The sequence below is a fragment of the Paenibacillus sp. FSL M7-0656 genome, from assembly GCF_038003225.1.
In the GTDB taxonomy this organism is placed as follows: domain Bacteria; phylum Bacillota; class Bacilli; order Paenibacillales; family Paenibacillaceae; genus Paenibacillus; species Paenibacillus amylolyticus.
On the sequence record NZ_JBBOOT010000001.1, the window covers coordinates 5,075,083 to 5,190,425 of the forward strand.

A 115,343-nucleotide genomic window follows, 5' to 3' on the forward strand; every position below is an offset into this window, starting at 1 on the left:
GGGCGTACCTTCCCGGATGAATATCGGTCAAGTACTCGAGGTTCACTTGGGTATGGCGGCGATGCAACTGGGTATTCACGTAGCAACTCCTGTATTCGACGGAGCGAAGGAGTATGACGTCTTCGATACGATGGAAGAAGCAGGTATGCAACGTAATGGTAAAACTGTCCTGTATGATGGTCGTACAGGTGAAGAGTTTGAACGTGAAGTTACCGTAGGTGTCATGCACATGATCAAACTGGCACACATGGTTGATGATAAAATCCATGCCCGTTCCACGGGTCCTTACTCACTTGTTACGCAACAGCCATTGGGTGGTAAAGCTCAATTTGGTGGACAGCGTTTCGGGGAGATGGAAGTATGGGCGCTTGAGGCATACGGTGCTGCTTATACACTGCAAGAAATCTTGACTGTTAAATCCGATGACGTTGTTGGTCGGGTTAAAACGTATGAATCCATTGTCAAAGGTGAGAATGTTCCGGAACCAGGTGTTCCTGAATCATTCAAAGTATTGATCAAAGAGCTGCAAAGCTTGGGTATGGACGTTAAGATTTTGAGTGAAGATGAGCAAGAGATTGAAATGAGAGAAATGGACGATGAAGATGACGCTGCGAGCGATAAGCTCAGCCTCAACCTTGAGGGTACAGAGGTCGGAGCGGAATAAACCGCTTCGAGCGCATGATGACCGGCGTTTTTCATCAGGCTCACGTCTTGCTCCGGCTTCGGCCGGAGTGGGCGTAACCTAGATTACAGGAATTGGTTAAGGAGGGTTGCTCCTTGTTGGACGTCAACAATTTCGAATACATGAAGATCGGGCTTGCTTCCCCAGAGAAAATTCGTTCTTGGTCCCGCGGAGAAGTGAAAAAACCGGAAACGATCAACTATCGTACGTTGAAACCGGAAAAAGAAGGGCTGTTCTGCGAAAAGATTTTTGGCCCTACAAAAGACTGGGAATGTCATTGCGGTAAATACAAACGCGTCCGTTATAAAGGCGTTGTCTGTGATCGTTGTGGCGTTGAAGTAACACGTGCGAAAGTACGCCGCGAACGGATGGGCCACATTGAGCTCGCTGCTCCGGTATCGCATATCTGGTACTTCAAAGGTATTCCGAGCCGTATGGGTCTTGCTCTGGATATGTCTCCAAGATCTCTTGAAGAGATTATTTATTTTGCATCATATGTTGTAACTGATCCAGGAGAAACTCCACTGGAGAAAAAACAGCTGTTGTCCGAGAAAGAATACCGCAGCTACCGTGAAAAATACGGTTATGGTTTCCATGCTGGCATGGGCGCAGAAGCGGTTAAAAAATTGCTTCAAGACCTTGACATAGACAAAGAGCTTGAGTTTCTGAAAGAAGAGCTCCGGACTGCGCAAGGACAACGTCGTAATCGTGCAATCAAACGTCTGGAAGTTATCGAAGCATTCCGCAACTCCGGCAACAAGCCAGAGTGGATGATCATGGATGTACTTCCTGTTATCCCGCCGGAACTTCGTCCAATGGTACAGTTGGATGGTGGACGTTTTGCAACGTCTGACCTGAATGACTTGTACCGCCGTGTAATCAACCGGAACAACCGTCTGAAACGTCTGCTTGATCTGGGCGCGCCAGATATTATCGTGCAAAATGAGAAACGGATGTTGCAGGAAGCTGTTGACGCATTGATCGATAATGGTCGTCGTGGCCGCCCGGTAACGGGTCCTGGTAACCGTCCATTGAAATCTCTCAGCCACATGCTGAAAGGTAAACAAGGACGTTTCCGTCAAAACTTGCTCGGTAAACGGGTTGACTATTCTGGTCGTTCCGTTATCGTTGTTGGACCTTACCTGAAAATGTATCAGTGTGGTCTGCCAAAAGATATGGCACTTGAATTGTTCAAGCCTTTTGTTATGAAAGAGCTTGTAAATAAAGGGCTTGCCCACAACATCAAGAGCGCGAAACGTAAAGTTGAGCGTGTAAGTCCTGAAGTATGGGATGTTCTTGAAGAAGTAATCAAGGAGCATCCGGTTCTGTTGAACCGTGCCCCTACGCTTCACAGACTCGGTATTCAAGCATTTGAACCGATTCTCGTTGAAGGTAAAGCAATTCGTCTTCACCCGCTCGTATGTACGGCATACAATGCCGACTTTGACGGTGACCAAATGGCCGTGCACGTTCCGTTGTCCGCTGAAGCTCAAGCGGAAGCACGTATCCTGATGCTTGCATCTGGTAACATTTTGAACCCGAAAGACGGTAAACCGGTTGTTACTCCTTCCCAGGATATGGTGCTCGGTTCTTACTACCTCACTATGGATAACAAGGAAGAAAAGGGCACAGGTATGATCTTGCGTACAGTTAACGAAGCTGTATCGGCATATCAACGTGGTACTGCTGGTCTGCATGCGCGTGTAGCTATTCCTGTTAAGGCGCTTGGTAAAACAAGCTTCACGGAAGAACAACAAGAAGGAATGTTGCTGACAACTGTCGGTAAAATTATCTTCAATGAAATTTTCCCGGCAAGCTTCCCGTATATCAATGACGCGACTCGTGCTAACCTGTACCAAGGTACTGCAGATCACTCATTTGTATATGAAAAAGGTGCTGATCTCAGAGAAGCTATTATGAATGCTCCTCTGGCTGGCGGTGTCGGTAAAGAATACCTCGGCTCCATCATTGCACGTTGTTTTGAAATTTATCACACAACGGAAACAGCCGTTATTTTGGATAAAATCAAACAACTTGGTTTCACATACTCTACACGTGCCGGTATTACGGTTGCGGTATCTGATGTTATCGTTCCACCTGAGAAGTTTGAAATTCTTAGACAATCTGAGGAAAAAGCACAAATCGTTACGAATCAGTACCGTCGTGGTCTGATTACGAATGAGGAGCGCTATGACCGTATCATTGATATCTGGTCAAAATCCAAAGATGACATCACTGAGATTCTGATGAAGTCCATGGATCGTTACAACTCGATCATGATGATGGTAGACTCCAAAGCACGGGGTAACAAATCGCAAATCACCCAATTGGGCGGTATGCGTGGTCTGATGGCCAACCCATCCGGTCGAATTATCGAACTCCCAATCAAATCGAACTTCCGTGAAGGTCTGACGGTACTCGAGTACTTTATCTCCACTCACGGAGCGCGTAAAGGTTTGGCGGATACAGCCCTGCGTACAGCCGATTCAGGTTACCTGACTCGTCGTCTCGTAGACGTAGCCCAAGACGTAATCGTGCGTGATGATGATTGTGGTACAGATAAAGGCTTTACGGTAAGTCGTATCCAGGATGGTAAAGAGGTTATCGAAGACCTCTACGACCGTATTGAAGGCAGATACTGCTTCGAGACTCTTCGTCATCCGGAAACGAAAGAAATCATTGTAGGTCGCAATGAATTGATTGACTCCGATAAAGCAGAAGCGATTATCAAAGCAGGTATTACTAAATTGCAAATCCGCTCCGTCCTCAGCTGCCGTGCAAGTCATGGTGTCTGCAAGAAGTGTTATGGTCGCAACCTCGCGACTGGTAAACACGTGGAGATTGGTGAAGCAGTTGGTATTATCGCAGCACAGTCCATTGGTGAGCCAGGAACACAGCTTACAATGCGTACGTTCCATACTGGTGGTGTAGCCGGAGACGATATTACGCAAGGTTTGCCACGTATCCAGGAGTTGTTCGAAGCTCGTAATCCTAAGGGTCAAGCAACGATCAGTGAAATCGATGGTGTGGTTAAAGAGATTCGCGAAGCGAAAGATCGTCGTGAAATCGAAATTCAAGGTGAAGCGGAATCCAAAGTATACGCCGTTACCTACGGTTCCCGTGTGCGCGTAAGCGAAGGCGCGGAAGTTGAAGCGGGTGACGAGTTGACAGACGGTTCCATTGATCCAAAAGAGATGTTACGGATTAAAGGCATACGTGGTGTACAAAACTACATTCTGCAGGAAGTACAACGCGTATATCGTAACCAAGGCGTAGAAATTAACGATAAGCACGTTGAAGTTATGATCCGTCAAATGCTGCGTAAAATCCGTATCGTAGATGCAGGAGATACAACGCTGTTGCCAGGATCGTTCGTGGATATGCATGAGTACGAAAGAGCTAACAAAATTGCGATTCTTAGTGATAAAGAGCCGGCGGTTGCTAAACCAATCCTGCTCGGTATTACGAAAGCATCCCTGGAAACAGACTCCTTCCTCTCGGCGGCTTCGTTCCAAGAAACTACACGTGTATTGACAGATGCAGCGATCAAAGGTAAAGTCGATCAGTTGCTCGGTCTGAAGGAAAATGTAATCATCGGTAAATTGATTCCTGCCGGTACAGGTATGCACCGTTACCGCAGCATCAAATTTGCTGAGCCAGAAGATGGCCAATCTTCAGTAGAAGAACTTGAGCCAGTTTCGGTTGATTAAATATATTTCTCCTCATTAGAGGAGAGTGAAAGTTTTGTGCGTCAGGAGACGGACGTTTGTATGATACAGGCGGACGAATCCTGATGTACGTAAACTTTTAAAAAATGTTTTAGGATTAGCATTGACAATGCTTGCGCTAGATGCTAATATATCAAAGGTGCGTGGGCAGCTGATTGTACATGGTTCTATTCGGAGGAATACACAATGTCTAATGAAAAAGCCTTGCAAGATGCTCATGTCAAAATAGGTACCAAACAGACCATGCGGATGGTGCAGACAGGTATGGCTTCTGAAGTCTATGTCGCAGAAGATAGTGATCCGCAGCTTACTTCCAAAATCATTGCTTTGTGTGAACAACACAATGTGAAATGCACGAAAGTGGATACAATGAAAAATCTCGGCAAGGCTTGCGGGATTGGAGTAGGAGCAGCTATGGCTGCTGTCGTAAAATCATAGGGTAAGGAACGTTTTTGTCCGAGAACTTTTAAGGATTCTCCAAGGCAAAAACTTTTCATTTGTCTTTTTATGAACCGCCTGGGTCTGTGGACTTAGTGCAAAGAGGTTTATAAAGAAACATGAATATTTGAGGAAGGGGGTGGCAATCACATGCCAACTATTAACCAACTGGTTCGTAAAGGACGTCAAGCAAAAGTTGAGAAGTCAAAATCTCCAGCTTTGCAAAAAGGATTCAACGCTTTGAAACGTGAATCTACTAACATCAGTGCCCCACAAAAACGTGGTGTCTGCACTCGTGTAGGTACAATGACTCCACGTAAACCAAACTCTGCACTTCGTAAGTATGCCCGTGTTCGTTTGACGAACCGTCTCGAGGTTACTGCTTATATCCCGGGAATCGGACATAACCTTCAAGAGCACAGTGTGGTATTGATCCGCGGAGGTAAAGTTAAAGACCTTGCAGGAGTTCGTTATCACATCGTTCGTGGAGCTCTCGATACTGCTGGTGTAAACAACCGTATGCAAGCTCGTTCGAAATACGGCGCTAAACGTCCAAAAGCTAAAAAAGCCTAAACTATTATAGGCAGATAGCCTGAAAGCCTTCTGGTCTAAGTCTGGAAGGTACAGGATCTGCTGAACAAGAAAGAAAGGGGGATATCCATGCCACGCAAAGGTCCAGTTACGAAAAGAGACGTTCTGCCTGATCCGTTATATAACAGCAAGTTGGTTACTCGTTTAATCAACCGCATCATGATCGGCGGAAAACGCGGTGTTGCTCAAAGCATTCTGTATAATGCGTTCAAGTTGATTCAAGAACGTACGGGTAATGACCCTATGGAAGTATTTGAAGCAGCAATCAAGAACATCATGCCAGTCCTGGAAGTTAAAGCTCGCCGTGTCGGCGGTGCCAACTACCAAGTACCAATCGAGGTGAAACCAGAGAGACGTACTGCTCTGGGATTACGTTGGCTCGTGAACTACTCCCGCAACCGCGGTGAGAAAACAATGGAAGAGCGTTTGGCGGCTGAGATCATCGACGCTTCCAACAACACAGGCGCTTCCGTTAAAAAACGTGAAGATACGCACAAAATGGCTGAAGCGAACAAAGCGTTTGCTCACTACCGTTGGTAGGATTCAGTTCACAATAAAAAAACTTCAATTTTGAAGGGAGACCCATTTCATGGCTAGAGAGTTCTCCTTAAAAAATACACGTAATATCGGGATCATGGCTCATATTGATGCGGGTAAAACCACGACAACTGAGCGGATCCTGTTTTACACAGGACGTACGCACAAAATCGGTGAAGTACACGAAGGCGCTGCGACAATGGACTGGATGGAACAGGAACAGGAGCGCGGAATTACGATTACTTCCGCTGCAACTACCGCTGCTTGGAAAGGCCACCGCGTTAATATTATTGATACCCCGGGACACGTTGACTTCACTGTTGAAGTTGAACGTTCCCTTCGTGTATTGGACGGAGCAGTTGGTGTATTCAGTGCGAAAGAAGGCGTTGAGCCTCAGTCCGAAACCGTATGGAGACAGGCTGACAAGTACGGCGTACCTCGTATCGCATATGTAAACAAAATGGATATCATCGGTGCTGACTTCCTGAACGTTGTATCTGACATGCGTGATCGCCTTCAAGCGAACGCTGTTGCGATTCAACTTCCAATCGGCGCTGAAAATGATTTCAAAGGTATCATCGATATCGTTGCACAAAGAGCTCATATGTACAAAGATGACCTTGGTCAAGATATCGAAGAAACCGACATTCCTGCAGAGTTTGCAGATCAAGTTGAAGAACTTCGCAACGAGTTGATTGAGCGCGTTGCTGAACTGGATGAAGATTTGACAATGAAATACCTGGAAGGCGAAGAGATCACAATTGATGAGATCAAAACCGTACTCCGTAAAGGTGTTGTAGATGTTAAGATCTTCCCAGTTATCTGTGGATCCTCATATCGTAACAAAGGTGTTCAACTGATGTTGGATGCTGTTATCGACTACTTGCCAGCTCCAACAGATGTTGCATCGATCACGGGACATCTTGAAGATGGAACTGAAGCAATTCGTAAGTCATCCGATGAAGAGCCATTCTCCGCATTGGCATTCAAAATTATGACTGACCCTTACGTTGGTAAATTGACATTCTTCCGCGTATACTCTGGTGTTCTTCAATCCGGATCATATGTATTGAATGCCACTAAAAACAAACGTGAGCGTATCGGTCGTATCCTTCAAATGCATGCGAACAGCCGTCAAGAAATCACTGTAGTTTACTCCGGTGATATTGCAGCTGCCGTAGGTTTGAAAGATACAGGTACAGGTGATACACTATGTGATGAGAAAAATCCGGTTATCCTGGAGTCAATGAACTTCCCTGATCCGGTTATCGAAATCGCTGTTGAACCTAAAACCAAAGCTGACCAGGATAAACTGGGTGTTGCTCTCGGTAAGTTGACTGAAGAGGATCCAACTCTTCGTGCTCATACTGACGAAGAAACAGGCCAAACGATCTTGGCAGGTATGGGTGAGCTTCACCTTGATATCATCATCGACCGTATGCGTCGTGAGTTCAAGGTTGAAACTACTGTGGGTAAACCACAAGTAGCTTACCGTGAAACATTCCGTGCTCCAGCGCGCGTTGAAGGTAAATTCGTACGTCAATCCGGTGGTCGTGGTCAATACGGTCACGTATGGGTTGAATTCGAACCTCTCGAGCCGGGTACAGGCAGCCAGTTCGAAAGTAAGGTTGTCGGTGGTTCCGTACCAAGAGAATACATTCAACCTGCACTGTCAGGGATTGAAGAGCAAATGAAAAACGGCGTTATTGCAGGCTTCCCGCTTGTTGACGTTAAGGCTACAATCGTAGACGGATCTTACCATGATGTCGATTCCAATGAGATGGCATTTAAAATTGCCGGATCTATGGCGCTTAAAGCGGCTAAAGACAAGTGTAAACCAGTTCTGCTTGAGCCTATCATGAAAGTAGAAGTAACTGTTCCAGAAGAGTACATGGGTGACGTAATGGGTATGTTGAACTCCCGTCGTGGCCGCATCGAAGGTATGGATTCCCGTAGTGGAGCTCAAATCATCCGTGCTAAGGTACCTCTGTCTGAAATGTTTGGTTACTCTACAACTCTTCGTTCCGGTACTCAAGGACGCGGCGTATTCTCCATGGAACTCTCTCACTATGAAGAAGTTCCTAAGAGCATCGCTGAAGAAATCGTTGCCAAAACAAAAGGCACCGAGTAGTTTTCTCACACTGGATGCAAGTGCATAAGAATTAAATTCGGAGCACTTCATTCAGTGAAAACATAAAATTATAATTTTAAGGAGGCCACGTTCAAATGGCAAAGGCTAAATACGAACGTAATAAACCCCACGTTAACATCGGTACTATTGGTCACGTCGATCACGGTAAAACAACTCTGACTGCTGCAATCACAACTGTATTGTCCAAAACTTACGGTGGTGCTGCAATTGCATTCGACCAAATCGACAAAGCTCCAGAAGAGCGCGAACGCGGTATCACAATCTCCACATCACACGTTGAGTACGAAACTGACACTCGTCACTACGCTCACGTTGACTGCCCAGGTCACGCCGACTATGTTAAAAACATGATCACTGGCGCGGCTCAAATGGATGGAGCTATCTTGGTAGTATCCGCAGCAGACGGCCCAATGCCACAAACTCGTGAGCACATCTTGCTCTCCCGTCAAGTAGGCGTACCTTACATTGTTGTATTCTTGAACAAATGTGACATGGTTGAAGACGAAGAGTTGTTGGAATTGGTTGAGATGGAAGTTCGCGACCTTCTTAACGAATATGAGTTCCCAGGTGACGATACTCCAATCACTCGTGGATCCGCTCGTGAAGCTCTGGCAAACCCAGATGGCGAATGGGCTCAAAAAATCGTTGAGATGTTCAAAGAGATCGACACTTACATCCCACTGCCTGAGCGTCAAACTGACAAGCCTTTCTTGATGCCTGTCGAGGACGTATTCTCCATCACTGGTCGTGGTACTGTTGCTACTGGCCGTGTAGAGCGTGGTACTGTTAAAGTCGGCGAAGAGATCGAAATCGTTGGTATCACTGAAGAAACTAAAAAATCCGTTGTAACAGGCGTTGAGATGTTCCGTAAATTGTTGGATTCCGCTCAAGCGGGTGACAACATCGGTGCATTGTTGCGTGGTGTTGACCGTACTCAAATCGAGCGTGGTCAAGTACTTGCAAAACCAGGTTCTGTTAAGCCACACACAGAATTCACAGCTCAAATCTACGTTCTGACTAAAGAAGAGGGCGGACGTCACAAACCATTCTTCACTGGTTACCGTCCACAGTTCTACTTCCGTACAACTGACGTAACAGGCATCATCAACTTGCCTGAAGGTACTGAAATGGTAATGCCTGGTGATAACATCACTGTTACTGTTTCCCTGATCTCCCCAATCGCGATTGAAGAAGGAACTAAATTCTCCATTCGTGAAGGCGGACGTACAGTAGGTGCCGGTTCCGTAGCATCTATCCAAAAATAATTTGGCTTAACGCTGAATAAAGCATATGTAACAGTGTACTGGAACGAGTAACATTGTATTGTAACGAAGCTTCGGAAGAGTTCTTTATCCGACATCGGATAGAGAACTCTTTTATTATGTTTAAAGTTCGGAACCTGCGTCATACGAAATGAACATCATTTACGTATTTAGAAGGATTGGCAAGGCAGCCTGGATATTGAAGATTAACACTGCAATAAACGAAGTCATTTCATCAGAAAAGATAAGTTTAAATGTTTTTCTTAAATATGCTTGCAATACGCCTATCTTTTCTATATAATAATGAATGTTGTTCTGTGACGTTGCGATGATGTGAGAGGTTACTGGCACACCCGGCCCCTTTGCCATGGGAGAGTGGCTAGAAAATTTTCACGGAGTATGTCCGATAAAAAATTGGGCGATAGAAGGAGGGACTAAAATGGCAAAGCAAAAAATTCGTATTCGTTTGAAAGCTTACGACCACAGAATTCTTGATCAATCCGCGGAGAAAATTGTTGAAACAGCAAAACGTTCGGGTGCTGGTGTATCCGGTCCGATTCCGCTTCCTACTGAAAAACAAATCATTACTATTCTTCGTGCGGTGCACAAGTACAAGGATTCTCGGGAACAATTCGAACAACGTACACATAAACGTTTGATCGACATCGTTAACCCGACTCCACAAACTGTGGATGCCTTGATGCGCTTGGATCTGCCGTCCGGTGTAGATATCGAAATTAAATTGTAATATAAGCTACAACAAAGACCATGTATAAAGGAAAAGAGGTGTCAACATGAAAGCAATCTTAGGAAAAAAACTCGGAATGACTCAAGTATTTACTCCTGAAGGTAACGTCGTTCCAGTAACGGTTATCGAAGCAGGCCCTTGTGTTGTTTTGCAAAAGAAAGACATTGAGAACGATGGCTACGAAGCAATTCAAATCGGTTACTCCGATAAGAAAGAGAAAAATGCTAACAAGCCAGAAGCAGGTCACGCTAAAAAAGCGAACACTGCCCCTAAGCGCTACGTTCGTGAAGTTCGCGGTATCAACATCGCAGAATATGAAGTTGGCCAAGAACTGAAAGCTGACATTTTCGCTGAAGGCGAATTCGTTGACGTAACGGGTATTTCTAAAGGTAAAGGTTTTGCCGGCGTTATCAAACGTTGGGGACAAAGCACTGGACCTATGTCACACGGTTCGCGTTACCACCGTGGCCCTGGTTCAATGGGTTCGATCCAAGCTAACCGCGTTCCTAAAGGCAAACGCCTGCCAGGACACATGGGACATGATACTATTACAATCCAACGTCTTGAAGTAGTTAAAGTAGACGCTGAGCGTAACGTGTTGCTCGTGAAAGGTTCCATTCCTGGACCGAAAAACAGTCTCATTAGAGTTAAAGAAACGGTGAAAAAATAACCACTGAAGAAAGGAGGAACACAAAATGCCAAAAGTATCAGTTTACAATGTAGATGGTAGCCAAGTAGGCGAAGTTGAATTGAACGATGCGGTTTTCGGAATTGAGCCGAACCAACACGTTCTGTACGATGCAGTTCTTATGCAACGCGCTTCCCTTCGTCAAGGTACCCACAAAGTAAAAGGACGTTCTGAAGTTCGTGGCGGTGGACGTAAGCCTTGGAAACAAAAAGGTACAGGTCGCGCTCGTCAAGGTTCAATTCGTTCACCACAATGGAAAGGCGGCGGTATCGTATTTGGTCCAACACCACGGAGCTATGCGTATAAACTGCCTAAGAAAGTTCGCCGCTTGGCGATCAAATCAGCCCTTTCATCCAAAGTGCTTGACAATGACATTATCGTTTTGGACGCTCTCACGTTGAGTACGCCTAAAACTAAAGAATTTGCAGCCATCTTGAGTAACCTCAAAGTGGGACGTAAAGCTTTGATCGTAGCTCCTAGCTATGATGATAATGTAGCTCTTTCCGCACGGAATATTCCAGGCGTGAAATTCGTAGCTGCTGACGGTATTAATGTTCTTGACGTGCTTTCGCACGACAAATTGATCATTACGAAAGAAGCAGTTCAGAAGGTAGAGGAGGTGCTCGCGTAATGAAGGATCCTCGTGATATTGTAAAACGTCCGATTATTACGGAACGTACTGCTGACATGATGAACGACTTGAAATATGTATTTGAAGTCGATATCCGTGCAAACAAAACCGAGATCAAAAAGGCAGTAGAAGCTATTTTCAATGTAAAAGTGAAAAACGTGAACACGCTTCGTGTTCCAGCTAAGCCGAAACGGTACGGACGTTATTCCGGATATACTAGCGAATGGAAAAAAGCGTTTGTAACGTTGACAAAAGACAGCAAAACGCTTGAGTTCTTTGAAACTGTATAATTGAATTTTTGAAGTAAGGAGGGAAACCCAGTGCCAATCAAAAAGTATAAACCAACATCCCCGGCAAGACGGAACATGTCCGTTTCTACATTTGAGGAAATCACCACAAATCAGCCGGAGAAATCGTTGTTGGCCCCGTTGAGCAAACAAGCAGGCCGCAACAACCAAGGTAAAATTACAGTTCGTCACCATGGTGGTGGACACAAACGTAAATACCGTATCATTGACTTCAAACGTACTAAAGATGGAATACCGGGCCGCGTTGCTACGATTGAGTATGACCCGAACCGTACATCCAACATCGCTCTGATTCACTATGCTGATGGTGAAAAGCGTTATATCATCGCTCCTAAAGGTTTGAAAGTTGGAGATCAAGTGTTCTCCGGACCTGAATCAGACATCAAAATCGGTAACGCACTGCCACTCGAAAACATTCCAGTAGGTACCGTTATCCACAACATCGAGTTGAAACCAGGTAAAGGCGGACAATTGGTTCGTGCTGCTGGTACAGAAGCTCAATTGCTTGGTAAAGAAGAAAAATACGTTTCCGTTCGTCTCTCTTCCGGAGAAGTTCGTCGTATTTTGAAAGTTTGCCGCGCGACAATCGGATCTGTAGGTAACCAAGACCACGAGCTCATCAAAATCGGTAAAGCCGGTCGTAGCCGTTGGTTGGGTAAACGTCCTGAGGTTCGTGGTGTAGTAATGAACCCTAACGATCACCCACACGGTGGTGGTGAAGGTCGTGCTCCAATCGGACGTAAATCGCCAATGTCACCATGGGGTAAACCTACACTTGGTTACAAAACGCGTAAGAAAAATAAAGCTTCTGATAAATACATCATTCGCCGCCGCACGAAGTAATACACACTGTGCATAACTTCGTGAGGCATCTGCGGATGCATAATAGCTATGTTTGAAGGGAGGATCTCCACATGGGTCGCAGTTTGAAAAAAGGGCCATTCATTGATGGCTACATGCTTAAAAAGGTAGAAGAGATGGAAGCTTCAGGTAAGAAGAATGTGATCAAAACCTGGTCCCGTCGTTCTACAATTTTCCCGCAATTCATCGGACACACATTTGGCGTTTACGATGGTCGTAAACACGTGCCAGTGTATGTAACTGAGGACATGGTCGGACACAAACTGGGTGAGTTCGCTCCAACCCGTACGTACAAAGGCCATACTGCTGATGATAAGAAAACAAGAAGATAAATGAATATCTTTAATGTTTGAAAGGAGGTTACACAATGGAAGCAAAAGCACATGCTAAGTTTATCCGGATTGCTCCTCGTAAAGCTCAACTCGTTGTTGACTTGATTCGTGGCAAGCAAGTAGGTGAGGCGGTTGCCATTCTCCGTCACACTCCGAAATCTGCTTCTCCAATCGTTGAGAAGTTGCTTAACTCCGCTATTGCGAATGCGGAACATAACTATTCTTTGGATGTTAACAAATTGGTTATCTCGCAAGCTTACGTGAACCAAGGACCGACAATGAAGCGTTTCCGCCCTCGTGCAATGGGACGTGCAAGTCGTATTAACAAACGTACTAGCCACATTACTTTGGTGGTATCTGAGAAGTAGAAGGAGGGGAAATGTGTGGGCCAAAAGGTAAATCCAGTCGGACTCCGTGTCGGAATTATCCGTGACTGGGAATCTAAGTGGTATGCAGGCAAAGACTTCGGTGATCTTTTGATGGAAGACGTGAGAATTCGTGAATTCCTGAAAAATAAATTGAAAGACTCCGCTTTATCTCGTGTAGAAATTGAGAGAGCGGCTAACCGCGTAAACGTAACGATTCACACTGCTAAACCAGGTATGGTTATTGGTAAGGGTGGTTCGGAAGTTGAAAATCTTCGTAACCAAATTACGAAAATTGCTGGCGGTAAAAAAGTACACATCAACATTTCTGAAATTAAGAACCAAGACTTGGACGCTGTTCTTGTAGCTGAAAGCATTGCACAACAATTGGAACGTCGTGTTTCTTTCCGTCGTGCTCTGAAACAAGCAATTCAAAGAACTATGCGCTCCGGTGCTAAAGGTATCAAAACTCAAGTAGGCGGACGTCTTGGCGGTGCTGAGATCGCACGTTCTGAAGGCTACAGCGAAGGAACTGTTCCACTGCACACACTGCGTGCTGACATTGACTACGGTACAGCAGAGGCTCATACTACTTACGGACTTATCGGCGTAAAAGTATGGATCTATCGTGGAGAGGTTCTTCCTACGGCTAAGAAACAAGCTGCTAAGGAAGGAGGCAACTAATCATGTTGGTACCAAAACGCGTAAAACACCGTAAGCAACAACGTGGACATATGAAAGGCCAAGCTAAAGGCGGAACGACTCTGAACTTTGGCGAATACGGTCTGCAAGCTACGGAACCGGCTTGGATTACGAACCGTCAAATCGAAGCGGCTCGTATTGCGATGACTCGTTACATCAAACGTGGTGGTAAAGTTTGGATCAAAATTTTCCCAGACAAACCAATCACTCAAAAGCCTCTCGAGGTTCGGATGGGTAGCGGTAAAGGTAACGTAGAAAAATGGGTTGCAGTAGTGAAACCAGGTAAGATCATGTTTGAACTTGCTGGTGTACCGGAGGAAATTGCACGCGAAGCAATGCGTCTTGCCGCTCACAAACTGCCAATCAAAACGAAGTTCGTGAAACGTGAAGAATTGGGTGGTGAAGCAAATGAAAGCTAGTGAATTTCGCAACCTAACCTCTGCTGAAATCGAGCAAAAGATTGCCGGATTTAAAGAAGAACTCTTTAACCTCCGCTTTCAATTAGCTACCGGTCAGCTGGATAACCCGACTCGCATCCGTGATGTGCGGAAAGAAATAGCTCGTGCTAAAACCATTATCCGTGAGAGAGAATTGGGAATCGGTTAATTAGGGATAGGATGGACAATCCGTCCGTAATCAGGAAGGAGGCCAACAATGAGCGAAGAACGTAACGCACGTAAAGTGCAAACTGGTAAAGTGGTCAGCGATAAAATGGACAAAACGATTGTTGTTGCTGTAGAAACTTACAAAAAACACAACTTGTACCATAAACGCATTAAGGTTACTAAAAAATTCAAAGCGCATGACGAAGAAAACACTGCGAAAATCGGTGACACGGTGAAAATCATGGAGACTCGTCCGCTTTCGAAAGATAAACGCTGGAGACTTACTGAAATCGTAGAAAAAGCGGTTATCATCTAATGCATCAGCAGCATTGCTGAAAGGAGGAATACTAAATGATTCAACCATTTACACGTTTGACTGTGGCCGACAACTCCGGTGCGAAGGAACTGATGTGTATCCGCGTACTCGGCGGTACGGGACGTCGTACAGCTCAAATCGGTGATCTGATCGTTTGTTCTGTTAAACAAGCAACACCAGGCGGCGTTGTCAAAAAAGGTGATGTAGTTAGAGCGGTTGTCGTTCGTACGAAACGTTCTGTACGTCGTAAAGACGGTTCCTACATCGGTTTTGATGAAAATGCAGCGGTTGTTGTAAAAGACGACAGAAGCCCACGTGGAACACGTATTTTCGGACCAGTTGCTCGCGAACTTCGCGATAAAGACTTCATGAAAATCGTTTCCTTGGCTCCAGAAGTTATCTAAAGCTTAATCTCGTGATGTTAGAAACAGGAGGTGTACGAAATGCCAAGAGTGAAAAAAGTTCTGGAATCCCATAACAACAAACTTCACGTTAAAAAGGAAGATACGGTTATGGTGATCAGCGGTAAAGACAAAGGTAAAAAAGGCCGTGTCATCGCTGCTTATCCTCGTGAGAACCGCGTCCTTGTGGAAGGTGTTAACATGGTGAAAAAACACCAGAAGCCTAACCAGCAAAATCCGCAAGGCGGCATTATCGAGAAGGAAGCTCCGATTCACGTTTCCAACGTAATGCACATCGATCCGAAGAGCGGAAAAGTAACCCGTGTAGGTTACAAAGTTTTGGATAACGGTAAGAAAGTGCGCGTTGCTAAACGTTCCGGAGAAATTATCGACTAATTGAACCGAATGAGAAAGGAGGGCTATGATTCATGGCATCAAGAATGAAAGAACGTTACCTGCAAGAAATCGCTCCTGCTTTGATGCAGAAGTTTAACTATACAACGGTAATGCAAGTGCCGAAAATCGAGAAAATCGTTATCAACATGGGTGTGGGCGACGCTGTCCAAAACTCTAAAGTGTTGGATTCTGCAGTAAACGATTTGCAACTGATCGCGGGTCAAAAACCTGTAATCACTCGTGCTAAAAAATCTATCGCAGGTTTCAAACTGCGTGAGAATATGCCTATCGGTGCGAAAGTTACATTACGCGGTGAGCGTATGTACTTCTTCCTAGATAAGCTGCTCAACGTAACGCTTCCTCGTGTCCGCGACTTCCGCGGTGTATCGAGTAATGCTTTCGATGGACGTGGTAACTATACACTGGGTCTGAAAGAGCAATTGATCTTCCCGGAGATCGAATACGATAAAGTTGATAAAGTCCGCGGTATGGATATTGTCATTGTAACAACGGCGAAAACAGACGAAGAGTCCCGTGAATTGCTTACGCAAATGGGAATGCCTTTCGTTAAGTAATGTTGGCATAACGTTTCCGGGTGTCTGGAAAGACTCCCTTTTCTCCGAAATTATTTAGGAGGTGTCAGGCTAAGTGGCAAAAACTTCGATGAAAGTTAAACAACAACGTACACCTAAGTTTAAAGTACGTGCATATACACGCTGTGAGCGTTGCGGACGTCCACATTCGGTCCTGCAAAAGTTCAAAATTTGCAGAATTTGTTTCCGTGAATTAGCTTATAAAGGCCAGATCCCTGGCGTGAAAAAAGCAAGCTGGTAAAAAGTCCTGAACGGGAAGGAGGTTAACTCACAATGACTATGTCTGATCCAATTGCAGATATGCTTACTCGTATTCGTAACGCGAACACTGTTCGTCACGAAACGGTAGAAATGCCTGCTTCAACAATGAAAAAACAAATCGCCGATATCCTGAAGCGTGAAGGTTTCATCCGTGACGCTGAAGTTATCGATGATAACAAACAAGGGATTATCCGTGTTTTCCTGAAATACGGTCAAAATAACGAGCGCGTTATCACTGGTCTGAAAAGAATCAGTAAACCTGGTCTTCGTGTTTACACGAAAAGCAACGAAGTACCTCGTGTACTTGGTGGCCTGGGAATCGCGATCATCTCGACATCTAAAGGTATCATGACGGACAAAGAAGCTCGTCAATCGAAATCCGGCGGAGAAGTCGTTTGCTACGTTTGGTAATATAACGTCACAAGATAGGAGGTGCAACATATGTCTCGTATTGGTCGCAAACCAATCACAGTACCAAGTGGTGTAGACATCACCCTGGACAACACCGTTATTACGGTAAAAGGACCTAAAGGAACTTTGACTCGTGAGCTTCATAAAGACATGAAGGTTACAGTTGAAAATAACGAAATCACAGTTGTGCGTCCTTCCGATAACAAAACTCACCGTTCTTTGCACGGCACAACGCGTAGCGTTGTAAACAATATGGTGAGCGGCGTTACTGAAGGATTCGCGAAATCTCTGGAATTGGTTGGGGTCGGATATCGTGCAAGCAAATCCGGAGATAAAATCGTTCTGAACGTTGGTTACTCTCACCCGGTTGAAATTACACCGGAAGCGGGAATCGAATTCGAAGTACCTTCGAATACAAAAATCATCGTTCGCGGAATTGACAAAGAGCGTGTAGGTGCTTACGCTGCTAAAATCCGTTCCGTACGTGAACCTGAGCCGTACAAAGGTAAAGGTATTAAATATGAAGGCGAGCGTATCATCCGTAAGGAAGGTAAAGCCGGTAAGAAGAAATAAGATTTCTCTTACCGCCTTTGCGCGGCTTTCGGCTTGCTTGCTTCGTGTGTTTCTAATATACCCCGTGGCTTCTGCTTTGAAGCCAGCGAGGTAACCTGAAAGGAGTGAATCTTTGAGATGATTACGAAACCAGATAAAAATAAGGCTCGTCTGAAAAGACACCTTCGTGTTCGTAAGAAAATCCAAGGAACGGCAGCACGTCCTCGTTTGAACGTATTCCGTTCTGGTAAACATATGTATGCTCAAATCATCGATGATGTTGCTGGTGTAACAATCGCTTCCGCGTCTACCGTAGACAAAGAGTTGAGCACTGACATCAAAAATGGTGCATCTGTTGAATCAGCTCGTAAAGTTGGCGAACTCGTTGCTAAACGTGCGAAAGACAAAGGTGTTTCCAACATCGTATTTGACCGTAGCGGTTATCTGTACCATGGTCGTATCGCAGCATTGGCTGAAGCGGCTCGTGAAGCAGGACTTGAGTTTTAAGATATTTTTCAAAAGGAGGTTAACGACTTGCGTGTAGATCCGAATACTTTGGAACTGACTGAAAGAGTTGTAAATATTAATCGCGTAGCTAAAGTAGTAAAAGGCGGACGCCGTTTCAGCTTTAGCGCACTGGTTGTAGTCGGCGACGGCAACGGCTGGGTTGGAGCTGGTATCGGTAAAGCGGGCGAAGTACCTGATGCAATTCGCAAAGGTATTGAAGACGCTAAGAAAAACCTTGTACACGTTCCACTCGTAGGAACATCGATTCCTCACTTGGTAACAGGTAAGTTCGGCGCAGGACGCGTGCTGTTGAAACCAGCATCTGAAGGTACTGGTGTTATCGCTGGTGGTCCTGTACGTGCGGTTCTCGAACTTGCTGGTGTAGGTGACATTTTGACAAAATCTCTGGGTTCTTCGAATTCCATGAACATGGTCAATGCGACTTTGGAAGGTTTGTCCCGTTTGAAGCGTGCTGAAGACGTGGCTAAACTGCGCGGAAAATCCGTCGAAGAGCTTCTGGGTTAAGGAGGGAATTCTCATGGCTAAATTAGAAATTACCCTCGTCCGCAGCTTGATCGGACGTCCGGAGACGCAAAGAACAACTGTGAAAACATTGGGTTTGCGCAAAATCAATAGCAAAGTGGTACAAAACGATAATCCTGCTATCCGTGGTATGATTAACAAAGTAAGCCACTTGGTTGCTGTTAAAGAAGTAGAAGCTTAATATCGGGTTAATCCCACAAATCTTTAAGGAGGTGCAACGAACGATGAAGTTACATGAGCTTTCACCATCTCCTGGATCCCGCAAAGAACGTAAACGTCTTGGTCGCGGTCCAAGTAGTGGTACAGGTAAAACATCAGGTCGCGGTCACAAAGGACAAAATTCTCGTTCTGGCGGTGGAGTACGTCCAGGCTTCGAAGGTGGACAAAATCCATTGTATCGTCGCTTGCCAAAACGTGGTTTTGTAAACCCAACTCGCAAAGAATATGCAGTTGTGAATACTGAAGACCTGAACAGTTTTGCTGCGGGTACTGAAGTAACTCCAGAATTCTTGATGACGAACGGCGTAGTTAAAAACGCTAAATCCGGAATCAAAATCCTGGGTAACGGTGATGTCACTGTGAAGCTGACTGTTAAAGCTAACAAGTTTTCTCAATCTGCTATTGAGAAAATTGAAGCTGCCGGCGGTACAACCGAGGTGATTTAATGTTCAAGACCCTAAAGAATATCTGGCGGGTTGAAGATCTGCGCAAAAGGGTATTATTTACCCTTTTTGTACTGATCATTTACCGCATCGGCTCCTTTGTTCCCGTACCGGGAGTTAACAAAGACGTGTTCGAAGCGACAAATTCTGCGGGTAAAGAAGTTTTTGGACTTCTCAATACGTTCTCGGGTGGAGCGCTCTTCCAGTTCTCGATATTTGCGCTCGGGATCGTGCCTTACATCACTGCGTCTATCATAGTACAGTTGCTTTCCATGGACGTTATTCCTAAATTAGCGGAGTGGGCAAAGCAAGGTGAACAAGGTAAGAAGAAATCTGCACAATTGACCCGTTATTTAACGATTGGCCTGGCATTGATTCAAGCGTTTGGTACGTCGATCGGATTCAACCGCTTGTACAATACAGACATGATTCCTAACGCTACATTTGCAGATTATATCTTGATCGCGATTGTACTTACGGCCGGTACTTCATTCCTGATGTGGCTTGGTGAGCAGATCACCGAGAAGGGCATAGGAAACGGGATTTCGATCTTGATCTTTGCGGGTATCCTATCTACGGTGCCTAACATTATCAAACAAACGATCGAATCCGACTTCATTCAACCTGACCAACTGTTTATGAATATTCTTAAAGGTGTTATCATCGCAATTGTTATTGTGTTGATCATCATAGGGGTCATTTACATTCAGCAGGCGATTCGGAAAATTCCGGTACAGTACGCTAAACGTGTCGTAGGTAACAAAATGTACGGTGGACAGAATACACATATCCCGCTGAAAATTAATGCAGCAGGTGTTATCCCTGTCATCTTCGCATCATCGTTGTTGATGTTCCCGACGATCATCGCCAACTTCTGGGCAGATCGCCTTTGGGCACAGTGGATCGGACAGAACCTGACTACACACAAACCTCTGGGTATGTTGTTGTATGTCGTGATGATCTTCGGTTTCACATTCTTCTATACTTTCGTACAGATGAATCCACAGCAGATGGCTGATAATATGAAAAAGAACGGCGGTTACATCCCAGGCATTCGCCCGGGTAAAGCAACCGAGAAATATCTGACCCGTGTCATGACTCGTTTGACAATGGCCGGTGCCATGTTCTTGGCAGTCATTTCCGTTCTGCCTGTAATCTTGGGGGCACTGTCTGGTTTGCCTCAATCTGCGCAAATTGGAGGAACATCCCTCCTGATCGTTATCGGTGTTGCGCTGGATACGATGAAGCAAATCGAAAGCCAATTGATCAAACGCCACTACAAAGGTTTTATCAATAAATAGGCAATAGGTACCGGTCGAGTGAAGATTTACTTGCCGGCACCTATTGTGCTGTTTGTTGATGTAGGGTAGTCTTGGAGGGAGTGACATAACGTGAACATCCTATTCATGGGCCCTCCGGGGGCAGGAAAAGGAACGCAAGCAGACGTCATCGTGAAAGAGTTCGGTATTCCCCATATTTCAACAGGCGATGCATTTCGTCTCGCGATCAAACAGGGAACTCCCATTGGCATGAAAGCCAAGGAATATATGGATCAAGGATTGCTTGTACCAGATGATGTAACCATTGGCATCGTTGAAGAACGTTTGCAGCAGCCTGACTGCAGAGAAGGTTTCCTCTTGGACGGATTTCCAAGAACCCTTTCGCAAGCAGAAGCGCTCGATGGCATTCTGGATCGATTGAACTCAGGTCTCGATCATGTAATCAACCTGAAAGTGGATCGCAACAAATTGCTCGCTCGTTTGACGGGTCGTCGAATTTGTAAAAACTGTGGTTCCACTTATCATGTGGTATTCAATCCGCCTAAGCAGGAAGGTATTTGTGATAAATGCGCTGGTGAGTTGTATCAACGCTCTGATGATAATGAAGAGAGTGTAGGTACACGACTGGACGAGTATATCAACAAAACAGCACCACTCCTCACGTTCTATGAGACTAAAGGTCTTCTTCGTCAAATGAACGGAGAACAGGATATCGATCAAGTTTCTCAAGAAATCGTGTCCTTACTGAGAGGTTAATTGATGATCATTGGTAAGTCCGAAACGGAACTGGGCTTGATGAGGGAAGCAGGGAGAATTGTTGCGGAAACGCATCGTCTCTTGGCAGAGCATATCGCTCCCGGTATTACGACTGGAGAACTTGACCATATGGCTGATCAATATATCCGCAGTCAAGGAGCTGTGCCGTCTTTCAAAGGTTATAACGGTTTCCCTGCCAGTGTGTGCGCTTCAGTCAATGAAGAGTTGGTACATGGATTTCCCGGCAAACGCAAGTTGAACGAGGGCGATATCGTTACGTTTGACATTGGCGCGCAGTACCAGGGGTATCATGGAGATTCCGCCTGGACTTATCCGGTCGGCCGTATTTCCGAAGAAGCCCGTCGTCTTCTGGACGTTACCGAGGCTTCGTTATACGCAGGTCTGGCGCTGGTAAAACCGGACGTTCGCTTGTTTACAATATCTCATGCGATTCAGAAATATATTGAAGATGAAGGGTTCTCCGTAGTTCGTGAATATGTCGGTCACGGCATAGGCGCAGATCTGCACGAAGAACCACAGATTCCGAACTATGGTCTTCCCGATCGGGGACCACGGCTTAAAGCGGGCATGGTGCTGGCCATAGAGCCGATGGTTAACGTAGGTAGACGGTATGTGAAAACGTTGGAAGATAACTGGACTGTCGTCACGGTTGATGGTAAGTTATGTGCACACTTTGAACACACCGTAGCAGTTACACCAGATGGTATGGAAATTTTCACGAAACTGAATGCGTAGGTGATGAGGCATGAACAGTCAGTCTAATCCGCAGCTCGGTCAACTTGTGAAGATCCGTAAAGGCCGCAATGCGGACCAAGCCGCAGTAATTGTTGCTATAGCGGACGGTAAGTTCGTATATATTGCGGATGGAGACAAACGTAAGTTTGATCAACCAAAGAAGAAGAATCTTCTTCATCTTGAGCTCCAGCCCATGATTAGCAGCGAGGTTGTGAACAGTTTAAACGAGAGTGGTCGGGTGACAAATGGAAAGCTCCGTTACGCGGTTCATTCATTTCTGGAATCCACCAACATTCAAGCTGAAGAGAAAGGAGACTGACTAATGGCTAAGGAAGATGTCATTGAAGTGGAAGGTACGGTTCTCGAACCGCTACCGAATGCAACATTCAAGGTTGAGCTTGAGAACGGTCATCAAATTCTCGCTCACGTTTCCGGAAAACTGCGGATGCACTTTATCCGTATCCTGACTGGAGACAAAGTAGTTGTTCAGTTGTCGCCTTATGATTTAACAAAAGGTCGCATAACTTACCGTAAATAGTAGTAGACAGTTGCAATGAACTGTGAAGCTTATGTAGCGGGTTTTGCCCGGCAAAACTTGCGAAAGCTTCGAAGCCGGTTTTACAATAGTAGAACAAGGTCAATGCTTACGAAGAGGGTTTTGCTTAGCAAAACTTTGAGGAGGTAATTCACATGAAGGTAAGACCTTCGGTCAAGCCGATTTGCGAAAAGTGCAAAGTCATTCGCCGCAAAGGGAATGTTATGGTTATCTGTGAAAATCCGAAACACAAACAAAAACAAGGTTAAAGAAGGGGGTGTAGCGTAAAATGGCACGTATATCTGGTGTGGATTTGCCACGTGATAAGCGCGTTGAGATCGCCTTGACTTATATTTTCGGAATCGGTAAAACGACTTCCCAGAAAATTCTGAGCACAACAGGCATCAATCCGGACACTCGTGTTCGTGATTTGACGGAAGATGAAGTCAGCAAATTGCGTGAAAGTATCGATAAAGAGGTCAAAGTAGAAGGTGACCTGCGTCGAGAAATCTCTTTGAATATTAAACGTTTGACGGAGATCGGTTGTTACCGTGGAGTTCGTCATCGTCGTGGTCTGCCTGTTCGTGGACAACGTACGAAAACGAATGCTCGTACTCGTAAAGGTCCTCGTCGTACAGTAGCGAACAAGAAGAAATAATAAGGGGGGATAAGAGAAAATGGCTAAACCGAAAAAAGTCGTACGTACTAAACGTCGTGACCGTAAGAATATTGAATCTGGCGTGGCGCATATCCGTTCCACTTTCAATAACACTATCGTTACTATTACGGATCCTCACGGAAACGCAATTTCGTGGGCAAGCTCCGGCGGCCTCGGATTCAGAGGTTCCCGTAAATCGACTCCGTTTGCTGCACAAATGGCTGCTGAGACTGCTGCCAAAGCTGCAATGGAACATGGGATGAAAGCCGTTGAGGTTATGGTTAAAGGACCAGGCGCAGGCCGTGAAGCAGCGATCCGCTCTTTGCAAGCTGCTGGTCTTGAAGTTAACCTGATCAAAGACGTAACTCCAGTCCCGCATAACGGATGCCGTCCTCCAAAACGTCGTCGTGTCTAATGAGATTTGCCCCTGCGTGTGGTATATTTCCGGCACAATCTGCTAATAATGGTTGTTTAGGCATACTACTACATGTTTTCGCAAGAGAAGGTAAATGTTTCATAGAGGACCGACGTTTTGAAGGAGGGGTATTGCAGTGATTGAAATCGAAAAGCCGAAAATTGAGACGGTAGACGTCAACGATGATGGCACCTATGGGAAATTCGTAGTAGAACCGCTTGAGCGCGGATACGGTACGACGCTTGGAAACTCGCTTCGCCGAATCTTGCTCTCGTCACTGCCGGGTGCGGCAGTGTCTTCGGTTCAAATCGATGGCGTTCTGCATGAATTTGCTACAGTTCCTGGCGTAATGGAAGATGTAACGGAGGTTATTCTTAACCTGAAAGCTTTGTCGCTTAAGATTCATTCAGACGAGGAGAAAGTGCTCGAGATTGATGCTGAAGGCGAAGGAGCAATTACGGCTGGAGATATCCGTGCTGACTCCGATGTGGAAATCCTTAATCCGGATTTGCACATTGCTACGCTCGGACCAGGTTCGAGACTTCACATGCGTATTTTTGCCAATCGCGGTCGCGGCTACGTCCAGGCAGATCGGAATAAACGCGATGACCAGCCGATCGGCGTCATCCCAGTCGATTCCATCTTCACCCCGATCAGTCGCGTTAACTACGCTGTGGAAAATACGCGTGTCGGTCAAGTGACCAACTATGATAAGCTCACGTTGGAAGTTTGGACTGATGGAAGTATTCGTCCTGAAGAGGCTGTAAGCCTCGGCGCTAAAATTTTGACTGAGCATTTGATGCTCTTCGTGGGTCTTACAGACGAAGCGAAAGATGCAGAAATCATGGTCGAAAAAGAAGAAGACAAAAAAGAAAAAGTACTCGAAATGACGATCGAAGAGCTGGATCTCTCTGTTCGTTCCTACAACTGCCTCAAACGTGCCGGTATTAATACCGTGCAAGAGCTGACTACGAAAACGGAAGAAGACATGATGAAAGTCCGTAACCTCGGACGCAAGTCTTTGGAAGAAGTTCAAGAGAAGCTTGAGGAACTTGGTTTGGGACTCCGTACAGAAGAATAGACAGCCGAGTGCTTGAAGTGAAGGAGGGAAAACAATGGCATACCAAAAGTTGGGCCGTAATTCCAGCGCACGTAAAGCTTTGTTCCGTGACCTGGTAACCGACCTGTTCTTATACGAACGCATTCAGACAACTGAAGCGAAAGCAAAAGAGGTTCGCTCTATTGCTGAAAAACTGATCACTAAAGCGAAAAAGGGAGATCTTCATGCCCGTCGCCAAGTGGCAGCTTATGTTCGCCGCGAAACTATCGATGGTGAGCAAGATGCAATCCAAAAACTGTTTAGCGAATTGTCCGGTCGTTACGCTGAGCGTCCAGGTGGATACACTCGTATCTTGAAACTGGGACCTCGTCGTGGTGACGCAGCGCCAATGGTTTACTTGGAACTGGTAGACCGCGCGTAAAACAGATGAGATGAGGAAAGGGGACAGAATCAACGATTCTGGATTAACCCTTTTTTTCTCTTCATTTCGGAATTCGTGCTGTAATAGAAGCTCCGTAAGGGGCTTCTTTTGCTGTTCGGGATAGGGATATGTATAGTATGGAACAAAGGTGTGGTAATAATGCGAAACTTATGTATGACGTTAACTTATGATGGCACTGCCTATTACGGCTTCCAAGTACAGCCGGGTGGGAATACCATTCAGGATCATCTTGAAGATGCGATTCGTGCTTTAACCGGTGAGAAGGTTAAAATTACAGGTTCAGGCCGAACAGATGCAGGTGTTCACGCCCGCAGACAAATCTTCAATTTTCCTACGGAGTCCCAGATCCCGATTGAACGTTGGTGTATTGCACTCAACTCCAGATTACCCTCCGATATTGTCGTTATTGATGCGATTGAAGTTTCGGCTGATTTTCATTCTCGCTATGCAGCGAAAAAGAAAACGTATCGTTATACAGTCAATGCGAATCAATTTCCGGATGTATTCAACAGAAGACTGCAATATCATCATCATGCGAAGCTTGATATTATGGCAATGCAGGAGGGCTTACGACATTTCATAGGGACGTATGATTTTACCTCTTTTGCTTCACGCAAGTCTCAGAAAGAGAATCATGTCCGTTCGGTGTACGAAGCATGGATGGAAGTGGACCGATCAATGTGCAGAGACCATCCGCGCGATCAGGGTGTCATTCACATTTATGTGAGTGGTAACGGCTTTTTGCAGCATATGGTTCGTATCATTGTAGGGACACTGCTGGAGATCGGAGTGGGCAAACGGAAAGCCTCTGATGTACCAAAAATGATTGCTGCATGTAATCGATCTGCTGCAGGACCTACTGCAGTTAGCTGCGGTTTAATGCTCTGGGATCTTGAATACAAAAAAGATTAAATTTGGTGAGTGAAAAGCTTAATTAACACTTGCGATTTAATCGCCTATCATGTAATATAAAAGTTGTGTTTTCTTAATGGCTTTCCCACAGCCCCAATTAAGAGTTTCACATCAAATTTACAATCCATCAACACCTAAAGTTATAACTTAACGAACGAAGATAAATGAAAATGATGATTTTGAACATTTTAAGGAGGAACTTTTCATGCGTACTACGTACATGGCGAAGCCTAACGAAGTTGAGCGCCAATGGCACATCATTGATGCTGAAGGCAAAACCCTCGGACGTTTGGCGAGCGAAGCAGCAGCTTTGATTCGCGGCAAACACAAGCCACAATTCACTCCACATGTGGACACTGGCGATTTCGTTGTTATCATCAATGCTGAGAAAATCGTATTGACTGGTAAGAAAATGCAAGGTAAAAAATACTACCGTCACTCAATGCACCCAGGTGGTTTGAAAGTAACTACAGCTGAAGAGATGGTTAAAAACAAACCTGAGCGTATGTTGGAATTGGCTGTTCGCGGTATGCTTCCTAAAACTCGCATGGGCGAGAAAATGAAGTTGAGACTTAAAGCGTACAGAGGCACTGAGCATCCACATGCAGCACAAAAACCAGAAGTTTACGAACTTCGCGGTTAATTAAAAGGAGGACAGTTTCATGGCACAAGTACAATACTATGGGACAGGTCGTCGTAAACATTCGGTAGCACGTGTTCGCCTTGTACCGGGTGAAGGACGCATTGTCATCAATAAACGTGATATTAATGAATACTTCGGTTTGGAAACACTCAAACTGATCGTAAAACAACCACTGAACTTGACAGAAACGCTCAACAACTATGACGTTCTTGTTATTGCTCATGGTGGCGGAATCTCCGGTCAAGCCGGCGCAATCCGTCATGGTATCTCCCGCGCTCTGCTCAAAGCAGATCCGGAATACCGTGCATCCCTGAAAAAAGCAGGATTCCTGACTCGTGACCCACGTATGAAAGAGCGTAAAAAATACGGTCTTAAAGCGGCTCGTCGCGCACCTCAGTTCTCCAAACGTTAATATTAAAAGCCTTTGGCCTCGGTCAAAGGCTTTTTTATATATTCATGACCATCACGCCATATATTATATTAGTTTGTGCGATAGCTCTCATATCTCTGATGTCTCTCCCCGTGCTTGTGCATTTTTCCTTCATTGCCTTTTCATTGTGCTCTTAATGTCCCTCAATACAGTCCTATAATATGTACGTTGATACATCTACATCTTACTGAACCTCTCTAATCGTTTAGATCATTGAATACTCTCATACCCATCGCTCACCACACATTTTATAACAGCTCCTATAAAGTCATCGATTAGAACTCACGAGGGATTTCTTGAATGCACTCGGCTTACTGTTTTTGTACTTAATTCTTTGGTGCAAACCTTATCAGTATTTCTTATGGAAACGATAAAAGTCTCTTACATATCAACAGCTAAAATTCGCAACGTTGCTCCCCTTAAAACTTTAGCTTTTCTTCCTTCAACTTCAATCGCCCAGTGATTTTTTGATGTTGTTCTTGACGACAAGAACTGTCCAAACCCAGTAACAGCAAAGGTTTCCCAGGCTAAGCGATGTATTTTTACCTGTCTAATGACCTGGGCCAATATCATTGTTTTTATCTCATTAACAGAGAAATGGATAAATTGAACCAAAATATTGTGTAATAGCGGCAATCAAAAAGGGTCAAAAACTGATTTATTTTACCATATGGCAGGCATTGACATCCCCAATGAAAGATTTATACTAAACATAATTCATATTAGATTAGTCGGCTTTAGGTGTATTGAAATGCAGAATGGGGGAAATTCACAGATGAACTTGTTGGAGAAAGAAGATTTGGCACGGACGAAGGCAGAGGAACTGGAACATGCCAGTCCAGAGGATATTATTCGGTATGCTATTGAAACATTCCCAAATATCACTTTTGCATGTAGTTTTGGTGCAGAAGATGTTGTACTTGTAGATATGGTGCAGAAAATCAGCCCATCCACAGATATTTTTTATCTGGATACAGATTTTCACTTTAAAGAAACATACGAAACACGTGATAAGATGCAGGAGAACTACAACCTTGAATTTGTACGTGTGTCACCTAAGATTACTCCGGAAGAGCAGGCAGCTGAGCACGGTGAAGAGTTGTGGAAGTCTGATCCCAATGGGTGCTGTAACATTCGCAAAGTCGAACCGTTAACACGTATTCTTTCTCAGTATGATGCATGGATTACAGGTATCCGCAGAGATCAAGCACCAACTCGTGCAAACTCAAAGAAGGTTGAGTATGATTCCAAATTTGGCCTGATGAAGTTTAATCCGATTGCTCACTGGACGACTGAGGATGTATGGCAATATATTCGTGACAATAACGTTGTATATAACCCTCTTCATGATCAGAACTACCCAAGTATTGGTTGTGAGCATTGCACACGTCAAGTTATGCCTGGAGAGGACCCACGTGCCGGACGCTGGTCTGGTAATGATAAAACGGAATGTGGCCTTCATAAATAATAGATATACAAGGAGCTGACAAGATGACATCGATTCTGCCTCATGGAGGTACGTTGGTTGAACGTATCGTACAAGGAGAAGAACGGGAGCAATTGTTACAAGACAGTAAAAACTTATCTTCTTTGCGTATTAATACTTGGACGATATCAGATTTGGATCTAATTGGTGTAGGTGCGTTCTCACCACTTCAAGGTTTCTTGAATGAGGAAGATTACCTTTCGGTGGTGTCTCGCATGCGTCTCGCCGATGGAACAGTCTGGAGTATACCGATTACACTTGCTGTTGACGATAAACAAGCCGCATCCCTCCAGATTGGTGAACGTGTGAAACTTGTTGGTGACCAAGATGGAGTCACTTATGGATTGCTCGAAGTCCAAAGTATATACCAGGTGGATCAGGGTGAAGAAGCCCGGCGTGTATTCAAAACAGATGATCCCGAGCACCCGGGCGTTAAAAAACTTTTGGAGCGTCCTGCAACATACGTAGGAGGTCCAATCCAAGTGTTGAACCGTCCAAAACCTTCGAAATTTGAGGAATTCTATTATGATCCTGCAGATACCCGGAAGATTTTTCAGGAGAAGGGTTGGAAGACCGTAGTTGGTTTTCAGACACGTAATCCGGTCCATCGGGCTCATGAATACATTCAGAAGAGCGCTATGGAGATTGTAGATGCACTCTTCCTGAATCCGCTTGTTGGAGAGACGAAGTCGGACGATGTACCTGCAGATGTTCGGATGAAGAGTTATCTGGTATTACTGGAGAACTATTACCCGGCTGATCGTGCGTTTCTTGGTGTGTTCCCCGCAGCCATGCGGTATGCCGGTCCACGTGAAGCTATTTTCCATGCGATGGTTCGCAAAAATTACGGGTGTACCCACTTTATTGTTGGTCGTGACCATGCGGGTGTTGGTGATTATTATGGAACATATGAAGCACAGGAGATCTTTACTAACTTTACAGCAGAGGAACTGGGGATTACTCCGTTGTTCTTCGAACATAGTTTCTTCTGTACCAAATGTGGAAACATGGCATCCAGCAAAACTTGCCCACATGATAAAGAACATCACATGGCGCTTTCCGGCACCAAAGTACGCGGGTTGCTCCGTGACGGCCAGTGCCCTCCACCTGAATTTACACGTCCTGAGGTAGCTGAGGTGCTGATTGAAGGAATGGCGGAGCAAGTCCGGTCCTAGCGGTATATTTGTCCATCTTGTCCCATATAGATGATTAGAGTCATTTATAGGGACGAGGTGGTTTTTTTATGCGTAAAAATATGGGGAAACACTTTGTAGTCTGGATTAGGCTAAAAACAATCAAAAGGGTCATGCTGAGTCTCTGTCTACTGGCCATGTTAGTGGCGGTAATGTCCTATGAACTGCCTTCCGCTAAGACGTCAGGTTATTGGAGTTTGCCGATGGCGGGTAAAGTCATTGCCATTGATGCAGGACACGGAGGTCCAGATGGAGGAGCGGTAAGTAAACAGGGGGTTATTGAAAAAGATATCAACCTGTCTATCGCCCTGTATGTGAGAGATTATTTGCAACAGGCAGGGGCCTTAGTGGTTATGACACGAGAAATAGACACTGATTTGGCGGAATCGGACACCAAGGGGTACTCCAAACGCAAGACGGAAGATTTGAAACAAAGAGTACGACGGATAGAGGATAAGCAAGCAGATCTCTTTATCAGCATTCACATGAACAGTGTCCCATCCAACCGATGGAGTGGAGCGCAGGTTTTCTATACAACTAACCATCCGGATAACGAAGGTTTGGCTAATCTGCTTCAACAAGAGATGGTTCGTAATCTGGAGAATACAGATCGAATCGCCAAAACGGTGAATACGGTTTATCTGTTACAGGCTCTGAAGATCCCTTCAGCGCTGGTAGAAGTGGGTTTCCTTTCTCATCCGGAAGAGGCACGTATGCTTGCTGACGAAGCTTATCAACGCAAGGTAGCTGCATCGATCTATAATGGAATTCTCAGATATTCCTCAGGAGAACGGCCTAAAAGTTAGTCAGAACAAGAAAGGTAATGATATAATTGGATCAGCATACCTAATTACATGCCAATAGATAAAGCTGAGGTGCTGTCTGATGTTATCAAAAGAACAGATACTTGAACTATTACAGCCATTACAAGAACCACAATTGGGAGTAAGTCTGACCGAACTGGAATGGTTTCGAGATATTATGGTGAAAGAAAATCATGTGGCTCTGACCATAGTGACACTCGAAAATCGACCTGAGGATACAACAGCTTTGAGTGATGCAGCGCGTAATCTGTTGTCCCAGCACGGACTGAAGGATGTACATATTCGTGTGCGTGCAGCTTCTGAGCATGATCGTGAGAGCCTGAATATGGGACAACCCGATAATGAGCCAGATCGGGACGAAGTGCTCGTAAAAGGTCACGCAGCGGGTCTGGATGGACATGAGCTGTTAAGTCCTGAATCAGGTGTTCGTTTTATTGCTGTGGCCAGTGGTAAAGGTGGCGTTGGTAAATCAACGGTAACCGTTAATCTGGCTGCAGCCTTGGCACGTCAAGGCAAGAAAGTGGGCTTAATTGATGCGGATATCTATGGCTTCAGTGTACCCGACATGATGGGGATTGAAGAATATCCGGTCGTTGAAGATGGCGTTATTCAACCGGTTGAACGTTTTGGCGTCAAAGTCATGTCGATGGGCTTCTTTATTCGGGAAAACAACCCGGTAATCTGGCGTGGACCCATGCTAGGTCGGATGCTTCGTCAATTCTTTACGGATGTCCAGTGGGGCGAATTGGATTATGTATTACTGGATTTGCCACCAGGTACGGGAGATGTTGCTTTGGATGTGCATCAGATGTTGCCACAGAGTAAGGAAATCATCGTTACCACGCCGCATGCAACGGCAGCTTTTGTCGCAGCACGTGCGGGTGCGATGGCCATTCAGACCGATCATGAGTTACTTGGTGTGGTTGAGAATATGGCGTATTATGAGTGTGGCAGTTGCGGAGAGAAGGATTATGTCTTTGGTCGTGGAGGCGGGGGAAGACTTGCGGAAAGTCTGCATACAAGCCTGCTTGCCCAGATTCCATTAGGCACGCCGGATAATCATCCTTCCGAGCCTGATTTCTCACCTTCGGTTTACAAAGCAGATTCCCGTATAGGGGCTATCTACGATGAAGTTGCCCGGTCCATTGAATCCAAATTCTAATGGTATGAGTGTTATAAATACAAATAAAGCCTGCGTCCATTTGGATGCAGGCTTTTCAGTATCTGTGGTGCGTATTAACACCTACTGTTTATGATCCGCCGCCCGAATCTCCACTGCTTCCACCATCTCCGCCATCACCACCACCTTCGCCCTGACCCTCTTGCTGTCCGCCTTGCTCTTGCCCCTGTTGTCCGCCACTTTCTACTTTGGGTTGTAATTCCTCCTGCACAACCTTTTTAAGCAAAGTGAGTACTTCCATACGGAACAACGGGTTTTGCATCACTTCCTGCATGACAGTCATCGTCTGTTTACGATAATCGGGAGTCTTCGTCATATCCATGAACATCTTGGATACCTCAGGTGACTTCATGATGTCTTCAACAGACTTTTGATATGTGGGATCTTTAATCAATTGCATATGAAGTTGTTTACTTTGTGCGTTGATCACTTTGGCAAATTCACCCGCAAACTGCGGATCGGTCATGATCTTTTCGAATTCCTTCTTATATTCGGGAGCTGTGATGGTATCTTTTACTGCAATACGTATTTGTTCCGAAGATTGCACAGGCATTAACATTTTCATACCAATGGATCCTGAAGCACCACCCGAACCGCCGCCTTCTTCAGAACCGCTGCTTCCGCTGGATGAGCTTTGACCTGTAAGAGCTTCCTCCACCGCTTTCTTGCCTTCGTCACTTTTCAAAATATCTACAACCATTGTTTTCATCTCTTTATAACTGCCCTGAGGAGGCGAAGAACTCTGATCTGAACCGCAGCCGGCAAGCATGACGGATAGCCCCAGTACGACACAGCATAGCTGCCACAAAGGCCGTTTCATGTGTACAATCCCTCCTTGATTAGATACTGGATGTAGTATGTGATGGGAAAGGGGGAAATATGTTGAGCAATGATGGTTTTTTGCTGAGAAGGTTGGTAAAATAAACACTCGGGGGTGGAAAACTTTTGAATTTACGTAGATGGTTTTTCCTGTTTTGGACAGCCTTGCTTATTGGGGCAGCGGGAGCATTGGGTACAGGATTGATTATGATGCTGGTGAACGGGGAGAAAACAAATGGATTGAATGATTTTCTTCTGTATCTTTTGATCTTATTTGGATCAGGGGTTATGATCAGCGTGTATTCACAAATGGGTTTCTTTGCATATCTGATATTGAATTATATGGGTAAAGGTGTATTTCCAAAGCGCGGTTGGCAGATCGTGCAGATTGTACTAACGGTGTTAGCCCTGCTTGACGTGATGTTTTTACGCCTGTTTGTTGGGGGAGACCGGGAACGCATATCGGATATTGTGTTAGGTATCATTATTTTGGCAGCTGCAATTGTTACCGCTTACGTTAAAGTAAAGCTGACTCATATCTCCGCGCTTGTACCTACACTCTTTTTCATGATTGCCGTCACCATAGTGGAGACGATCGGCGTATTACGTATTGATGTGAATGCTGCAACCATATTTATTGTGGTTCCTTTGCTCCTATGTAATGCATACCAAATGCTGATATTGCACAGGCTGGTGGATGTATCGACGAACCGGAGTGTAAGTGTAAAGGCAGAACAGTTGAAAGAAAGCCGAGCATAGAATTCATTTTGTATAAAAAACATACCAAAAAGAGCTAACCTGGTTAGCTCTTTTCAACTTTTACGCACCTATTTGAGCTATGGCTCAAATGATCTAGTAATCATTGACCGCTGGCTTGGTCACGAACTTCTTTGCCCTCGACACTAGAATGGTTCAGCAGTTCCGAGACGGTAACGAATTCATAGCCCTGGTTTTTTAACTTGTCGATAATGACAGGTAGTGCTTCATGCGTTTGTTTGGAGGAATCGCTTGCATGCAGCAGTACGATGTCACCCGGATGTGCTTTACTAACCACGCGATCAACAATGGTCTGTACACCAGGGTTTTTCCAATCCAAGGAGTCGGTATCCCACTGCACTACCTGATAATTCAGACTATTGGCTACCTGAAGCACTCGCTTGTCAAAGTCCCCGTTGGGCAGACGTAGTAATTTCGGTTCTTTTCCCGTTAAATCGGTTAAAATGCTATGAGCTGTCGAAATTTCTTTGCGAATTTCTTCCTCAGTCAGGCTGCTGTAGTTCTCATGTCTGTGACCATGGCTGCCAATTTCATATCCTGCCTCTTTGATGGCAGTAACAATTTCGGGGTGTGTCTTGCTCCAGGGGGAGGAAAGGAAAAAGGTTGCCTTCTGCACTTTATTCTCCTGAAGAACTTTCAGAATTGGCTCCGTCCGTTTATCCCCCCAGCTAATGTCAAAGGTAAGTGCGATTACCTTCTTCTCGGTTGGAACGCTGTAGACGGCGGATGGTGCCTCCTCCGAGAATACGGAGACATTGCCTCTCTCCAGATAGATAATACCGATCGCAAAGATGGCAGCAACGAGGACAATCAGGTACCGTTTAATCTTTTTGCCGCTAAATACATAGAACGAGTTCATTTCAATAAGCGCCCCTCTCCCATAAGAAATGCTTGTTTACTCTCCAATGTATGCTCGTACTGCCCAGTTATTCGTCACTGATCCTTGTTTGTCCATCATTTTAGATTCTACAGGAGGTTATTATGTTAAAATTCAGTACATTTCTTAGAGATCTTGGTTCCATCCGCAGTGCATTAATCTGGTCCGTAGTTTTATTTGCTGTTGGTATAGGGGCAGGATGGGTGAGTACAGGGCCACTGGAAGAACTGTTGTTGAACCAAATCGGAGGATTACGTGAAGTCAGTGAACGCTTGGAGCAGGGGGGCAATGTGCAATGGAACTTTTTCCTGTTCATCTTTTTCAATAATGCCATCAAAAGTGTACTTGTTATCTATGCCGGTATATTCTTCGGAATTCTGCCTGTCATCTTCCTGCTGATCAATGGGATGGTCCTTGGATTTGTGGTGCACACCACGATGAATTATGGAGCAAGCTTCTATGATATTGTGGTTAAAGGTTTACTTCCGCATGGCATTATTGAGATTCCGGTCATTATCATTGCTTGCGCCTTCGGACTGAAGTTTGGTGGTCTGGTTATCAAAAGCCTTGCACAACTTGGAAGTGACAAGCGAAATACGATGGGTACCCGGTGGAGAGCATTCATGAATAGGACGCTAACGGCATCCTTTTGGGTTGTCATCTTGCTTCTTGTTGCAGCAATCATCGAAAGCACACTTACGTATACTCTGGTGAGAGGATAAAATTTTGTGATGGTTGGCATTCATAAATTTTCAGAAAGTTGACCATAACAATAAAACGGGTTTCAGCAGCACCCACAAAAGCGAGAATGCACGGGGTGTTGCATGAAACTTGTGTAAGTGTGATAAAGAGGCTATGCACAAAAAGGAGAACTCTAATGCTGGGTATGTTGTTTAACGAGAAGGAATGCAAGGAACTAGACTATGTGCTGCGTAAAGAATTAGATGAGATGCTTTTCGATCTAAGTGATAATCGTCTTGACCAAGAGATCAAATATGCTATCGCGAGCCGATATAAGACTGTGTTCCGCATGTATGCACGCTTTGCCCCGCCAAAAGAGTTGTCCAAGTACGCCAGAGGTGGGAAGCTGAAAAAGTCGAAGCCATAATGCTGAAGCTGGTCATATATTCGATTTACAGTAGTGGAAGGGAGGTGCGGCTCTTCATAGCGGGTGCTGTACCTCTGAACTATGAGAATGTGAAATTGCTGAGGGGTTCATACTTTTTGTCGAAAAAGGGTTGACCTTTCTAATTTCATATGGTAAATTAATTTTCGTTCCTTTTTTAGGAGCGGTTCACGGAAACAAGCATGAAAATAAAGCGATTGAAAATAATCGAAAAAATAATGCTTGCAAAGAGAACTTCAACATGATATATTATAAAAGTCGCCGCTGAAACGACGACAACATGAAAAACAGCACTAAATTGAATGTTTGATCTTTGAAAACTGAACAACGAGTGAGTAAACATTCTGCTTGCAGAATGAACGCGAAAGTTTGAAACAAGCCTTGGCTTGGATCGACTGGAGCACAAATGAGATTTTTAATCTCGTCAGATTCAAAATGAGCTTATCGCTCTTTTCAATACTTTATTGGAGAGTTTGATCCTGGCTCAGGACGAACGCTGGCGGCATGCCTAATACATGCAAGTCGAGCGGACTTGAAGAGAAGCTTGCTTCTCTGATAGTTAGCGGCGGACGGGTGAGTAACACGTAGGCAACCTGCCCTCAAGTTTGGGACAACTACCGGAAACGGTAGCTAATACCGAATAATTGTTTTCTTCGCCTGAAGGGAACTGGAAAGACGGAGCAATCTGTCACTTGGGGATGGGCCTGCGGCGCATTAGCTAGTTGGTGAGGTAACGGCTCACCAAGGCGACGATGCGTAGCCGACCTGAGAGGGTGATCGGCCACACTGGGACTGAGACACGGCCCAGACTCCTACGGGAGGCAGCAGTAGGGAATCTTCCGCAATGGGCGAAAGCCTGACGGAGCAATGCCGCGTGAGTGATGAAGGTTTTCGGATCGTAAAGCTCTGTTGCCAGGGAAGAACGCTTGGGAGAGTAACTGCTCTCAAGGTGACGGTACCTGAGAAGAAAGCCCCGGCTAACTACGTGCCAGCAGCCGCGGTAATACGTAGGGGGCAAGCGTTGTCCGGAATTATTGGGCGTAAAGCGCGCGCAGGCGGTCATTTAAGTCTGGTGTTTAATCCCGGGGCTCAACCCCGGATCGCACTGGAAACTGGGTGACTTGAGTGCAGAAGAGGAGAGTGGAATTCCACGTGTAGCGGTGAAATGCGTAGATATGTGGAGGAACACCAGTGGCGAAGGCGACTCTCTGGGCTGTAACTGACGCTGAGGCGCGAAAGCGTGGGGAGCAAACAGGATTAGATACCCTGGTAGTCCACGCCGTAAACGATGAGTGCTAGGTGTTAGGGGTTTCGATACCCTTGGTGCCGAAGTTAACACATTAAGCACTCCGCCTGGGGAGTACGGTCGCAAGACTGAAACTCAAAGGAATTGACGGGGACCCGCACAAGCAGTGGAGTATGTGGTTTAATTCGAAGCAACGCGAAGAACCTTACCAGGTCTTGACATCTGAATGACCGGTGCAGAGATGTACCTTTTCTTCGGAACATTCAAGACAGGTGGTGCATGGTTGTCGTCAGCTCGTGTCGTGAGATGTTGGGTTAAGTCCCGCAACGAGCGCAACCCTTATATTTAGTTGCCAGCACTTCGGGTGGGCACTCTAGATAGACTGCCGGTGACAAACCGGAGGAAGGTGGGGATGACGTCAAATCATCATGCCCCTTATGACCTGGGCTACACACGTACTACAATGGCCGGTACAACGGGCTGCGAAATCGCGAGATGGAGCCAATCCCAACAAAGCCGGTCTCAGTTCGGATTGCAGGCTGCAACTCGCCTGCATGAAGTCGGAATTGCTAGTAATCGCGGATCAGCATGCCGCGGTGAATACGTTCCCGGGTCTTGTACACACCGCCCGTCACACCACGAGAGTTTATAACACCCGAAGTCGGTGGGGTAACCGCAAGGAGCCAGCCGCCGAAGGTGGGATAGATGATTGGGGTGAAGTCGTAACAAGGTAGCCGTATCGGAAGGTGCGGCTGGATCACCTCCTTTCTATGGAGAATCGTTTCCTGCAACGGAAACATTCAAATACGCAGGTTCTTAGAACCTGCAACAGCGATTCATTTCGGTCCGTCACTTCGGTGTGGATGAAATGAAGAGCACAAGCAACTCACTCGTTGCTCAGTTTTGAGAGCTCAAACTCTCAAACGTTTGGTGGCGATAGCGAAGGGGTTCCACACGTTCCCATCCCGAACACGACCGTTAAGCCCTTCAGCGTCGATGGTACTTGGACCGCAGGGTCCTGGGAGAGTAGAACGCCGCCAAGCGTAACCCATTTTGGGTTCAAATAGTATATGTAATGTGGGCCCTTAGCTCAGTTGGTTAGAGCGCACCTCTGATAAGGGTGAGGCCGGTGGTTCGAGTCCACCAGGGCCCACCATCTATACCTTTAAACTTTATATGGGGCCATAGCTCAGCTGGGAGAGCGCCTGCCTTGCAAGCAGGAGGTCAGCGGTTCGATCCCGCTTGGCTCCACCAAAATGATTTACAAGTTTGTTCTTTGAAAACTAGATATCGAAACGAAACAAACGCGAATTAGAACATTCCTTTAAGCTGAACTTGTGCAAACAAGTCAAGTGTATAAAGGTAGTTAAATTGCTTTTGTGATGGTATCGGGTGAGAGCGACTTTTGGCTTTGCGCAAGCAAAACAAGGGAAGCGAGCGACCGAAACCGGAACAAAATGGTTAAGCTACTAAGAGCACACGGAGGATGCCTAGGCGCTAGGAGCCGATGAAGGACGTGGCGAACAACGAAACTGCCTCGGGGAGCTGTAAGCAAGCTTTGATCCGGGGGTGTCCGAATGGGGAAACCCAGCTGGGGTAATTTCCAGTTACTCATAACTGAATACATAGGTTATGCAGAGGCATACCAGGGGAACTGAAACATCTAAGTACCCTGAGGAAGAGAAAACAATAGTGATTCCGTCAGTAGCGGCGAGCGAACGCGGAGAAGCCCAAACCAGAGAGCTTGCTCTTTGGGGTTGTGGGACGTCTCACATGGAGTTACAAAGGAACCGGTTAAGCGAAGAGGTCTGGAAAGGCCCGCCAAAGAAGGTAAAAGCCCTGTAGTTGAAAGTTGGTTCCCTCCGAGACGGATCCCGAGTAGTGCGGGGCACGTGAAACCCCGTATGAATCCGGCAGGACCATCTGCCAAGGCTAAATACTTCCTAGCGACCGATAGTGAAGCAGTACCGTGAGGGAAAGGTGAAAAGCACCCCGGAAGGGGAGTGAAATAGAACCTGAAACCGTGTGCTTACAAAAAGTCAGAGCCCGTTTTAGGGGTGATGGCGTGCCTTTTGTAGAATGAACCGGCGAGTTACGTTCCCGTGCAAGGTTAAGGTGAAGAGCCGGAGCCGCAGCGAAAGCGAGTCTGAATAGGGCGACTTAGTACGTGGACGTAGACCCGAAACCGGGTGATCTACCCCTGTCCAGGGTGAAGGTGCGGTAACACGCACTGGAGGCCCGAACCCACGCATGTTGAAAAATGCGGGGATGAGGTGGGGGTAGCGGAGAAATTCCAATCGAACTCGGAGATAGCTGGTTCTCCCCGAAATAGCTTTAGGGCTAGCCTCGGAAAACAGAGTCGTGGAGGTAGAGCACTGATTGGGTGCGGGGCCCGCAAGGGTTACCAAGCTCAGTCAAACTCCGAATGCCATAGACTTACTTCCGGGAGTCAGACAGTGAGTGCTAAGATCCATTGTCAAAAGGGAAACAGCCCAGACCATCAGCTAAGGTCCCCAAGTGTGTGTTAAGTGGGAAAGGATGTGGAGTTGCACAGACAACCAGGATGTTGGCTTAGAAGCAGCCATCATTGAAAGAGTGCGTAATAGCTCACTGGTCGAGTGACTCTGCGCCGAAAATGTAACGGGGCTAAACACACCACCGAAGCTATGGCTTGATGCTTTGCATCAGGGGTAGGGGAGCGTTGTATAAGGGTTGAAGGTGTACCGTAAGGAGCGCTGGACATTATACAAGTGAGAATGCCGGTATGAGTAACGAAAAGATCAGTGAGAATCTGATCCGCCGAAAGCCTAAGGGTTCCTGAGGAAGGCTCGTCCGCTCAGGGTAAGTCGGGACCTAAGGCGAGGCCGAAAGGCGTAGTCGAAGGACAACAGGTCGAAATTCCTGTACCACCGTAAGCCGTTATGAGCAATGGGGGGACGCAGTAGGGTAGTGACGCGGACTGATGGATGTCCGTCTAAGCAGTAAGGCTGATGTGTAGGCAAATCCGCACATTGTAAGGCTGAGCTGTGATGGGGAGCGAAAATTATAGTAGCGAAGGTCATGATCTCACACTGCCAAGAAAAGCCTCTAGCCAGGTGATGGTGCCCGTACCGCAAACCGACACAGGTAGGCGAGAAGAGTATTCTAAGGCGCGCGGAAGAACTCTCGTTAAGGAACTCGGCAAAATGACCCCGTAACTTCGGGAGAAGGGGTGCCCCGGTAGTGTGAATAGCACGAGGGGGCCGCAGTGAAAAGGCCCAAGCGACTGTTTAGCAAAAACACAGGTCTGTGCGAAGCCGTAAGGCGAAGTATACGGGCTGACGCCTGCCCGGTGCTGGAAGGTTAAGGGGAGTGGTTAGGAGCAATCCGAAGCTGTGAACCGAAGCCCCAGTAAACGGCGGCCGTAACTATAACGGTCCTAAGGTAGCGAAATTCCTTGTCAGGTAAATTCTGACCCGCACGAATGGCGTAACGACTTGGGCGCTGTCTCAACGAGAGATCCGGTGAAATTTTAATACCTGTGAAGATGCAGGTTACCCGCGACAAGACGGAAAGACCCCATGGAGCTTTACTGCAGCTTGATATTGAATTTGGGTACGATCTGTACAGGATAGGTGGGAGCCTTTGAAACGTGAGCGCCAGCTTGCGTGGAGGCAACGTTGGGATACCACCCTGATCGTATCTAGGTTCTAACCTGGTACCGTAATCCGGTGCGGGGACAGTGTCAGGTGGGCAGTTTGACTGGGGCGGTCGCCTCCTAAAGAGTAACGGAGGCGCCCAAAGGTTCCCTCAGAATGGTTGGAAATCATTCGAAGAGTGCAAAGGCATAAGGGAGCTTGACTGCGAGACCTACAAGTCGAGCAGGGACGAAAGTCGGGCTTAGTGATCCGGTGGTACCGCATGGAAGGGCCATCGCTCAACGGATAAAAGCTACCCTGGGGATAACAGGCTTATCTCCCCCAAGAGTCCACATCGACGGGGAGGTTTGGCACCTCGATGTCGGCTCATCGCATCCTGGGGCTGAAGTAGGTCCCAAGGGTTGGGCTGTTCGCCCATTAAAGCGGTACGCGAGCTGGGTTCAGAACGTCGTGAGACAGTTCGGTCCCTATCTGTCGTGGGCGTAGGAAATTTGAGAGGAGCTGTCCTTAGTACGAGAGGACCGGGATGGACGTACCGCTGGTGTACCAGTTGTTCCGCCAGGAGCACCGCTGGGTAGCTATGTACGGACGGGATAAACGCTGAAAGCATCTAAGCGTGAAGCCCCCCTCAAGATGAGATTTCCCAGTATGTAAGACCCCTTGAAGACGACGAGGTAGATAGGCTGGGGGTGGAAGTGCAGCAATGCATGGAGCTGACCAGTACTAATCGGTCGAGGGCTTATCCAATAGCAAGTGATAATTCGCATGTTTCGTTTCGAATCTAGTTTTCAGAGAACGATCTCTGAAATGTAAGCTAAGCTATGCGTTTGGTGGCGATGGCGGAGGGGTTCCACACGTACCCATCCCGAACACGACCGTTAAGCCCTCTAGCGCCGATGGTACTTGGACCGCAGGGTCCTGGGAGAGTAGGACGCCGCCAAGCGAACTCTTTCATCATACATAGAAAACAGGCTCTGCATGTGGACGTTGTACGATGAATTGCATTTGCCCTGCAAATGCATATTATTCCCTGATAGCTCAGTTGGTAGAGCACTCGACTGTTAATCGAGTTGTCACAGGTTCGAGCCCTGTTCGGGGAGCCATTTGCTCTCATAGCTCAGTAGGTAGAGTGCATCCATGGTAAGGATGAGGTCACCGGTTCGATCCCGGTTGAGAGCTTTGGAAATGGGGCCCGTTGGTCAAGGGGTTAAGACACCTCCCTTTCACGGAGGTAACAGGGGTTCGAATCCCCTACGGGTCATATAGTTGGAGGCTTAGCTCAGCTGGGAGAGCATCTGCCTTACAAGCAGAGGGTCGGGGGTTCGATCCCCTCAGCCTCCACCATATTTTTATTGGGGATTAGCCAAGCGGTAAGGCAACGGACTTTGACTCCGTCATGCATAGGTTCAAATCCTATATCCCCAGCCATTTTAGTATGAGTCATTAGCTCAGTTGGCAGAGCACCTGACTTTTAATCAGGGTGTCGAAGGTTCGAGCCCTTCATGACTCACCATCATATGCGCGTGTGGCGGAATTGGCAGACGCACTAGACTTAGGATCTAGCGTCTTTGACGTGGGGGTTCAAGTCCCTCCACGCGCATCCTTTATTTGCGGAAGTGGCTCAGCGGTAGAGCATCGCCTTGCCAAGGCGAGGGTCGCGGGTTCGATTCCCGTCTTCCGCTCCAATATTTTTGCGCCCTTAGCTCAGCTGGATAGAGCGTTTGACTACGAATCAAAAGGCCGGGAGTTCGAATCTCTCAGGGCGCGCCATTATTTTTTTAGTATCGGGATGTAGCTCAGCTTGGTAGAGCACCTGGTTTGGGACCAGGGGGTCGCATGTTCAAATCGTGTCATCCCGATTTTTGTTTACGCGGGTGTAGTTCAATGGTAGAACTTTAGCCTTCCAAGCTAATAGCGTGGGTTCGATTCCCATCACCCGCTTACAGAATGTAATGAAAGAGCCTTTGCAGATGCAGAGGCTTTTTTATTTTATTTAACGAAATAATCAGCAGTTATTTTATATAATAATTTATGTAAAGTATAATACAGGTTTATTTAAAAAAAGAGCCAAGACCTCCCTATTTCAATAGTAAAGGGGTCTTGGCTCTTCTGTTTATCTTTGTGGATGAGCTGCCTCTAAGACGCAGCAGCTATTGTATAGTGAAGAGCGCACAATTTAACGTTCGTTGTGGTCCGTCACTCTTTTACGCATGCCAGCTAATCCAAGCAGTCCCAACAAACCAAGCCAGCCCCAATCCATGCCGTTGTCACGGTCGGTTGTTGTGGCGTTTGCCCGAACATTGTTGGTACGATAGTCACCATTGTTGCGGTAGTTTCCATCCATGTTCATATTCATGTTAGAATTAGTGTTTGTGCGGTCCATATAGTTGGTGTCCTGATAAGACCGGACACGTGAGCCGGTTGTATCCATTCCTTTGGACATATGACCATCAGCAGCAGCAGGGCCAGCCATCGCGGCCACCAGAAGCACAGAAGCAATAATTGTTGTACCTTTCTTCATCATGTGGATTCCTCCTTTTTAGTAAGAGCTACAGATTAATCTGCCCAAGAAGACAAGTACAATATGTAGAAATAGTCTGTTAAGATATACCTTTGAGTCCAATTGAATAACAACATACATAAGAAACTTGCCTAGTAAGCAGACTGTAGTGGGAAGAAAATTATAATTACATCTTTAATTTATTGCGTCACTGTGGTAAAGTATACAAAAGCTTGCTTTGCCGGTCATGTTTCTTTGTATATCATCTGTTCTCAAACAATGAAATTATGCGGTTTAACCTTAATATCAGGTACAGGGGATCATATCTAAAAGAACTGTATATTTATGAATTTTTAAGTATAGGTATGAGACATATGATTTATGTAAAGTACGTGAAAAAGGTATCATGCGACAGTATATGACCATTAATTGAAGCAGAACAAGAAAATGAATAAAAAAGCGTGTTTTTGTGCTGTAAATCGGGGATAATCCCCATTTTTTCTAGTAGAAAAATAAAGATTTTCGTACCATTTTATTGTATGATGTTATGAAGGTGTCAAATTTACGTGTACGAATGGAACGATCAGATGGGAGGATAAGCATGACTGAAACTATGGTAACCGCCAGCAAAAGCCAATCCAACAACCTGCTTCGGCGAGACGTGCGGTTCCTGGGCAATATACTCGGAGAAGTTCTTGTCCATCAAGGCGGCACGGAGCTTCTAGATATCGTTGAGAAGATTCGGGAAACGAGCAAATCGTTACGTGCAGAATTTCTGCCAGAACTCTATGCAGAGTTCAAAACGATGATCCAGGAATTAGACTCGGACAATCGTCATCAGGTTATTCGGGCTTTCGCTATTTATTTTCAATTAGTTAATATTGCTGAACAAAACCATCGGATCCGGCGTAAACGGGATTATGAACGTTCTGCAGGGAACGCTGTGCAGCCAGGATCGATTGAGAAAGCAGTACAGGATCTTAAGGAACGTGGATTGTCTCATACAGAGGTGGAAGAGATTCTCGACGATTTGTCGTTGGAACTCGTTATGACAGCTCACCCAACCGAAGCCATGCGCCGGGTTATTCTGGACATCCATAAACGGATATCTGAAGATGTCATGCTTCTTGATAATCCTACGCTGACGTTGCGTGAACGTGAACAGTTGCGTGAGAAACTGCTGAATGAGGTTATTACACTCTGGCAGACAGATGAACTTCGCGACCGCAAACCGACTGTACTCGATGAAGTGCGGAACGGGATGTACTACTTTCACGAAACGTTGTTCCACGTACTTCCGGATGTATATCAGGAGCTGGAACGTTGCCTGAACAAATTTTATCCTGACCATGACTGGCATGTGCCGACGTATTTGCGGTTCGGTTCCTGGATCGGTGGAGACCGGGATGGAAATCCTTCGGTAACTTCAGATGTAACATGGCAGACGTTGTTGATGCAACGCAAGCTCGCTTTGCGTGAATACCAACGGATTATGATTGAACTTATGGGTCATCTCAGCTTCAGCACAAACATCATTCATGTATCGGATGAGCTGGTGCAGTCGATTGAGCAGGATCGCAATTCTGTTACATTGAAAAAAGTAGATATCTGGCGGAATGAAAAAGAGCCATACCGCATCAAATTGGCTTATATGATTGCCAAGCTGAACAATGTACTGGATGAAAACAAATTAGGTCAGCCTGACCGTTATCATAGCGCACAGGATTTGATTGATGAACTGATGATTATTGATCGAAGTCTGCGCCATCATTTTGCGGATTACGTAGCAGATACGACCATTCGCAAAATGATTCGTCAAGTCGAGTTGTTTGGTTTCCATACCGCAGCATTGGATGTGCGTCAGCACAGTAAGGAACATGAAAATGCGATGTCTGAGATTTTGGCGAAAATGAACATTGTAGAGGATTATGCGCGTCTGACTGAAGACGGTAAAATCGATCTGCTCGCTCGTTTGCTGGATGATCCACGTCCGCTTACTTCTCCTTATCACCAATACACGGAGGGAACCAAAGAATGTCTGGATGTCTTCCGTACCATTAAGCGTGCCCAGAACGAATTTGGGAACGGCTGTATCACAAGTTACCTGATCAGTATGACGCAGGGCGCAAGTGATTTGCTGGAGGTTATGGTATTTGCCAAAGAAGTGGGCTTATTCACCAAAGGTCACAACGGTGACGTTGTATCTACACTTCAAGCGGTACCGCTGTTTGAAACGATTGATGATCTACATGCGGCTTCGGACATTATGCAGAAGCTGTTCAACCTTCCTGTATACCGCGCAAGCGTAAAAGGACGGAATGAACTGCATGAAATCATGCTTGGTTATTCAGACAGTAACAAGGATGGCGGCGTGGTTACAGCCAACTGGGAATTGCGTGTAGCAATGAATGCCATCACGGCTGTAGGTAATGAACACGGCGTTAAGCTGAAGTTCTTCCATGGACGTGGCGGGGCTCTTGGACGTGGCGGCATGCCACTCAACCGCAGTATTCTTGCTCAACCACCACATACGATTGGTGGGGGCATCAAGATTACGGAGCAGGGAGAGGTTATTTCTTCCCGTTATTCCCTTCAGGGGATTGCATACCGCAGTCTGGAGCAGGCAACTTCGGCTCTAATCACAGCAGCACTTAATGGGCTTGAGCCGCAAGAGTCAGCATCTGAACGTCATTGGGACAGCATCATCAAAGAGATTTCGGAAGTATCTCTGACGAAATATCAGGATCTGATTTTCCGTGATCCAGACTTCTTCACCTTCTTCAAAGAATCAACGCCGCTTCCGGAGGTTGGTGAACTGAATATTGGTTCTCGTCCATCCAAGCGTAAAAATAGCGATAAGTTTGAAGATCTGAGAGCGATCCCTTGGGTATTCGCCTGGACTCAAAGTCGTTATCTGCTTCCGGCATGGTATGCGGCAGGAACAGGATTGCAAAGTTACTATCAGGATAAAGAGGAAAATCTGGTTGTCCTGAAAGAAATGTATGCAAGCTTCCCATTCTTCCGTACATTAATTGATACGGTACAGATGGCCGTAGCCAAGGCTGATTTGGTCATTGCCAAAGAATATTCAGCCATGACTTCGAACAAGGAAGCCCGTGATCGCATCTACGGTCAGATTGAAGCCGAATTCAAGCTCACAAAAGAGCTGATTCTGAAAATTACCGGAGAAGCTGAAATTCTGGATGATGTACCGGTTATTCAAGAATCCATCCGCCTTCGTAACCCTTATGTGGATCCGTTATCCTACATGCAGGTTCAACTTCTGAGCGAGCTCAGAGATATGCGTGAACGTGGTGAGGATGATACGGAACTGCTTAGAGAAGTGTTGCTGACAATCAATGGAATCGCTGCAGGACTTCGTAATACAGGTTGATTATCAATTTGTTGTGAATGATGATTATATGTAACAAAGTACCCATTACTTTGTTAACTAAAAAGCTCTATTCTCTGCTCTACGGAGTAAGAGATGAAACGGGACTCCTGCGGGAGTTCCCGTTTTTACTGTTTTTGGCGGATATTTGTCATACAGTCTTGATTTTTGACCAAAGTTGATTTACGATTTGATTGGTGAATTACAAGTGTGGACGGGTATCAGAAGACGGAAGACCCATCAGCATGTCTGGGGGAATAAGGGTGGACAATTTGGAGAATAGGCTTATTAAACTGGTGCTCAAGGGCGACCAGAGAGCCTTTGCAGAAATCGTTGAACTATATAAGGACAAGCTATTTCATTTGGCATACCGGATGCTGAACAATCGTCATGAAGCTGAAGACGTTGTGCAGGAGACGTTTTTGCGTGTGTTTCGTAATATGGAGAAGTACGATCCGAACCAGAAGTTCTCAACCTGGATCTACCGGATCGCAACGAATCTGTGTATTGACCGACTGCGCAGAAAGAAACCTTCATACTCATTGGATGCTGAACTGAATGATCAGGAAGGATCTGATGGTTATGCGATGCTCCCGAGTGATGATCGTACACCGGAGAGTGAAGCGCTCCTGTCAGAAACGCAGACACTCATTCGTGAGGCCATTGACAGTTTGCCAGCCAAGTATAAGTCCGTTATGATTCTGAGATATTTACAGGACTTGTCGCTACAGGAAATCAGTGATGTGACAGGTATGCCCGTAACAACGATCAAGACACGCGTTCATCGGGGCCGTGATTTTCTACGTAAAAAATTGGAGTATAAGTTATAAATGTTAAGCGCCTTTAAATATGGGCGAAATTATTTGAAACATATCCGAAACGGATGCGTATGTAATGTATGCAAGTCTTATGCGTGCTTTTTAATGGCACATGGACTAAGTGATTTAAGAAAGGATTGGCTCTCATATGGATTGCAACTCGGCCGTCTCTTTAATGCATGAATGTTTGGATGAGTCGTTGTCCCCGGCCCAGAAGGTTGAACTGAAAAGTCACCTTGTGATCTGTCCGGATTGTCGCATGCGCTTTAAAGAGTTGGAACAGACGGAAATGTTACTCTTTGCCATGAAACACTATTCACCGTCTGCCTCTGATGAGCTGACCAATCGAATTATGAATGCTCTGCCCCAGCCCAAGAGACAGCAAGCATGGCTCAAATGGGTCAAAGGACATCCCGCGCTGACGGCGGCAGCCTTCTTTTTGGTCGTGATGCTCTTTAGCGCCTTGAATTTCTGGAATCAGAATAACGAAATGGTTGTTAAGGGAAATAATCTGGACCAGATCGTGATTCAGGGTAACACGGTTATTGTTCCTGAAGGTAAGTCAATTGCTGGCGATCTTACGATAGAAAATGGAACCGCACAAGTATATGGTGATGTGAACGGCAATCTGACGGTTATCGACGGACAACTGTTTCAGGCTTCAACGGCGCATATTTCAGGTCAGGTGAAAAGTATTGATCAGGCGCTGGACTGGTTCTGGTACAAAATAACCAATATGGTAAATGAAGTGGCTTATCGCTAGAACAGGGTAAAATTCTTCAATGGTATATACCAAGCAGGGTACCTCCAGATTGCATGGGGTACTCTTTTTTTATACGCAAACTTTGTAATTCATGGTAAATGTGATGTTTATGTGCAGTTTGAGACTGCCGTAACTTGCAACCTGAACGTTAACGTTATAACCTAGATACTAAAGAGAACATACTACTACATATAGATAAGCATTTTGCACAAATCAAATAATGCAAAAATGCGGAGACAAAGGATTATATAAAATCCTAATGGGTTAATATGAGATCAGGGTTTACTCATCAATGGGGATAGCGGGGGCTGGCTTATGAATTATTTTGCTGACTTAACGTGGACAGAGTCCATTAAGGACGTTATCGATATATTGATCGTTACCTATATTATGTACAAACTGATTTTGCTTGTGCGGGGGACACGTGCGGTTCAGCTCCTAAAAGGGATTCTGTTCCTTGTGCTGATCTGGGCATTAAGTACGTGGCTAAACTTGTATACGCTCAAATGGTTAATGAACCAGATGTTTACGTTTGGTGTCGTTGCGGTCTTCATTATCTTTCAGCCGGAACTACGTCGTGGTCTGGAGCAATTGGGACGCGGTAAGCTGTTTGGACGTTCAGCGGCAGCGAGTGATGAAGAACTAACCGTGTTAATTGGTGAGATTATTAAGTCAGTTAATTATTTGTCACGGCGTAAAATTGGCGCTTTGGTCGTATTTGAACGTGAAACAGGTCTGAACGATTACACGGAATCGGGCATTAAGATGCACTCTCTGGTCAGCTCGGAGCTGATGATTAACATCTTTATTCCAAATACACCGCTCCATGATGGAGCCGTTATTATACAGGGAAAACAGATTTCGGCGGCAGCTTGTTATTTGCCATTATCAGAGAATCCTTTTATCAGTAAGGAATTGGGAACACGTCACCGTGCAGCAATCGGGATTACCGAAGTTGCAGATGCGATCTGTTTGGTTGTCTCCGAGGAGACAGGACAAGTGTCACTGGCAATGAATGGACAGGTCGTTCGTGATATTAAGGAAGAATCGCTGATTGCCAAACTGTATGAGGAGTTGCGCCCAACATCCAATTTGAAAAAGAATGGCTGGACAACCTTCTGGAAACGGAAGGGAGGACGTAACAATGGATAAGTGGTTTAACAATAATAACTTTGCCAAAATACTTGCGCTTGCGGTGAGCCTGCTACTCTGGTTCATGATTCATCTGGATGAAGTACCAACCACCCCTACAATTACAACAGGGACAACCAACAAGGTTGTGGAACGTACGGTGCCTGTTCAACCTTATGGATTAGACAGCAACAGCTATGTGCTTACTTCATTAAGTACGGATGAGGTCCGGCTGGAGATCAAAGGGCAGCGCTCGATGCTAACATCGATTTTTACGAATGACGATTACAAGGTACTGGTTGATCTGAGTCAGGTGAAAGATGGGTCCAATACACTGCCACTTGTACCTGATTTGCCTTCCGGGGTAGAAGTGGTCAGCATGGAACCTTCCATGGTTACGGTGAACGTAGAAAAATTGGGCACCAAATCCTTCAATGTGAATATTGTACCCGAAGGGGAACCATCCGCCGGATACAGCGCTGGAACGCCCGTAACTGAACCTTCGACGCCGGTTAAGGTAACTCTGCCCGAAGGGCAACTCGAGGCTGTAGCGAAGGTCCAGGGCAGTGTGAGCGTGAAAGATGCCAAGGAAGATGTCATACAGAAAAAAGTGAAACTTCAAGCCTACGATGCTGAAGGTAAGGTCCTTGAAAATGCGATTATAACGCCTCAAACGGTTGAAGTCCGAGTTCCGGTCAATCAGCCCTATACATCTGTACCCTTAAGAATCAAATATTCGGGACAGCTTCCGGAAGGCCTGGTACTCTCCACGGTAGAGCCAAACGTGAAAGAAGTCTCGGTTTATGGATCAGAGGATGCGCTTGCAGGTATACAGTCCTACGACCAAGTAACCCTTGATCTTACACAGTTTGATCAGTCGGGTACATCGACAGTTAACGTGGACTTGACGCCGCCTTCCGGTTTTGAGAAAATCGAGCCTAGTTCGATTCAGATCAAGGTAACCATATCACCATTTGACGAGGCAGAGGAGACAACCAAAGTCTTTCCGAACGTCCCCATCACACTTACCGGTGCGGGGAATGGACTGGAAGGGACGCTGGTTACGCCTCGAAGCGGCGGTCTGAACCTCACACTTACAGGCTCAGCAAGTATGCTTGAGGGTCTGAGTAGTGATGATCTCACGTTAACCGGGGATCTTGCTGGACTTGCGGTCGGAACGCATGAGATCAAGCTTGAAGCCGACCTGCCCCGTTATGCCAAACTGGATGAATCATCCACTGCATTAAGTGCGACGGTCAAAATTAGCGAAAAGGCTGAAGATACCACGACCACTCCTGGCGAAGAACCGACGGACGAGGGAACGGTAGCACCTGACCCAACACCAGCAGAGGTTGAAAATGGGGAAACAGAGCCTGTTCCTGATGAAGAAGAAACGGAATCGAATACGGATACTCAGGATCAGGGTCAACAGGGGAGCACAAGCAGTCGAGGTAATTTAAATAATAATAACAGCGGTACTGGCAGTAAAAGTGGCGCGAATCCGTAAACGTTCTAATTTTAAAATTCTCAAAAAAATAATAATAGTGCTCGTATATGATGCGAATAGAAGGAGTTAAATCATGGGGAAATATTTTGGTACAGATGGTGTAAGAGGGGTTGCCAATAAAGAGTTAACGGCAGAGCTGGCTTACAGCATTGGACGTTGTGGTGGTTACGTGCTTGCAGGTGGTGTGGAAAGACCAAAAGTGGTTATCGGCATGGATACTCGTATCTCGGGATTGATGTTGGAATCCGCACTGGTTGCAGGTCTGTTGTCCATTGGCGCTGATGTGATCCGTCTGGGCGTGGTATCCACTCCGGGAGTGGCGTATATTGCACGTTTGTTGAAAGCTGACGCGGGCGTGATGATCTCGGCTTCCCACAATCCGGTTGAGGATAACGGAATCAAGTTCTTTGGTGGAGATGGCTTCAAGCTGTCTGATGAAACAGAGAATCGGATTGAAGAACTGATGGATGCGGAGACAGATCAATTGCCACGGCCAGTTGGTGGCGGGCTGGGTACTGTAACGACAGATGAGGAATCCCGTTATCGTTATCTTGATTTCCTGAAAACGACTGTAAATGAATCGTTCTCTGGACTTAAAATTGTTTTGGACTGTGCAAACGGAGCAGCTTATGAACTGGCACCAAAATTGTTCAGTGAACTAGGTGCAGAAGTCATTGCCATTGGCGCTGAGCCTAACGGCCTGAATATTAATGAGCAATGTGGATCAACTCATCCAGAGAACCTGAAACAAGAAGTGCTCAAACATAAAGCGGATCTGGGTCTTGCTTTTGACGGGGATGCAGATCGTCTGATTGCTATTGATGAGACAGGCGCTGAGGTGGATGGAGATTTCATTTTGTGTATCTGTGGTGATGCGATGAATCGTGCAGGCAAGTTGAAGGACAGTACTGTTGTATCGACCGTTATGAGTAACATCGGATTCTACAAAGCAACAGAGAAACTTGCACTGAAAACAGCTAAAACGGCAGTAGGTGATCGTTATGTGATGGAGGAAATGCGTCGTGGCGGTTACAACTTGGGTGGAGAACAATCTGGCCATGTTATTTTCCTGGATTACAATACAACTGGAGACGGTATGCTGACTGCGATTCAACTCGTGGATACGCTCAAGGCTTCCGGTAAAAAACTGAGTGAACTAAAAGCGCTAATGACCCAGTACCCACAAGTATTGGTGAATGTGCGTGTTGAAGATAAGAGCAAATACGAGGGCAATGCTGCAATCGAGCAAGCTATTGCTACAGTAGAACAACAACTCGGGGATAATGGACGTGTACTCGTTCGTGCTTCAGGTACTGAATCTCTGATCCGTGTTATGGCGGAAGGACCAGATAAAGACGAACTTGAACAATTTGTGTCTCAAATCGCAGATGTAGTGCAAAAAGAACTGGTATAGGACTGGAAGATGTAAGAGGCTTAATATAACATGATTTAGGACTTATGCATTGATATTCCTGCATCCCGGCCTGATGAGACCATAGGTCCGTTTATCCGGTCGGGATTGTAGGTAAATATGCTAAAATTGTCACAGGTACTTTGCTCCATTGCAAAATGGACCTGACGTGCATATAATGAGTGGAGTCGTCATTCAGACACAGAAAGTGAGGAACGTAAGGTTACAGTTATACAAGCGCCAGAGCTTGGAGTTGCGCGGGATGATGTTGATCAGGATTTCTTCTAGGTTGAAGAACGCTGATTAAGATCAACGGCAATCAAGCTGACGAGGTGGAGGTGTTCGGATTGTTCGGCGGGGACCTCCCGGTGAAGCACCAGAGCCGTAAACCGGATTGCGGAAAATGGATAGGTGACTGTCCACACAACGCGCCGGTGCAGGTGCAAGAGTTAAACTAAAATTCAAATGAATGTGCGTGAAGAGCGTAAACAGTACGCGGACGGGAAAATGATGTACATTCATGATTGCATTCATTACAGCTTATGATGACAGCGGGGCGACACGAGGTCGCTCTGATCATTGATAATTGAATAAGTACCAAGTATTCATGAAACGCTAGGCAATCACTCATTTTCCGATATGCCGCCTCTGCCTGTTTCTCTTCGTGACACAGTATTCATATACAAACGGAGGAAATAAATTATGTGCGGTATTGTTGGATATATTGGTAATAAGAACACTCAGTCGGTATTGGTTGAAGGATTGAAGAAACTCGAGTATCGTGGTTATGATTCTGCAGGTATCGCAGTATTCACACCGGAAGGTCTGCAAATCACGAAAGCTCTTGGTCGTCTTGCGAACCTTGAAGCCAAGCTGGATGGTGCACCACTGGTAGGTAATGCCGGAATCGGACACACACGTTGGGCAACTCATGGTAAACCATCGGATGAGAACTCTCATCCACACACAGATGGAAGCCAGAAGTTCTCTGTTGTGCATAACGGTATTATTGAGAACTACCTGGATCTGAAGGACGAATTGATGGCTCAAGGTCACACGTTCACTTCCGAGACAGATACTGAGGTTATCTCTCACCTGATCGCACGTGAATACAATGGTGATATCGTCAAAACAGTACAAAAAGTGATCACGTTGTTGCGTGGCGCATTTGCACTGGGTGTATTGACAGAGCATGAGCCTGAGAAACTCGTAGCTGTGCGTCAAGCAAGCCCATTGATTATTGGTATTGGTGAAGGCGAGAACTTCATTGGTTCCGACATCCCGGCAATTCTGGAACATACACGTAACGTGTACATTCTGAATGATGGTGAAATGGCTGTATTGACACATGATGCTGTCGAATTGATGACGATTGAAGGTAACTTTATTTCTCGGGAAATGATTCGTGTCGATTGGGATGCTGTAACCGCAGAAAAAGGCGGATTTGAGCACTTCATGTTGAAAGAAATTCATGAGCAACCAAAAGCATATCGTGATACTATGCTGGGTCGCATCGATAATGAAGGCAAAAAAGTTCAACTTCCTGAGTTGAAAATGACTGAAGAACAAATTAAAAATATCCGTAACGTTCAAATCATTGCATGTGGTACAGCGTACCATGCAGGCCTGGTTGGACGTACAGTGATTGAGCAATTGGTACGTATTCCGGTTGAAACAGATGTGGCTTCCGAGTACCGCTACCGTTCCCCAATCGTGCACAAAGATACACTTGTAATCGTAGTGAGCCAATCCGGGGAAACTGCCGATACGCTTGCTGCATTGCGTGAAGCACAATCCAATGGTGCACATGTACTGGCAATCACAAACGTAGTGGGTAGCTCCATTGCACGTGATGCAGATGATGTTATCGCAACATTGGCAGGTCCTGAAATTGCAGTAGCTTCTACCAAAGCATATACTTCGCAATTGATCGCGTTCAACTTGCTGGGTTTGTACCTTGCACAAGTTCGTGGTACTCAATCTGCAGAAGAGATTGAACACACGCTGGCAGCGATGCAAGCATTGCCTGAGCAAGTGGAATCCATGTTGGAGCAAGCGGAAGCAATCAAAGGATATGCAGAGCAAATCTCCAAACATGAACATCTCTTCTTCATTGGCCGTGGTCTTGACTATGCAGTAGCTCAAGAAGGATCTTTGAAGCTGAAAGAGATCTCTTATATTCACTCCGAGGCGTATGCTGCGGGTGAATTGAAACATGGTACGCTTGCATTGATCGAAGACGGTATCCCTGTTATTGCCCTGGCAACGCAGGAGAACGTACTTGAGAAAACAGTGAGCAACATTAAGGAAGTAAAAGCACGTGGCGCAGATGTATTGGCAATTACGTATGAAGAGCACGTAGCACCATTGCTGAAATCCGTAGACCAAGCGTTTGCGATTCCTAAGACGCTGCCACTGCTTAGCCCTGCTTTGTCTGTAGTTGCACTGCAATTGCTGGCATACTATGCTTCCCTGGCACTGGGTCATGATGTAGATAAACCACGTAACCTGGCGAAAAGTGTAACGGTTGAGTAAGGTATTCTGTACAAATTAGTTTATTGTCGGATGACATGGATAACGGGTTGATCAATAGATTCAGTAAACTAATAAAGTATGGACAAAATAATGGTCCTGATGACTCTAAGTCATCAGGACTTTTTTGATGTTTCAGGAGGGTGGTTCTAAATATTAGAACCACCTTAATTGTGTTTTTTCATTGTAAATTGCGGTCATTCATTGGACGAAAATCCATCAGATTATAAAGTATCTTAGGAAGAGTATCCTTTTGTAATTCTCACATTTGAAATATTCTTCGTGCACGAATGTAATCAACTTCTTAAAGAGAATCATTAACCTTCGCAACTCGTAAGTGCAAATATATCCCCAAGAAGGATGCGGATCGGGCATAAAAGATCATTTGAATGGTAAAGGAAGATGACTGAACGTGACGGGTACATCTTTCAGCAACTCACAAAATGGTATACCAAGAAGCAACAATGCGCTCGATGAAGAAGCTTATTACGCGAAGTAAAATTATTGACCGTTCAATTCAGACTCAGAACGCTATTGTAATCTGCATGTAAATGAGTGAAGGACATCGGAAAGCGTATAAGGGAAAACCTCACCTACGGTTTGACGAGGAGGAGCAGAATATATTTACCCTTTACTCTAACAGAGGCGTAGAGAGAAGGCGTGATACAAAACGATGTCGGCTACCATCCGTGCGGACGCTGTGGCCAGTTTCCAGCCAAGCTTTCAGAAATTGGTCAGGTAATCATGTTAAAAATTACAAAGTGCAAGGAATCGGAACACCGGCAAAGAATGTTTAAAGGGAATATATACCAAATTTACCTGTTGAATGACTGAATGTCAACACTCGTCGAATTCCTTGATTGATGTCAAATCATGCCCAACGTTTCTTCTCCATTCACTTTTTTAACGAAAAATGTTAACACATAATGTTTTATAGACCAAATTTAACAATATAATGACTATATTTAACAAAAATTTCACTATACATTCTTGTAATTTTTGATATAATTCAACCTAGGTCTTATTCCCTATTATTCTAATAAATGGAATTGTAGGGTTTTTTATACCCATCCAAGCTGTGTGCGAGAGACCAGTATACTGGCTAACCAACAAGCCGGCATGTGGGGACCAACAATTGTGGAAAATGACAGCCTAGAATATGTTGCTCCATGACGTCAGAAGGTTTAGAAAGGAAGGTTCAGAAAGATGGAGCCAACCTTATCCCAATTCCGATGGAGGATGAAGCGAGTGAGCATTTTTGAAAAGCTGGAATCCAACGTAAGATCTTACTGCAGAAGCTTTCCGGTGGTATTCGACCGGGCCAAGGGAGACCTTTTATATTCTGAGGACGGAAGAGCATATATTGATTTCTTTGCAGGTGCCGGGGCACTCAATTACGGCCATAACAACGATTATATTAAAGACCGGGTTCTCGATTACTTGACCTCCGACCGGATTATGCACGGTCTGGATATGTATACAATGGCCAAGCGTGAATTCATCCAGAGCTTCTCCGAGCGGATCCTGGAGCCGAAGAAGCTGAATTACAAGCTTCAATTCTGCGGTCCAACAGGGACGAATGCGGTGGAAGCGGCCCTGAAGCTCGCACGCAAGGCGAAGAAGAGAAGTGGAATATTCGCATTCATGGGTGGCTTCCACGGCATGTCGCTCGGCAGTCTGTCGGCGACAAGCTCCAAGTCCATGAGAGAAGGGGCGGGGCTTCCTCTGGACGGAGTTACGTTCATGCCGCACCCGAGCGGGGCTTTCGCAGAAATGGATACGCTCGGTTATATCGAGAATATCCTGACTGATTCGCACTCCGGAATCGACAAGCCGGCCGCGATTCTGCTTGAAACGGTACAAGCCGAAGGCGGAATTCACGTTGTCGACGCGCAGTGGCTACGTGAGCTGCAGCAGATTTGCCGCAGGCACGATATTCTGCTCATTACAGACGAGATTCAAGTAGGATGCGGCCGGACAGGCGAATTCTTCTCCTTCGAACGTGCGGGGATCGAGCCGGATCTCATTACCCTGTCGAAGTCGATCAGCGGGTACGGCCTGCCAATGTCCCTCCTGCTGCTGAAGCCCGAACTGGATATCTGGACGCCGGGCGAGCACAACGGCACCTTCCGCGGCAACCAGCTGGCTTTTGTGGCCGCGAAGGCTGCTCTCGAGTTCCGGGACAGAACCGAACTGGAAGCTCAGGTGAAGCAGAAGGAAGAATATGTGCGCTCGTTCCTTGATCAAGAAATTAAGCCTCTACATCCGTCCATCGCCATCCGCGGACTCGGCCTGATCTGGGGCATTGACGTCTCGGGGTTCATGGATGAAACCGGGGCGAAGCGGGTGGCGGATATCAGCTTCGAGAACGGGCTCATCATTGAAAGAGCCGGCAGAGGAGATTGTGTGCTGAAGATCATGCCTCCGCTGACCGTCTCGATGGAGCATCTGGCCGCCGGCTGCGACATTATCAAGTCCAGTATGCAGCAGGTGATCTCTCAGGAGACCAAGGATTTACTAGTAACGACCTAAGCTTGGCCAAGCCGATGGTCGCCCCCGGCAAGAGGCACGAAAGTGCCTTCCGGAGGGCGTGCGGACTTGATGTTAAGGTAGCACTTTCATCTCATGCTACCTGCGGTAACGTCAATCAGCATGGAATTCTCCGGCAATCCAAGCGCAGTCCCGTTCGTGCCATACGGAGCATTCTTTGAGCCTCATGCAGTACCCTCGTTAAATTTAATCGTCAGGAAAAGCTCACTACCCCGCAGCCGAATCTTTACTTATCCACACCAGGGCTGTGGGGGAATAATCAAATCGTACATAGAGTGTATCAATACCCCTTAAACATAGGCTTCGTCAAAGGTAGCTCGGGTACCAAATCAGGAGGTACGATCGACTTCCTGCTGGACGGCCGGAACCCTGCGGCAAGCCTTACATCGACAGGAGGAACATTCCTTGTCGTCTATCCCCAAATCCAATTCCGAACCCCAAGTTAAACCAAATCCCGTCTTCGGGTGGCTCGTCCGCAGCAATCTTATTGAAGCAGAGGAGTCCGAAGTAGCCGCATCTCTTGCGTAGAACGATGTTTGTTGTCCTTTACGCATGGGAGCCGAGCGGTACAGCTGCTAGGCAGAGGATTGCCGTATGCGATCAACCGGGCAATCCAAGCGGTGACATGGCGTAAGCCATTGATATTGTTGTCAGATGTTTGAAAAGGAGTGGAGCGTTGCTTCGGCATATGCTCTGCCGGATTGCTTTTACCGATGAAGAGAGGGGAACGATCCAGATGGCTTTTGAAAAAGAAACGTTGTTTTGGAACGAAAAATTCGGTAGTGACGATTATACCTTGACGCGGTTGCCTTACAGCAAAGCTCCAAACTCCCTGGTGCCCAATGTGAAAACCGTTGGCGGTTCGCTTTCGGAGGAAGCGGCGCAGCGGGTCCTTCAAATGAGCAAGGGTGCTCCGCTGGCTGCTTTTATGATTTTGCTCGCAGGTGTTCAGGCACTCTTGCATAAATATACAGGTTCTTCAGACATTCTGGTTGGCATGCCGGTTGTGCCAAAAAAGGGGGAGACGCGTCGATCCGTTAATCATACGGTCATTTTAAAAAACTCGCTTTCGGTGGGGGCAACTTTTAAGACGCTTCTGAGCGAACTGAGGACTTCCTTGCCGGAAGCCATTCAGCATCAACATATTCCGTTCTTGAAAATGACGGAGAAGCTGGATCTGCAATATGCAGAAGGGATACCCTTCGTCCATACGCTAGTATCCCTTAAGGAGTTGCATCTGGACGAAATTGGGCAAAACGTGGTCACGGACTGTTCCTTTGAATTCAGTTTAGCCGGCGGGACGATACAGCTAGCGCTGTCATATAACGAGCACTTATATGACTCCGAGTTCATGAATCGGGTCGTCGGCCATCTGAATCGCCTACTGTCCGTGGGGCTTCATGAGTTGGAGCTGGACATCGTACGAGCGGACATGCTGTCGGAGGACGAAAAATTTCAATTAATACAAAGCTTCAACGATACCGAGAAGGACTATCCTCGTGATCGGACGATTCATCAGCTTGTGGAGGAGCAAGCGAAGCGTGTGCCCGAGGCGACGGCGGTTGTCTTTGAGGGGCAGCGGCTTTCATACGCAGAGTTGAACGAACGGGCGAACCAGCTGGCGCGTACGCTACGATCGGTCGGTGTGCTGCCCAATCAGTTGGTAGGCTTGATGGTTAGGAGATCGCTGGAGACGGTCATTGGCATTTTGGCGGTTCTGAAAGCTGGCGGTGCCTACGTGCCGATCGACCCGGAGTACCCGGAAGAACGTATTCGCTACATTCTGGAGAACTCGAACGCGCAGCTGCTGCTGACTCAAAGAGAGCTGTTACAGCAAGTCCCGTTCGAAGGGACCGTATTGGCGCTAGATGACAAGCAGGCCTATAGCGACGATGGCTCGAACCTGGAGGCGGCCAGTGGTCCACATGATCTTGCTTATGTCATTTATACGTCAGGTACAACGGGCAAACCCAAAGGGGTCATGCTGGAGCATCGTGGTTTGGTCAGCTTGAAGTTGATGTTCGCAGACAGGCTGGGCATTACGGAGCATGACCGGATCGTTCAATTTGCGAGCTTGTCCTTCGACGCATCCTGCTGGGAAGTGTTCAAAGCACTCTATTTTGGCGCGGCTTTGTACATCCCGACGGCCGAGACAATTCTCGACACTCGTCTGTTCGAGAGTTATATGAACGAGCATGCGATTACGGCGGCGATTTTGCCTCCGACTTACAGCGCTCATTTGAACCCGGACCGTCTTCCCAGCTTAACAAAGCTTGTAACGGGAGGTTCGGCGGTATCGGCCGAATTCGTGCAGCAGTGGAAATCGAAGGTTCACTATTTCAATGCTTACGGCCCTACCGAAGCTTCGATTGTTACGACGCTTTGGGATGCGGATGAGCAGCAGCCGGAGCGCAGAGTCATTCCGATTGGGCGCCCGCTGTCTAATCATCAGATTTTTATTTTGGATGCCCACCTGCAACTTGTGCCTCCGGGAGTGGACGGCGAGCTGTGCGTTGCAGGCGTGGGGCTTGCGAGAGGTTACCTGAACCAGCCGGAGCTGACGGCAGAGAAATTTGTGGAACATCCGTTTGCGCTGGGTGAACGACTTTACCGGACAGGAGATCTCGCCCGCTGGCTGCCGGACGGTAATATGGAGTATTTGGGCCGGATCGACCATCAGGTGAAAATCCGTGGATTCCGAATCGAGGTCGGTGAGATTGAAGAGCAGCTTCTGAAGATCGACTCGGTGCAGGAGACGATTGTGATTGCGCGGGAAGGCAAAAGTGGGCAAGAACTGTGCGCTTACCTGGTCGCTAGTCTCCCTCTTACGCTCGGCGAGCTGAGAAGCGCGCTGGCGCAAAAATTGCCGAATTACATGATTCCGGCACATTTTGTTCAGCTTCCGCATATGCCGCTCACCCCGAACGACAAAATCGACCGCAAGGCTTTGCCTGCCTCGGAAGGAAACGCACTGACCGGCGGCGAGTACGTAGCTCCACGCAATGAAGCCGAGCGGACGCTTGCCGATGTGTGGCAGGCGGTATTGAACGCCGATCGCGTTGGGGTAACGGATCATTTCTTCGAGCTGGGCGGAGATTCGATCAAGTCCATTCAAGTATCTTCGCGGCTTCATCAAGCCGGGTACAAGCTGGAAATTCGGGATTTGTTCAAATATCCGACGATCTCACAGCTTAGCCTGCATGTGATACCGATCGGACGTACCATTGATCAAGGCGAAATTACGGGTGAAACGGCGCTGACGCCGATTCAGCATTGGTTTTTCGAGAGCTCCTTTGCGGACCCGCATCATTTCAACCAGTCGGTGATGCTGTACCGGAAGGAACGCTTCGACGAAGAGATGGTACGTCAGGTGCTGCAAAAGCTGGCCGAGCATCATGACGCCTTACGGATGGTGTTCCGCAAAACGGAACAAGGGTTTAGCGCACGGAACCGCGCGATTCAGGAAGACGAGATGTTCACGCTGGACGTGTTCGACTTCAAAGATGCGGAGAATCCCACGCAGACTGTGGAAGCGAAGGCAACGGACATTCAAGCGGGCATCGATCTGGAGAACGGGCCCCTCATGAAGGCGGGACTGTTCCAGTGCGCGGACGGTGATCATTTGCTGCTCGGGGTTCATCATGCTGTGGTAGATGGCGTGTCTTGGCGCATTTTAATGGAGGATTTCGCTCTAGGTTACGAGCAGACTGGCAAAAGCGAAGAAATTCGTTTCCCGGCGAAAACAGATGCGTACCGCACTTGGTCCGAGCAGTTGGCTGCTTACGCGCAAAGCCCGGAGATGGAGAAGGAACGGGCCTATTGGCAGGCCGTGGATCAAATGGAGGTTCCGGCCGTGCCGAAGGATATGGAGGCGGACGTTACGACGCAGCAGGACAGCGAATCGCTGTTTGTCCGTTTGGCTCCCGAAGAAACGGAGCTGCTACTGAAGCGGGTTCACCGTGCCTTCAACACCGAAATGAATGATATTTTGGTAACGGCGCTCGGCATAGCCTTACGCAAATGGACGGGGCACGAACGGGTGCGGATCAATCTCGAAGGACACGGACGTGAATCGATCGGAACGGATATCGATATCACGCGTACAGTCGGCTGGTTTACGACCAAGTTTCCGGTCGTCCTAGAGCCGGAAACTGACCGGGATTTGACCTATCAGATTAAACAGGTCAAGGAAAACTTGCGCCGCATTCCGAACAAGGGGCTTGGGTACGGCATATGCCGCTATCTTTCGAAATCGGAGGAAGGCTTGGTTTGGGGCGCAGAGCCGGAAATTAATTTTAACTACCTCGGCCAGTTCGACGATGATGTCAACCAGGGAGAGATCGATATATCTTCTTATTCCAGTGGCAGCCCGGCTAGCGACCGGCAGGCCCGCAGCTTTGTGCTGGATATCAACGGTATGGTGCTGGACGGTGCTTTATCGCTCGATCTCAGCTACAGCCGGAAGCAGTATCGGAAGGAAACGATGGAAGCCTTCGCTCAGCGGCTTGAGCAAAGTCTCCGAGAGCTCATTACCCACTGCGCAGGCAAAGAGAACACCGAATTGACGCCAAGCGACGTGCAATTTAAAGGCTTGACCATCACAGAATTGGAGCAAATCGCCCAGCGCTCGAGTCATCTCGGGGAAATCGAAAATATTTACTCGCTGACGCCGATGCAAAAGGGTATGTGGTTCCACAGCGCGCTTGACCGGCAAACGGCAACTTACTTTGAGCAGACACGGTTTACGATGCGGGGAGCGCTCGACGTCCAGCTTTTTGAGAGGAGCTGGATGGAGCTTGCAAAACGTCATCTGGTGCTGCGGGCGAATTTTGTGAATGGACCAGCGGGCGAGCCGCTGCAAATCATATACCGCGATAAGCCAGTCGGCTTTGAATATGAAGAGCTGCTTCATTTGCAGGTACATGAGAAACAAGCTTACTTGGATGAAAAGGCCGAGGAGGACAAGCTTCGTGGCTTCGACATGGAACATGATGCGCTCGTTCGGTTTACGATTCTGCGCACTGAAGAGCAAAGTTATCACGTTCTGTGGAGTTTCCAGCATATTTTAATGGACGGCTGGTGCCTGGCTCAACTGACGCAGGAGTTGTTTGAGATATACTCGACCCTGACCTCTGGGAAGCAGCCAGCGGGAGGTAAAGGATCGGATTATGGCGATTATATCGAATGGTTGGAGAAACAGGACGATCAGGCGGCATCCGGCTATTGGACAGCGTTCCTGGCAGGCTACGAAGGGCAAACCGTACTTCCGGGGCAAAAGGAACCAGCGCCGAGCGGCAGATTTATGGCTGATCACGTCACCGCCGAACTAGGCAAGGACTTGAGCAAACGGATGGACCGGGTGGCGAAACAGCACCTGGTTACAGTCAATACGCTGCTGCAAGCCGTTTGGGGCGTAATGCTGCAAAAATATAACGGAACAAACGATGCCGTATTCGGCAGTGTCGTTGCCGGAAGACCGGCGGAAATCCCGGGCATTGAGTCTATGATCGGGCTGTTCATCAATACGGTGCCGGTCCGCGTCAATAGCGAAGTGGACACCGTGTTCACCGACCTGATGGCGAAGCTCCAAGAGCGGGCGCTGGATTCCGGGCGTTATGATTACTATCCGCTGTATGAAATTCAAGCGCGTAGCGTGCAAAAGCAGAATCTGATCAACCATATCATCGCTTTCGAGAACTATCCGGTGGACGAGCAGATGGAGCAGGCGGGGGACCAGCAGCACGGCGGCCTGACAATTGCTGACGTTCAGATGGAGGAGCAGACGAACTATAACTTCAACGTGACTGTGATGCCGGGAACCGAGATCGAAATTCGATTCGACTTTAACGCCGAAGTGTTCGATAAAGACAGCATCGAGCGGCTCAAGGGGCATCTCGTGCATCTGCTGGAGCAGGTAACGGATAACCCGGAAATTACCGTGGGCGAGCTGGAACTTGTGACGGAGGCAGAAAAGGCCGACCTTCTCGGACGTTTTAACGACACCACGACGGAATTTCCGCGCGGGCAGACGCTCATTCAATTGTTCGAAGAGCAGGCGGAGTACATCCCGGATGCAGCCGCCATCTCCATGAATGAGCAAGAGATGACTTACCGGGAGCTGAACGAACGTGTAAACCGCCTTGCCCGTACCTTGCGTAGCCACGGGATATCCCAAGGACGTCTGGTCGCCATTATGGCTGAGCGTTCCATCGAAATGGTTATAGGTATACTGGCAGCACACAAAGCCGGAGCCGCTTACGTACCGATTGACCCGGAATATCCAGAGGAGCGTATCCGTTTCTTGATAGAGGATTCAGGAGCGCAGGTCATGCTGACACAAAGCCGCTTGCGCGAGCGACTGGCGGGTTTGGACTCGGTGATCTTACTGGATGACGAGTCTTTCTATCACGAGGACGGAACAAACCTAAATCAAGGGATTGAAGCGACAGATCTGGCCTGCGTGATCTATACGTCAGGCACGACGGGCAAGCCGAAAGGAAACCTTGTTTCGCACCGCAACATCGTGCGCGTTGTGCAAAATACAAATTATATCGACATCACCAATCGCGATCATGTCCTCCAGCTTTCGAGCTATTCGTTCGACGGAGCGATTTTCGATATTTTTGGTGCTTTGACCAACGGGGCGCGGCTGGTGCTGGTTCCCCGCGAGACGTTGCTGGAAATTGGTCTACTGGCGGATCTCATCCAGCGCCAGCGCATATCGGTCATGTTTATTACGACGGCTTTCTTCAACGTGCTTGTAGATGTGAATGTCAATTGTTTTCGGGATGTCCGGGCGATTTTGTTTGGAGGAGAGCGTGTCTCGGTTGGTCATGTACGTAAAGCACTCGCCCATCTTGGAGCGGGTAGGCTCAACCATGTGTACGGACCGACGGAAAGCACGATATTTACCACGTACCTTCCGGTCGACTTCGTTGATGAGTCGGCGCTTACCGTTCCTATCGGACGACCAATCAGCAATACGACGGTGTATATCGTCGACAGCCGGAATAAGCTGCTGCCGATCGGCGTGGTCGGGGAGCTATGTGTCGGCGGAGAAGGTTTGGTCCGGGGCTACAATAACCGGGCGGAACTGACGGCGGAGAAATTTGTGCACAATCCTTTTACGTCAGGAGAGCGCATGTACCGGACGGGGGATTTGGCGAAATGGCTACCGGACGGCACGATTGAATATGTGGGACGAACGGACGACCAAGTGAAAATCCGTGGCTTCCGCATAGAGCTGGGCGAGATCGAAGCTCAGCTTCAGAAAGTGGAGGGAATTCGGAAAACGACAGTATTTGCGCGGGAAAACGTGTCCGGCGAAAAGCAGCTTTGCGCCTATTATGAAGCGGACTGTGAGCTTCCGGCGGCCGAGCTGAAGAGCGTGCTGTCTCAGGAACTGCCGGCCTATATGATCCCGACGTACCTGATCCAGTTGGAGCGTCTCCCGCTGACGACGAATGGCAAGGTTGACCGCCGCTCCCTCCCGGCACCTGAGGAGAGCTTGCAGCCAGGCGAAGGACATACTCCGCCTCGGACTCCGCTCGAAGCCAACTTGGCTGAAATATGGAAAAGCGTGCTTGGATTGGAGCACATCGGGGTTCATGACAACTTCTTTGACTTGGGCGGCCATTCCCTGCGGGCAACGACACTGGTGAGCAAGGTGCATCAGGAGTTGAACGTCGAGTTGCCTCTGCGCGACGTATTCCGCTACTCAACGATCGAACAGATGGCTCTCGCCCTCTCCCGGATCGAAGAACATTCGTTCTCGTCGATTCCGCTGGTAGGCGCAAGAGCGTATTATCCACTTTCCTCAGCTCAGAAGCGGCTGTTTATCCTGAATCAGCTGGAAGGAGCCGAGCAGAGCTATAACATGCCGGGTGTGCTGCTACTCGAAGGATCAATTGACCATAGCCTGCTGGAGAAAGCTTTCCGCGGACTGATCCAACGTCATGAAACGTTGCGAACCGGATTTGAGGTCGTACAAGGCGAAGCGGTACAGCGTATTTACGAGAGCGTTGATTTTTCCGTCGTGTGTCGACATGCGAACGAGGAAGAAGCGTCTGCAGTCGTGCAGGCTTTTATCAGACCTTTCGACTTGGCGAAGCCACCGCTACTGCGTGCCGAGCTCGTAGAGCTGGCAGCCGATCGTTATTTACTGATGTTTGACATGCACCATATCATCTCCGACGGGGTTTCGATGGACGTGTTCGTTGAGGAACTCGTTCGTCTGTATGGCGGTGAGTCATTAGAGCCTTTGCACATTCAGTACAAGGACTATGCGGTATGGCAGCAATCGGACGAGCAAAAAGTGCAATTGAACCGCGAGGAAGCTTACTGGCTGGACCGTTACCGGGGCGAGCTGCCGGTTCTGGAAATGCCAACGGACTATCCGCGTCCTGCTGTACAGAGCTATGAGGGACATACGCTGACGTCCTTCGTGGACGAGGCAACGAACGAAGGCTTGAAACAGCTGGCCGCTCAAAGAGGAACGACGCTATATATGGTGTTGCTTGCCGCATATACCGTGCTTTTGCATAAATACACAGGTCAGGACGATTTGATCGTCGGAACGTCGATTGCGGGCAGAACGCACGGCGACACGCAGCCTTTGATCGGAATGTTCGTCAACACGCTGGCGATCCGCAATTATCCGGCTTCGGAGAAGACCTTCCTGTCGTATTTGGAAGAAGTGAAAGAAACGACTTTAGGCGCTTACGAGCATCAGAATTATCCGTTCGAAGAACTCGTCGATAAAGTGCAGGTTAGCCGGGATTTGAGCCGCAACCCGCTGTTTGACACGATGTTCTCCCTGCAAAACCTGGAGGAGTCAGAGTTTGAGTTGGAAGGGCTGAAATTGTCCCCGTACCCTAGCGAATATGGTATGGCCAAGTTCGACCTGAGTGTGGATGTTACGGAAGAAAATGGCGGACTGGAGTGCAACTTTGAATTCGCAACGGCTCTTTATAAAGAAAGCACGATCCGGCGGCTATCGATTCATTTTGGACATTTACTTGCGGCGATTGTAAGCCATCCGAATGCAAAGATCACTGAGCTGAACTTGTTGACGGCAGATGAAAAAGAGAAGATTCTCGGCGCGTTTCACCCGATGCAATCGGAAGTGGCTCCTGTGGCCGCGTTCCACCAACTGTTCGAGGAACAGGCGGAACGCACACCGGAAGCGGAAGCCGTTGTCTACGAGAACGTTCGGCTGACGTATGCGGAGCTGAACGTACGGGCGAACGGCTTAGCGGCCACGCTGCGCGCATGTGGAATCGGCCGGGAGGAGATTGTTGGCATTCTCGCCGAGCGCTCGGTGGACCTGCTGGTGGCCGTGCTGGCCGTCTGGAAAGCAGGAGGGGCATATGTACCGCTTGACCCGGATTATCCGGCGGACCGCGTGCGGTTTATGCTTGAAGACAGCGGAGCGAAGGTGCTGCTGACACAAACGCTGCTGAGAGAGCGTGCTGAAGCTTGGCTCAGCGAAGAGGAACTGGCACTTGCAAAGGTGTTGTACCTCGACGACGAAACGTCATACAGCGAAGACCGGGAGAATGCACCGCTTGGCTCCAGCATGGTTTCCGGTAAAGTCTCGGGCGAGCTGACGGGTGCTGTGAACAGCGATGATCCGAGTCATCTGAAGGTTGCTGGCTTGGACAGCTTCCATGAAGCTCGTCCTGAGGACCTAGCGTACGTGATCTACACGTCGGGGACAACAGGCAAGCCGAAGGGTGTAATGATTGAGCACCGCAGCTTGGTGAACACGGCAGCGGGCTACCGGCGGGAATACCGGTTGGATCAGTTCCCAGTCCGGCTACTGCAACTCGCCAGCTTCTCGTTTGACGTGTTCGTGGGTGATATCGCACGCACGTTGTATAACGGAGGCACCATGGTCATTGTACCGAAGGATGATCGGATTGATCCGTCTCGCCTGCACCACTGGATAGAGCGGGAGCAAGTGACGATCTTTGAATCAACACCAGCACTGATCGTACCGTTTATGGAATACGTGCACGAGCAAGAGCTGGAGTTGAGCGGGATGGAGCTGTTGATCACAAGCTCGGACAGTTGCAGTGTGGCGGATTACCGAACCTTACAGGAACGGTTCGGCTCGTCGTTCCGGATCATTAACGCTTACGGTGTGACGGAAGCGGCGATCGACTCCAGTTTCTATGACGAAGCGCTGACGAAGCTGCCGCATACAGGCCATGTGCCGATCGGCAAAGCGTGGTTGAATGCGAAGTTTTACATCGTGGATGCACATCTGAATCCCGTACCCGTCGGTGTGCTGGGCGAACTGGTCATCGGCGGCGTCGGCGTGGCGCGTGGGTACTTGAACCAACCGGAGCTGACGGAAGAGAAGTTCGTAGACAGTCCGTTCGCTGTGGGCGAGCGGTTGTACCGCACGGGAGATTTGGCGCGGTGGATGGAAGACGGCAACGTGGACTTCATCGGGCGGATCGATAACCAGGCAAAAATCCGGGGCTACCGGATCGAGACGGGTGAGATCGAGTCGCAGCTGTTGCGTGTGGAAGGTGTGCGCGAAGCGGTGGTGCTGGTTCGAAGTGACGCGAACGGGCAGAAGGCGCTATGCGCGTATTACACGCCGGATACCGGAGTTGAGCTGGTAGTGAACGATCTGCGCAGGGCGCTGGCACAGGAGTTGCCTGGGTACATGATCCCGTCGTACTTTGTGGAGCTGGAGCGTCTACCTCTGACACCGAACGGAAAGATAGACCGGAAGGTGCTGCCAGCGCCGGAAGGGGAAGCGGGAAGCGGAACGGAGTACGTCGCACCGCGCAATGAGCTGGAAACGAAGCTGGCGGCGATTTGGCAGGAGGTGCTGGGGCTTGCGAAGGAGATTGGTGTTCACGATAACTTCTTCGACATCGGTGGCCACTCCCTGCGCGCGACAACGTTGGTCAGCAAGATTCATAAAGAGTTGAACGTGGATCTACCACTGCGCGACGTGTTCCGCCATTCCACGATCGAGAGCATGGCTACCGCCATTTCTCGGCTGGATCAGCAGATATTTGTTTCCATTCCGGTGACGGATGGCCGAGAGGTGTACCCGCAATCTTTTGCTCAAAAACGTCTCTTTATTCTGAATCAGCTGGAAGTTGCGGAGCTTAGCTACAACATGCCGGAAGCGATGATGCTGGAGGGTGCTTTGGACCGGGCAAGGTTCGAAGAAACGTTCCGTAAGCTCGTGGCGCGGCATGAAATGTTGCGCACCGGGTTTGAAATGGTGGATGGAGAAGCATCACAGCGGGTTTACCAGGACGTGAATTTTGCGGTGGAGTTCTATCAAGCGGATGAGCAAGAGGTCGAAGCGGTGGTTCACGGTTTCGTCCGTCCGTTTGACTTGACTAAGCCACCGCTGTTGAGGGTAGGCCTTGTTGAGCTGGCTCCGGAACGCCATATTCTGATGTACGACATGCATCATATTATTTCTGACGGCGTTTCAATGGAAATCTTTGTTGAAGAATTCGTGCGTTTGTATGGTGGAGAGCAATTGGAGCCGCTGCGCATTCAGTACAAAGACTACACCGTTTGGCAGCATTCGCAGGAGCAGCAGGAACGGCTTCAGCATCAGGGGGCGTATTGGCTGGACATGTTCCAGGGCGAGCTTCCGGTGCTGGAAATGCCGACCGACTATCCACGTCCGGCTGTACAGAGCTACGAAGGTCAAACGCTGGAGTTTTCCTTCGACGCTTCAAAAACCGGCGGCCTGAAACAGCTGGCTTCGGAAACGGGCACGACGCTGTTTATGGTGTTGCTTGCCGCGTATAACGTGCTTTTGCATAAATATTCAGGTCAGGAAGACGTAATCGTTGGTACGCCGATTGCCGGAAGGAATCATGGAGATGTGCAGCCGTTGATCGGGATTTTCCTAAACACGCTGGCGATTCGCAGTTATCCGTCTTCGGAGAAAACATTCCTGTCATATCTGAACGAAGTCAAAGAAACAACTCTGCGTGCCTTGGAGCATCAAAACTATCCGTTCGAACAATTGGTGGACAAGGTGCAAGTCACCCGTGACTTAAGCCGTAATCCGCTGTTCGACACGATGTTTACGATGCAAAATACGGAGAACGAGCAATTTGAGCTGGAAGGGCTTCGCCTGATTCCTTATCCGAGCGTACTTGATACTGCGAAGTTTGATATCAGCTTGGATGTGGGCGAGGAGAACGGCGGCTTGGATTACAGCTTTGAATATGCGACAGCTCTTTACAAAAGGGAGACGATTGAACGGCTGGCAAAACATTACGAGCAGTTGCTCCTGACAATTGTAAACCGTCCAGATGCGAAGATTGCCGAGCTGAACTTGCTGACAGCAGAGGAAAAAGAACAAGTTCTCAATGCGTTTAATCCAGCGCAGCTAGAAGCGGCTCCTGCGGCTACGTTCCACCGTCTGTTTGAGAAACAGGCAGAGTGTACGCCGGAAGCGGAGGCCGTTGTGTATGAAAATAACCGCCTAACGTATGTGGAGCTGAACGAGCGAGCTAACCGCTTAGCGGTCACGCTACGTGCAAATGGCATCGGCTGGGAGTCAATCGTTGGCATTCTCGCCGAGCGTTCGGTGGACTTGCTGGTGGCCGTGCTGGCCGTCTGGAAAGCCGGCGGGGCGTATGTACCCCTCGACCCGGATTATCCGGCGGACCGCGTGCGGTTTATGCTCGAAGACAGCGGGGCGAAGGTACTGCTGACACAAACGCCGCTACGAGAACGTGCCGAGGCCTGGCTCCGCGAAGAGGAGCTGGCGCTGATGTCGGTGCTGTACCTCGACGACGAAGTGTCGTACAGCGAAGATCGGGCAAATGCTCCGACGTGCTTTGATCAAGGCTCCAACATGGCTTCCAGCCGGGTCTCTGGCAAACTAACGGGGGCTGTGAACGGTGCGGATCGGAACCATCTGGATGTTGTGGATGATATTGATGTTGATGTTGTTGGCATGGACAGCTTCCATGAAGCCCGCCCAGAGGATCTGGCGTACGTGATCTACACATCGGGAACGACGGGCAAGCCGAAAGGTGTGATGATCGAGCACCGCAGCCTGGTGAACACGGCGGCGGGTTACCAGCGGGAATACCGATTAGATCAGTTCCCGGTGCGGTTGTTGCAGCTCGCCAGCTTCTCGTTTGACGTGTTCGTGGGCGACATTGCCCGGACGCTGTACAACGGAGGCACGATGGTGATTGTGCCGAAGGACGACCGGATCGATCCTTCTCGTCTGCACTACTGGATAGTGCGGGAGCGAGTGACGATCTTCGAATCAACACCGGCGCTGATCGTGCCGTTTATGGAATACGTACATGAACAGGGGTTGGAGTTCAGCGGGATGGAGCTGTTGATTACAAGCTCGGACAGCTGCAGTGTGGCGGATTACCGAACCTTGCAGGAACGATTCGGCTCGTCGTTCCGCATCATTAACGCTTACGGTGTGACGGAAGCGGCGATCGACTCCAGTTTCTATGACGAAGCGCTGACGAAGCTGCCGCATACAGGCCATGTGCCGATCGGCAAAGCGTGGTTGAATGCGAAGTTTTACATCGTGGATGCACATCTGAATCCCGTACCCGTCGGTGTGCTGGGCGAACTGGTCATCGGCGGCGTCGGCGTGGCGCGTGGGTACTTGAACCAACCGGAGCTGACGGAAGAGAAGTTCGTAGACAGTCCGTTCGCTGTGGGCGAGCGGTTGTACCGCACGGGAGATTTGGCGCGGTGGATGGAAGACGGCAACGTGGACTTCATCGGGCGGATTGATAACCAGGCAAAAATCCGGGGCTACCGGATCGAGACGGGTGAGATCGAGTCGCAGCTGTTGCGTGTGGAAGGTGTGCGCGAAGCGGTGGTGCTGGTTGGAAGTGATGCGAATGGGCAGAAGGTGCTGTGTGCGTATTACACGCCGGATACTGGAGCGAAGCTGGCAGTGAACGATCTGCGCAGTGCCCTGGCACAGGAGCTGCCGGGTTACATGATCCCGTCGTACTTCGTGGAGCTGGAGCGTCTGCCTCTGACACCGAACGGGAAAATAGACCGGAGGGCGCTGCCAGCGCCGGAAGGGGAAGCGGGAAGTGGAACGGAGTATGTCGCACCGCGCAATGAGCTGGAAATGAAGCTGGCGGTGATTTGGCAGGAGGTACTGGGGCTTGCGAAGCAGATTGGCGTTCACGACAACTTCTTCGACATCGGCGGTCACTCCCTGCGGGCGACGTCACTGGCAGGCAAGGTATTTAAGGAACTAAACGTCAACCTCCCGCTGCGCGACGTATTCCGCCACTCGACGATTGCGGCGATGGCCGAGGCGATCGCCCGGATGGAACGGCGGGAGCATGAGGCCATTCCTCAAGCGGAGCAGAGAGAGTATTACCCTCTGTCCTCCGCGCAGAAACGGCTGTTCATTCAGCACACACTGGATGGAGCAGATCAGCTTTACAACATGCCGGAACTGGTGCAGGTGGAAGGTGAGTTTGATTTAGACCGGTTGGAAGCCGCCTTGCGGAAATTGATAACACGGCATGAATCGCTGCGCACCGGTTTTGAAATGATGAAGGGCGAAGTGGTTCAGCGGATATACCCACAGGTCGATTTTGCTATCGAGCACCATCAAGCGGATACAGAGGATTCAGATCAAATTGAGCAGATCGTCCGCAACTTCGTTCGTCCGTTTGATCTCGGCCAACCGCCGCTGTTGCGCGCCGGGGTCATCGAGCTGGAGCCGCACCTGCGTATTCTCCTTTTCGATATGCACCATATCGTGTCCGACGGTGTATCGATGGCGATTGTGATGGAGGAGTTCTCGAGTTTCTACGCCGGAGAACAGCTGTCACCCCTGCGCATTCATTACAAGGATTATGCCGTTTGGCAGCAGTCGAAGGCCCACCGAGAGCGAATCGGGCGGCAGGAAGCGTACTGGCTGCAAACCTTCGAAGGCGAGCTGCCCACGGCGGACCTGCCGATGGACTACGAACGGTCTGCCGTTCGTAGCTACGAAGGCGCGCATGTGGAGTTCGACGTCGAAGCTTCTCTCTCTGCGCAGTTACGCGAATTGGCTGCCGAGTGTGAAAGCACACTGTTCATGGTGCTGCTTGCGGCCTATACTGTGTTGCTGTCCAAGTACAGCGGTCAGGAGGACTTGATCGTGGGCACCCCGGTGGCTGGAAGAACTAACGCCGATTTGGAGCGGGTCATCGGCATGTTTGTTAATACGCTGGCGCTCCGCAATCGTCCGTCTGGCGACAAAACGTTCTTGTCCTACCTGGAAGAAGTGAAGGAAACGGCTTTGGGTGCTTTTGAGAACCAGGATTATCCATTCGAGGATCTCGTGGAACGTTTGAATGTGAAACGGGAGCCGGGCCGCTTCCCGTTGTTCGATGCCGTTTTCGACTTGCAAAATATTGAAGAACGAGACGCCGAACTGGAAGGGGTCAGCCTGAAGAATTACGAGCTTGACCCATTGGAAGAAGCGAAGTTTGATCTGACGCTGTTTATGTATGAAAACGAAGGGGCGTTGAGCGGGGGCTTCTTCTACGCCACCAAGCTGTTCAAAGAAACGATGATCCGCACCTTGACTGAGGATTACCTGCGGGTACTGTCTCAAATTGCGGAAAATCCACAACTCGAGCTAAGCCGAATTGAATGTCATAAACCGGCGGCAGGCGCAAAGAGTGCTGTTGATACGATCGAATTCGCATTCTAATGTTACAAGCGGGCTTCCGTCATCAAGCGACAGCGCGTGTATCCCAAGGAAGACGCGAACAACATGCAAGCCCGTAAACGCGCAGGTCGAAAGCAAGCCTTTCCAGACCTGCGTCGGGGTATGCGGTCACTTCATTTTTAGGGGAGGTACGAATGAAATCTTTATTTGAAAAGGAAGAACGGTACTGGAGCGGCAAGTTTGACGCAGATGATAGCCTGAGCTTCCTTCCATACAGTCAATCCTCCAAATTATTCGAGGGCGGGGAATCTGCGGCTGAGCCGGACTTGCTTCACCGTACTCTGCCGAGCGAACTCTCGGAGAGAATCATTGGCCTCGCCAGCGGTTCGGATTTGGCTCTGTACATGATTGTTTTGGCAGGAGTCAAAAGCCTGCTGTTCAAATATACCGGGCGGGACCAAGTGCTTGTCGGCATGCCTTCGTATAGCGCAGACCAGGGCGAGACGCCGCCGCATGACATCTTGGTGATCAAGACATCGGTAAGCAGCCAGACTACGCTGAAAACGCTGCTTGGGGGCATCAAAGGCTCCATCGGCGAGGCGCTGGGGCATCAGCACCTGCCTTTTCGAAAAATGGTGGAGCAGCTCCATCTGAGCTATACGGGGCATGGCCTCCCGGTCGTCAACACCATCGCATCCTTCGCCCCGATTCATCCGGGACCGCTGGGTAACCGTGTGGCGGCTGATACCGTTTTTCGCTTCGACCGCCAAAACCACTCCATCGAGCTGGAAATAAGCTTTGACGGACAGCGGTACGAGCGGGCATTTATGGAGCAGGCGGCCGACCATCTTGTTCGTTTGCTGTCCATGCTTTTATTTCAGCCAGATCTGGAGTTTGGACAAGTCGATATGCTGTTCCCAGTCGAGAGGGAGATGCTGCTCAAGGGATTTAATGACACCGAAACCGAGTTCGAGCGGGGGAAAACGATTCATGGCTTGTTCGAAGAACAGGCGGAGCATCGCCCGGATAACTTGGCCGTCGTCATGAACGAGCGGCAATTGACCTACCGCGAGCTGAACGAGCGATCCAACCGCCTTGCGCGGAAGCTGCGGGAAAAAGGAGTAGAAGCAGACCAGCTGGTAGCGATTCTGGTCGAACGCTCGCTTGATATGGTCGTCGGCATTCTGGCAATTCTTAAAGCGGGCGGAGCCTTCGTGCCTGTCGATCCCGACTACCCGGAGGAGCGCATCCGCTTCATTATCGAGGATTCAGGCGCACCGTTATTGCTGATTCAAAAACATCTGCACGAGAAGACAAACTTTGAAGGAACACGCCTTGAATTAGACGATTTTGTTTGGGGCGATAGCGGGGCGGAATCCACTGGTGTGCTGGATGCTTCGAATCTGGAGCCGGCCAGCGGTCCGAATGATCTGGCTTATGTCATCTATACATCAGGTACGACGGGCAAACCCAAAGGGGTCATGCTGGAGCATCGTGGTTTGGTCAGCTTGAAGCTGATGTTCGCGGACAGACTGGGCATCACGGAGCATGACCGGATCGTTCAATTCGCCAGCCTGTCATTCGACGCGTCCTGCTGGGAAGTGTTCAAAGCGCTCTATTTTGGCGCGACTTTGTACATCCCGACGGCCGAGACGATTCTCGACAACCGCCTGTTCGAGAGTTATATGAACGAGCATGCGATTACGGCGGCGATTTTGCCTCCGACGTACAGCGCATATTTGAACCCGGACCGCCTTCCCAGCTTAACGAAGCTTGTAACGGGAGGTTCGGCGGTATCGGCCGAATTTGTGCAGCAGTGGAAGGAGAAGGTCCACTATTTCAATGCTTACGGGCCTACCGAAGCTTCGATTGTTACGACGCTTTGGGATGCGGTTGAGCAGCAGCCGGAGCGCAGAGTTATTCCGATCGGGCGCCCGCTGTCCAATCACCGGATTTTCATTTTGGATGCCCACCTGCAGCTTGTGCCTCCTGGAGTGGACGGAGAGCTGTGCGTGGCAGGCGTGGGGCTTGCGAGAGGTTACCTGAACCAACCGGAGCTGACGGCAGAGAAGTTTGTGGAACATCCGTTTGCGCCGGGAGAACGCCTTTACCGGACGGGAGATCTCGCCCGCTGGCTGTCGGACGGCAACATCGAATACCGGGGGCGGATCGATCATCAGGTGAAAATCCGCGGCTACCGGATCGAAATCGGCGAGATTGAAGAGCAGCTGCTGAAGATCGCCGCCATGCAAGAAGCGGTGGTGCTCGCCCGCGACGACGCAAACGGCCATAAGCAGCTTGTTGCTTATTACGTTGCGGAAACGAGGCTGGCGGCGCATGAACTCAAGGAGCAGCTCGCCAAGCAACTTCCGAGATATATGATTCCTTCGTACCTCGTGCAGCTTTCGCGGATGCCGCTGACTCCGAACGGGAAAATCGACCGCAAAGCGCTACCCGCGCCAGAGGAAGCCGCCACTGGAAGAACGGAATATGTCGCGCCGAGAACGCTGCTCGAGATGAAGATTGTCCGTGTCTGGCAGGATACACTTGGCATTCCACAGGTTGGCGTAAAGGATAACTTTTTTGAGCTGGGAGGCAATTCCTTAAGTCTGATTAGGCTCGTTCAAGCCGTTTACGATGAAACGGGCATCGAGATACCGCTGAATCGCCAATTCCATCATGTAACCGTTGAAGCCATGGCTTTTGGAGAGGAGGATCTGGGTCTGGATAAAGGGGGAGACTCCTTCATTAAGCTAAATAAAACAGGGGATCTGAACGTGTTCTGCTTCCCTCCAGGCAGCGGCTTCGGCATCGGTTACCGAGAGCTTGCAAGCAGACTAGACGGCCGATTCGTGCTTTACGGCATTGATTTTATCGACGATGTCATCGATTACGAGGCCATGCTGAACCGTTATGTGGATGAGATTGTTCGTATCCAGCCTGAAGGACCTTACGTGTTGCTCGGTTACTGCTTCGGAGGCAACCTGACGTTCGAGGTAGCCAAATCGATGGAAAGAAGAGGGTACTCCGTAACGGACATGCTCATGGTGGACTCGTGGATTAAGGACACACTCACACCTTATGAAACGTCTGAGAAAGAGCTTGAAGAGATGCTTGCGGATTTCGACGAAGAAGAGAAGGAATTAATGAGCAATCCGCTCGTGCGGGAGCGTGTTCATCGGAAGATCAAAGCCACATTGACGTACGAAGCGCAGCTTATTAATTCAGGAACGATAACTGCCCGGATTTACGAACTGATTGCGAAGGACAGTGAAGCGTTCCGCCTGGAGCACCAGTTGCCGTCTTGGCAGAGGGCAACGACGCAAGCTTACGCCGATTACCGGCTGGAGGGCGCACACGAGGAGTTACTGGAACTCGCGCGCGTGGACGAAACGGCCGTTGTCATCCGTGACATCTTAGTGCAAATCAAGCAGCAGATCGAAGCGGAGGCAGGGGTCCTGCATGGGAGCTGACCGGCAGACGTCTGTTCAAGGACAAGGCACAGCGGCGCCTTCCAAGCGCCGAACCGCTTATGCCACCTGGAAAGCGTTCCGCTGGCTGATGTCCTATGTAAGCCGTCACAAAGGCTGGATGATCGTCGGTATCCTGTCCGCAATTGCCGCCGCGGTTATTGAGATATGGACGGGACGTTTGGTCGAGCAGTTGACCACACAGGCCGAGAATGGGGCGGGGCCTATCGTTCTGCAGATCGTGTACACGGTCTTTGTGGTCATCTTGATCGGTGTGCCGGCGAAGTTTTTCATGAGCTTTGGTGTGGAGCGAAGCAGTGCCTCTGCGGTGCAGGATATCCGCAACCATGTCATGCGTCATATCGGCAAACTCCCGGTCCCCTATTTGGAAAAGCAGCACTCCGGCGACGTGTTGTCGCGGATCAACAACGATCTGCAGCTCATCCAGCAATTTATGATTCGGGACCTCGCCCAGTGGTTTTATCATCCGCTATTATTTATCGGCTGTTTCGCTTATTTGATGTATCTCCAATGGGAGCTGATGCTGTACAGCCTGCTGTTATTTCCCGTAGCACTGCTGGTTTCCCAATGGATCGGCAAGCAGTTGGAACAGTTGACGGAGGAAGCCCAGGCGAACATGGGCCGAATGAACGTCAACCTCCAGGATACGCTTGGGGGGATGCCTATTGTAAAAAGCTACCTGCTATCCGGTATGTTATCTCGCTCCTACCAAGTGCTGCTACAATTGACGGCTCAAAAAAAGCTGGCCGTGAAAAAGCGGGAAGCCTGGGTCAACCCGCTGCTTTCTACGCTGATGATTAGCCCGATCATTTTCGCCGTCAGTTACGGAAGCTATTTGATCTACAACGGGCAGCTAGGCGCGGGAGAACTGATCGCCTTCCTGTACTTGCTTAATCTGTGTCTGGAGCCGCTGGAGCATATTCCCGAGCTCATCACGCGCACGTTCGAAATGACCGGTGCCCTGAGAAGGGTCTCCGAAATCGTCGAGCAGCCGACCGAAATGGAAAATGGCCGTTTGATTCCAAAAGCGAGCGCCGCCCCCATCCAGTTTCAGAACGTAACCTTCGGGTATGAAGAGAGTTCCCCGATTCTGCGGAATGTTAGCTTCTCGGTGCCGGAAGGCAAGACGATTGCACTTGTCGGAGCGAGCGGCGGAGGGAAGAGTACGGTGTTTAAGCTGGTATGCGGCTTTTATCCACTTCCGGAGGATCAGGGCGAGATCCGCGTGTTCGGAAGCCTGATCCACGGTGCAGATCCGGAGCAGCTTCGGTCGCATTTTTCCGTGGTAACCCAAGATTCATATTTGTTTAGCGGTACGATCGCCGAAAATATCGGCTATGGGCGGCAAGAAGCGTCGATGGACGAGATTATCGAAGCCGCCAAAGCCGCTCAGGCTCATTCTTTCATTATGCAGCTTGAGGACGGTTACCAGACGTATGTCGGAGAGCGCGGCGGGTTTTTGTCCGGTGGGCAACGCCAGCGCATTGCAATGGCTCGGGCGTTCCTGAAGGATGCTCCCGTTCTGCTGTTGGACGAGCCCACATCGGCACTTGATCCAGAGTCGGAAAGCGCGGTTCAGGAAGCGTTGGGCGTATTGATGAAGAAGAGAACGACCATGGTTATTGCCCACCGGCTTTCTACGGTACAAAACGCCGATGAAATTTGGGTTATGGAACAAGGAAGTATTGTCGAAAAGGGCACTCATGAACAATTACTCGAGAGGAAGGGACTGTACGCCCAGTCGTATTACCAGGAGTTTACCGAGTCTGCCGAACGCAGGGAGGTGTCGTACACATGAAAAAGGGCGGAAGGCTATCACAAGTGAAAGAACTAGGCTACTTGCTGACGTTTATGAACCGCAAGCGCAAAACCCAGTACGCGATTGGCCTTGCTGTAACGGCGCTCACCCAGACATTGTTTCTGATCGCCTTCAGCTTGGTCGTACATAACTTGGTTGATTTCGCCGTGTCCCGAGATACGTCCCTGATGGTAGAAGCTTTTGTTATTTTGGGCGCGGCCCTGTTCCTGGAAAATATAATTTCTCCCTGGTTCATTTACTTATACCAGCGCAGTGTCGAGCTGACTGTGCTGAATATCCGCAAACGTCTTTATGACAAGCTGTGCCGGGTGCGGCCGAGATTCCTGGAGCAGAACCACCATGGGGACTTGCTGTCGCGAGTGAACAACGACGTAACGACCGTTGAGTTTACATTCTCGCAGGTTTACTTCGTTTTGCTGCTTCAAGTTGTCTTCTGCATCGGCTCCATTGTCTCTATGGCGGTGATTGATTGGCGGTTTGCTGGCGTATCCTTCGTCATTCTGCTGCTGTCCTCTCTGGTCAGCCTGAAATTTGCACGGGATATCCGCGCTTTGTCCGAACAAGGCTTGCGTACGCTCGGTAAAATGACCGAAAAATTTAAAGATTTTATGGGCGGCATTCAAATTGTGAAGCTGTTTCGCATCCGCACGATTTACGGCCAGTACGAGGCGTTGAACGAGCAAATGACGCAAACGCTTCGGCAAACGGCGAAAAAGAACGGTATGCAGGCTGCGGTGAACCATTTTATCAGCTACGTCACGTTCTGCGGCATCATCGTCATCGGCAGTCTTCTTTATGCTTACGGATTGATGGGAATGGGAAGTGTCGCCGCTCTGGCAGTTTTGCAAGTGAATCTGACGCACGCCTTGTTGAACCTGGGGATGGTTCTGTCGATGACCCAAAATTCGCTCGCGGGTGCTCACCGGATTCAAGAGGTACTAAGCGAGGAAGAGGAACCGGAGCGTTTGGGATCTTCTCATAGCGAGCTTGTATCGGAGGCTGCGGTGGAGTTTCGCGATGTGGAATTTTCCTATCAGGCAGATAAAAAGGTACTTGTCGACATGTCCATGCAAGTGTTTCCTGGTCAGGTCGCTGCGATCGTAGGAGCCAGCGGCAGCGGCAAAAGTACACTGATCAAGCTGCTGCTCGGTTTTTATCCTGTGGACAGCGGAGATATCCTGCTCCAGGGCAAACCGTTCGGACATTACACGCTGGACGAAATCCGCAGGCAGATTGCATACGTTCCGCAGGAGCCGTTTTTGTTTACCGGCACGATTGAGGAAAATATCCGTTATGGAAACCCAGATGCAACGGATGAAGAAGTGGTTGAAGCGGCCAAAGCGGCGTACGCTCACCATTTTATTCAGGAACTTTCTGAACAGTATAAAACGCCGGTGGGAGAGAGAGGAGCGTCGTTGTCAGGCGGACAAAGGCAGCGAATTGCGATCGCCCGGGCGATTCTCAAAAACGCCCCGATTCTCCTGTTGGACGAAGCGACTTCTGCATTGGATAACGAATCCCAGCATTGGGTACAGCAAGCCCTGAACGTATTGATGAAGGGACGCACCACCATTCTGATTGCCCACCGTCTCAGCACTGTGGAACATGCGGATTTGATTACGGTCATGAATCAAGGAACGGTCGTGGAACGAGGCCGCCATCAGGACCTGCTGGCGCTCGGAGGTTATTACGCGCGGCTGTACGGCTAGACCCACTTTACGGCGGGCGGCTTCCTGCTGATATCTAGTTACAAAGCCTATCTACAAACAATCTCTAATACGGGAGTGTGTCGATGTGAGAGAGAATACGAACAAGCAATATGGATTAACGCAAGCCCAGCGCCGGATATGGTTCATGGAAATTATGAATCCGGGCACATCCATCACGATGCTTTCCGCGACCTACCAGATTACGGGCGAGATCGACACCAAGCTGCTGGAGAAAGCAGCGGCAGAGATTGTCAAAACCTATGACGCTTTCCGAATCCGCATTAGCGGGGATTTGCAAAATCCAACGCAGTGGTTCGAAGAGCCAGAGAATGTCCAAGCCAAGATAAGCCACCTCGAAATAGGCACAACCGAACAATTCTATGCTTGGGTGAAAGAAGTAACCGAAAAACCGGCCAGCGTGTTCGACGAACACCTCTATCAATTTACGATGATCCATTTTGCGAACGGCCAAGTATGGCTTAATTTGACTATAAATCATATCATCGCCGATGGCTTGTCCGTCACTGCTTTGCTGCATGCGGTGATGGAAAAATACCTGGAACTGCGCAATGGCATCTTCAGCAGTTACCAGGCCCCATCCTATCTGGATTATATTTCAACTGAGCATGAATATGAGCAATCGCAGCGTTATCAAAAAGGCAAGGAATATTGGCTAACCAAGTACAAGACTTTGCCTGAAACGAGCGGCATTAAATCGGTTCCGCCATTCTCGATTGGCAGCGAATCGAATAAACGTTCCATCACTTTGGATGGTTCCCGGTATGACCGCATTCTGGCTTTTAGCGAACAATATCAGGTTAGTTTATATACGTTATTTTTGTCCGCCATGTACGTCTTATTGTATAAGCTGACCGACAGCACCGATGTTCCAGTCGGCACGGTTTTTGCCAATCGCACCAGCAAGAAGGAAAAAGAAACGATCGGTATGTTCGTCAGCACCGTGGCTACGCGGATTAGTCTGAATCCAGTTGGGTCCGTGCTTTCCTTGATCCAAACGGTTTCCAAGGAAAATACGGCGGATCTGCGGCATCAGAAATATCCTTATAACCAATTGATTCAGGATTTACGCGAACAACACGGCCGCAACGATCTTTCGGAGTTGTTCCGCACGTCTCTGGAATATCTGCCTTTGAAAATCGTGGAGTACGAAGAAATCAAGGTACGTCTGGAGGCTCACTTTGCTAGACACGAGATGGACGATCTACTGCTGCGCTTCGACCATATGCTGAATGAAGGCCATGTCATTCTCCATGCTTCCTATCGTACCGGCCTGTTCGAGACGACCGAGATTGATCGCATTATGGAACAGTATGTAACCGTTTTGGACCAGTTTCTTGAGACTCCCGAACTGCGGGTGCGCGAGATTTCTCTGTTGAGCGATGAGGAGAGACACCGTATTCTGGAGGTGTTTAACCTGCCGGTGGAAGCACTGAGCGAGGGAATAGCGTTTCATCGGTATGTCGAAAAGTTTGCCCGAGACATTCCGGATCACCCGGCAGTTGTTTACATGGACAAAAAGCTGACTTACGGCGAATTGAACAAACGCGCTGAGCGGCTGGCTGCGCTCCTTCGTGAACAGGGCGTGGGAAGGGAGACGATTACGGGGATCTGGGCAGAGCGTTCGGTGGAACTTCTGGTCGGTGTGCTCGCCGTATGGAAAGCCGGCGGAGCTTATGTACCGCTGGACCCCGATTATCCTGCGGAGCGGATTGAGTACATGCTCAGCGATAGCGAAGCATCGGTGCTGCTTACGCAGCGTCATCTGTTGGAGGGGGCCGGAGGTTGGCTGGCCGATGATCGGCTGAAGCTTCAAGCTGTCTATGCGATGGACGATGAACAGATGTATAACGGGGATACCTCAGCCGTGGAATTTGAATCTGCTGACAGTGCCCCGCAAGACTTGGCTTATGTGATTTACACCTCCGGTACGACGGGACGCCCAAAAGGCGTCATGATCGAGCATGGTAGTCTCATGAATACGGCGGATGCGTACCGCCGCGAGTACCGGTTGGATCAGTTCCCGGTGCGGTTGTTGCAACTGGCGAGCTTCTCGTTTGACGTGTTCGTTGGAGACATCGCGCGGACGCTGTATAACGGAGGAACGATGGTAATTGTGCCAAAGGATGACCGGATTGATCCGAACCGCTTATACGGCTGGATTCGGGACCAAAACATTACGGTATTTGAATCGACGCCTGCGCTTATCCTGCCGTTCATGCAGCATATTTATGAAGAAGGGCTGGACGTCAGCTCCATGCATTTGCTGATTACCAGCTCGGATGCTTGCAGTGTCACCGATTACCGATTGCTGCAGGAAAGATTCGGCGGACAATTCCGCATCATCAACAGCTACGGCGTTACCGAAGCGGCCATTGACAGCAGCTTTTACGATGAGCCGCTGGACAAGCTGCCATCGTTGGGTCATGTGCCGATCGGCAAAGCCTGGCTGAACGCCCGGTTTTACATTGTAGATGCCGGGTTAAAGCCGGTTCCTGTAGGGATTCCGGGGGAGCTTGTCATCGGCGGCGCCGGGGTGGCGCGCGGGTATTGGAACCGTCCGGACCTAACCAGCGAGAAGTTTGCAGACAGCCCGTTTGTGCCTGGAGAACGTCTGTATCGGACAGGAGATTTGGCCCGCTGGCTGGAAGACGGCAACGTTGACTTCATCGGCCGGATCGACTATCAGGTGAAAATTCGCGGGTTCCGGATCGAACTCGGCGAAATTGAAACGGCCCTGCTCAGTTTCCCGGGGGTCAAGCAGGCTGTGGTGACTGACCGTACGGATGAGCAGGGGCAAAAGTATTTGTGCGGTTACGTGGCGGGGGATGTTTCCTTGCAACTGAGCGATCTGCTGTCCCAATTGAAACAAGAGCTGCCTGCGCATATGGTTCCGGCCCGGTTGGTGTCTCTTGATCAGCTTCCGCTCACACCGAATGGCAAGATTGACCGTAAAGCGCTACCTGAGCCGACCGGAGAGATAGAAGCCGGCCGTGAGTATGTGGCTCCTCGCACAACGCTGGAAACAAGACTTGCTCTTATTTGGCAGCAGGTGCTGGGTATTGCGCGAGTTGGAGTCCAAGACGATTTCTTTGACCTGGGTGGTCATTCCTTGCGGGCCTCCGCGCTTGTTTCCAAGATTCGAAAAGAGCTACAAGTCGAGGTTCCGCTGCGGGACGTTTTCCGCTACACCACGATCGAGCAGCTTGCCCAAAGAATTAGCGGTTTAAAGCAGCAGGAAACGTATGAGATTACAAAGGCGGCAGAGACCGAGTACTATCCGGTTTCATCCGAGCAAAAGCGTCTGTACGTCCTGCGCCAGCTTGACGCGGCCGAGCGTAGCTACAATATGTCCGCGGCGCTTCTTCTCAAAGGCAAGCTGGACTGCACGCGCGTAGAGTACGCATTCCGGGCGTTGATTCAGCGCCATGAGACGCTGCGTACCGGGATCGAGCAGGTTCAAGGCGAGCTTGTGCAGCGCATCTATGACGAGGTGGAGTTTGCTGTAGATTATTTCCAGGCGAGCGAGCGAGAAGTGGACCAAGTGGTGGAAGCATACTATCACCCGTTTGATCTGACCAAGCCGCCACTTCTTCGCATCGGCCTGATCGAAGTCGCCGAGGATCGCCACATCCTGTTGTTCGATATGCACCATATCGTCTCGGATGGCATCTCGACAGCGTTGCTTTTCGACGAGTTCAGCCGCCTGTATCGGGGCGAGGAGCTGGCTCCGTTGCGTATTCAATACAAAGATTATGCCGTTTGGCAGCATTCCGAAGCCTACGGGCAGTTGATCCAGCCGCAGAAGGAGTACTGGCTGGAACAGCTGTCGGGCGAGCTGCCTGTATTGGAACTGCCGACGGATTTCCCGCGGCCTGCGGTGCAAAGTTTTGACGGCCGGACCGTGAAGTTTGATATTGGGAAAGAACGGACGGAGAAGCTGAAAGAACTGGCCGCACGGACGGGCACGACCCTGTACATGGTGCTGTTGTCTGCTTACTCGATCCTTATGCATAAATATTCGGGTCAGGAAGATCTGATCGTGGGAACGCCGATTGCCGGAAGAACGCAGGAAGAAGTGCAGCCAATCGTAGGTATGTTTATCAACACGCTTGCCATTCGCAGCCATCCGGAGCGTTCCAAGCCGTACCTCAAGTACCTGGAAGAAATGAAGGAAATCACACTCGGGGCTTTTGAACACCAAAATTATTTGTTCGAAGATTTGGTAGAAAGTCTTCCCATTCCGCGCGCGACCGGCCGGAATCCGCTCTTTGATACGTTCTTCTCCCTGCAAAATACGGAGAATGAGCAAATTGTCATCGAGGGGCTGGAGCAATCGTTTTATCCGTTGGAAAACCGAACGTCTAAGTTCGAGCTGCTTCTGGACATTTCGGAACTGGATGGCCAGCTCGAATGCCGGTTGGAGTACGCTACGGCTTTGTATAAACAGGAGACCGCGGAGCGGTTCGCCAGACATTATGACAAGCTACTCGAAACTATCGCAACAGCGCCGGAAGGGGATATTGCTTCGCTGGAAATGCTAACGGAGCAGGAAATCCGTGAACTGGTGCGCGGTTTTAATGATTCGGAGGCAGACTACCCGCGTCAGCAGACGATTCATGGCTTGTTCGAAGAGCAGGCGAAGCTTTATCCGGATAACGTGGCCGCCGTCATGAATGAGCGGCAGTTGAGCTACCACGAACTGAACGAGCGATCCAACCGCCTTGCGCGTAAGCTGCGGGAGACAGGAGTCGAAGCGGATCAGTTGGTAGCGATTCTGGCCGAACGTTCGCTTGATATGGTCGTCGGCATTCTAGCGATTCTCAAAGCGGGTGGAGCCTACGTGCCTGTCGATCCCGACTACCCGGAGGAACGCATACGCTTCATGATTGAGGATTCGGGCGCACCGTTATTGCTGATTCAAAGGCATTTGCATGAGAAGACCGACTTTGCAGGAACGCGCCTTGAATTGGACGATTTCGTTTGGGGCGACAAAGGGGCGGACTCCGCTGGTGCGCTGGACGCTTCGAATTTGGAGCCAATTTCTGGCCCGGGTAACTTGGCTTATGTCATCTACACATCGGGAACGACCGGCAAACCAAAAGGCACGTTGATTGAGCATAAAAACGTCGTACGCCTTTTGTTCAACGACAAGAACCTGTTCGACTTTGGGCCGTCTGATACGTGGACGTTATTCCACTCGTTCTGCTTCGATTTCTCCGTCTGGGAGATGTACGGGGCACTTCTGAATGGAGGAAAGCTGGTTATCGTACCGCCGCTTACGGCGAAAAATCCGGCCGAGTTCCTGGCACTGCTGAGCCGCGAACAGGTCACGATTTTGAACCAGACGCCAACATATTTCTACCAACTGCTGCGTGAGGTTTTAGCGGACCATCCGTACAATCTGAGGATTCGCAACGTCATCTTTGGCGGCGAAGCACTCAGCCCGCTGTTGCTCAAGGGTTTCAAGACGAAGTACCCGGAGACAAAGCTGATCAATATGTACGGTATTACCGAAACGACGGTTCACGTGACGTATAAGGAAATTACATGGATCGAGATGGAGGCGGCAAAGAGTAATATCGGCAAGCCGATCCCGACGCTGAGCGTGTATGTTCTGGATGAAAACCGTCGTCCTGTTCCTATCGGAGTAGCAGGCGAAATGTACGTGGCCGGTGAAGGCCTGGCAAGAGGATACCTGAATCGACCGGATTTGACGGCGGAAAAGTTCGTTGATTCCCCGTTTGCGGAGGGGGAAAAACTGTATCGCTCAGGCGACTTGGCGGCCTGGCTGCCGGACGGCAACATTGAATACCTCGGCCGGATCGACCATCAGGTCAAAATCCGTGGGTACCGGATCGAGCTGGACGAAATCGAGACGCAACTTCTGAACGTGGAGGGCGTGGAAGAAGCGGTGGTGCTCGCCCGTCAGGACAACGAGGGAGAGAAGGCACTTGTTGCCTACTTTGTTGCAGACCGGACGCTGACAGTCAGCGAAATGAGAACCTCGCTGGCACAGGGAATGCCGGGATACATGATCCCGTCGTATTTCGTGCAGCTGGAGCGCATGCCGCTGACGTCTAACGGCAAAGTGGACCGCAAAGCGCTGACGGAGCCGCAAGGTAGCCTGCAAACGGGCGTCGAATACGTAGCTCCTCGTAACCTTACGGAGTCCCAGCTTGTGAAGATCTGGGAGGAAGTGCTGGGCAACTCCGGCATTGGAGTCCTGGACAATTTCTTTGAGCTCGGAGGGCATTCCTTGCGGGCGACAAACCTTGTCAGCAAGATTCGGAAGGAAATGAACGTTGAACTTCCGCTGCGCGATGTGTTCCGCTATATGACGGTAGAATCGATGGCAGAGGCTATTGCCAGCTTGAAAGAAACACGGCACAGCTCGATTCCAAAAGCGGAAGAGAAAGCGTACTATCCAGTTTCCTCTGCGCAAAAAAGGCTGTTTGTCCTGCACCAGCTAGATAGCTCGGAGCTGAATTACAACATCCCGAGCGCCTTGCAATTGAAAGGGACTTTGAACGAGGCCAAAGTGGAAAAGGCGCTGACTACTTTGGTGGCCCGGCACGATATGCTGCGCACCGGTTTCGAAATCGTGAATGGAGAGCCGGTTCAGCGTATTCATCCGCTCGTAGATTTCAAGGTCGAGAAGCTTCAAGCAAGCAAAGATCAGGTCGCGGCCATTCTGGAAGGTTTCATTCAGCCTTTTGACTTGACCCAGCCGCCTTTGCTGCGCGCCCTGCTGATCATACTTGAGAAAGAGAAATTCCTGCTTGCGCTGGATATGCATCATATTGGTTCCGACGGTCTTTCCATGGACGTGCTGCTACGCGAATTTGTGGGGCTTTACAATGGGGAAGAATTGCCGGAGCTACGGATTCAATACAAGGATTACGCCGTTTGGCAGCAATCCGACGAGCAATGTCAGCGTATCAAACGGCAGGAGGAATACTGGCGCGGGGTATTCAGCTCCGAGCTTCCGGTTCTTGAGCTGCCTCTTGACTTTTCCCGCCCAGCCGTCCGGCAGTTTGACGGTCAAACGCTCACGTTCGCGCTGGATGCGGATAAAAGCGAAGCTCTAAAACGGCTTGCCGGAGATTCGGGGGCGACGCTGTACATGCTTCTTCTGGCTGCTTACTCCGTATTGCTTCATAAATACGCGGGACAGGAAGATATCGTAGTCGGCACTCCGATTGCCGCTCGTTCTCACGCCGACCTGCAACCAATTATCGGCATGTTTGTCAATACGCTGGCCCTTCGCTTGGGTCCGACGGCAGAGCAGACGTTCCTGGATTACTTGCAGAATGTGAAGGAAACGACGCTTGGAGCCTACGAGCACCAGGACTATCCGTTCGAGGAGCTGGTAGAAGCGCTTCAGGTGAGCCGGAATTTAAGCCGGAATCCGCTGTTTGACACCATGTTTTCTTTGCAAAAGCACGAAAGCCTGGATTTAGCCCTGGAAGGCTTGCAATGGTCGCTGTTTGACATCGAGGAAAAGAGAGCAAAGTTTGATCTTAGCCTGGATATCGTGGAAGAGGGTAACGAGCTGGTTTGCAAGATCGAGTACGCTACCTCGTTGTTTAGACAGGAAACGATGGTACGGCTGGCGGGTCATTACGAGCAGCTTTTGGCATCGATCCTGGCTCAGCCGGGTGCGAGGATCTCGGATTTGAATATTTTGAAGGACAGCGAAAAGCATGATTTGCTGGTCGGGTTTGCCGTGTCGTCTTCGGCTCTGGCGAAGCAATCCGCCTCAGAGGGTCCAGGCTTGGAAGCGGATGAGTCGTGGAGAGAGAGAACGATCCACGAGCTGTTCGAGGAGCAAGCAGAGCGAACGCCGGAGCAGGTGGCCGTTGTCTATGAGGACAGCCGCCTGACTTACCGGGAGTTGAACGAGCGGGCGAACCGGCTGGCGCGATCCTTGCGTGCCTCTGGCGCGCAGGCCGATCAGCCGATCGCGATCATGGCCGAGCGCTCGCTGGAGATGATCGTAGGCATCTATGCGATCTTGAAGGCCGGGGGCGCCTACGTGCCGATCGACCCGCAATTCCCGCAGGAGCGCATCCGCTACATGCTCGAAGATTCGGGCGCTAGGCTGCTGCTGATTCAGAGCCATTTGCGGGAAAGCGCGTCATTTGCCGGGACCGAGCCACTTGGTGGTCTATCGCTCATCGATCTGAACGATCCATCCGCGTATGACGAAAACGGCTCGAATCTGGAACCGGCCAGCGGACCGGAGCATCTGGCCTACGTCATTTACACATCGGGCTCGACAGGCAAGCCCAAAGGCGTCATGGTGGAGCACCGTCCGGTGATCAACCGGCTGCTGTGGATGCAGAATGCATACCCGATCGACTCCAGGGATACGATTCTGCAAAAGACGGCGATCACCTTCGACGTTTCCGTGTGGGAGCTGTTTTGGTGGGCTTGGACGGGGGCCAAAGTTTGCTTGCTGCCGCCGGGCGGAGAGAAGAATCCCGAGACGATTCTGGATACGATCGAACGGCAAGCCGTCACCACGATGCACTTCGTGCCGTCGATGCTGCACGCCTTCCTCGAATATGTCGAGCGTCAGCCGAGCGAAGATCTGGGTAACAAGCTGTCTTCGCTGAAACGGGTGTTTGCAAGCGGGGAAGCGCTGGCGACGTCGCATGTGAGCCGGTTCTGGCAGTGGATTTCGTCATCCGTGAATCAAGCGCAGCTGATCAACCTTTATGGGCCTACGGAAGCGACGGTTGATGTCTCGTACTACGATTGCGGACCGGAAGAGGCGTATGTATCGGTGCCGATCGGCAAGCCGATCTCGAACATCCGGCTGCATATTGTCAAGGAAGGGACGACAGCGCTGCAGCCGATCGGCGTGCCGGGCGAGTTGTGCATCGCGGGCGAAGGTCTGGCTAGAGGCTACTTGAACCGTCCCGAGCTGACCGCGGAGAAATTCGTAGAGTGTCCGTTCGCGCCGGGCGGGCGGATGTACCGGACGGGCGATCTGGCCAGATGGCTGCCGGACGGCAACATCGAGTATATGGGCCGGATCGACCATCAGGTGAAAATCCGCGGGTACCGGATCGAACTCGGCGAGGTGGAGGCGCAGGTCCTGAAAGCGGCGTCCGTACAAGAGGGGGTTGTCATCGCCAGAGAGGACGAAGCCGGTCAGAAGCAGCTCTGCGCGTACTTCGTGGCGGACAAGCCGCTTGCGGCGAGCGAGCTGCGAAGCGCGCTGGCGGAGGATCTGCCTGCGTACATGATTCCGTCCTACTTCGTGCAGCTGGAGCGGATGCCCCTCACACACAGCGGGAAGCTTGACCGCAAGGCGCTGCCCGCACCGGAAAGCAGTATGCTCGTTGGAACGGAATACGTGGCGCCCCGGACGGCGGCGGAGCAGACGTTGGTTGCGGTGTGGCAAAAGGTGCTGGGAACGGGTCGTCCGATCGGCGTGATGGACAATTTCTTCGAACTAGGCGGGGATTCAATTAAATCGATCCAGGTGTCGTCCAGGCTACATCAGGCCGGGTACAAGCTGGAAATTAAGCATTTGTTCAAATATCCGACCGTAGCGGAATTAAGCCCGTATCTCCAGTCGGTCTTAAGACGCGCCGATCAGGGGGCAGCTACGGGAGAGACGGGGCTGACGCCGATTCAGCGCTGGTTCTTCGAGCAGTTGTTCGCCGAGCTGCACCACTTTAACCAGGCGGTGATGCTGTACCGGGAGGAAGGCTATGACGAAGCGGCGCTTCGTCAGGCCGTGCGGAAGCTGGCCGAGCATCACGATGCGCTGCGCCTCGTCTTCAGCTGGACCGAGAGCGGGTATGCGGCATGGAACCGGGCCATCGAGGAAAGTGACGGCGAGCTCTACACCCTAGAAGTGATCGATTTCCGCGGAATGACGGACTGCGCGCAGGCGATCGAAGCCAAGGCGAACGAGCTTCAGCGCAGCATTGACCTGCAGGCAGGGCCCTTGCTGAAGCTCGGCTTGTTCCGTTGTGCGGATGGAGATCATCTGCTGATCGCGATCCACCACTTGGTCGTAGACGGCGTATCCTGGCGGATTCTGCTTGAGGATTTTGCTGCCGGCTATGAGCAGGCGCTGCAAGGGAAGCTGATCCGTCTGCCGCTCAAAACGGACTCATTCCAAACGTGGGCGAAACAGCTCGCTGATTATGCGAACGGTCCGGCGATGGAAAGCGAGAGAGCGTATTGGCAGCATATCGAGCAATTGACCTATGAGCCGCTTCCGAAAGATTTTGAACAAGGCAGATCCAAGCTGAAGGACAGCGGGGTCGTGACCGTCCGCTGGACGGCGGAGGAAACCGAACAGCTGCTGAAGCAGGCACACCGTGCTTACCATACGGAAATGAACGATTTGCTACTTGCTGCGCTGGGCCTCTCAGTACAAGCTTGGAGCGGTCAAGAACGCGTGCTGGTGAATCTCGAAGGCCACGGCCGGGAAGAACTTTTGCCAGATGTGGACATTACACGCACGGTAGGCTGGTTCACAAGCCAATTCCCTGTTGTTCTGGAGCCGGGCCACGCTCAGGCACTCGGTCATCAGGTGAAACAGGTGAAAGAAAACTTGCGCCGCATTCCGAACAAAGGAATCGGCTACGGCATTCAGCGTTATTTGTCGGCGCCGCGTGACGGAGAGCGCTTCGTTTTGGAGCCGGAGATCAGTTTTAACTATCTGGGTCAGTTCGACCAGGATTACGAAAGCAGCGGCTCGCAGCCGTCTCCGTTCAGTCCGGGCTCCGATTCAAGCCCGAATGCTGTGATGAATTATGTCCTCGATATCAACGGTATGGTGTCGGAAGGCATGTTGGAACTCACGATCCGTTATGGGGAAACCCAGTATCAACGGGAGACGGTTGAGCGCTTGGGCACCCTGCTTCAATCGAGCTTGCGTGAAGTCATCAGGCATTGCGTATCGAAAGAGCGGCCGGAACTTACGCCTAGTGACGTACTGCTTCAAGATGTAACGGTGGAGGAACTGGAGCGGCTGTCCGAACATACGGCGGCACTCGGCGAACTGGAGAATGTATACACCCTGACTCCGCTGCAAAAAGGGATGTTGTTCCACAGCTTGCTGGATGCCGATTCGGAAGCCTACTTCGAACAGGTGACCTTCGATCTGTATGGAAGCCTGAATGTGGAAGCCTTCACCCGCGGATTGGATACGCTGGTACAGCGAAATGAGGCGCTGCGGACCAATTTTATTACCGGCTGGAGAGACGAGCCGATTCAAGTGGTATTCCGCGAGCGGAAGTGTGAAGTGTACTTTGAAGATATTCGCTCGGCAAGAGATGAACACCCGGAGAAGACGATAGCCGATTTTGTTAGCGCGGATAAAGCGAACAAGTTCGATTTGGCCCAAGGCTCTCTGATGCGCGTTACAGTTTTGCGTACGGGCGACGAGTCCTACCAAGTGATCTGGAGTCACCATCACATTTTGTTGGACGGCTGGTGCATGTCCTTAATGATCAAGGAAGTGTTCGACACCTACTTCGCGTTCCAGGAGCAACGGACGCTGGAGCTTCCTCCGGTTACCTCATACTCTCGGTATATCGAATGGCTGGAAGCTCAAGATGCCGCAAAAGCTTCGCGTTACTGGTCCGAGTATTTGGCGGGTTATGATCAGCAGACCAAGCTGCCTCGGGAGAAAACAGGGCTGAAGCAGGGCGCTTTTGAAGCAGCTGAGATCGATGTGGAACTCAGCAAGGAACTGACTGGGCAAATCGAGCGGGTGGCGCGCCAGCATCAGGTGACGCTTAATACATTTATGCAGACCGTATGGGGACTGGTTCTGCAGGTATACAACAACAGCGATGATGTTGTATTTGGCTCCGTTGTATCCGGGCGTCCAGCGGAGATTCCGGGTATCGAAAGCATGATCGGTCTGTTTATTAATACGATCCCCGTCCGTATTCAAGGCAAAGCCGAGGAGACGGTAGCCGATATTTTGAGAAAAACCCAGGATCAAGCGCTGACATCGGGAGCTTACGAAACGTTCCCACTCTTCGAAATTCAGTCGCTTAGCGAGCAAAAGAGCGACTTGATCAACCATATTATGGTCTTTGAAAATTATCCGATGGAAGAACAGATTGAGCAGGTTGTCGGCGGAGGACAAGAAGCGCTGAAAATCGCTAATATCCAATCGCCGGAACAAACGAACTACGATCTGGACATTACCGTCATTCCGGAAGAGCATATTTTGCTGCGGTTTACGTACAATACACTGACATTCAGAGAGCAAGACATCAGGCAGATCCACGGTCATTTTGCCCGTGCATTGGAGCAGGTTGCGGCTAATCCGAATGTTCGTGTACATGAGTTAGAGCTTTTGACGGCGGCGGAAAAAGAAGAAATTGTCGGTGTGTTTAATCCGGTGCAGCCGGAAGTGGCTCCTGTGGCAGCGTTCCATCGACTGTTCGAGGAACAGGCGGAACGCACGCCGGAAGCGGAGGCCATCGTATACGAGAACGATCGGCTGACGTATGCGGAGCTGAACGAGCGGGCGAACCGCCTGTCGACCACGCTACGTGCAAGCGGAATAGGCCGGGAGACCATCGTTGGCATTCTCGCCGAGCGTTCGGTCGATTTGCTGGTGGCCGTGATGGCCGTCTGGAAAGCGGGCGGGGCGTATGTACCGCTTGACCCGGATTATCCGGCGGACCGCGTGCGGTTCATGCTGGAAGACAGCGGAGCGAAGGTACTGCTGACACAAACGCTGCTGCGAGAGCGTGCCGAATCCTGGCTCGGCGAAGAGGAACTAGCACTGGAGAAGGTGCTGTATCTCGATGACGAAACGTCATACAGCGAAGACCGAGCGAATGCACCAATGGACTTCGGCCAAGGCTCCAGCATGGTTTCAGGTCTGATCTCCAGCGAGCTGACGGGTGCTGTGAACGACCGTAATGAGAGCCATCCAAATGATGTTGATGTTGTCGGTATGGGCAGCTTCCATGAAGCCCGTCCTGAGGACTTGGCGTATGTCATCTACACGTCGGGAACGACGGGCAAGCCAAAAGGCGTGATGATCGAGCACCGCAGCCTGGTGAACACGGCAGCGGGTTACCGACGGGAATACCGGATGGATCAGTTTCCGGTAAGGCTGTTGCAGCTCGCCAGCTTCTCGTTCGACGTGTTTGTGGGCGATATCGCGCGGACGCTGTACAACGGAGGGACCATGGTGATTGTACCGAAGGACGACCGGATTGATCCGTCTCGTCTGCACTACTGGATAGAGCGGGAGCAAGTGTCGATCTTTGAATCAACGCCGGCACTGATCGTGCCGTTTATGGAATACGTGCATGAGCAGGGGCTAGAGTTAAGTAGTATGGAGTTGTTGATTACAAGCTCAGACAGTTGCAGTGTGGCGGAATACCGAACCTTACAGGAACGGTTTGGCTCGTCGTTCCGCATTATTAACGCCTACGGTGTGACGGAAGCGGCAATTGACTCCAGTTTCTATGATGAGGAGTTGGCGAAACTGCCACAAACAGGCCATGTTCCGATTGGCAAAGCGTGGTTGAATGCGAAGTTTTACATCGTGGATGCACATCTGAACCCGGTGCCAGTCGGCGTGCTGGGCGAATTGGTTATCGGCGGAGTCAGTGTGGCGCGCGGGTATTTGAACCGTCCAGAGCTGACGGAAGAGAAGTTTGTAGACAGTCCTTTCACCGCTGGTGAGCGGTTGTATCGCACGGGAGACTTGGCGAGGTGGATGGAGGATGGCAACGTGGACTTCATCGGCCGGATCGATAACCAGGCGAAAATCCGGGGTTACCGGATCGAGACGGGCGAAGTCGAAGCAAAGCTGCTGAGTGTAGGTGGCGTGAAGGAAGCGGTCGTTGTTGTCAGGGAAGATCAAGAAGGGCAGAAAGCGTTGTGCGCTTATTATACAGTGGAAGAAGGCTTGACGGCGGCAGATTTGAAACGGGCGATCTCCAGCGAGCTACCGGGATACATGATTCCATCGTATTTCGTTGAACTGGAGCAATTGCCTCTAACGCCAAATGGGAAAATTGACCGGAAGGCGCTGCCAGCGCCGGAAGGGGGAGCAGGAGGAGGCCGCGAATACGTGGCACCGCGCACCGAACTGGAGGCAAAGCTGGCCGCCATTTGGCAGGAGGTACTTGTTCGGGATAAGGCGGTAGGCGTAACGGACAACTTCTTCGACCTCGGAGGACACTCCCTGCGGGCGACAACACTTGTCAGCAAAATGCATAAGGAGCTGGGCGCCCAATTCCCGCTTCGCGACGTATTCCGCTACTCGACAGTTGAGGAAATGGCTGTGGCTATGGAGCATTTGGAGATCGGCTCGTTTATGGCTATTCCGGCTGCGGAACCTAGCGAGTATTATCCGCTCTCTTCTGCGCAGAAACGTCTCTATATCTTGAACCAGCTGGAAGGAGGCGAGCTGAGCTACAATATACCGGGAGCTATGCTGCTCGAAGGGCAGCTCAACCGGCAGCGGTTTGAAGAAGCATTCCGCGGGCTTGTAGCTCGTCATGAAACGCTGCGTACCAGCTTTGAGATGGTTGAGGGCGAAGCGGTTCAGCGGATTTACGAAGAAGTCACCTTCCAGGTGGAATATGTGCAGATCAGCGGGGAGCAGGCGGAAGAAACGGTGCGCCAATTTGTTCGTGCGTTTGATCTAGCGAAGCCTCCACTTCTGCGGGTGGGCATTGCCGAACTCGCGCCGGACCGGCACATCCTGATGTTCGATACACATCATATCGTATCGGACGGCGTTTCAATGGACGTACTGATCGAAGAGTTTGTGCACTTGTACAGCGGGGAGCCGCTCAAGCCACTCCGCATTCAGTACAAAGATTATGCAGTATGGCAGCAATCGGACGAGCAGAAAACTCAGCTTGCCAAGCAGGAAGCCTACTGGATTGACATGTTCCGCGGAGAACTGCCAGTTCTGGAAATGCCGACGGACTATCCGCGCCCGGCTATGCAGAGCTATGAGGGCCGCACGCTGCAATTGTTTATGAATATTGAGAAAAGCGAAGGTCTGAAACGGCTTGCAGCTGAAAACGGCGCAACGCTTTACATGGTTTTGCTTGCGGCATATAACGTGCTTCTGCATAAATATTCAGGTCAGGAAGACGTGGTGGTAGGTACGCCGATTGCGGGCAGAAATCATAGCGACGTTCAACCGCTGATAGGGATGTTCGTTAATACTTTGGCCATCCGAAGTTACCCGGCTGCCGGTAAAACGTTCCTTGACTACTTGAAGGAGATCAAGGAGACAACGCTGAGTGCTTTTGAACATCAGAATTATCCGTTTGAGGAACTGGTGGATAAGGTAAACGTGGCTCGTGATTTACGCCGTCATCCACTGTTTGATACGATGTTTGCTTTGCAGAATACAGAAAACGTGGAAATCCAGCTTCCGGGACTGCATCTGTCGACGTATGCCAGCGAAGAAATTGTTTCCAAATTCGATCTCAGCTTGGACGTTACGGAGATTGAGGACGGCTTGGAATATCTGTTTGAATACGCCACGGCTCTATATAAAACCGAAACGGTGGAGAAGTTGGCTGTCCACTACTTGCAGTTGCTTGAATCCATTCTCCGCAACCCTTCAGCGACGATTTCCGAGTTGGATATTTTGACACTAGCGGAAAAAGAAGAAATTGTCGGCGCGTTTAACCCGGCGCAACCGGAACAGGCTCCTATGGCAGCGTTCCATCGACTGTTCGAGGAACAGGCCGAACACACGCCGGAAGCTGAAGCTGTCGTTTACGAACACGATCGGCTGACGTATGCGGAGCTGAACGAGCGGGCGAACCGCCTGTCGGCCACGTTGCGCACAAGCGGCATCGGCCGGGAGTCAATCGTCGGCATTCTCGCCGAGCGTTCGGTGGACCTGTTGGTGGCCGTGCTGGCCGTCTGGAAAGCAGGCGGGGCGTATGTACCCCTTGACCCGGATTATCCGGCGGACCGTGTGCGGTTCATGCTCGAAGACAGCGGAGCGAAGGTGCTGCTGACACAAACGCCGCTGCGAGAGCGTGCCGAAGCCTGGCTCGGTGAAGAGGAACTGGCACTGGCGACGGTGCTGTATCTCGACGACGAAACGTCATACAGCGAGGAACGAAGCAATGTGTCAATGGACTTTGGCCAAGGCTCCAACAGTGCTCCCGATCGAGTCAACGGCAAGCTAACGGGGGCTGTGAACGGTGGTGGCGAGAGTCATCCGAATGATGTTGATGTTGTCGGTAGGGACAGCTTCTCTGAAGCCCGTCCGGAGGATCTGGCGTACGTCATCTACACGTCGGGAACGACGGGCAAGCCAAAAGGCGTGATGATCGAGCATCGCAGCCTAGTGAACACGGCAGCGGGCTACCGACGGGAATACCGGTTGGATCAGTTCCCGGTGCGACTGCTGCAACTCGCAAGCTTCTCGTTTGATGTTTTCGTGGGCGATATCGCACGCACGTTGTATAACGGAGGCACAATGGTCATTGTACCGAAGGACGACCGGATTGATCCGTCTCGTCTGCACCACTGGATAGAGCAGGAGCAAGTGACGATCTTTGAATCAACACCAGCACTGATCGTGCCGTTTATGGAATACGTGCATGAGCAGAGGCTAAAGTTAAGCGGTATGGAGCTGTTGATCACAAGCTCGGACAGCTGCAGTGTAGCGGATTACCGTACCTTGCAGGAGCGGTTTGGCTCGTCGTTCCGCATCATTAACGCCTATGGTGTGACGGAAGCGGCAATCGACTCGAGTTTCTATGACGAAGAATTGGCGAAACTGCCGCAGACAGGCCATGTGCCGATTGGCAAAGCGTGGTTGAATGCGAAGTTTTACATCGTGGATGCACATCTGAATCCCGTACCCGTCGGTGTGCTGGGCGAGCTGGTCATCGGCGGCGTTGGCGTAGCACGTGGGTACTTGAACCGTCCAGAGCTGACGGAAGAGAAGTTTGTAGATAGCCCTTTCACCGCGGGTGAGCGGTTATATCGCACGGGAGATTTGGCGAGGTGGATGGAGGACGGAAACGTGGATTTCATCGGCCGGATCGACAATCAAGCGAAAATCCGGGGCTACCGGATCGAAACGGGTGAGATTGAGTCGCAGCTGCTGCGGGTGGTAGGTATACGCGAAGCGGTGGTGCTGGTTCGAAGTGATGCGAACGGTCAAAAGGCGCTGTGCGCCTACTACACAACGGATATCGAACTGACGGCGGCCGACCTGAAACGAGCGATCTCCAGCGAGCTGCCAGGTTACATGATCCCGTCGTACTTTGTGGAGCTGGAGCATTTACCTCTGACACCAAACGGGAAAATCGACCGGAAAGCGCTGCCGACGCCGGAAGAGGGAGCAAGTGCAGGACGCGAATACGTGGCGCCGCGCACCGATCTGGAGACGAAACTGGTCTCCATCTGGCAGGACGTGCTTGGGTCAGTTACGATTGGTGTGACGGACAACTTCTTCGACCTCGGCGGTCACTCGTTGAGGGCGACGACGCTGGTCAGCAAGGTGCACAAGGAGCTGCACGTGGACCTGCCACTGCGCGATGTATTCCGGTACTCGACTATTGAAGCGATGGCTGAAGTGATTAGCCGATTGGAGCAGCAGGAGTTCCTTTCCATTCCGGTTCTGGATAAAAGGGAGTATTATCCGCTTTCCTCTGTGCAAAAGCGGCTGTACATCCAGCAGCAGATGGAAGGCGCCGAGCTTAACTACAACATGTCCGGCATGACGGTTCTTGTCGGGCGCTTGGATCAGAATCAATTCGAGGCGGCGCTCCAAGGATTAATCGCTCGTCACGAAGTTTTGCGAACCGGCTTCGAAATGGTCGACGGCGAACCGGTACAACGGATTTATTCGGACTTGGAGTTTGCCGTCGAGTATACACAGGCGACGGAAAGTGAAACGAAAACCATTGCGGATGCCTTTGTACGTGTCTTTGATTTGGAGAGGCCGCCGCTGCTGCGTGTGGGCTTAGTTGAATGGGAAGCGGAACGTCATCTGCTTATGCTGGACATTCATCATATCGTCACGGATGGCATGTCGATGGGTATCTTTATCGAAGAGCTGCTACGCCTATATAACGGTGAGACGCTGGAACCGCTTCGGATTCAATACAAGGAATTTGCCACTTGGCAGCAGTCCGAACCTGTAAAAGAACGGCTGAAACGCCAGGAAGCCTACTGGCTGGACATGCTGGAAGGTGAACTGCCAACGCTTGAGCTACCTACGGACTTTGTCAGACCTGCCGCTCGCAGCTTTGAGGGAGATGTGCTGCCTTTCAGTATCGACAAGCAGATGACGGACAACTTGCAGCGCATTGCCGATGAGAACGGTGCTACCCTATATATGGTGTTATCGGCGGCCTATTCAATCCTGCTCAGCAAGTACTCGGGACAAGAAGACTTCATTGTAGGCACACCGGTTTCAGGCCGCACACATGCCGACCTGGAGCCGCTCATCGGAATGTTTGTCAACACGTTGGCGATTCGTCATTATCCATCCAGGGAGAAGACATTCCTTGTTTACTTGAACGAAGTCAAAGAAACGATGCTGGGGGCCTACGACCACCAGGATTATCCGTTTGAAGAGCTTGTGAAAAAGCTGCAGGTGCCGCGAGATCAAAGCCGCAATCCTGTATTTGATGTCATGTTTGCGCTGGAAACGAAGGAAGATAACGTTCAAAGCTTCGGGGATATCCAGATCGAATCTTATCCGGAAACGCATGCGGTTTCTCAATTTGATCTTACCTTGGTCATTTCGTTGCTGGATGAGGGAATGAACGGGCAGTTTGAATATGCGACGAAGTTGTTTACGCGAAATCTGATCGACAATTTCGCTCAGGACCTGCTCGTGATCATCACCCAAATTGGCGAACAGCCTTCGTTGCTGCTCAAGGATATTTCCCTGAACGGGCAATCCGAACAGGAGCAAGATGAGCTAGAGGCTATTGATATTATTTTCTAATTATTAGAAGTTATTTCCAATCGTTGCAGACGAGTTTAAAGTCAAGTCATAGAAGCCGAGTGAAGTCAGGATCATATTCCTGAGTTCATTCGGCTTTTTTAGTTGTTCTCCTTTAATTAGATACAATGGAGTATAGGCCGTCCTGTATACGCAGATTACCGGGCTGCCCAGTTTCCACCTTCACCTCTGTAACAAATACACCAGGCATACGTCCGTCTGGGAACCATGGCTTCTGTTTATCAATGACAATAAACATGCCTTCTGCATCACCCGTGGGGGAGAATTGTTTTCCGTCTCCGGCAAATGGTTCAAGTTGATAATGCTCATTCAATGTGTTCATCGTCTCAGGAACATCATCGACAGGCAGACCGATTTCACTAATACATAACAGATGCTTCGCTTCAAAAGCTTCATCAACTGCATTATCGAGTGAATGGTGAGCGATAAATTCCATCAAGTTGCCGCTTGGATCATAAAAATAGAAGGCTGTTGCATCCCAGTAGGGGAAATAAAATTCATCTTGTCCATCTTTGGATAGCAATGAAATGTTACGGTCTTGAGCCCATCTTTTTGCATCAGCAAGTTTATTCGTTGGAACTGTAAACGCTACGTGATAGTATGGCTTCTCTTGTTCTGGCGCCTTCTTGAAAGATAGGACCGAGTTCCCCGCACGAAATGAAACGCATGTTGCATTATCCTCCACAAGATCCAGTTCCAGTAGTGTACCGTAAAACTCTTTTATGGCCTCGACCTGATGTGTTAACAAACCAACTTCTCTTATTATCATTTGAATATCCTCCTTTTAATCTTACCTTTGATTGAAATACTCGATTGTTTTCTCAATAAATGCCTTGGCCGATTGCGTCAGGTAACGGTCGGACCGATGGATGATCTCAAAGTGCCGGTAGGGCGGATCGTCTGTAATTCGGATGCAACGTAGCGTGGGCTCATTCATGGCTTTGATCAGAGGATAAGGCAGCAGTGTTCCTCCAACGTTGGCTTTGACCAGGCTAATGATGGAGGTTGCCGAACTGGTCTCCATGATGGTATTTAGGGTGAATCCATATTTACGGCAATAGCCATCGACCAATTCTCTGCCTGTAAATCCTTCGGGGAACATCACCGTTTGGATATTACGCAACTCCTGAATTTCAATTGTGCTTCGTTCAGCCCAATCATGATTCTCGGATACGACCAGTACATATTCTTCACTGCACAAAGGAATGCGTACAAGCCGCCTATCAGGGGCAGACGTGATCTCGATGCCGATGTCGACTTCATTTTCCAACACTTGATTTACGACATAGATCGAAGAGATAACCTTCAATTGCACCTTGGGGAATCGGGCATGAAAATCAACGAGCAGCGGAGTGATACGGTAATCCAAATCCGACGGAAGAACACCAATAACCAATCGTCCCCGCTGATCATTCCGAAATTCAGCTAGCGCATCCTGGGTATTCTGTAAATGCCGGATCATCTGTACACAGTGCTCCAGAAACAGAGTACCTGCCTGGGTCATCACAATCTTTTTGCCGACGCGGTCAAACAAAGGAACACCAAGTTCATCTTCCAACCCACGTATTTGTTGACTCAACGTAGGTTGAGATATGCCAAGTTTCTCAGCTGCCCGTGTAAAATGAAGCTCCTCACACACTGTAATAAAGTTTTCCATTTGACGAATCTCCATGAATTCACCTCTAATCATTGGTTTTATTAATCATTTTAATAGAAACAATAGTATTGTTCAATCATTATAATGATCCTATACTTAATTCGTGCACCACTCGAAGATCTTGTCATTAAAGAATAGGATCTTTGGTGAAGGCAACGAGACTACTCCCATGAGGTGATTCATAATGAAACTTTTTTATATTGTATTGGCGCTTATTCTGGCTTCACTGAACTTAAGACCACCGATTACTTCCATTTCTCCTCTGATGAGTACCATACAGAATGATCTGGGTTTGAGCGGCATGACCGCCAGTCTGTTAACTACACTACCGGTATTATGTATGGGCATATTCGCTCCATTCTCTGTAAGACTAAGTAGAAGGTGGGGGAATGAAGGAGCCATTGTGCTGGCTTTAATCCTCATCGGGATAGGTACGGGTTTACGATTGTTCGTAGGCGCAACTCCGTTGATGATGTTCACTTCTTTTCTGTCAGGTGTAGGGATTGCATTGGCAGGGCCACTGTTGTCAAGCTTCATAAAGCAGTATTTTCCTAACCGAGTGGCAGCCATGGTCGGCATCTACTCTACAGCAATGGTGATGGGGGCAAGCATTAGTGTGGGATTATCGGTTCCGCTTCAGCAGACGTTGGGTGGATCTTGGAGAGGTTCTTTGGCTACATGGGCATTACTCGCAGCCATTGCATTGCCGATCTGGTTAAAATTAGCTTGGTCTGCGCGTACAGAGAGACAATCCGGACAAACTTCGGCTGTCATTCATGCACCACTTCCGGTGAAGAACAGGCGTGCATGGGTGCTGACACTGTTCTTCGGACTGATGGCCGCGATCTTCTATTCATTAACCGCCTGGCTTGCGCCAGCCATTCAGAGCCATGGATATAGCCAAGAGACTGCTGGCAACATCCAAACGTTATTTACATTGATATCACTGCCCTCAACGTTATTCATTCCCATGCTTGTACACCGATACCAAAGGCGTGTCTTCTGGCTTGTTGGATGTGCGATGTTGGAGTTAACAGGTGTCCTGATGCTGAATCTCTCTGTCAGTCCGTGGCTCGCGGCGATCCCGCTCGGTATTGGTGCAGGTGGACTGTTCCCAATTGCACTCATGTTGCCGATTGATGAGACAAACAATGCTCAGGAAGCGAGTAGCTGGTCCGCTATGACTCAATCTGGGGGTTACATTCTTGGAGCACTTGGGCCGCTGGCGATTGGTTGGCTCCGCGATCTAACAGGCAGCTTTGTGCAAGCATTTTATGGTTTGGCTATCATCATCGTGTTGCAGATTATCGTTCAAGTTGCTATTGGCAATAAAAAAAGTTTAAAAGTTAGCCAGGAGCAGAGCTAAAAGGCATGTAAAGTAAAATGGCTATAGAATTATGATCTTTATACATGATCCAACAAGTCCAGATAGTACTGCCTTAATGCTCTCTGTAAGATGATGGGCTCCATAATCTTAATCGATTTACCATAGCCTGCAAGATATCTCACTATGAAATCAAGCTCGTGAGGTTCGTACGAACCGACAAGATACATGTTTCCCATCTTCTCGATGATCTGCATAGATGGGAAATGTTCTTGCTGGAATAGTTCCATCCCGGCTTCGTCAATCAGGCATTTGAATGGAATTGCTTGTTCCGATGGTTTCCATAGGGATTGGGCATCCTGTGAATAGAGTTCCTTTACATGAGTTAAAGGTTCAATCTCCGTTGTTTCGGCTGAAATGATGCGGTCGCAGCGGAATACACGATAAGCTTGTTTTTGCAGATCATAGGCCTGACAATACCAATAGCCTTTCCTGGCATAGAGCGCGATGGGTTGAATGGTGCGGATGGTGTTTGCAGAAGATGACCTTTGATCAGAGGATCTACGCTGATTAGCGTACGTAATCTGGATCACTATACTCTGAACAGCAGCCATCAACAGAAATTCCAAATGTGCACTATCGCGGATCTGCTCCGTATGTTGGAAGTAAACCCGGTGTTGGATGTTCTCAATATCCTGTCGTTGCTTGTCGGATAACGCGCTCATAAATTTCTCATGAATGGTCCGGAAAGAGACTTGAAAGGGTAAGCTGGAGAAGCTACGGAGAGCCTGCATCGCAAAATAAAGGGCATGAAGCTCACCCGTATTAAACGAAATGGGAGGCAGCTGCATCTGTTGCAGCAGTCGATATCCGCCGTAGCGTCCATATTCGACATAGATGGGCGCACCTAACTCTTCCAATGAAGCGATATCTCTTAACGCGGTTCGTTTGGATATCTGGAACTCCTGCATGAGATCTTGCAGGGTGAACTGTTGTTTTTGATTAATAAAGCGTAGCATCTGGTTCATACGTTCTGATTTTTTCATATTAAACCCTCTTAATGGTGCCATGGATTGGCACCTTTCGTTGTTATAGTGATAAGTGTAATCCAATAGGAACAAGGAGGCAATATAATGAATTTTGAAGTGATACCATTTTTGTCGATGAACGGGGATGCGGCGGCAGCCATTGCTTTTTATGAGGAGTTTCTGGGTGCCAAGGTGATATTCAAGAAAAGTTATAAAGAGATGAGGGAAATGAACCCGGGTTTCGAGTACCCTGCCGGTCAAGATGAGTATATTACACATTCGGTGCTGGAGATTGGGGTTAACAAAGTCATGATTGCGGAAGAAGCAATGGACACGGAGAGAGCATGGCAGCTGGGGAACAGCACGTCGCTATGTATTCAATCCAAGGATAAAGATACCATCGATCAACTGTATCATTCTCTGATGCAACATGAGGGTGTGAAGGTACTGGTACCGTATGAACAAAATGAATTCAGCCCAGGATACGGTATTGTACGGGACCCATTTGGCATTGCGATTCAGCTATGTGTCACTGTGCATGATTTTTAAAATGAGTTCAGGCCCCCGGTTAAGCACTCGTTATGTAAACCTGTAACTAACTTAAAAACATCAAAAAAAGAAGAGCCATGGATATCATGCGCTCTTCTTTTTTCGGTTTTTATACAAGGTCGTTCGCACAACCATCAGATAAGTGAGACAGCTGAATGGTTATAGCGGACCCCTTTTCGTGTAAATCATATAGGTACGGATGTCGCTGTGTACAAGCAAGTTCAATGGATAAAGGAAAGAAGGGATAACATGATTACGAGAGGAATTGACCATATTGGAATAACTGTACCGGACATGGAGCAGGCGACACTATTTCTACAACAGGCGTTTGGAGCTCAACTTGCCTATGACCATATAACGCCGGATGATCCCCCACAGGAAGGACCCGAGGCAGAGCTTAAATTAGGACTGCGTTCAGGAGCAAAGGTTATTCATATTCGGATGTTATCGCTCGGGGAGAGCGCTAGTATAGAGTTATTTCAGTACACGAATACAGCGCAATCGGAGCCAGTTAGGGCATCGGATTACGGTTTGCAGCATATGGCGTTGTATGTGGACGATATGCAAGAAGCTGCACGACACTTCAAGGAAGCGGGCGGGGTGTTGCTAACAGAGCCTGGGGCATTGACCGGTCATATTGAAGGTGGAGAAGGCAATCAGTTTGTGTATGGAAGAGCACCTTGGGGGATGCTGATCGAGCTGATCTCCTATCCTGCGGGCATTCAGTATCCGAATCACAGTGAAACGAAGCGCTGGACACCACGAAAGAAATAATGAAGATGAGACTGGATAAGAAACAGAACGATGCATGATAAATCGTTCTGTTTTTCTTGTATATAGGGGTTAAACGGTTATTAAAAAACAGAAATTATGTTACAAATACGTTACAAATACAGAAGTGTATACCTCTTTGCCTTATGTTACGATACGTACTAGTAGATACAGAGATATTTTACGGATAAGATAAGTTATAACGTCTCTTTTCTGGACGATGAATATGCTCCGAAAGTGTGTTGATGGAACCCTTTTATCTAGGATATTGGAGAAGCATTGAAACGAAGGAACAACTATATATTTTGACTTCACAGGGTTGCAATAAAAATAAATAACAACAGGTGATCCAAAATGCTGCAAATCGGGTATCCATAGTAGAGCCATCTAGAACCTGATGGATACATATGTTGTTATGATTGTTTTTTGCTAGTTAAAGGCTGTCTATTATGGAATGAACTGTGGGGGTTATCAAGTGTCTATATTAGATATGGAAAAGAAAGATGTTGTCACCGATGCAATGGTCATCAAGGCGATGGAGAAAAGTCTTGCTATCATTCGATTTGATCTGGATCGCCGGGTAACCTACGTGAATGAAGTCTTTGCCCAGACGATGGGATATACGGTAGATGAGATGTACGGCATGAAGCATCAGCAACTGTGCTTCGGTCAATTTGCAAATACTCCGGAATATGATGCTTTTTGGAATAGCATATTTAATGGTGTCAGCTTCCAGGACAAGGTTGAACGCAAGGATGCAAAGGGGAATTCTGTATGGCTTGAAGCGACATATATGCCGGTGTACGATGAGACAAATCAGAAGATACTGGGTGTCTCCAAAATCGCCACCAACATTACCAACCGTCAGAACAACATTTCTGTCGTAGTGAATGAGCTGAAAACGATGTCTCATGAACTGAATGGGCAGGCAGATGTAGGTATTGAACGCAGTCAGGAATTGATGTCCAGTATCTCCTATATCTCAGAGGTGTCAACTTCTAACCGTGCAACGCTGACTCATTTGCAGGAACAGGCCGGATCGATTCAGGGCGTGGTACGAACGATACGCGAGATTTCGTCTCAGACGCAACTGCTCGCGTTGAATGCTGCCATTGAGGCTGCACATGCAGGAGAATACGGACGAGGATTCGATATCGTGGCCAAGGAAGTTAAGAAACTATCCGCAATGGTGGAGAGTTCGATTAATGAGATTCGAGATAGCGTGACTGGAATAACCAAGGAAATTGGCAATATCACAGGTGGAACCAAAAAAGTAGAAGAATATGTGGAGCAGAGCCAGAAGCAGATTGAGATCGCATTGAATGATTTTACAGCAATTGCTGCTTCAGCTCACTTGTTGGATGCCAAAGCGGAGCATGTGACCAGAATCGTATAACAATATATAGTAATAGCGGTTCCTTTCACAGGAACCGTTTTTTTGTCGTTCATTACTCAAAAAAACGGGAATTATTGTGATCAAACGGGGACACAATACTTGGGAATACCTGCAGCTATGTCATGCAGAGAAATGTTGGGGTGGGAACATGTGGTCAACAATTGTATCCTACGTGCCGGATTGGTCCATATGGATTCAGGCATTCTTGGTCTTCATCATTCCAATTGGTATTACATTGAGCATGCGCTGGATCAATGCTGCCATTAAGCGCGGAAGCTTCTCTCGTTCGAAGCCATCGTCCATATCCTCGAAGGATATCTCGCCAGCAGCCAAAGGGCAGGGTGAAGGGACCGAAACAGGCCACTATGCCAATATTAAATTAACCGAAAAGTACAGCATAAATCTGACGAGTGTGAAAGAAAGCTTTGGACTCAATGCAGACGTGCATATTCGGGAATTTATTATTAGGGGAACGAATACACGGGCTGCGGTCATTTATACCGAAGGCCTGGTAGATCAAGACTTAGTTGATGATCACTTGATTACACCGTTGATGTTCGAAGGTGTTCCCCTACTTAAGCAGGAGGGTTTCCTTCATCCAGACAACGCACACTTACTGTCGGCATATCTGCAAGATCAATTACTTCCTGTCAGTCTGGTTGAGGAGACGAAGTCCCTCCAAGAACTCGCAGTTGGTGTGTTGTTTGGGAAAAATGCACTGCTGGTTGATGGTTTGCCAGGTGCTTTATTAATTGGAGCTCATAAGATCAAAACAAGAGGTATGAATGAACCCTTGTCAGAGGGACTGCTTCGTGGGCCTCGTATTGGTTTTACAGAGCAATTAAGCGATAATACAGGCATTTTACGTCGTTATGGAAGTGATCAGAGCCTGTTTATTAAGAAGTATGAAGTGGGTTCACGGATCAAAAAAGATTTGGCGATAGCCTATATTCAGGATATTGCCGATCCAAATCTCGTTGCAGAAGTATGCAAGCGAATCGAAGAGATGGATATGGATTCAATGCTCGAATCAGGTTATGTGGAACAACTCATCGAAGATAATACGCTGAGTCCTTTTCAGCAGGTACTGAATACTGAAAGACCTGACCGGGTGATGGGTGCCCTTCTGGAAGGCCGAGTGGCAATTTTGTTGGATGGAACGCCATTTGTATTAATTGTACCGGTGACCTTTAGCATGTTGCTTCAGTCTCCAGAGGACTATTATGAACGCTGGATTCCCGGAACATTTTTGCGAGTGCTGCGTTTTATGGCCGCGATGCTGGCATTGCTTGCTCCTGCGCTCTATATCTCGTTTATCTCGTTTCATCCGGGTCTTATTCCAACCAAGCTAGTATTGACGATTATTGAAACGCGTACCGGAGTGCCATTCCCCTCAATTATTGAGGTACTCATCATGGAGCTTTCAATTGAAATCTTGAGGGAGGCCGGGATACGCTTGCCCAAACCGATTGCGCCAGCGATGGGTATCGTAGGAGGTCTGATTATTGGCCAAGCAGCCGTGCAAGCGGGAATAATAAGCCAATTTCTGGTCATTGTCGTTGCGGTAACAGCCATCTCTTCCTTTACGATTCCGGTCTATAGTGCGGGATTAACGCTAAGGATTCTACGATTTGCCGCTATGTTCAGCGCAGCCGTACTCGGATTGTTTGGCGTGGTTATGTTCTTTCTGCTTGTGTGTACACATCTGGCACGACTCTCAAGCTTTGGCGTACCTTATGTTGCACCAGCCGTTCCCTATCACATGAATGAATGGAAGGATTTTGTTATCCGTGCACCGCTAAATATGATGAGAATGCGTCCCAAAATGACTAATCCGATCGATGATGATCGGAAAAAATAAATGGAATTCCATCTACTGAAGGTCTGGAGGTGAACTAAGTGAATGGCTCCCAAGGAAAGCTAACCACGACACAGGCCGTTGTAATTATTGTCAATTACATGCTTGGTGCCGGGATATTGACACTACCTCGAACGACCAGCAAAGCTGTCGGAACACCGGATGTCTGGATTTCCATTATCCTATCTGGATTCATTATCATAGGTGTGGGAATAATTCTGGTTACCCTGTGTCGCAGATTTCCGGAGAAAACCGTCTTCCAGTTCACCCGTGAGATTACGGGCAGCTGGATTGCTTACATACTGGGATTGTCTATGATTATGTATTTCATAGTTATTGCCGCATTCGAAATCAGAGTTATGGCTGAAGTGACTGGGATGTATCTGCTCGAACGCACCCCCACCTGGGCGATTGTGATGGTCTTCATGTGGATCGGTGTATATATGATTTCAGGCGGGCTTGGCGTTATCGTACGTGTGTTTGAGATCATCCTTCCGATTACGATTATTATATTTGTGATTGAAATTTTGCTTAGTAATCAGCTATTCGAGATTGGCAATCTGAGACCCGTCCTCGGTGATGGGATTATGCCCGTTTTCCAAGGGTTGAAGCCTTCACTATTATCTTATACGGGCTATGAGGTGATGTTAATCATGACTGCCTATATGAAAAATCCGAAGAAGAGCAATAAAGCGATGACCTGGGGGATACTCATATCCACTATTATCTACTTGATCACGGTGGTGATGGTTATAGGCAGTTTATCGCTCGATGGCATCAAAACTCGAACCTGGCCAACGCTGGATTTGGTAAGAAGCTTCGAAATCCAGGGTCTGATATTCGAGCGTTTTGAATCCTTATTGCTGGTCATCTGGATTATGCAAATCTTTTCGACTACAGCAATTACACATTACTGCGCTTCGGTGGGTATTCGTGATTTGTTTCGTTCCAAAAAAATCAAAGGCATCATGTACGGCCTGCTGCCGTTCATTTATCTGACAGCAATGATACCCAAAACAGTGGATGATACCTTCGTACTAGGAGATATGCTAGGCAATGTGTCCGTATTTTTGTTTGGCATTTTACCTCTGGTACTACTGTTGTTAAGTCTGATTCGCAAAAAAGGAGGCAAGCATGCATGATTACATTCCGCATGTTGTTACGCTTAGCCACTGTATTATGCATTCTCTTAACGATATCCGGATGTTGGAGCAGTCGAGAGATAGAGGATCTAAGTGTCTACGTTGGTCTTGGGATCGATATCGGCAAAGAGACGGAATTTGAGGAGAACATCGCCAATCAGGGAGGAGGGTATTCCAAGCAGAACAATGTGACAGCCACGGTACAGATTGCTCCCGGTAATTCCAGCAGTCAGAAGAGCCAACAATCCGGTTCGCCTGCTTCTGGTAAAACGTCCTATTCCAATGAACAGCTTACCGGAGATTCCTTGCTGCAAATCTTTCGTCAGTTTGCACTGAGACGAGATCATCCGCTCATCGGACATCATCTGAAGGTTATCGTTGTGTCCAAGGATATCGCCAAAAAGTATGGTCTGGACCAGCTGCTGGATTTTGTACTTCGGGATAACGATATTCGTCCTAACTGTCTAGTGTTGATTAGCCATCATCGCGCTGTTGATGTACTGACTTCAGATGATCCTTCCCGGATTCCAGCATTTTATCTTACAGGCATTACCGGTAATTCATACTTGTCCAATAAAATCCTGGACCCCGTTCTACTCTCCAAATTAGATGCACAAATGCAATCCGGTTCCAGCTTTTTGCTCCAGAATGTACTGAACTTCAATGGAGAGGACAAGTTCTCCGGTGCCAGTATCTTTGATGGGAAAACAACCAAATTCATCGGGGAACTCAGCCAAACGGATCTAGAAGGGCTATCTTGGCTTAGACCTAAAGAAAAAGGAGGTATCTTGAAGACATACAATAAAGAGGGGTTCACTGTTGTATATGAAATGAAGAAGAAAAAAACAACAATAATTCCAAAAGTGGTTGGCGATGATATTTCATTCCATGTGAAAACTGAATCCGAAGGCTGGTTGATGGAGGATTGGCGTGCTCCCGAGGAAGAGGAAAAAGGTGCGTATCTCAGTGAATTGGAAAAAGAATTTGCTGAACTTGCCAAACAACAGATTCGACAGTTGTTATACAAACTGCAGCATACCTATAAAGTAGATGTTGCGGATTTTCGGGATAGCTTGCGTATTAAAGAACCTAAAACATGGAAAAAAGTCAAAGACGATTGGGATAAAATTTTTAGCACCGTGCCGATCACCTATGAGGTAAAGACCACCATCACGAATCCGGGGTCTTCCACCGAATAGCGAGGTGTGCCATATATTATTTAATTGTTGACACATTCATGATAGATCGCTATATTAGTAAAAAATCATTTTCTTATCCAGAGAGGTGGAGGGACTGGCCCTTAGAAACCTCAGCAACAGATCTGAAGGATACTGTGCTAATTCCAGCGGGTGAAAGCCTGATAGATAGGAGCGTTTGTTTTTATTTGTCAGTAACGGCGCACTCTTTAGGAAGAGTGGGTCTTTTTTGTTTTTTCTGGATGAAGAAGTAGGGGAGCAGCAGGTATGGAGAACAACAACGACAAAGGCCATTTTCAGCGGAAAATGCAGGCACGGCATGTGGTCATGCTCTCCCTTGGTGGAGTGATTGGAACAGGATTATTCCTCAGCTCGGGTTACACGATTCAGCAGGCTGGACCACTTGGGACCATTCTGTCTTATCTGATCGGAGCGATCGTCGTATATCTGGTGATGCTCTGTCTTGGTGAACTGTCTGTTCATATGCCAGAGACGGGAGCATTTCATAGCTATGCAGCCAAATATATCGGACCGGCAACAGGTTACACGGTAGCTTGGTTGTACTGGTTAACCTGGACTGTTGCGCTTGGCTCCGAATTCACAGCCGCTGGATTGCTTATGCAACGCTGGTTCCCATCGGTAAACGTATGGATATGGAGCGCGGTTTTTGCACTAATGATCTTTCTGTTTAACGCTCTAACGGTGAAATTATTTGCGGAATCCGAGTTCTGGTTCTCATCTGTAAAAGTAGTGACTATCGTAATCTTCATTATTATCGGTGGCGCAGCCATGTTTGGGTTCATTCCCATGGCGGATTCTGAACCGGCTCCATTTCTATCGAATATAACCGCATCCGGGTGGTTCCCTCATGGGGCTACAGCGATATTGATGACCATGCTTGCTGTAAACTTTGCCTTCTCAGGCACCGAGTTAATCGGGATTGCCGCCGGTGAGACGGAGAACCCGGAAAAGACGATACCAAAGGCTATTCATACAACGCTGTGGCGGTTGGTTATTTTCTTCATCGGAACGATTGTTATCTTGTCGGCCTTGCTACCCATGTCGGATGCCAGTGTACTGGAAAGTCCATTTGTAGCGGTAATGGAGCGGGTGGGTGTACCCTATGCAGCAGATATTATGAACTTTGTTATTCTGACGGCGATTCTCTCTGCTGCCAATTCAGGCCTATATGCATCTTCACGTATGCTCTGGTCTCTGGCTGACAAAAGAACGATCTCTCCGTGGTTTGCCAAATTGACCAAAAGCGGGGTACCCCTGAATGCACTTCTGATTAGTATGGTGGGTGGTGCGCTGGCATTGCTGTCCAGTATTATTGCGCCAGGTACGGTGTATATTACGCTGGTTTCCATTTCAGGTCTGGCTGTCGTTGCGGTATGGATGAGCATCAGCGCTTCCCAATACATGTTCCGCAGACAATATATCCGGGAAGGACATGCGGTCAAAGATCTGGTCTACCGCACACCACTGTATCCGGTGGTACCAATTGTTTCATTTATATTATGCCTGGCTTCATGCATAGGTATTGCCTTTGACCCGACACAGCGAATTGCGCTGTATTGTGGGGTTCCGTTTATCGCAGTATGTTACGCTGCTTATTATCTGACAGAACGTGTGAATAAGAAAAGAGGACAAGTACATGACGCAAGCACAACAGAATAACCCCATAGAACAGATCCTTCGTGAACATCCGGTCATGATTCTGGATGGAGCGTTGGCAACGGAACTCGAACAGCATGGATGTAATCTGGATGATCCGCTCTGGTCTGCTCGCGTATTAATTGAGAATCCGGATGTTATCGTTCAGGTCCATGCAGATTATTTTCGAGCAGGAGCCGACTGTGCGATTACATCCAGTTATCAGGCGACGGTGGATGGTTTCCGCAAGAGAGGGATTGATGAACAGGCAGCACTGGAGCTGATCCGCAAGACGGTGGAACTGGCAGCGCAGGCGAGAGATGACGTGTGGGCAGAAGTGCAGAGTAGTTTAGTAGAGAGAGAAAGCTCAACAGGTCAGCCTGTAGAAGCTCCTTCGGTACGTTCCGAGAACGTGGAGAATGAGGCGCATTTAACAGATCGTACAGGGGATCGCAAAGAAGACTGTCTTCGTTCACGTCCAATTATTGCCGGGTCCGTTGGACCGTACGGCGCCTATCTGGCGGATGGTTCTGAGTATGTGGGTCATTACGGCGTGTCGGATGAGACGCTTGTCGCATTTCACCGTCCGCGTATGGCGGTGCTGCTTGAAGCAGGTGCTGATATTCTGGCGTTTGAGACGATTCCTTCCTTGCAGGAAGCACAGGTGCTGGTTGATGTACTGAAGGAGTTCCCTCATGCGTATGCTTGGTTATCTTTTTCTTTAAAAGACGGGACAAGCATCAGCGAGGGCACACCGCTTGAGGTATGTGCACAGACGTTTGGCTCCGAGCCGCAGATTGCGGCGATTGGCCTGAACTGTGCTCCGATGGAAGTGGTGACGGAAGCAGTGGGTATTCTCAGCAGTGCTAGCGACAAACCTGTTATTGTGTATCCGAACTCAGGTGAGACGTATGATGCAGTGACGAAGACGTGGAGCGGACAGGGTACCTGTGGCAGCATGAGTGATGCTTCGAAACAGTGGGTTGCTGCGGGCGCGCAAATTATTGGCGGCTGCTGCCGTACTACGCCACATCAGATTGGTGCACTTGCGAAGAAATGGCGGAATTAGTTCATATCACGATAACAAGCCCTTCCACATCCTATAGAGGTATGGAAGGGCTTGTTTTATTGTGTTAAGGCATTCTGATTACATTATTCGATAACCAGTATACGTGGCGATGCTTCCCGAATGATTCTCGAAGAGAACCACGAGCCAAGACTGGCTGCAATGATGCTTAGACAGTTGAACAGTACCATTCCACCCCAATGCAGGATCAGTGGAAGTTGTACGATACCATAACCGGAAAGGACCATTTCGAGTAGAAGAGGCAGCAGGTATACGCCGACGAAAATACCCAGTATGGCTCCCACGGAGGACAGTATGAACATTCCCATGGTGAGCGACAACCGGATTTGACGAGATGTCATTCCCAGCGATTTGTATATCCCGTACGTTCTGCTTTCTTTACGGATATTGATTCTACAGGTACTGAAAATAATGATGAACGTCACAATGATAAACAGCAATCCGATCAGGCTCATCGGATAGATCAGGATGTTAGCGGCTTCCGCGTAAACCGAATCAAGCAAAGTCTTCTGAGTGACTACCGAAGCAAAATCTTTAAATTGCTCATTTAATTCAGAGGCAACCTTACCCGCTTGTGCCATATCGTTCACATTGATGAAGATAACATCAAATTCACTATAATCCGGGTTCACACTTCTCATGGCATCAATGGTGATTCTGCCTGAAACAGACATGTTGGCGATCGCCTGATAGATGCCTGTGATGAGGAATGTACGCTTTTCTCCTTCAATATAGATGTCGATAAGATCACCGAGATCTTTATTTGATGTTTTGGCTACACTTACACCAATGGCAATTTCATTCGCATGTTGTGGGTTAACCCCTTTTAACGTTTCGAATCCAAGTTCCTGATAACTCCCGTCCAGTACACTCAAGTTGAGACTGAGGGATTGGCCCTCTACTGTTGCCAAAGACTCCGGGCTAATTACACCCGTTGTGTTCCCTTGCCAGCCTACATTGCTGATCCTCGAATCCTGCGCTAACACGTGCTTTAGTTCAGCCTTGGGGAAGTTACTTTTGTTCACTACGACTGCTGCGATATTGGCATTGTCATACCCCCATTTAGCTGCGGTCTGTTCAATTCCGTTTATACTGGTCAGCAGAACATACCCCAAAACTAGTACGGAGGAAGCCATGGTAGTCAGCAGGATTGTTAGAACAGAGCTTTTGGTGTTTTTGAACACATGTCGGAATCCAAGCACGGCGGTCACAGGCAGTCGTGTGAACCCGATCCAGTGCGCCAATGGCGAATTCATTTTGCCAGCCATCCGGCTGTGATCTGTCTCCGACATACCATAACGAATAGCCTGCACGGGCTGTATGCTGCGTGCCTTTTTGGCATATAACACAGTGAACAGAATCACTAGAGTAAATAGTAGTACGCCGGCCAGTATGGCCGCATCCAATCCTTGGACTGGAATGTTCTGATTCCCCACTCGAAGAGAGGATACAGAAATATTAATGATCCATTTGGATATCCATATACTGAGTGCAAATCCTGGGATAATGGCTACGATGGATATCAATGCATATTGAATAACATAGGTGCCTATCGTTTTTCGGGAAGTCAGACCTAGTGATTTGAGGATTCCTATCGTTCTGTAATTGGCCAGGATGGCATCCGCAATCGTAAATCCGATGGTCATCAGGGCGATAGAGAGCATGACAACACCCATGAATATCATGATGAATCCAATAACCTGATTGATGATCAGATAAAAAGAGGCAATGGCCTCGAACTCCATTTTGGATTCCAGAAACGGAATACCTGTCTCACGATTGTACCGTTCCCAATACACCGAATTCATGCTGTAATCGTTAAAATGGATGCCCATCATACGATTCTCGTTGCCAGCAAGTGTAGCGAGATCATGTTGATAATCGGTAGGATTCATCCAGACCCGTGCTGTATTGGAGAAGGGTGCCCCGTATGGTACATCGATGACAATGCCCGATACATTCAATTCGAGTGTGCTTGAGCCAGTTTTGAAGCCGATGGTATCACCTACGGAAATATGATAAGCATTCGCCATGGACGTTGGAATCCAGACGGAGCCTTGTTCGGGAACTGTGTCGGGCGTCCCGCTTGAGAAAATTAGTTCATCCACACCCCAAGGCGGCGGAGGCGTATTAAACATGTACAGGTAGATGTTAGGGATGTGAGTTTCATTCAAAATGATGCCTGACAATGTACGATACGTTAGCAAAGGAGACACCTGAACTCCATCTTGAGAAGCCCACCAGTTGTGCACAGCGTCAGGGTCATTCAGTCCTTTTTCAAACGTCAGGATCTGATGAGATCCATGGGTTCGGGTATGCATTTCATAAAACTGATTGCCAGTGTTCGCCAGAATGACAATAGCTGTAGATACAAGAACTGTCGAGAGTAGCAGGAGCAACGCAATCAGCGCATTTTGTATTTTGTTCCTACTCAGATACGACAAGCTAAGTTTAAACATGACTGCCATCGTTATTCCTTCCCCGTAACCAAAGCGAAGATAATCGCTTCACGATCCTGAATTTGATGTTCGTCATAGGTGTCAAACTCAAGGATTCCGCCAATCTTGCCGTCTTGAATATAGATCAGGCGATCTGCCCGACAGGCGGCCTTGATATCATGCGTCACCATAACAACAGACTGTCCTTTTCGATGAATATCTGTAAGGATATCGAGAACGGCTGTGCCATGTTCCATATTTAAGCTTCCGGTCGGTTCATCCGCAAAAATGATATCCGGCGAATTGATCAAAGCCCGTGCAATCGCAGCTCGTTGCTGCTGTCCTCCGGAAGTTTGGGATGGGAGGCGGTTACGCTGTCCATCAATATCCATGGCATTCATCAGCTCAGCAGCGCGGGATAGGATGTCCTTCTTTTTGTTTCCTGCAATATATCCCGGTAAAGCAATGTTCTCTTTGATGGAAAGGTCTGGGACCAGATTGATACTTTGATAGATATAACCGATCCGGCGGGTGCGGAAATCGGACATTTGACGTTCACTGTAAGCGTCAATCCGCTGGTCGCGAAAATAGACCTCACCTGCTGTAATCTGATCCAGTCCGCTTAGCAGATAT

At 48.9% G+C, this 115,343-nt stretch carries 80 protein-coding genes, 13 tRNA genes, 4 rRNA genes and 1 riboswitch (2 of these 98 only partly in view); of the genes, 88 read left to right on the forward strand and 9 right to left on the reverse strand.

The annotated features are described in order from the left end of the window. From rpoB to rpsI, 41 genes are all read left to right on the forward strand, one after another. A protein-coding gene (rpoB, locus tag MHI01_RS22300) for a DNA-directed RNA polymerase subunit beta (protein WP_036671573.1) crosses the window boundary here: on the forward strand, positions 1-664 show its 3' portion. It extends 2,882 nt beyond the left edge of the window; only the last 664 of its 3,546 coding nucleotides appear in the window; its start codon lies off the left edge, out of view; it ends in the stop codon at positions 662-664. Positions 665-777: 113 nt separating this feature from the next. Next, positions 778-4,392 (forward strand): DNA-directed RNA polymerase subunit beta', encoded by a 3,615-nt coding sequence (rpoC, locus tag MHI01_RS22305; RefSeq protein ID WP_036607173.1) that lies wholly within the window; start codon positions 778-780, stop codon positions 4,390-4,392. A gap of 204 nt (positions 4,393-4,596) precedes the next feature. Then, entirely contained in the window at positions 4,597-4,848 is a 252-nt protein-coding gene (locus MHI01_RS22310; protein ID WP_036607175.1) for a ribosomal L7Ae/L30e/S12e/Gadd45 family protein, read from the forward strand. Positions 4,849-4,998: 150 nt separating this feature from the next. Beyond that, positions 4,999-5,421: a 30S ribosomal protein S12 gene (gene rpsL, locus MHI01_RS22315; protein ID WP_017692070.1), complete on the forward strand. Its 423-nt coding sequence runs from the start codon at positions 4,999-5,001 to the stop codon at positions 5,419-5,421. Positions 5,422-5,508: 87 nt separating this feature from the next. Then, positions 5,509-5,979: a 30S ribosomal protein S7 gene (gene rpsG / locus MHI01_RS22320; RefSeq protein WP_017692071.1), complete on the forward strand. Its 471-nt coding sequence runs from the start codon at positions 5,509-5,511 to the stop codon at positions 5,977-5,979. Positions 5,980-6,028: 49 nt separating this feature from the next. Next, positions 6,029-8,107, forward strand: coding sequence for an elongation factor G (gene fusA, locus MHI01_RS22325; protein ID WP_036607177.1), 2,079 nt, complete (start codon positions 6,029-6,031; stop codon positions 8,105-8,107). A gap of 95 nt (positions 8,108-8,202) precedes the next feature. Next, on the forward strand, positions 8,203-9,393 hold the full coding sequence (tuf, locus tag MHI01_RS22330) for an elongation factor Tu (protein WP_017692073.1): 1,191 nt from the start codon (positions 8,203-8,205) through the stop codon (positions 9,391-9,393). Between the two features lie 436 nt (positions 9,394-9,829). Further along, positions 9,830-10,138, forward strand: coding sequence for a 30S ribosomal protein S10 (gene rpsJ, locus MHI01_RS22335; RefSeq protein ID WP_017692074.1), 309 nt, complete (start codon positions 9,830-9,832; stop codon positions 10,136-10,138). A gap of 46 nt (positions 10,139-10,184) precedes the next feature. Further along, positions 10,185-10,808: a 50S ribosomal protein L3 gene (gene rplC / locus MHI01_RS22340; RefSeq protein ID WP_017692075.1), complete on the forward strand. Its 624-nt coding sequence runs from the start codon at positions 10,185-10,187 to the stop codon at positions 10,806-10,808. A gap of 25 nt (positions 10,809-10,833) precedes the next feature. Next, positions 10,834-11,457 (forward strand): 50S ribosomal protein L4, encoded by a 624-nt coding sequence (gene rplD / locus MHI01_RS22345; RefSeq protein WP_017692076.1) that lies wholly within the window; start codon positions 10,834-10,836, stop codon positions 11,455-11,457. Then, positions 11,457-11,747 carry a 50S ribosomal protein L23 gene (rplW, locus tag MHI01_RS22350; protein ID WP_017692077.1) on the forward strand — a complete coding sequence of 97 codons (291 nt, stop codon included), beginning with the start codon at positions 11,457-11,459 and terminating at the stop codon, positions 11,745-11,747. The genes rplD and rplW overlap by 1 nt, the downstream gene beginning before the upstream one ends. A gap of 30 nt (positions 11,748-11,777) precedes the next feature. Then, on the forward strand, positions 11,778-12,608 hold the full coding sequence (rplB, locus tag MHI01_RS22355) for a 50S ribosomal protein L2 (RefSeq protein WP_017692078.1): 831 nt from the start codon (positions 11,778-11,780) through the stop codon (positions 12,606-12,608). A 71-nt stretch (positions 12,609-12,679) separates the two neighbouring features. Beyond that, on the forward strand, positions 12,680-12,958 hold the full coding sequence (gene rpsS / locus MHI01_RS22360) for a 30S ribosomal protein S19 (RefSeq protein ID WP_017692079.1): 279 nt from the start codon (positions 12,680-12,682) through the stop codon (positions 12,956-12,958). 35 nt (positions 12,959-12,993) lie between these two features. Next, positions 12,994-13,326, forward strand: coding sequence for a 50S ribosomal protein L22 (gene rplV, locus MHI01_RS22365; RefSeq protein ID WP_036607180.1), 333 nt, complete (start codon positions 12,994-12,996; stop codon positions 13,324-13,326). 15 nt (positions 13,327-13,341) lie between these two features. Further along, positions 13,342-14,007 carry a 30S ribosomal protein S3 gene (gene rpsC / locus MHI01_RS22370; protein ID WP_036607182.1) on the forward strand — a complete coding sequence of 222 codons (666 nt, stop codon included), beginning with the start codon at positions 13,342-13,344 and terminating at the stop codon, positions 14,005-14,007. A 2-nt stretch (positions 14,008-14,009) separates the two neighbouring features. Beyond that, complete coding sequence (gene rplP, locus MHI01_RS22375; RefSeq protein WP_017692082.1) at positions 14,010-14,444, forward strand: 50S ribosomal protein L16; 435 nt, start codon at positions 14,010-14,012, stop codon at positions 14,442-14,444. After that, complete coding sequence (gene rpmC, locus MHI01_RS22380; RefSeq protein ID WP_017692083.1) at positions 14,434-14,631, forward strand: 50S ribosomal protein L29; 198 nt, start codon at positions 14,434-14,436, stop codon at positions 14,629-14,631. The genes rplP and rpmC overlap by 11 nt, the downstream gene beginning before the upstream one ends. A gap of 48 nt (positions 14,632-14,679) precedes the next feature. Then, entirely contained in the window at positions 14,680-14,946 is a 267-nt protein-coding gene (gene rpsQ, locus MHI01_RS22385; RefSeq protein WP_017692084.1) for a 30S ribosomal protein S17, read from the forward strand. A 35-nt stretch (positions 14,947-14,981) separates the two neighbouring features. Next, on the forward strand, positions 14,982-15,350 hold the full coding sequence (rplN, locus tag MHI01_RS22390; RefSeq protein WP_017692085.1) for a 50S ribosomal protein L14: 369 nt from the start codon (positions 14,982-14,984) through the stop codon (positions 15,348-15,350). Between the two features lie 39 nt (positions 15,351-15,389). Beyond that, positions 15,390-15,743, forward strand: coding sequence for a 50S ribosomal protein L24 (gene rplX / locus MHI01_RS22395; protein WP_017692086.1), 354 nt, complete (start codon positions 15,390-15,392; stop codon positions 15,741-15,743). Between the two features lie 32 nt (positions 15,744-15,775). Further along, a complete protein-coding gene (rplE, locus tag MHI01_RS22400) occupies positions 15,776-16,318 on the forward strand; it encodes a 50S ribosomal protein L5 (protein ID WP_017692087.1) in 543 nt (180 codons plus the stop codon). Between the two features lie 73 nt (positions 16,319-16,391). Further along, positions 16,392-16,577 carry a type Z 30S ribosomal protein S14 gene (locus MHI01_RS22405; protein ID WP_013312154.1) on the forward strand — a complete coding sequence of 62 codons (186 nt, stop codon included), beginning with the start codon at positions 16,392-16,394 and terminating at the stop codon, positions 16,575-16,577. Positions 16,578-16,609: 32 nt separating this feature from the next. Beyond that, positions 16,610-17,008, forward strand: coding sequence for a 30S ribosomal protein S8 (rpsH, locus tag MHI01_RS22410; RefSeq protein WP_017692088.1), 399 nt, complete (start codon positions 16,610-16,612; stop codon positions 17,006-17,008). Between the two features lie 30 nt (positions 17,009-17,038). Next, a complete protein-coding gene (gene rplF / locus MHI01_RS22415) occupies positions 17,039-17,581 on the forward strand; it encodes a 50S ribosomal protein L6 (RefSeq protein ID WP_017692089.1) in 543 nt (180 codons plus the stop codon). A 117-nt stretch (positions 17,582-17,698) separates the two neighbouring features. Next, positions 17,699-18,067 (forward strand): 50S ribosomal protein L18, encoded by a 369-nt coding sequence (gene rplR, locus MHI01_RS22420; RefSeq protein ID WP_017692090.1) that lies wholly within the window; start codon positions 17,699-17,701, stop codon positions 18,065-18,067. A gap of 27 nt (positions 18,068-18,094) precedes the next feature. Continuing rightward, positions 18,095-18,592 (forward strand): 30S ribosomal protein S5, encoded by a 498-nt coding sequence (rpsE, locus tag MHI01_RS22425; RefSeq protein ID WP_017692091.1) that lies wholly within the window; start codon positions 18,095-18,097, stop codon positions 18,590-18,592. A gap of 13 nt (positions 18,593-18,605) precedes the next feature. After that, positions 18,606-18,791, forward strand: a complete 186-nt coding sequence (gene rpmD / locus MHI01_RS22430) for a 50S ribosomal protein L30 (protein ID WP_017692092.1) — start codon at positions 18,606-18,608, stop codon at positions 18,789-18,791. A 43-nt stretch (positions 18,792-18,834) separates the two neighbouring features. After that, complete coding sequence (rplO, locus tag MHI01_RS22435; protein WP_017692093.1) at positions 18,835-19,275, forward strand: 50S ribosomal protein L15; 441 nt, start codon at positions 18,835-18,837, stop codon at positions 19,273-19,275. Further along, the gene (gene secY, locus MHI01_RS22440) at positions 19,275-20,573 is read left to right on the forward strand and encodes a preprotein translocase subunit SecY (RefSeq protein WP_017692094.1); all 1,299 of its coding nucleotides are present in this window, start codon (positions 19,275-19,277) and stop codon (positions 20,571-20,573) included. The genes rplO and secY overlap by 1 nt, the downstream gene beginning before the upstream one ends. A gap of 90 nt (positions 20,574-20,663) precedes the next feature. Then, positions 20,664-21,308: an adenylate kinase gene (locus MHI01_RS22445; protein WP_036607188.1), complete on the forward strand. Its 645-nt coding sequence runs from the start codon at positions 20,664-20,666 to the stop codon at positions 21,306-21,308. A 3-nt stretch (positions 21,309-21,311) separates the two neighbouring features. After that, the gene (gene map, locus MHI01_RS22450; RefSeq protein WP_036607191.1) at positions 21,312-22,064 is read left to right on the forward strand and encodes a type I methionyl aminopeptidase; all 753 of its coding nucleotides are present in this window, start codon (positions 21,312-21,314) and stop codon (positions 22,062-22,064) included. Between the two features lie 10 nt (positions 22,065-22,074). After that, on the forward strand, positions 22,075-22,383 hold the full coding sequence (locus MHI01_RS22455; protein ID WP_036607194.1) for a KOW domain-containing RNA-binding protein: 309 nt from the start codon (positions 22,075-22,077) through the stop codon (positions 22,381-22,383). 3 nt (positions 22,384-22,386) lie between these two features. Next, the gene (gene infA / locus MHI01_RS22460) at positions 22,387-22,602 is read left to right on the forward strand and encodes a translation initiation factor IF-1 (protein WP_017692098.1); all 216 of its coding nucleotides are present in this window, start codon (positions 22,387-22,389) and stop codon (positions 22,600-22,602) included. 152 nt (positions 22,603-22,754) lie between these two features. Beyond that, positions 22,755-22,868, forward strand: coding sequence for a 50S ribosomal protein L36 (rpmJ, locus tag MHI01_RS22465; protein WP_003333770.1), 114 nt, complete (start codon positions 22,755-22,757; stop codon positions 22,866-22,868). Positions 22,869-22,888: 20 nt separating this feature from the next. Continuing rightward, on the forward strand, positions 22,889-23,257 hold the full coding sequence (gene rpsM, locus MHI01_RS22470) for a 30S ribosomal protein S13 (RefSeq protein WP_036607200.1): 369 nt from the start codon (positions 22,889-22,891) through the stop codon (positions 23,255-23,257). Between the two features lie 19 nt (positions 23,258-23,276). Continuing rightward, positions 23,277-23,672 carry a 30S ribosomal protein S11 gene (rpsK, locus tag MHI01_RS22475; protein ID WP_017692100.1) on the forward strand — a complete coding sequence of 132 codons (396 nt, stop codon included), beginning with the start codon at positions 23,277-23,279 and terminating at the stop codon, positions 23,670-23,672. A 136-nt stretch (positions 23,673-23,808) separates the two neighbouring features. After that, positions 23,809-24,753, forward strand: coding sequence for a DNA-directed RNA polymerase subunit alpha (locus MHI01_RS22480; RefSeq protein ID WP_017692101.1), 945 nt, complete (start codon positions 23,809-23,811; stop codon positions 24,751-24,753). Positions 24,754-24,787: 34 nt separating this feature from the next. Continuing rightward, on the forward strand, positions 24,788-25,153 hold the full coding sequence (gene rplQ / locus MHI01_RS22485; RefSeq protein ID WP_017692102.1) for a 50S ribosomal protein L17: 366 nt from the start codon (positions 24,788-24,790) through the stop codon (positions 25,151-25,153). 159 nt (positions 25,154-25,312) lie between these two features. Beyond that, entirely contained in the window at positions 25,313-26,086 is a 774-nt protein-coding gene (gene truA, locus MHI01_RS22490) for a tRNA pseudouridine(38-40) synthase TruA (protein WP_340984167.1), read from the forward strand. Between the two features lie 205 nt (positions 26,087-26,291). Next, positions 26,292-26,729 (forward strand): 50S ribosomal protein L13, encoded by a 438-nt coding sequence (gene rplM, locus MHI01_RS22495; protein ID WP_024633564.1) that lies wholly within the window; start codon positions 26,292-26,294, stop codon positions 26,727-26,729. Between the two features lie 19 nt (positions 26,730-26,748). Next, positions 26,749-27,141 carry a 30S ribosomal protein S9 gene (gene rpsI / locus MHI01_RS22500; protein WP_017692105.1) on the forward strand — a complete coding sequence of 131 codons (393 nt, stop codon included), beginning with the start codon at positions 26,749-26,751 and terminating at the stop codon, positions 27,139-27,141. A 399-nt stretch (positions 27,142-27,540) separates the two neighbouring features. Here the strand turns inward: rpsI and MHI01_RS22505 are convergent, their stop codons facing one another. Continuing rightward, on the reverse strand, positions 27,541-27,732 hold the full coding sequence (locus MHI01_RS22505) for a hypothetical protein (protein WP_076320286.1): 192 nt from the start codon (positions 27,730-27,732) through the stop codon (positions 27,541-27,543). A gap of 202 nt (positions 27,733-27,934) precedes the next feature. Here MHI01_RS22505 and MHI01_RS22510 point away from each other — a divergent pair, with 202 nt between their 5' ends. The 4 genes from MHI01_RS22510 to MHI01_RS22525 all read left to right on the forward strand — a co-directional run bounded on the left by MHI01_RS22510 (position 27,935) and on the right by MHI01_RS22525 (position 31,824). Next, positions 27,935-28,627, forward strand: a complete 693-nt coding sequence (locus MHI01_RS22510; RefSeq protein ID WP_076320297.1) for a phosphoadenylyl-sulfate reductase — start codon at positions 27,935-27,937, stop codon at positions 28,625-28,627. 23 nt (positions 28,628-28,650) lie between these two features. After that, positions 28,651-29,820, forward strand: a complete 1,170-nt coding sequence (gene sat / locus MHI01_RS22515) for a sulfate adenylyltransferase (protein ID WP_076320285.1) — start codon at positions 28,651-28,653, stop codon at positions 29,818-29,820. A 68-nt stretch (positions 29,821-29,888) separates the two neighbouring features. Then, positions 29,889-30,644, forward strand: coding sequence for an N-acetylmuramoyl-L-alanine amidase CwlD (cwlD, locus tag MHI01_RS22520; protein ID WP_036607212.1), 756 nt, complete (start codon positions 29,889-29,891; stop codon positions 30,642-30,644). A 79-nt stretch (positions 30,645-30,723) separates the two neighbouring features. Then, positions 30,724-31,824 (forward strand): Mrp/NBP35 family ATP-binding protein, encoded by a 1,101-nt coding sequence (locus MHI01_RS22525; RefSeq protein WP_282320145.1) that lies wholly within the window; start codon positions 30,724-30,726, stop codon positions 31,822-31,824. Between the two features lie 88 nt (positions 31,825-31,912). Here the strand turns inward: MHI01_RS22525 and gerD are convergent, their stop codons facing one another. After that, a complete protein-coding gene (gene gerD / locus MHI01_RS22530) occupies positions 31,913-32,662 on the reverse strand; it encodes a spore germination lipoprotein GerD (RefSeq protein ID WP_076254717.1) in 750 nt (249 codons plus the stop codon). Positions 32,663-32,787: 125 nt separating this feature from the next. Here gerD and MHI01_RS22535 point away from each other — a divergent pair, with 125 nt between their 5' ends. Continuing rightward, complete coding sequence (locus MHI01_RS22535; protein WP_340984168.1) at positions 32,788-33,420, forward strand: KinB-signaling pathway activation protein; 633 nt, start codon at positions 32,788-32,790, stop codon at positions 33,418-33,420. A 100-nt stretch (positions 33,421-33,520) separates the two neighbouring features. On the opposite strand, the gene pdaB is transcribed toward MHI01_RS22535, so the two are convergent. Further along, positions 33,521-34,297: a polysaccharide deacetylase family sporulation protein PdaB gene (gene pdaB, locus MHI01_RS22540; protein WP_036607219.1), complete on the reverse strand. Its 777-nt coding sequence runs from the start codon at positions 34,295-34,297 to the stop codon at positions 33,521-33,523. Between the two features lie 122 nt (positions 34,298-34,419). Here pdaB and MHI01_RS22545 point away from each other — a divergent pair, with 122 nt between their 5' ends. The 19 genes from MHI01_RS22545 (at position 34,420) to MHI01_RS22635 (ending at position 42,266) form a co-directional block, all read left to right on the forward strand. After that, complete coding sequence (locus MHI01_RS22545) at positions 34,420-35,037, forward strand: stage II sporulation protein M (RefSeq protein ID WP_076320282.1); 618 nt, start codon at positions 34,420-34,422, stop codon at positions 35,035-35,037. A gap of 155 nt (positions 35,038-35,192) precedes the next feature. Further along, on the forward strand, positions 35,193-35,423 hold the full coding sequence (locus MHI01_RS22550) for a hypothetical protein (protein WP_017692114.1): 231 nt from the start codon (positions 35,193-35,195) through the stop codon (positions 35,421-35,423). A 479-nt stretch (positions 35,424-35,902) separates the two neighbouring features. After that, positions 35,903-37,455: ribosomal RNA gene (locus MHI01_RS22555) — 16S ribosomal RNA — on the forward strand. 158 nt (positions 37,456-37,613) lie between these two features. Next, positions 37,614-37,730: ribosomal RNA gene (gene rrf, locus MHI01_RS22560) — 5S ribosomal RNA — on the forward strand. A 36-nt stretch (positions 37,731-37,766) separates the two neighbouring features. Beyond that, a tRNA-Ile gene (locus tag MHI01_RS22565) sits at positions 37,767-37,843 on the forward strand. A 22-nt stretch (positions 37,844-37,865) separates the two neighbouring features. After that, positions 37,866-37,941: transfer RNA gene (locus tag MHI01_RS22570), tRNA-Ala, on the forward strand. A gap of 205 nt (positions 37,942-38,146) precedes the next feature. After that, positions 38,147-41,072 (forward strand): 23S ribosomal RNA (locus MHI01_RS22575). Positions 41,073-41,151: 79 nt separating this feature from the next. Next, a 5S ribosomal RNA gene (gene rrf, locus MHI01_RS22580) occupies positions 41,152-41,268 on the forward strand. Together the 16S, 23S and 5S rRNA genes with 13 tRNA genes alongside form the textbook arrangement of a ribosomal RNA operon. Before the next feature lie 84 nt (positions 41,269-41,352). Continuing rightward, a tRNA-Asn gene (locus MHI01_RS22585) sits at positions 41,353-41,428 on the forward strand. A gap of 3 nt (positions 41,429-41,431) precedes the next feature. After that, a tRNA-Thr gene (locus MHI01_RS22590) sits at positions 41,432-41,504 on the forward strand. Between the two features lie 10 nt (positions 41,505-41,514). After that, positions 41,515-41,586 (forward strand) — tRNA-Glu (locus MHI01_RS22595). A 7-nt stretch (positions 41,587-41,593) separates the two neighbouring features. Continuing rightward, positions 41,594-41,669: transfer RNA gene (locus tag MHI01_RS22600), tRNA-Val, on the forward strand. Positions 41,670-41,678: 9 nt separating this feature from the next. Then, positions 41,679-41,753: transfer RNA gene (locus MHI01_RS22605), tRNA-Gln, on the forward strand. Positions 41,754-41,762: 9 nt separating this feature from the next. Further along, positions 41,763-41,838 (forward strand) — tRNA-Lys (locus tag MHI01_RS22610). Between the two features lie 6 nt (positions 41,839-41,844). After that, positions 41,845-41,925 (forward strand) — tRNA-Leu (locus MHI01_RS22615). Positions 41,926-41,935: 10 nt separating this feature from the next. Then, a tRNA-Gly gene (locus MHI01_RS22620) sits at positions 41,936-42,010 on the forward strand. Positions 42,011-42,018: 8 nt separating this feature from the next. Further along, a tRNA-Arg gene (locus MHI01_RS22625) sits at positions 42,019-42,095 on the forward strand. A gap of 15 nt (positions 42,096-42,110) precedes the next feature. Next, positions 42,111-42,184: transfer RNA gene (locus MHI01_RS22630), tRNA-Pro, on the forward strand. A gap of 11 nt (positions 42,185-42,195) precedes the next feature. Continuing rightward, positions 42,196-42,266, forward strand: a tRNA-Gly gene (locus MHI01_RS22635). Positions 42,267-42,501: 235 nt separating this feature from the next. On the opposite strand, the gene MHI01_RS22640 is transcribed toward MHI01_RS22635, so the two are convergent. Continuing rightward, complete coding sequence (locus MHI01_RS22640; protein ID WP_076328832.1) at positions 42,502-42,849, reverse strand: WGxxGxxG family protein; 348 nt, start codon at positions 42,847-42,849, stop codon at positions 42,502-42,504. Between the two features lie 577 nt (positions 42,850-43,426). On the opposite strand from MHI01_RS22640, the gene ppc reads away from it, so the two are divergent. The 14 genes from ppc to MHI01_RS22710 all read left to right on the forward strand — a co-directional run bounded on the left by ppc (position 43,427) and on the right by MHI01_RS22710 (position 98,590). Next, positions 43,427-46,219, forward strand: coding sequence for a phosphoenolpyruvate carboxylase (gene ppc, locus MHI01_RS22645; protein ID WP_253503530.1), 2,793 nt, complete (start codon positions 43,427-43,429; stop codon positions 46,217-46,219). A 260-nt stretch (positions 46,220-46,479) separates the two neighbouring features. Continuing rightward, complete coding sequence (gene sigW / locus MHI01_RS22650) at positions 46,480-47,046, forward strand: RNA polymerase sigma factor SigW (protein ID WP_036614044.1); 567 nt, start codon at positions 46,480-46,482, stop codon at positions 47,044-47,046. 136 nt (positions 47,047-47,182) lie between these two features. Then, positions 47,183-47,797 (forward strand): zf-HC2 domain-containing protein, encoded by a 615-nt coding sequence (locus MHI01_RS22655; RefSeq protein WP_036614042.1) that lies wholly within the window; start codon positions 47,183-47,185, stop codon positions 47,795-47,797. Between the two features lie 315 nt (positions 47,798-48,112). After that, on the forward strand, positions 48,113-48,949 hold the full coding sequence (cdaA, locus tag MHI01_RS22660; RefSeq protein ID WP_017692119.1) for a diadenylate cyclase CdaA: 837 nt from the start codon (positions 48,113-48,115) through the stop codon (positions 48,947-48,949). Continuing rightward, complete coding sequence (locus tag MHI01_RS22665; protein ID WP_076328833.1) at positions 48,942-50,435, forward strand: CdaR family protein; 1,494 nt, start codon at positions 48,942-48,944, stop codon at positions 50,433-50,435. Before cdaA ends, MHI01_RS22665 begins: the two co-directional genes overlap by 8 nt. 73 nt (positions 50,436-50,508) lie before the next feature. Then, entirely contained in the window at positions 50,509-51,849 is a 1,341-nt protein-coding gene (glmM, locus tag MHI01_RS22670; protein WP_017692121.1) for a phosphoglucosamine mutase, read from the forward strand. Between the two features lie 699 nt (positions 51,850-52,548). Continuing rightward, positions 52,549-54,381, forward strand: coding sequence for a glutamine--fructose-6-phosphate transaminase (isomerizing) (gene glmS / locus MHI01_RS22675; protein ID WP_036668148.1), 1,833 nt, complete (start codon positions 52,549-52,551; stop codon positions 54,379-54,381). 1,245 nt (positions 54,382-55,626) lie between these two features. Continuing rightward, positions 55,627-56,910 carry a diaminobutyrate--2-oxoglutarate transaminase gene (ectB, locus tag MHI01_RS22680; RefSeq protein ID WP_036614038.1) on the forward strand — a complete coding sequence of 428 codons (1,284 nt, stop codon included), beginning with the start codon at positions 55,627-55,629 and terminating at the stop codon, positions 56,908-56,910. 423 nt (positions 56,911-57,333) lie between these two features. Next, the gene (locus MHI01_RS22685) at positions 57,334-57,456 is read left to right on the forward strand and encodes a hypothetical protein (protein ID WP_256721367.1); all 123 of its coding nucleotides are present in this window, start codon (positions 57,334-57,336) and stop codon (positions 57,454-57,456) included. 160 nt (positions 57,457-57,616) lie between these two features. Next, complete coding sequence (locus MHI01_RS22690; RefSeq protein ID WP_340984893.1) at positions 57,617-72,634, forward strand: amino acid adenylation domain-containing protein; 15,018 nt, start codon at positions 57,617-57,619, stop codon at positions 72,632-72,634. A gap of 152 nt (positions 72,635-72,786) precedes the next feature. Then, complete coding sequence (locus MHI01_RS22695) at positions 72,787-76,065, forward strand: non-ribosomal peptide synthetase (protein WP_340984169.1); 3,279 nt, start codon at positions 72,787-72,789, stop codon at positions 76,063-76,065. Beyond that, complete coding sequence (locus tag MHI01_RS22700) at positions 76,055-77,881, forward strand: ABC transporter ATP-binding protein (RefSeq protein WP_340984170.1); 1,827 nt, start codon at positions 76,055-76,057, stop codon at positions 77,879-77,881. Before MHI01_RS22695 ends, MHI01_RS22700 begins: the two co-directional genes overlap by 11 nt. Next, entirely contained in the window at positions 77,878-79,611 is a 1,734-nt protein-coding gene (locus MHI01_RS22705; protein ID WP_340984171.1) for an ABC transporter ATP-binding protein, read from the forward strand. Before MHI01_RS22700 ends, MHI01_RS22705 begins: the two co-directional genes overlap by 4 nt. A gap of 85 nt (positions 79,612-79,696) precedes the next feature. After that, positions 79,697-98,590 carry a non-ribosomal peptide synthase/polyketide synthase gene (locus tag MHI01_RS22710; RefSeq protein WP_340984173.1) on the forward strand — a complete coding sequence of 6,298 codons (18,894 nt, stop codon included), beginning with the start codon at positions 79,697-79,699 and terminating at the stop codon, positions 98,588-98,590. 112 nt (positions 98,591-98,702) lie between these two features. Here MHI01_RS22710 and MHI01_RS22715 read toward each other — a convergent pair whose 3' ends face one another. After that, positions 98,703-99,377, reverse strand: a complete 675-nt coding sequence (locus MHI01_RS22715; protein WP_340984174.1) for a VOC family protein — start codon at positions 99,375-99,377, stop codon at positions 98,703-98,705. Between the two features lie 21 nt (positions 99,378-99,398). Continuing rightward, complete coding sequence (locus MHI01_RS22720) at positions 99,399-100,280, reverse strand: LysR family transcriptional regulator (protein WP_315370515.1); 882 nt, start codon at positions 100,278-100,280, stop codon at positions 99,399-99,401. 169 nt (positions 100,281-100,449) lie between these two features. Between MHI01_RS22720 and MHI01_RS22725 the strand changes: the two genes are divergently transcribed. Next, on the forward strand, positions 100,450-101,631 hold the full coding sequence (locus tag MHI01_RS22725) for an MFS transporter (RefSeq protein WP_339195686.1): 1,182 nt from the start codon (positions 100,450-100,452) through the stop codon (positions 101,629-101,631). Between the two features lie 38 nt (positions 101,632-101,669). Here the strand turns inward: MHI01_RS22725 and MHI01_RS22730 are convergent, their stop codons facing one another. Next, positions 101,670-102,635 (reverse strand): helix-turn-helix transcriptional regulator, encoded by a 966-nt coding sequence (locus tag MHI01_RS22730; RefSeq protein ID WP_340984175.1) that lies wholly within the window; start codon positions 102,633-102,635, stop codon positions 101,670-101,672. Positions 102,636-102,722: 87 nt separating this feature from the next. Here MHI01_RS22730 and MHI01_RS22735 point away from each other — a divergent pair, with 87 nt between their 5' ends. From MHI01_RS22735 to mmuM, 8 genes are all read left to right on the forward strand, one after another. Then, positions 102,723-103,166, forward strand: coding sequence for a VOC family protein (locus MHI01_RS22735; RefSeq protein ID WP_340984176.1), 444 nt, complete (start codon positions 102,723-102,725; stop codon positions 103,164-103,166). 249 nt (positions 103,167-103,415) lie between these two features. Next, positions 103,416-103,940 carry a VOC family protein gene (locus MHI01_RS22740; RefSeq protein WP_340984177.1) on the forward strand — a complete coding sequence of 175 codons (525 nt, stop codon included), beginning with the start codon at positions 103,416-103,418 and terminating at the stop codon, positions 103,938-103,940. Between the two features lie 487 nt (positions 103,941-104,427). Continuing rightward, a complete protein-coding gene (locus MHI01_RS22745; RefSeq protein ID WP_036607056.1) occupies positions 104,428-105,333 on the forward strand; it encodes a methyl-accepting chemotaxis protein in 906 nt (301 codons plus the stop codon). A gap of 148 nt (positions 105,334-105,481) precedes the next feature. Beyond that, positions 105,482-107,194, forward strand: a complete 1,713-nt coding sequence (locus MHI01_RS22750) for a spore germination protein (RefSeq protein WP_036668138.1) — start codon at positions 105,482-105,484, stop codon at positions 107,192-107,194. A gap of 38 nt (positions 107,195-107,232) precedes the next feature. After that, a complete protein-coding gene (locus MHI01_RS22755) occupies positions 107,233-108,333 on the forward strand; it encodes a spore germination protein (protein ID WP_076253519.1) in 1,101 nt (366 codons plus the stop codon). Next, complete coding sequence (locus MHI01_RS22760; protein WP_076253520.1) at positions 108,330-109,532, forward strand: Ger(x)C family spore germination protein; 1,203 nt, start codon at positions 108,330-108,332, stop codon at positions 109,530-109,532. The genes MHI01_RS22755 and MHI01_RS22760 overlap by 4 nt, the downstream gene beginning before the upstream one ends. A gap of 70 nt (positions 109,533-109,602) precedes the next feature. Continuing rightward, positions 109,603-109,704: riboswitch (SAM riboswitch) on the forward strand. Positions 109,705-109,796: 92 nt separating this feature from the next. Then, on the forward strand, positions 109,797-111,209 hold the full coding sequence (gene mmuP, locus MHI01_RS22765) for an S-methylmethionine permease (protein WP_340984179.1): 1,413 nt from the start codon (positions 109,797-109,799) through the stop codon (positions 111,207-111,209). Further along, positions 111,187-112,254 (forward strand): homocysteine S-methyltransferase, encoded by a 1,068-nt coding sequence (mmuM, locus tag MHI01_RS22770; protein ID WP_340984180.1) that lies wholly within the window; start codon positions 111,187-111,189, stop codon positions 112,252-112,254. The genes mmuP and mmuM overlap by 23 nt, the downstream gene beginning before the upstream one ends. An 83-nt stretch (positions 112,255-112,337) precedes the next feature. Here mmuM and MHI01_RS22775 read toward each other — a convergent pair whose 3' ends face one another. Both MHI01_RS22775 and MHI01_RS22780 read right to left on the reverse strand, forming a co-directional pair. Further along, positions 112,338-114,740, reverse strand: a complete 2,403-nt coding sequence (locus MHI01_RS22775; RefSeq protein WP_340984181.1) for an ABC transporter permease — start codon at positions 114,738-114,740, stop codon at positions 112,338-112,340. 2 nt (positions 114,741-114,742) lie between these two features. Continuing rightward, on the reverse strand, positions 114,743-115,343 hold the 3' portion of the coding sequence (locus tag MHI01_RS22780; RefSeq protein ID WP_101314572.1) for an ABC transporter ATP-binding protein. 158 nt of this gene lie beyond the right edge of the window; only the last 601 of its 759 coding nucleotides appear in the window; its start codon lies beyond the right edge, outside the window; the stop codon is at positions 114,743-114,745.

Excerpts from the sequence above, each read along its gene's own strand:
- rpmJ (WP_003333770.1), top strand. The coding sequence starts at position 22,755 with ATGAAGGTAAGACCTTCGGTCAAGCCGATTTGCGAAAAGTGCAAAGTC.
- rplP (WP_017692082.1), top strand. The coding sequence starts at position 14,010 with ATGTTGGTACCAAAACGCGTAAAACACCGTAAGCAACAACGTGGACAT.
- MHI01_RS22775 (WP_340984181.1), bottom strand. The coding sequence starts at position 114,740 with ATGGCAGTCATGTTTAAACTTAGCTTGTCGTATCTGAGTAGGAACAAA.
- rplE (WP_017692087.1), top strand. The coding sequence starts at position 15,776 with ATGGCATCAAGAATGAAAGAACGTTACCTGCAAGAAATCGCTCCTGCT.
- cwlD (WP_036607212.1), top strand. The coding sequence starts at position 29,889 with ATGCGTAAAAATATGGGGAAACACTTTGTAGTCTGGATTAGGCTAAAA.
- MHI01_RS22505 (WP_076320286.1), bottom strand. The coding sequence starts at position 27,732 with ATGATATTGGCCCAGGTCATTAGACAGGTAAAAATACATCGCTTAGCC.
- MHI01_RS22705 (WP_340984171.1), top strand. The coding sequence starts at position 77,878 with ATGAAAAAGGGCGGAAGGCTATCACAAGTGAAAGAACTAGGCTACTTG.
- mmuM (WP_340984180.1), top strand. The coding sequence starts at position 111,187 with ATGACGCAAGCACAACAGAATAACCCCATAGAACAGATCCTTCGTGAA.
- rpsJ (WP_017692074.1), top strand. The coding sequence starts at position 9,830 with ATGGCAAAGCAAAAAATTCGTATTCGTTTGAAAGCTTACGACCACAGA.
- MHI01_RS22730 (WP_340984175.1), bottom strand. The coding sequence starts at position 102,635 with ATGAAAAAATCAGAACGTATGAACCAGATGCTACGCTTTATTAATCAA.
- gerD (WP_076254717.1), bottom strand. The coding sequence starts at position 32,662 with ATGAAACGGCCTTTGTGGCAGCTATGCTGTGTCGTACTGGGGCTATCC.
- MHI01_RS22745 (WP_036607056.1), top strand. The coding sequence starts at position 104,428 with ATGGAAAAGAAAGATGTTGTCACCGATGCAATGGTCATCAAGGCGATG.
- rpsM (WP_036607200.1), top strand. The coding sequence starts at position 22,889 with ATGGCACGTATATCTGGTGTGGATTTGCCACGTGATAAGCGCGTTGAG.
- MHI01_RS22720 (WP_315370515.1), bottom strand. The coding sequence starts at position 100,280 with ATGGAGATTCGTCAAATGGAAAACTTTATTACAGTGTGTGAGGAGCTT.
- rpmC (WP_017692083.1), top strand. The coding sequence starts at position 14,434 with ATGAAAGCTAGTGAATTTCGCAACCTAACCTCTGCTGAAATCGAGCAA.
- secY (WP_017692094.1), top strand. The coding sequence starts at position 19,275 with ATGTTCAAGACCCTAAAGAATATCTGGCGGGTTGAAGATCTGCGCAAA.
- pdaB (WP_036607219.1), bottom strand. The coding sequence starts at position 34,297 with ATGAACTCGTTCTATGTATTTAGCGGCAAAAAGATTAAACGGTACCTG.
- MHI01_RS22760 (WP_076253520.1), top strand. The coding sequence starts at position 108,330 with ATGATTACATTCCGCATGTTGTTACGCTTAGCCACTGTATTATGCATT.
- map (WP_036607191.1), top strand. The coding sequence starts at position 21,312 with ATGATCATTGGTAAGTCCGAAACGGAACTGGGCTTGATGAGGGAAGCA.
- rplM (WP_024633564.1), top strand. The coding sequence starts at position 26,292 with ATGCGTACTACGTACATGGCGAAGCCTAACGAAGTTGAGCGCCAATGG.
- rplD (WP_017692076.1), top strand. The coding sequence starts at position 10,834 with ATGCCAAAAGTATCAGTTTACAATGTAGATGGTAGCCAAGTAGGCGAA.
- rpsQ (WP_017692084.1), top strand. The coding sequence starts at position 14,680 with ATGAGCGAAGAACGTAACGCACGTAAAGTGCAAACTGGTAAAGTGGTC.
- MHI01_RS22725 (WP_339195686.1), top strand. The coding sequence starts at position 100,450 with ATGAAACTTTTTTATATTGTATTGGCGCTTATTCTGGCTTCACTGAAC.
- rplX (WP_017692086.1), top strand. The coding sequence starts at position 15,390 with ATGCCAAGAGTGAAAAAAGTTCTGGAATCCCATAACAACAAACTTCAC.
- glmM (WP_017692121.1), top strand. The coding sequence starts at position 50,509 with ATGGGGAAATATTTTGGTACAGATGGTGTAAGAGGGGTTGCCAATAAA.
- rpmD (WP_017692092.1), top strand. The coding sequence starts at position 18,606 with ATGGCTAAATTAGAAATTACCCTCGTCCGCAGCTTGATCGGACGTCCG.
- rplR (WP_017692090.1), top strand. The coding sequence starts at position 17,699 with ATGATTACGAAACCAGATAAAAATAAGGCTCGTCTGAAAAGACACCTT.
- mmuP (WP_340984179.1), top strand. The coding sequence starts at position 109,797 with ATGGAGAACAACAACGACAAAGGCCATTTTCAGCGGAAAATGCAGGCA.
- MHI01_RS22545 (WP_076320282.1), top strand. The coding sequence starts at position 34,420 with ATGTTAAAATTCAGTACATTTCTTAGAGATCTTGGTTCCATCCGCAGT.
- MHI01_RS22695 (WP_340984169.1), top strand. The coding sequence starts at position 72,787 with ATGAAATCTTTATTTGAAAAGGAAGAACGGTACTGGAGCGGCAAGTTT.
- MHI01_RS22310 (WP_036607175.1), top strand. The coding sequence starts at position 4,597 with ATGTCTAATGAAAAAGCCTTGCAAGATGCTCATGTCAAAATAGGTACC.
- rpsS (WP_017692079.1), top strand. The coding sequence starts at position 12,680 with ATGGGTCGCAGTTTGAAAAAAGGGCCATTCATTGATGGCTACATGCTT.
- MHI01_RS22700 (WP_340984170.1), top strand. The coding sequence starts at position 76,055 with ATGGGAGCTGACCGGCAGACGTCTGTTCAAGGACAAGGCACAGCGGCG.
- cdaA (WP_017692119.1), top strand. The coding sequence starts at position 48,113 with ATGAATTATTTTGCTGACTTAACGTGGACAGAGTCCATTAAGGACGTT.
- MHI01_RS22735 (WP_340984176.1), top strand. The coding sequence starts at position 102,723 with ATGAATTTTGAAGTGATACCATTTTTGTCGATGAACGGGGATGCGGCG.
- MHI01_RS22665 (WP_076328833.1), top strand. The coding sequence starts at position 48,942 with ATGGATAAGTGGTTTAACAATAATAACTTTGCCAAAATACTTGCGCTT.
- MHI01_RS22690 (WP_340984893.1), top strand. The coding sequence starts at position 57,617 with ATGCTCTGCCGGATTGCTTTTACCGATGAAGAGAGGGGAACGATCCAG.
- sat (WP_076320285.1), top strand. The coding sequence starts at position 28,651 with ATGACATCGATTCTGCCTCATGGAGGTACGTTGGTTGAACGTATCGTA.
- rplW (WP_017692077.1), top strand. The coding sequence starts at position 11,457 with ATGAAGGATCCTCGTGATATTGTAAAACGTCCGATTATTACGGAACGT.
- ppc (WP_253503530.1), top strand. The coding sequence starts at position 43,427 with ATGACTGAAACTATGGTAACCGCCAGCAAAAGCCAATCCAACAACCTG.
- rplN (WP_017692085.1), top strand. The coding sequence starts at position 14,982 with ATGATTCAACCATTTACACGTTTGACTGTGGCCGACAACTCCGGTGCG.
- MHI01_RS22455 (WP_036607194.1), top strand. The coding sequence starts at position 22,075 with ATGAACAGTCAGTCTAATCCGCAGCTCGGTCAACTTGTGAAGATCCGT.
- tuf (WP_017692073.1), top strand. The coding sequence starts at position 8,203 with ATGGCAAAGGCTAAATACGAACGTAATAAACCCCACGTTAACATCGGT.
- rpsK (WP_017692100.1), top strand. The coding sequence starts at position 23,277 with ATGGCTAAACCGAAAAAAGTCGTACGTACTAAACGTCGTGACCGTAAG.
- rplF (WP_017692089.1), top strand. The coding sequence starts at position 17,039 with ATGTCTCGTATTGGTCGCAAACCAATCACAGTACCAAGTGGTGTAGAC.
- MHI01_RS22715 (WP_340984174.1), bottom strand. The coding sequence starts at position 99,377 with ATGATAATAAGAGAAGTTGGTTTGTTAACACATCAGGTCGAGGCCATA.
- rpsG (WP_017692071.1), top strand. The coding sequence starts at position 5,509 with ATGCCACGCAAAGGTCCAGTTACGAAAAGAGACGTTCTGCCTGATCCG.
- rplO (WP_017692093.1), top strand. The coding sequence starts at position 18,835 with ATGAAGTTACATGAGCTTTCACCATCTCCTGGATCCCGCAAAGAACGT.
- MHI01_RS22640 (WP_076328832.1), bottom strand. The coding sequence starts at position 42,849 with ATGATGAAGAAAGGTACAACAATTATTGCTTCTGTGCTTCTGGTGGCC.
- MHI01_RS22655 (WP_036614042.1), top strand. The coding sequence starts at position 47,183 with ATGGATTGCAACTCGGCCGTCTCTTTAATGCATGAATGTTTGGATGAG.
- truA (WP_340984167.1), top strand. The coding sequence starts at position 25,313 with ATGCGAAACTTATGTATGACGTTAACTTATGATGGCACTGCCTATTAC.
- fusA (WP_036607177.1), top strand. The coding sequence starts at position 6,029 with ATGGCTAGAGAGTTCTCCTTAAAAAATACACGTAATATCGGGATCATG.
- rpsI (WP_017692105.1), top strand. The coding sequence starts at position 26,749 with ATGGCACAAGTACAATACTATGGGACAGGTCGTCGTAAACATTCGGTA.
- infA (WP_017692098.1), top strand. The coding sequence starts at position 22,387 with ATGGCTAAGGAAGATGTCATTGAAGTGGAAGGTACGGTTCTCGAACCG.
- rpsL (WP_017692070.1), top strand. The coding sequence starts at position 4,999 with ATGCCAACTATTAACCAACTGGTTCGTAAAGGACGTCAAGCAAAAGTT.
- MHI01_RS22740 (WP_340984177.1), top strand. The coding sequence starts at position 103,416 with ATGATTACGAGAGGAATTGACCATATTGGAATAACTGTACCGGACATG.
- rplQ (WP_017692102.1), top strand. The coding sequence starts at position 24,788 with ATGGCATACCAAAAGTTGGGCCGTAATTCCAGCGCACGTAAAGCTTTG.
- MHI01_RS22525 (WP_282320145.1), top strand. The coding sequence starts at position 30,724 with ATGTTATCAAAAGAACAGATACTTGAACTATTACAGCCATTACAAGAA.
- rplC (WP_017692075.1), top strand. The coding sequence starts at position 10,185 with ATGAAAGCAATCTTAGGAAAAAAACTCGGAATGACTCAAGTATTTACT.
- MHI01_RS22550 (WP_017692114.1), top strand. The coding sequence starts at position 35,193 with ATGCTGGGTATGTTGTTTAACGAGAAGGAATGCAAGGAACTAGACTAT.
- rpsH (WP_017692088.1), top strand. The coding sequence starts at position 16,610 with ATGACTATGTCTGATCCAATTGCAGATATGCTTACTCGTATTCGTAAC.
- MHI01_RS22750 (WP_036668138.1), top strand. The coding sequence starts at position 105,482 with ATGTGGTCAACAATTGTATCCTACGTGCCGGATTGGTCCATATGGATT.
- glmS (WP_036668148.1), top strand. The coding sequence starts at position 52,549 with ATGTGCGGTATTGTTGGATATATTGGTAATAAGAACACTCAGTCGGTA.
- MHI01_RS22510 (WP_076320297.1), top strand. The coding sequence starts at position 27,935 with ATGAACTTGTTGGAGAAAGAAGATTTGGCACGGACGAAGGCAGAGGAA.
- rplV (WP_036607180.1), top strand. The coding sequence starts at position 12,994 with ATGGAAGCAAAAGCACATGCTAAGTTTATCCGGATTGCTCCTCGTAAA.